This is a genomic window from Nostoc sp., from assembly GCF_036917465.1.
Lineage (GTDB): Bacteria > Cyanobacteriota > Cyanobacteriia > Cyanobacteriales > Nostocaceae > Nostoc.
Window position 1 is genome coordinate 1 of record NZ_JBALDL010000030.1, and the last position, 95,611, is coordinate 95,611.

Genomic DNA, 95,611 nt, shown 5'->3' on the forward strand with positions numbered 1-95,611 from the left:
GCTAAGGAAGTTGCGCCACAGGTTCAACCCCAAGCTAAGGAAGTTGCGCCACAGGTTCAACCCCAAGCTAAGGAAGTTGCGCCACAGGTTCAACCCCAAGCTAAGGAAGTTGCGCCACAGGTTCAACCTCAAGCTAAGGAAGTTGCGCCACAGGTTCAAGCTCAAGCTAAAGAAATCGCGTCATACATTCAAGAGCGAGCTGCGGAAGTCACAAAATTAATTCAAGAACGGTGTTTGTGGCAGTTTCACTCTCGTGCATGGGATCGGGAAGAAAACATCAATGGTGTTCTCAATATGGCCGCCCAAATCTTGACTGGAGAAAAAGTGGTTCTGGAAACCTTGATCCAAAGGGGTTTTTATGCAGATGCGAAGATCCTTTCGGCTGACCTAGAAATCAGGTTTTCATGGTTAGGTAACATGGAGAACTCGCAAAAGAAGGCAGTACTGGAGTCTGTTAAGGCAATGCTGATCGATATTGTAATAACCAAGTCGAAGAATGGTGAATTGCATTATTCGCTTTACTAAAGCAAGTAGATCGGTAATTCAACCCTCTGGGTGACACTAAGACCGTCACCCTTTCTCCCAAAGAGAGAGGCTAGCGTTAAGGAGAAGACCAGACTGCTTCACTAAACGAACGGCGTTGTTGAATTGAAATATGAATTAGAGTCTTGTCATCCTGTTAGTGTTTGTGCAGAAATTTTCTTACAGAGTAGAGACTTACAGAGTAGAGAGCGATCGCTCGCCGCAGACATCGCTCCACTTTCTTAAGCTCGAAAAGACAATTCATATCTTCGTTCAGCAACGCCAAACAAACACACATCACCAATTCTAAGCTATCTAGGAGTCAAGAGAATGTCTTTAGTCGTAAAACAGAAAGAACGCAAGGGAATCATCAATCCTATATTTACCTGTCAGCCTGCTGGGGCTGAATATGCTTCCATCGGAATCAAAGATTGTATTCCCTTGGTGCATGGAGGACAAGGGTGTAGTATGTTTGTTCGCCTCCTGTTTGCCCAGCATTTGAAGGAAAATTTTGACATTGCTTCTTCTTCACTCCATGAAAATAGCGCAGTCCTTGGAGGACAGCCACGCATTGAGGAAGCCGTACACACTTTAGTCGCACGGTATCCCGATTTACGGATTATCCCAATTATTACCACTTGTTCAACTGAGACAATTGGGGACGATATCGAAGGAACCATTAACAAGCTCAACGGCCAGTTAAAGGTAGCCTATCCCGATCGCAAGGTTATCCTTGTTCCTGTACATACTCCCAGTTACAAAGGTAGCCAGGTAACAGGCTATAATGTCGGCGTACACGCAATCATTTCTAACCTAGCAAAAAAAGGCGAACCAACTGGCAAGTTGAACATCATTACAGGGTGGCTTAACCCTGGAGATGTCACGGAAATCAAGCGCATCTTAAAAGATATGGATGTTCCAGCAAACATCTTACTGGATACAGAAACCTTCGATGCGCCCACCATGCCCGATAAGACAAGTTTTGCCTTTGGGAATAGCACTATCGAAGAAATTGCTGATTCTGCCAATGCGTTGGGAACTATTGCCTTATGTAAATATGAAGGAGGCAGCGCAGCCGAATTCTTACAAGAGAAATTCAAAGTTCCGGCAATTCTTGGCCCAACCCCAATTGGGATCAAAAATACTGACACTTGGCTGCAAAACATCCAAAAACTAACTGGTAAAGCAATACCAGAATCCTTAGTCAGAGAACGTGGTAAAGCTATCGATGCGATCGCAGACCTTGCACACATGTTCTTTGCCAACAAGAAGGTAGCTATTTACGGAGATCCCGATTTAGTAATTGGTCTAGCAGAGTTCTGCTTAGAAGTTGAGTTAGAGCCAGTGCTGATGTTGTTGGGAGACGACAACAGAGCCTGCACCAAAGATCCAAGAATTGCCGAGTTGGAGAAGCAAGCAGCCTGTGATATCGAAGTCATCTGGAATGCAGACCTCTGGGAATTGGAGCGCCGCATTAAAGATAAATCCCTCGAAATCGACTTAATTCTAGGTCATTCAAAGGGTCGATATATTTCTATCGATAACAAGATTCCGATGGTTCGGGTTGGCTTCCCCAGCTTTGACCGTGCAGGTCTGTGGAAATACCCAATCATTGGGTATAAAGGAGCAGAATGGCTAGCAGATAATATTGCTAACGCCATGTTTGCAGATATGGAAAACAAGCACGATCGCGAGTGGCTCTTAAACGTTTGGTAAGAGGCTGATGCGTATGGGAGTGGGGAGTTTCTACAATGGCGATCGCCTCATCGTCCACCCCATACTCCCTTCCTAGACCCAAGGATTTATCCCTAGTTAACATACAATTCCTCTTAACTCTGTGTCCTCTGCGTCTCTGCGGTTAAATAAATTTTTTTTAACCACAGAGGCGCAGAGAGCGCAGAGAGAAAATTACGAAAGACTGGAGAGTTTTCATGACTGCAAGCATAGATCAAAATGTCGTATTTTACGGAAATTTGAGCGAACTGTATCGCTTGGCAAAAGAGGGTAAAATTAAGACCACCTTACAAGGTAGTCATACCCGCCCCTGTAAATTTTGGACTGCAACCAAGATTTTAAGTGGGATTAAAAATGCGATCGTCATTTCTCACGGGCCGAGTGGCTGTGCTTATGGTGTCAAGCGGGCATACAAACTGACCAATAGCCGCAATAGTGGTTCACCTTATGAACCTGTGGTGACTACGAACATGAGTGAGAAGGCAGTAATTTTTGGAGGGGAAAAAGAATTAGCAGGCGCGATTCGAGAAGTAGATGAAAAATACCATCCCGATGCGATCGTTGTTGCTACTAGTTGCGCGTCTGGTATTATTGGCGACTGTGTTGATGATGTAGTGAATAAGGCGCGTGGCGAAATCCAGTCTGAAATCATGACGATACATTGCGAAGGATTCGCAGGCGAGTATCGCAGTGGATTTGATATCGTATTTCGGCAAATCGTAGACTTTATGGAGCCGCCAACTCCAGAGCGGAAAGCACAACTAGCCGATTCTGTCAATATTGTGGGCGCGAAGATGGGCCCTGAAAGGACAGAAGTCGAAACTGATGTTAAGGAACTGGTACGATTAATAGAAGGAATAGGGGCAAGAGTTCACAGCGTTATCGCTGGTGACTGTACTTTAGAAGAACTTAAGCAAGCACCAAGTGCGGCAGTCAACTGTACTTTATGTTTGGATCTTGGCTATACCATTGGTAAAGCCATGTCAGACAAGTTTGGTACTCCGCTAAACTCTACTATCCTTCCTTATGGAATCACCGCTACAGAAAAGTGGCTCGAAGGAGCGGCAAAATATTTAGGGATGGAAGAACAGGCTGCTGCTTTAATGGAAAAGGAATATGCCGCAATCAAGACTGAATTTGAGGAAGCTAAGGGTTATATAGAAGGGAAGTTAGCAATTATCGAAGGACACGATGCTATCAAGTGCTTGTCCCTTGCCCACATGTTAGATCGTGATTTTGGGATGCGTGTAGTAATTTATAACTTCCATCCGTGGAGTACAGAAGCACGAGAAACCAGTGTGGATTACTTGCTGGAAACAGGGTTAGACCCGGAAATCTTGATTACGAAGGGGACACTGGCTTTTGGTAAGTACGAGTCCATGAAACAAACGGAAGATGAATTACTAGATTTTATTGGTGGTCTTGATACCGAATCAGTAGTATATTTTGGTTCTTCCTTGAGTTTCCCCCATATTCCGGTCGTTGATTTAAATGCCATCTTAAATCGTCCCAGATTTGGCTATCGCGGAGCCTTAAAGGTCGCAAAGTGTATTAAAACAGCACTTCAATATGGTTTTAGACCTCGTAGTTCTTTAACCAAGCAAATGGTGTTCCCGAAAAATTCCGGGTTAGCATCTGCTCAATCACTAACTGGAAAACTAGCCCAAGAACTGCCTGATTGTACCGTATATGCAGAGAAGAGACGGGGCAAATGTTGTAACGAGTAATAAATAAAATGTGACTTTGCTAAATAAAAGTATGGATTTGTCTCACCCAGAGGCGCAGAAAATTGTAGCGACTGTCTTGAAAGTCAATTATTAACAAAAAACTGGGACTGGCTGCATTGTAAGGACTGGAAAACACTGCACGCTGATTCGGTGGCGTTTGATCCGAGCAAGGCTTAAGCCAAAAATGTCAAGCCAGAAGCCGTTACAGGCTACGCGAAACACGGAAACGTCAAGACGGAAGCTGTTACAGGCTACGCGAAACACGGAAACGTCAAGACGGAAGCTGTTACAGGCTGCGCGAAACACGGAAACGTCAAGACGGAAGTCGCTACAGACTGCGCGAAACACGGAAACGTCAAGGCGGAAGCCGTTACAGGGAAGACAGAAGCTGTTACAGACTGCGCGAAACACGGAAACGTCAAGGCAGAAGTCGCTACAGGCTGCGCGAAACACGGAAACGTCAAGGCAGAAGCTGCTACAGGGAAGACAGAAGCCGTTACAGGCTGCACAAAACACGGAAACGTCAAGGCAGAAGTCGCTACAGGCTGCGTGAAACGCATTTACCATAATCAAGCCTTAGAAAAACAGGAGGAAAAAATGTCTGCTGAAACAACTTTTGACAATTGTAACCATAGTAAAGACCCAGTAGTTGGCTGTGCGCTTGAAGGTATTGCAACTACGGTTGCTGGCATTAAAGATGTCAGTATTGTGATTCAGTCTCCACAGGGTTGCGCGTCTACTGTTGCAGCTGGGTATGATGCTCATGAGGTTGATTTCACCAAGCGGAAAGTAGGTTGTACTCGTCTTTTTGAGTCAGACATTGTGATGGGAGCGTCTGAGAAACTCAAAGGGATGATTAAAGAGGCAGATCAATCTTTTGATTCTAAGGTCATGTTTGTCGTTGGTACTTGCGCGGCAGACATTATTGGTGAAGATATTGCGGGATTGTGCAACCAGCTTCAGCCAGAGATCAAAGCCAAACTTGTTCCTTTAATGGCTGGTGGGTTTCGGGGCAATGCTTACGATGGCTTGGAGATGGGTTTAGAAGCTTTACTTCCTTTTATCAAAAAAAGGCAGACGAAGAGAAGGGGAAGAAAGCCAAGGATTGTAAATATCATTGCGCCACAAGCAAATTTGAATCCTACTTGGTGGGCTGATTTGGAATGGGTAAAGAAGACGTTAAAATCTTTAAGAATTAAAGTACAGACAGTCTTCTCTCATGATACCTCATTTGAAGAACTAGAGCAAGCTGGTCAAGCAACCGCCAATATTGTTCTCAGTCATGATGTTGGGTATAAGTTTGCTCGGAAAATGCAACAGACCCATGACATCCCTTTGATCCTTGATGATATACCTTTACCAGTGGGTGTAAACAACACTAGCCGATGGTTGAAGGCATTGGCGGCACATTTTAAGATCGAAGAAAAAGTCGTCGAACCGCTAATTAAACAAGGCGAAGAAATGGTCGTAGATACACTTCGCAAACGAGCATTGATGATTATTCCGCGATATCGTAACTGTAGAATTGCTGTATCTGCGGATGGAACGCTTGGTATTGGACTGGTCAGAATGCTCTTTGAAGAATTAGAGATGATTCCAGAAGTCTTATTATTTCGTTCAGCAATGCCTGATTCTCGTTCAATTCTGGAGCGAGAACTGCACAGCCTCGGTCTTAATTCCCGCGTCATATTTTCGGCAGATGGCTATCAGGTAAAACAGACCTTAGAAGAGTTTGATGTTGATGCTGTGATTGGCTCGGCATGGGAAAAATACATGGCAGAGGAATTGGGAATCAAAATTGCTTTTGATGTATTTAGCCCCACAAACAGAGAAACTTATGTTGACAAGCCATATTTTGGCTATGAAGGCATGATCAATATGATGGAAGTAATTGCTAACGATTGGGATAGAGCTTTTCGTTCTAAAGAGATTAATTGGACATAGAAAAGTATTATGTCAAGAATGTTTTGATATTCTAATGCAGAGTTATCAACAAGTATTTTGCTACACGTCTGGAGTAACGGCGATCGCAAAAACAGGGAGTAACTAACTGCTGTTAGCAAAGCGTAAAGCCGACTCTTAGACCCGGATTTCTCACAAACTCTGAAAAAGAGGAGGATGAAAACTGCTAAAATACATATATGGTATGCATTTTAGCAGTTATAAACTATGCTCCGACAAGCATTGCGATCGCTACTAAAACCTGGAAGATTTGAACAGCCAAAGTCACTCTCCGTTGTAGTTAATTTCAACGAGGCATAGGTAACATCAGATACGCTAGTTTTGCTTAATTGCGGAACTAGACCAAAAACTGCAAATAACATCACGATTAGCAGGATGTTTCCAAAAGACCACCTACGACTTTAGAGTGTTGAAATAACTAAAATAGGTATCTATCTGAAGGTGAGGTATGACAACAAACTTTAGTCGGCGTGAATTTATCTTATTTGGTTCAGCCGCGTTTGCTAGCAGCTTAGTGATGCAAGCTTGTAGTAATAAGCCGACAACACCAACAGCGACAACAACAGGTGGTAGTGAAGGGTTTAAAATAGCGATCGCTCTCCCTGGAATGATTACCGATAAGGGCTGGAATCAATCTGGTTATGAAGGAATCAATTTAGCAAAACAAAAGTTAGGTGCAGAAATCGCCTATGTAGAAAAAGTAGCACAAGCAGATCAAACAGAAGTATTAACAGATTTTGCTCGTAAAGGCTACAATCTCATCTTCGCGCATGGCGGACAATTTGATGCCGCAATTGAACAAGTCGCCTCACAGTTCCCCAACACATTATTTGTGGGTGTGAATGGTAATCTCAAGGCTGAAAATATTGCTTCTTTACGAATCGATCACCTACAAGCTAGTTATTTGTGTGGCATTATCGCTGCTTCTGTAACTAAATCTAATAAATTAGCTTATATTGCTGGGGAGAAGTTTCCCGCTACCGAGGGAGAACTGCGGGGATTTGAATTAGGGGCAAAGTCTGTTAAACCAAATATCCAAATTACTTCTACTTTTACAGGTGATTGGAATGATGTTGCTAAAGCCAAAGAAGCTACTCTGGCATTAATTTCTTCTGGTGCTGATGTCATCTATCAATGGTTAGATAATGCCTCAGCCGCAGTTTTACAAACAGCAGGTGAAAAAGGAGTATATGCTTTTGGTAACACCAAGGATCAATTAGACGTTGCACCAAAAGCTGTCTTAACTAGCGCTGTCAAACGCTTAGATTTAGCCATCGTTTACATAGCAGAATTAGCTAAACAAAAACAAATCAAAGGACAAATATATACAATTGGGCTAGAAAGAACAGATATCTTATTTTTAGGAAAATTCGGAGCAATCATACCGGAAGCAGTAAAGCAAAAGGTATTGAATACAAAGCAAGAGATTGTTAATAAAAAAATCGTTTTTGAAGATTGTAAAGAGGCTGGGAAGGATACGCGCTGCGTAAAAAAAGCAACAACATAGGTTGAGTAGACTAGATTAAAAAACTTTTGTAGTGAGGACTTTAGCTCAGATATTGAGGATAAAAGTCCTCACTACGAGCTATCAGTTTTATGAACAGGAACTATTTACGCTTGCAAAATATTACCAAACGCTTTGGGTCTTTTATCGCTAATGATAAGATCAATCTCTCTGTCGCATCTGGAAGCATTCATGCAATACTAGGCGAAAATGGTGCAGGGAAGAGTACTTTAATGAATATTATTAGTGGACTCTACCAACCTGATGCTGGTGAGATTTATCTCCAAGAACAACTAATAAAAATTTCCTCGCCAAATGAGGCAATTAAATTAGGCATTGGCATGATTTACCAACACTTCATGCTTGTACCGAAATTGACTGTCACAGAAAATATTATCTTAGGGATGGAGAAAAATTGGCGGCTGAATCTAAAAGATAAACAGCAAGAAATCACCGCATTATCCCAAGCTTATGGATTAGAAATTGACCCCACTGCCAAAGTTGAAAATTTATCTGTTGTGTCACAACAACGGGTAGAAATTCTCAAAGTTCTCTACCGTCGAGCAAAGTTGTTGATTCTTGATGAACCTACAGCAGTTTTAACACCGCCAGAAGTAGAATCATTAATTACTATATTGCGCCAATTGGCAGCAGCAGGTAACACAATTATTTTTATCAGTCATAAATTAGAAGAGGTAATGAATCTCTGTGATTCAGTAACAATTTTACGCCAGGGAAAGGTAGTAGCAACAACATCAACTTCAGTAGCGACACCTCAGCAGTTAGCAACATTGATGGTAGGACAAGAAGTAGCTTTACAGTTAAATAAAAGTCCTAGATTACCAGGAAAAATCATCCTATCTGTGCAAAATTTACAAGTTACTGATCAAAGAAATATTCTTACTGTAAACAATGTATCTTTTGAATTGCGGGCGGGAGAAATTTTAGGAATTGCTGGTGTCGATGGCAATGGACAGCGAGAATTAGCTGATGCCATCGCTCTTGTGCGGACTATTAAGCAGGGTAAAATTGAGTTTACGCCCAAGCATTCCTCAGTAGGCTACATTCCAGAAGATAGGCAGACAATGGGATTGGTGTTGCAATTTAGCATCGCCCAAAACTTGATTTTAAAAGCTTTTAAATATCTGCCATTTTGTCGCCGTTTTTTGCTACAACAAGAAGCGATCGCTAATCATGCCCAAGCTGCTATGCAAGAGTTTGACATTCGGGCGAATGGGAAAGATATCTTGGTAAGTCAGCTTTCGGGAGGAAATCAACAAAAGGTAGTGTTAGCACGAGAACTGGCGCGGACACCAGCTTTAATTATCGCCATGCAACCCACAAGAGGGTTAGATGTAGGAGCGACAGCAGCCGTCCATTCTCGGATATTAGCAGAACGCGATCGCGGTGCCGCAATTTTGTATATTTCTACTGACTTAGAAGAAGTGATGACAATGAGCGATCGCATTGCTGTAATCTACAGAGGTGAGTTTGTAGCTATTTTGGATGCAGCTACGGCGAAGGTGGAAGAAATTGGTTTGTTGATGGCTGGGGGAAAACTCAGAGGATAAAATGCCGAGTCTTTATATCATTGGTGGTGCAAATGGTTCAGGAAAAACTACCGTTTCAATGAGTTTGTTACCGAATTTTTTAGACTTTGCTTAGATAAATTTGTGAATTTATAGCGATAGTATTGTAGCGGTTCCCAATCAAGGTATTGCTTAACTCTCATTTTTTGAGGTTTGGGGTAAGCAAGCATCACATAACGATCGCAACTAATTGCATGAAATTTATGTTATCAATCCTATCACCGCTAATTGCGATCGCCTCCGCCCTCATTGTCGGTGCTATCCTCATCCTAATTGCTGGGGCAAATCCTATCACCGCATACAGCATCTTATTTCAAGAATCTCTCTCTACCTACTTTGGATTTGGTAACACCCTCACCAAAATGACACCGCTATTGTTCACCAGTTTAGGCGTATTAGTGGCGTTGCGGGCTGGGCAATTTAATATCGGTGGGGAAGGACAAATTTATCTGGGTGCGTTGGGAAGTACTTTAATTGGGTTATACGTGCAAGGATTACCTGCGATGATTCATATCCCCTTAGCACTTTTGGGAGGATTTTTCTTTGGTGCAGTTTGGGGTGGGATTCCTGGTTATCTCAAAGCAATGCGCGGAGTTAATGAGGTAATTACTACCTTGTTGCTCAACTATATCGCCGTGAATTTAATTAGCTACCTAGTCCAAAACCCATTAATGGCAGCAGGTGCGCCTAGTCCTTATTCGCCATTAATTGCCAAAACAGCCCGGTTGCCGATTATATTACCACAAAGCCTCGCCCATGCTGGGATTTTATTAGCTTTAATTGCCGCAGGTATTTTATGGGTATTGTTAGTGCGATCGCCTCTAGGTTATCAAATTACGGCTGTGGGATTTAACCCAATTGCCGCCCGTTATGCCCACATATCTGTTCAACGTACCATTATGCTGGTGATGGCTGCTGCGGGTGGTTTAGCTGGGTTGGCTGGGAGTTGTGAGGTGATGGGGTTGAAATATCGGTTATTTGAACAAGTTTCACCTGGTTATGGATTTGATGCCATTGCGATCGCTTTTTTAAGTCGTGGTAGTGTTGTCGGTGTAGTATTGACTTCTTTGTTTTTTGCAGCGCTTCGCAGTGGTGCGAATGTAATGCAACGTAGTGCAGGTGTGCCGGGAACTGTGGTTTACGCGATTCAGGGTTTTATGGTGTTGTTTATTGCTATCAGTTTCGCCGTGGAAAGAGAAATAAGAGTAAAAACGCAAAGGAGCGCGAAGGTTTAACACCGAGTCACACGAAGAAAACTCTGCGAACCTCTGCGTCTAAAAATAACTCTATGAATAATCTCAATTTCTTCTCTGATTACTTGGTAGCTACTTTACGTCTAGCTGTCCCCTTGGGATTTGCTGCCCTTGGAGGATTGTACTCGGAACGATCAGGGGTGTTAAATATCGCCTTAGAAGGGATGTTGCTTACTGGTGCTTTTACTAGTGCTGCTGCCACTTTCTCCACTGGTAATCCCTGGCTGGGTATCCTCGCATCCTTGATTGCTGGGGGATTAGTCGGACTACTCCATGCTGTTTTGTGTGTAACTTTGCGTGTTGACCAATTAGTGTCTGGGCTAGCAATTAATCTTGTTGCAGCTGGGCTAACATCGTTTTTGGCACGGTTAGTCTTTAGTGGCAGTAGTACACAACAGTTACCTGGAATCGGGGCAATTATTATTCCTGGTTTAGCCAATATTCCCCTGATTGGGCCGCTACTATTTCAGTCAGATTTTTTAGTATATTTATTATTTATATTAGTGATTTTAACTAGATACATTTTATTTAAAACTAGCTTTGGACTGACATTGCGGGCAGTGGGAGAATCTCCTCAAGCTGCTGAGACGGCTGGAATTTCGGTAGCAACTATCCGTTATATTGCTGTGGTGATTAGTGGCTCTCTTGCCAGTTTAGGAGGTGCTTATTTAACTCTGGTACAGGTGAGATTTTTTGCCGAGGGGATGAGTGCTGGTAAAGGATTTATTGCGATCGCTGCATTAATTTTTGGCCGATGGCATCCTTTTGGCAGTGCTTTGGCTTGTTTGTTGTTTGGGGCTACAGAAGCTTTACAACTGCGAATTCAGGCTTTAGGGGCAAATATACCTTACCAATTTTTAGTCATGCTACCTTATGCGATCGCTTTATTGGCATTAGTCGGTAAGTTGGGGAAATCTACACCCCCTAAAGCTTTAGGTAAGTTAATTTCAACGGTGGACAGGTAACATCCGATGCTGGTTTAAGCTTAATTGCGGAACTAGACCGAAAACTGCAAATAACATCACAGTTAGCAAGATATTTCCAAAATTACCGTTTGTCAAATAGAATTGACCATTCGATAGAAAACTTAATTGCACAACGGATATATGGCTTAGTCATGGGATACGAAGATTCGAACGACCATGAAGAGTTGCGTCATGATCCAATGTTTGCTATAGCCTTATAAAAAATAAATGGCATAGAAAATGAACCAGTTATATTAGCAGATAAAAGCACATTAAATAGGCTGGAACATTGTCCTGAAGACGTAGAACAAGGAGCAGATAGCCGATATCATAAAATTGGGCGGCAAAATATCCAATCTACACAGGCAAATAAAAACCCTACATCCGCGTGTGGCAGCGATTGTAGGGCTAGTGTGTAATGAGATGTCGCATTCTGAAATCTTTTAAATTGTATAGAAGGATTTGAAACGGATTAAACAACTGCGGGGGGATATTCGGCTAAGACTGGGGTTATAGTTTGTTGAATTTGCTGAGTGTTAGGTATTTTACTGAAAAATCGGTAATCCAATACTGGTATCATTTTCTTCGTTTTTTTGGGTAGATGTCATCATAGAAATATATGACGACATCTCTCAGTAACCAACTAACAAAAAGCATTTAGCCCGTTAATTAGCTTTAATTTTTCCCTACCTTAGAACCTTTTCCGTTCAAGAATTCTTCATTTCTCGGTAAGAAAATTTATTAACGCCGTCTGCTGCCAAAACCACTTGAGCGACGGGGTGCTGTACTACGTCCACTGCCAAAACCACTGCCAGAATTGCGTCTAGTAGTGCTGGAGTTACCAGAGGGTCGCAAATTACTACCACCAAAACCAGAACCAGAAGGACGGTTATTACCTGTGGTGCTACGGGGTGTATTGCCTATATTTGAATTTCCAGGATATGACCTTCTAATTGTCCCTGTATTGCGGAACGCAGTCCGATTTGTCACGGCTGCGGGTGGGGCATTGTAGCGACTTTGGTAATTTTGAACTGCTTGACCATAGCTTCCACCATATCCACCGAAGCCACTTAATCCTTGACCTGATTGATAGACAGGGGGTACATAATACTGAGGTCTAAACAACATACTACCAATTGCCTGTCCTGCCAAGCTACCAGCCACAGACCCAGCAAAGGGTGCCCAAAAGTTATTTTCTCGACGCACTACAACCGTCTCTTGTTGTCCGGTTTGGGGATTAGTTTTATTCTCGGTAACGTTGTGGACGTACTCAATTTTAAAATCTTCCGTCAGATATAAAATCGGTTGTCCTTTATCTACCTTCAGATAGGTTTTCTTGCCCTGCTTGATTTCATCATCATTTAACCGTGCCATTTGCAAATTTTCGGTTGCAAAGGTTGGCGGCTTATTGTTCAGTAAAAACAGGTTATATTCACCGCTTGCATCGTCATAAGTAGCTTGTTGTATTTTATACTCTCCGTCACTCAGCTTGGTGTTAGTAGAGCTTTGGCTAACGTTCTTAGCTGGAGAAGAAGTTTCGTTTCCCCCGCCACAAGCGACAGTTGTGACACACAAACTCAGAGCTAAAAAAACGGCTGTAAATTTACGTACTATGGTCATGATCATTGGATTATTGTCCTATCTCTGAGCTTAACAATTTATCGATGTGAGTAGTAAGTACGGACTACCCAACACATTATAAAGGAATCAATTCGGGGTAATATTGCAATAGTTGATCGCTAGTTAGTTCATCGCCTAACTGTGCTGGCGAAAAATGCACTTGGATTGCCTTTAATCTATGTTTATAATGCAAATTGATCAGTGCTTTCAATCCTTCTTTGAGTGCCTGAACGTTAGAAAGATCGGTTTCTAACTCTGGAACTTCTCCTTCAGAAGCTACTGTAATCATCACAATGATATTGCGGGTTACAGGTATAGATAAAGGTTCATTCAATCCAGGGTCAGAACTGTAATTTGGTTCGCTCAGATATCTTTCGGCAGAGTCAGTAAATAATTCGTTCACGTAATCTCCCGCCTCGCCTTCATCCCAAAATACGTCACCTTCGTTGGCAGCAGAAAGCCAATATTCATCATATTGCAATAGGGTTTGGCTAATTTCTACCAATCCTTCTCCCAAAACTTCTAAGTCGCCGTCGCCATCGACATCGATCGCGTCTCGTCCAGCACTATTTAATACTCCCAAAATTGGCGCTACTTCGCCTCCCCCTAAGTGCAGAAATAGGCGAAAGACTACATAGCGAGTTCGACCGGTCACTTTATTAAATATATCGCGCATTTTTATCCTCCATAATTTTGCTTTTTGTCATTGGTCATTTGTCATTGATCATTTGTCATATTCCCAATTCCCAATTCCCCCTTTCTAATGACTAATATAATGAAATCCTTTGACAAAATCTATAACCATATTTAATGAAGGCAATATATCATAAGTTATTGACTCATTAGATATATCATCATAAACTGAAGCATTGACAGCAGAGCGATTAATAAATCTTTTCCCAAAGTTGGGATGCTCATGGACAATCAAGGTGTGGGCGCTAGAATTTGTTAAAACTATTTGAGTTGGGGCTTTACAAAAATTTAACTTTGCAGCTACTTCAATATTTTTTTTCATCTGTTTAATTGTTGTAGCCTGACTCATGGCTTGCTCTAGAAGAATATTTAATTGTTTGATCATTAGAGGTGATTTTAGTGATTTTAAATTTTGGTTTGCAAGAATTTCAGTGTTGATCATTTCCACCATGCTGGAAATATTCTTTTGAGCCGATGTCGCATCTAGAAAGGGAAGAATCACTATATAAGCTGTGGAAAATAATGCTTCGTCACTATCTACATAAAATGTAAAAACAGTTCGACGACGACCACTTTCTATGCTTGGGGGTTGTTTTAGTCTCCGGTATTCTTGAGCAATTTGGTAGTAAGCGCCTGCGATCGCAAAATTGGCTTCGTGTTCTAAGGCTGCATCAACAATAATGCGGATTGTGGGCGGTGTTTCGTTAAAAAAGTCTCGTGAGTCTTCAGAATGGAAGTTTTGGATAATGGAGCGATCGCCGGCTGGACTCAGATCGACCCATTCACAAATCATCCCTTCGGTTTTTAAACCAAACCTGGAGGTGGCATAAAGCTTTGCTCCAGTTAATGTTGCTCCTGTTAAGTCAGCACCAATCCATTCCGCCCTCATTAATTTTGCCTGACTTAAATCGGCGTGAATGAAAATTGTATTCGTTAAATTAGCATTGGTTAAATCTGCGCCAATTAAAGTAGCTCCGCTTAATTTTGCGCCGCTCAAATCTGCCCACCGGAGATTTGCGCCGCTCAAATCTGCCCACCGGAGGTTCGCACCGCTCAAATCTGCTCCGCTCAAGTTAGCATGGCTGAGATTCGCTTGTCTGAGTTCGGTATCTCGCAAATTTGTACCACTGAGGTCACAACGACTGAGGTCACTGGCGTTTAAGTTAGCCATCTCTAAGTTAGCTCCCGTCAAGGAAGCGCCTCTTAAGATAGTCTCGCTCAAGTTGGCGTGGCGAAGATTGGCTTGGCGGAGTGTCGCCTCTCGCAAATCAGCACTGGTGAGGTCAGCTTCCGACAAGTCGGCGCGACTGAGATCGGCTCGAATTAACTCGGCGCGAATCAACGAGGCTCCTTTGAGTTGAGCGCGACCCAGATCGGCTCGAATCAAATTAGCGACATTGAGACTAGCGTTATTCAAGATGGCGCTGCATAGATTCGCACCACTGAGTCTGGCGACATTTAGCTTGGCATTGCTCAAGTTAGCTTCGCTCAGATTTGCGCCACTGAGGTTAACTATACTCAAATTAGCATCGCTCAGATTTACGCCACTGAGTTTGACCCCACTCAGATTAGCTTCTGCGAGGTCAACACCACTAAAGTTTAAGACTCCTGCTGCGTATTTTTCTAGTAATTCCTCTACAGTCATTGATGCTACCCCTTGGATGCCAACTTCAATAGTTGGTAAAGTCTTAACAATTCAAAATTAAAGACATTTTCAGTTGGGGATTTAAACTCCGACTGAAAATATGCTACGTGTACACGTAGGGGTCTTAAACCCTTGAATGTACGATAAAAAACGGAATGTCAAAATCAAAAATGAATATTGGGATTTTAGGATTGGGACTGATCGGCGGATCTTTGGGTTTTGATTTGCGATCGCAAGGACATCATATCTTAGGAGTCAGTCGCCGTGAATCTACCTGTGAAAAGGCAGTTGCGATCGGTAGTGTTGATGAAGCATCAGTCGATCTGAGCCTATTAGCCGCCGCAGAGGTTGTATTTATTTGTACACCTCTAGCGCTTATTCTGCCCCAATTGAAGGAGATGATCGCTCATTTGTCTAGTGCTACTGTCGTGACTGACGTAGGTTCAGCGAAAGCACAGATAGTCAAGGCGATTTCTCCCCTTTGGGATAATTTTATTGGCGGTCATCCAATGGCGGGAAGAACAGACAGTGGGATAGAAGCTGCACAACGGAATTTATTTGTTGATAAACCTTATGTATTAACACCGATAGCTACAACACCAACTAGTGTAATTGCGGTTGTAGAAGAAATTGTGCGATCGCTTGGAGCTAATATCTATTATTGTCAGCCAGAGCAACATGACCGCGCTGTTAGTTGGATTTCCCATTTACCTGTAATGGTCAGTTCCTCCTTGATTGCAGCTTGTTTGAGTGAAACTGACCCCGATGTTTTGGAATTAGCCCAAAAGTTAGCTAGTTCAGGTTTTCGGGATACCAGCCGTGTAGGTGGTGGGAATCCAGAGTTGGGCGTGATGATGGCGCGGTATAATCGTCAAGCATTGCTGCGATCGCTGCAACACTATCGTCAGAATCTCGATGAGTTGGCGAACTTAATTGAACAAGAAAACTGGGAAGTTTTAGAGCAAAAACTGAAATCAACAGGTAAGGCACGACCTGATTTTGTTGATTAGAATTCATAAATCAGGACAAACCGATGTATTATACAGATAAATTTACAAAAATCAACAATGGTAGAACGTCCAATAAAAAAATCGGAACGTCAGTCCCAAGCAAATACTGACAACAATTCCGAAAATACGGATTCTATAACTCCTATTGAATCCAACCCCAAAAGCTCAAAGCCGACCCGTAATCGCTCATCTGGCACCGATAAAAAAGCATCTTATGGGAATGAAACCAGGCAGCAGGGGAATCCTGCCTTAGCGCGTGGGCCAAAACCAGTTAAACCTCCAGTTAAAGTCGAAACAGAAGAACTTGAAACCGAATCGGAAACTATTTCTGAGGAGTCTCAAGACTAACAATTACTCCTGCGTGTGATGTGGGAGACTTTAACTCGTCTTATAAGTATATGAAGACAGAATTTTTGCCTCCACAGGCATTAATTATGCTCCCCATCACCATTAGGTTATTCTGATTTGGATGCTTTTACTAACTAATCAATCTCTGTAACTAGCCATTGCCACTCAGTGACTACAGTATTGGATATGTTGAGAACCAATTGCTGTCCACTAGAGAGAGGCACATAGAGTTTGAGCGCATCAGTTGTTGGCAATTTGGGTAAGATATCAGTTATATTATATTCCCCCACATTGGGAACGGGTGCAGTTAAAGCATAAGCATCCGATGCACTCAGCAATTTTCCAGCTACTGTCTCAATCAACAATGGTTGGGGATGAGCAATTTCAACGACACCCGGAAAACCAACTAAGCGCAACCGTAAGTCTTTTACTGCACTGGTATAATTCTGTTTGAACAGCAACACTTGCCAAGCATATCCTTTTTCATCTTTGAAAGATACTTGTGAGTGGTAGCGTAAGATACCAGGAGAATCATGATGCTGACGCAACAGCGCTTGTGCAGACTCCACACCCCATCCACATAGAGTTAATGTGAGAAACACTATTAGAGCGCAAGTCCAAAAATATTGTTGAAATTTTCGCTTCATTTTACACATTTTAGAACAGAATTCAGGAGCAGAGCCGGGGATGCTCCACTAAGATGTCAGAGTAACGCCCCTATAGCTCAACTTTGCCCTAGCATTTTTCTTGGTTACGGTTATACTGCCATCATTGCTGTTTTTATTAGTCGGTTAAACCCATTAGGTCTTATTTTATTCAGTCTTATCATGGCACTCTTGTACGTAGGCGACGAATTAGTGCAGATTAAATTGGGACTTACCTTAGCTTTCGCTGGGATGTTTCAAGATATTTTTTTCTTTTAGCAGCAGATATATTAATTTACAACCAAGTACGAGTAATGTAATTGATGATTGAAGGTAGACGAGAGGGATGAGACACTAAATAATAGGAACCAATTCTTCCCAATTCCCAATAACTAATATGTCAGGAGATTTAATGTGTTTAACCGTAAATTATCGCCATTACTAAAGGTACTAACTATTACATTGGTTGTTGGTGTAAGTAGTGTGGGTATCAGTCTGCTTGCAGGTACAACTAAACTTGACCATCTGTTTGGAAGTCAAAAGTTAAAAGGTGAGAATGCTAAAACGAGTTTGGGTAGGACAATGAGTGCAGATGCTCAGTCTATCACCCCAGCTACAGACCAGATGAATGAAGTGCCAAAGCCTTTTCAGGGAACAATCGTTTATCAAGCAAAACTAAAAGCAAATGAAAAAGTCATTGCCTTAACCTTTGATGATGGCCCTGGCCCCAAAAATACGGAACAGGTTTTAGAAATTTTGAAGAAAAATAATATCAAAGCCACATTCTTTATGCTTGGGGAAATGGTGAAATATTTTCCCAAAGTTGCCAAACAAGTGGCTGCTGATGGTCACGTAATTGGTAATCATACATGGCATCATTGGTATTTTAAAATGGATGCAGCGACTGCGGCTAGTGAAATTGACCGCACAGCAGATATTATTTATAAGACGACAGGAGAGAAAACTACTCTGTTTCGTCCCCCTGGAGGCTTTCTGAATAATGGACTAGCCCAATATGCCAGAAACGAGAAGTACGCTGTCATGATGTGGTCAGAACAGTCGGGAGACGCTGAACGTCGTTCGCCTCAAGTGCCAATGCTAGTTAAAAATGTGCTGAAATATGCAAAACCAGGTGCAATTGTACTGATGCATGATGGGGGCGGTAATCGTTCAAGATCGGTTAAAGCTTTACCAGAAATGATCGCAGGATTGAAAGCCCAAGGCTATCGATTTGTGACAATTCCAGAATTGCTGCAAATGCAAGCCCAAGAAGAAAAGGCAGTAACGGCAGCATCAGCAGTGGTAACAAATCATCAGTGATATGCTAGGCACAGCTATACCTCAACAAACTCAAGGGTTTGTGGTGGCAGTGGGGCTTTTTTATTTGAAAAAATTTAAGTAGGTGTAGGTAAAATAGTTAATGCATTGGCTGACAATGCCATTGTGTGGGCTAACAATGCCATTGTGTGGGCTAACAATGCCATTGTGTTGGCTAACAATGCCATTGTGTGGGCTAACAATGCCATTGTGTGGGCTAACAATGCCATTGTGTTGACTAACAATGCCATTGTGTTGACTAACAATGCCATTGTGTTGACTAACAATGCCATTGTGTTGGCTAACAATGCCATTGTGTTGGCTAACAATGCTATTGTGTGGGCTGACAATGCCATTGTGTGGGCTAACAATGCCATTGTGTGGGCTAACAATGCCATTGCAGCAATCTAAAATCCAATACGCTTTGGTTAGGACTTAATATCAAGTCCGGGTAATTAGTTATGATTTCCACAGTTATTGCACCCCACCCCTTAATCCCCTCCCCGATGCCTTGGGGAGGGGATTAAGGGGTGGGGTTCTTCAGGTTTAATCAGGTTTAATAAGTAATCTAGCGGACATGATATAGCTCTTTGTCAAAACAATTTTTTTACAAACCGCATTCGCGCAGCGTCTCGGTAGAGAAGGACATCAAAGGACGCAAAGGAAGAGAAAGAAGAAATACAGCGTAACGAACCGTTCTAGACGGTTTGGTGCGTTACGAACTCCGTTCTAACACACCCTACAATCCCTAATTTTGTTTAAAAATCAAATAGTAAGAGTAATATATTGATCTAAAATCGAGTTTCATACTCAACTTGGAATTGATTTTCATCTCCTAAATTAGTTGAGCCTCGCATTAAAATTTCGTCGTTGAGTCGATAAAGCACGTTGTAACGCAAAGACTCATCTGTAGCTAAAGCCCGCGATAAAGAGGCAGAGAAATTTCTATTAATATTAAACACACCTTCTGCTGATAAATTCAGAACTGAAGCTCTTGATGTTTCATTATTAGTAGTAGGGGTAGGATATATCCGAAATTCGCTAAAGCCAACAGCCTGACCAATCGCAGTGATAGTTCCTTGTAAACTACCTAAAATGGTAGAACTAGCGAAATTAGTCAGCCCTTGTCCTGCATCTGCTTGACCGAAAGAACCAAGAATCGAGCCACCCAACAGACCAACTATTTCTCCCCGACTACGGCTAGGTTCACTTGTCAGTTCCAAATTATCGCCCAATTTACTAGCTGGCCCATTCACTCTTGCTTGAACAGTAACGGTACGTAAAGTCCCAAAGTTATTTACAGAAACGTCGCTGACTTCAGCAGACAATGGTGATTCTAAAACTTGGCTGTTTATTGTTGATGCTTCAGGTACGATCGCAGTAAGTCGAACATCTAAAGTAGGGTCAAGTCCAAGACTAGGAGTAAATCGCGCCGTTTGTTCGTAACCTCGCGCTAATGCAAACTCAGTGGAAAATAAACTCAGTCGTCCTCCTGTCAAACGAATCAATCCTTCAGGCAGTGGCTTGGCTAATGTACCATTGATGGTCAAGTCGCCTTTTGCCTCAAAGTTCACTATCGGCTGACTTAATGCGGCTCCTCCTGGTACAAAGCTCAGTAGAGACGCTGTGGTAACATGAATATTTTTGTCTAGACTCAACTTTAAATCTGCAAACTCTACAGGTAAATTGAGTGTAGTTCCTGTACTAGCGTTACTATCTGGTGTAATCACTACGCTAGCGTTATTCTCTGCTGTAGTCACTGGGTTAGCGTTACTATCTGGTGTAGGTGTAGCATTAGCGTTAACCTCTTCTCTATTGATGACGTTATTGTTAGCTTGTGTTGTAGCTGCTGATTTTGTCTTAGTAGAGTTTCCAATAGTCACCTTACCATCACTTAGCTTAATATCTCCACCAATTACAGGTTTTAGGGCTGTTCCGCGAATTACGACATCGCCACCGACACCGCCTTCATACAATCCTGCAAGCTTAAAGTTGAGTTTGTCTGCTATTGATATTGTCAGGGGATTCGCTGCGCCTTGCTGAGGATTCAAAATTGGCAGGATGCCTGATGCAGTTATTTGCCCTTTATTGTACGTAGCTTGAATGTTTTCAACATTTACTGTATTGCCATTAAATTGCGCTGTCCCTGTGATATTTGTTAGGGGATCGGATAAAGCTTGAGCGCGAATAGTTGCATTGTTAAGTGTGGCGTTTCCATTGATAATTGGTTCCTTTAAAGTACCCTGAACGTTTAAATCTACTTTTCCTTGACCGTCTACCCAAGTAACTTGATTATTGGTAAACAGATTTAACAGTGCCAATCCTTCATTGTTCACATTGGCGTTAATGCTGATTTGATTGCTATCTGGTTGCACTGCGGCAAAAGGTAACGCAGCAGGTATGTTACCTGTAACTGTAACTGGTTGTGTTCCTGTTACTAGTAAGGTACTGTCGAAATTCAAACGGGCATTGTTGTAATCAAAGTTCACTTGTCCTGTTTTCACAGGTTGTTTGTTGAGAGTTGCGTTAGCTAGTGCCACATTCCCTTGGACTCTGGGATCTTTGAAACTACCTCCCAAGGTGGCATCAGCATTGACATTACCAGTGATATCTACGGGATATTTTTCTATAAAAGGTTGTAAGAGTGATAGAGGTAGACTTGCTACATTCAACTTTCCAGATAGTTGTTCAGTTCCTAACTGTCCTGAAAAAGCCACTAGTCCTTGATTGATTCCAACACTCAAGGGCGAAAGTGTGACGATTCCATCGGCAAAAGTCCCTTGAGCAATAACTTGATTAATTGAATATTCACCCCATTTCCAGTTAGCACCTTGGAAATTGAAGCCTACATTCAACCCAGATTTTAAGGAACCATTACCTGTAATTCCTCCGTTCAAAACACCCGTTAATTCTGCAAGAGTGGGCAAAGATGCCTCTTTTTTTGTTTCTTGTTGCTGTTGTTTTGCTATGGATGTTGCAATATTAGAGAAGTATGCTAACTGTGTTTTCAAATCTGCATTGGGCAAAGTAATAGGTTTGGTATCAAGTACTTCTGCTCCAGCTAATGTTGGAGGTTTCAACCCGGTACTAAGGTCTTGATAGTCGAAGATATTAAATGCTTGTAAAAGTCTCTCAACTCTGGCTTGGTCTAAATTAGCTTGGAATTGAAATTGGGGATCGTTCCCTGTTTTCACATTTCCACTTAAGGCGATGTTGCTATCTCCAATCCGCAATCGACCATTAGCCAAGCTAGCAGTACCATCAGCATAATTGATGCTGCCGCGAAATTCGTCTGCTGCAACTCTGGCAACACGAGGCCCTGCGATCGCAACGTCTCCTGCAACTGCATAATTATTAAGATTGACAACTAAGTTTCCCGATAGTTGTCCCCCCAGAGGTTTCAACTGATTGTTAGGTAAGAAGCCACCAATTAAAGCTATAGGAAAGTTTTGGGCGTTGATGAGTAAGTTATCTCCCTCGGTTCTACCTGTGGTAACTGCTCCATCCCGACTGACTAAAAATGAGGTTGGAAGATAATTTGCACCCAAGTTAAGCGTAATTATATCTTGCTTCCCAGCTAATTGCAGACTTGCTCCCTGTCCCCCTTGAAAATTCGCCTTTCCAGTTAAAAGCGGGTCAAATGCCAAATTACTAACTTGGAAATTCCGCAGCCGGATGTTGCCGTTAGCTTGGGGAACATCTGGAGTGCCTGTAACTTTTCCCTTAAAATCAAGTAGCCCTGCGACTGCTACGTCTCCAGGAATTTTAAAGCCTGTATTTTTTAAGTTAAAATTCTGTGCCAGTACGTTTAAATCAAATCCGGCAATTTGGGGTGAACCTGTTGGTGGAGTTTGAATTGCGATCGCACCATTAGCACTCAATCCTGGTGTACCTGCGTTTTCAACTATAATCTGCTGTCCATTCCATTGAAATTGAGCCGTCAGGGGTTTTGCCAGCAATGATACCCCTTGGGAAAGGCGGATTTGTCCGGCGGCGCGAATATCTGCAAGCTGGAAAGATGTTGTTGTACCTGATAACTGAAGATTGCTATTGAGCCGTCCTCGCAGTTGTGGTGAGAAGCGGTTGAGTTGAATTTTATCAGTGTTGACAGCTGCTTGCCAGCGTTGTTGTGCAAGTTGACCTTTCGCCCTAATTGTCCCACCTGCTACGTTCAACACCGCATCTGGCAAGACGATATTCTCTCCTTGTTTGGCAACAACAAGCCTGCCGCTAGTGGGATAGGTAGCTTTAGGCGCTTGCACCCGCGCGACTGCTTGCAGGTTGCTCAGAGTGCCGGAAATATCGGCATTTGCTGATACATTCCCAATGGTAATGCCGGGTGAGGATTTGTATGCTCGGGCGATCGCATCTCCTGGTAAATTTTGGGCTTGGACATTCAACGCTACCCTACCCTGGGGTGCAAGCTGAAGTTGACCGCTAGCTGTTACTTGCCCTCCCACTTCTGGATTTGCTTGAACGCGAGCCACATTGACGTTTAAGGGTTTACCCAGAGAACCAGAAACTCTAGCTTTGGCAGATATACCACCAAGATTCAGGGGAGTTGAAATATTGTAACCTTGAGCGATCGCATTTCCTGGTAAACCTTGAGCTTGAATATTCACACCTACTTCACCTTCAGGAGCCAGTTGAATTTGACCACTGGCTGTAATTTGCCCCCCTGTTGGCGGTGTAACTTGAACGCTGGAAATATCAAGGTTTAATGGCTGTTTCCCAAGTGAGCCAGCAATTTGTGCCTTTGCTGAAACATTTCCAACTGCGATCGGTAGGGTAACATTATAGCTACGCGCTAGTATATCCCCGGATACACCATCAACTTGGGCATTAAATATTACGTTGTTTTTGCCTCCTAAATTAGCTTCACCACCTCCTGTGATTTGACCACCGGCTGCGGGGACTATTTTCAAATTAGAGACAGCAAGTTGAGATGCAGTTTGAGAGGCATTCAAGCGGAAATCAGTATTGAAAGTGTTGAAGAGAATGCGGTCAACTTGAATAGGTTTTGTATTGCTTACTGTACCGCTAACGACTGGTTTCTGAAGTGCGCCTAAGACTTTAATATTTGCTTGAATTTCGCCACTAGCTGGGACTGACGAATTTACATTCAATGTATCTAAAATATTTTTAGCAGTAACTGGTTTTATTTGAGCAGAGACATTAAAACCAGTTTGAGTATTAATTGTTCCATTAGCCAGAATCGGAACTTTTCCAAAATTCGTACTCAAATTTTCTAAAGCAACTGTCTGACCTTGAAATGTAAATCTCCCATTCAAATTAGAAACCTGCTGAGGGATATTTTGAATTTTAGCAGCGATTTGATTAGCACTAGCTGTTCCCGTAATCGCTATCTCTGAGAGTTTGGGTGGAATTTTAACTGCTAAGTCAGCATTTAAATACCCTGCTTGTAAGGCAATTGGTAACTCAATTAATCTACTGATATCAGATGCTTGTAAATTTTGTGTTGAAAGGTTAAGGCTAGTTTGTTGAGCTTTTAGTTGGGTTTCCCCAGCGATTTTAACTCCGCCTCCCCTGTTGAGTTGACCATTGATGTCATAACCAATCCTTTGATTTTGATCAAAAAATCGGGCAATACCAACAACTTGATTTAATATTACCGAGCCTTTCGGTTTAGTTGGTGCAGCGAACGGCATCAACTCTATATTCCCATCTTGAATTTGAAGTGTTTGTAATTCCGTTTGAATAGCACCTTTTCCTTCCGCAGCCTTAACTTGTGCTGTAACCCAACGGCCATCTCTATCCTGTTGGATGTAGACATTGGGCTGAACTAATGTGACATTTAATACTAGTTTTCGGCTTAAGAGAATTTGCCAGGGAGAGAACTGTACCTCCAAAGCTTTTGCTACCACCTGGTCTGCATCAGTAGGAGTTGCAGGTATGGATAAAGAACTAAATCTCAGACTAGAGAGCGAAAAACGTTCAACTTTGCCTACTTTTACTGGCCGCCCAAGCAATTGTTCGAGATTTTGCTGTATTAATGGTGCTAAATCTTTATATATATAGCTTCTAGCCCACCAAGCACCGACTGCAATTCCAATCAGTAAAACAACACCGAGAGCCAAACTGATACGTCCTAAAAGGAGGAGCCATAAACGAGGATTAGGTGGTTCCTGATTATTTTCTGAATTTGGAGAGCGCGTCATTATTGTTAGGAGTATTTTGGTCTGAAATCAGCCGAGAGACGGGCTAGTAGTAGTTGTATCAGCCAGTCACAAGTTGTGGCTTTAGAATATTACATATATTTTTGCTTCATCTTTTAAGATTCTATAGTTAGGCAAATACTTTTTTGACAAACTTTGCTTAATTATTAGCAAATTAAATGATTGGTATGTCTTGTCTTACAATACATATATTATTTTCAGCAACTATCTTTTGTCCAAATGAATAAGTAGGTTGGTACAATTAAAGCTAACTAGTGGTGGCTGTCATTTGTCCTTTGTCATTGGTCATTGGTAAGAGTTTGAAGCCTGTTTACGTTTCGTAATATAGTTGAATTTATTTCCGCCCACTTACTTAATATCTTTAGATAGATTGTATTTACTTGTCTATTATGCATTAAAGTTTAGAAAACAAACAATCTTAATATTAAACTACTCCATGAGAACTGCTGTATATACAACACTGGTTAGAAAATTCAACGTTGGAGAATCTTACCTAGTAGTGATGACTTGCTTATATAGGAATCTTATTTAAGGTGTGAAAAATATGGGTGATGACGAACCGGCAAGCACGCCAAGTAAGCCTTCTCTACGAGACACTACGTGAACGCAAAGCGTCTCGTTGGCGCAGCCTCTCGTAGAGAAGAGAAGAAAAATAGAATTCACAAGTCTCACGAATGATTCAGAATTAATCTAAAATTCAAAATAGTATTAATTTAAATAACTGATACATCTGGATGTGAGGCATCTAACATAGACGATATCAACATTTGTTCAAAGACTTTAGAAAGAGCAGTTTGAAAACGCTGACGATGCTTGAGTTTGAAAAAAGGTCGAACTATTTCTGCAATCGCACCTTTACCGTCTCTATTATCTATGACTCGAATTGCCCGCAGAGTCCCTAGTTGTATTTCTTTTTTTACCATCAACTCAGAAATTCCGATCGCACCGACACCATCTTCGATCGCTGCTTTTGTCATTTCTCCACTGTTGAAGACTAAAATTACATTCAGTTCACTGAGATTGATTTCCCAATTTCGTAGAGCTTCTTCAAACCTTTGCTGAGTTCCAGAACCGGGTTCGCGCATCACCCAAGGGGTTTGAGTCAATTGGCTTAAGTCAATTTCTCCCCACTCAAACCAAGGGTGTTTTTGACCTACGACAATTTGTAAGCGATCGCTCCCCACTATTTCATACTCTAGAGTACTCTGGAGTGCTGGCTTGACATCTCCTTCTACCAAACCTAAATCAAACTGTCCTGTGGCTGTTCCAAGACAAATATCTTCTGTATTGGCGAGGCTACAGTTAATCTGAATACCTGGATATAAGCTCTTAAACTCACTAATCTTACTTGGTAGCCAGTAGTTACCAATTGTCAGACTCGATCCTAATTTCAATTCACCTCGTTGCAGATTGTTCAATTCTCGCAATCCCCTTTCAGTCAAGGAAACTTGATCGAGAATTTTCCGCGCTTCTACTTGCAATAATTTACCCGCCTCAGCAATCTCGATATGGCGGCCAATCCGATGGAATAGTTTCACACCGTATTCTTGCTCTAAGTTGTGGATTGCTGCACTGACGGCAGGTTGTGTAATATAAAGCTCCTCTGCTGCCCGAGTAAAGTGTAAGTGCTGCGCCACAGCTATAAAGATTTTTAGCTGCTCAAGCGTCATTCCTGCCATTTATTATATTCCTACAACTTGGTGTCAAAAGTTTTAATCACTTTCATTTATCATTTTGACAAATAAAAGCATTTGATTCTATCGGTTAGTTTGACTAAAGTATAAATCAAGGCTTCGGCACGGTCTTACAACCAAGTAAAAAGCAGGGGGGCAGGGTGCAGACAGCAGGGGAGAAGAATTAATAACCATTCCCAATTCCCAATGCCCAATTCCCAAGCATGAAAATAAGGACTTCCACAAATGAGCGATTTAGTAACTGCAATTACCACAGGGATTACCGCATTCACTGCTACCAACATCGATGATATTGTGATTCTGACGTTGCTTTTTTCACAAATAAGTAAAACGTTTCGCAGTCGTCACATCCTCGCTGGTCAGTATCTCGGTTTTGCTGCATTGATCGTTGCTAGCCTTCCCGGTTTTTTCGGTGGACTAATTATACCGCAGGACTGGATTAGACTACTTGGTTTAATGCCAATAATCATTGGTGTGAGTGGTTTACTAAAACGCGAAGAAGATTCATCAGAAGAAGCCGAGCCGTCTTGTCCCTCTATAGTTAGTAGTTTTATCTCTCCACAAACTTGCAACGTAGCTGCGATCGCCTTTGCCAATGGTAGTGATAATATCAGCGTCTACGTACCCTTGTTTGCCAACTCAGAATTAGATAGCCTGCTGATTATACTAAGTGTATTCTTTTCCCTAGTGGGCGTGTGGTGTTATGCCGCTTACAAGTTAACCTACTTGCCTGCGATCGCAAACTTCTTAACTGAGAATGGCAACACTTTTGTCCCTTGTATCTTGATTGGATTAGGTGTGTTTATTGTCACAGAAAATGTTACCTGGACTCTTTTATCTGTAGTTTCTAGTTATATATTCTCATTAATTTTAGGTTTCAATACTCATTCATCGAGTCAAGAACAAGAAAAACTAAGTATCTAGAAAGAGGTACATGATAAATTTTCTCGCCAAAATGAATTTAAAACTACAAAATATCTTACCTATCAACAGGAATCAAAACATGAAAATCTGGAAATCTCTGCTAATTGCCTTAGTGATTGTCGCCAATCTGGCCTTTGCTCAAGCTTCTTTTGCTGATAGACCAAAATTTAGCAAAAATCCTGATTACGTCGAAGTAACTAAAGCTCTTAAGGAACTGTCTCAGACAAAAGATACCCAAACTCAAGTTGAAGGTTTGACAGCAGAAGAAATTCAAACGAGAACCGAGGAATTAACACTGCAAAAATATGCTTTAGAGTCAGGAATCAACTGGGGTAAATGCGAAAACCAAACAGGTAATACCATAGCAGTATACGGCAAAAGACCAAATGATGAAGACAATGAAGATGCAGTCTACGACAACGGTCTGTATTTTCTAGCTGAGGGTCAGTCTACAAAAAATAACTGGGATTGTGATGGCATCTATCTACCGAATGATCTCAAAGTAGCAAATTTCACTTCTAGTCTAAATGGGCAAGGTGAAGAATTGACAGGGCCTGTGGCTCTGAAGATCCTGGATGGAACTCAGTTAGTAATTAAGACAAGTCCAGATACTGGTGCGGTTGAATTGAATGTTCCGACAGTGAAAGTTCTTAACAGCAATAAGGCTAACTGGTTTATCCCAGATATATCACAGGCTCTCATAGATACACGAGTTCCTAATGCGCCTAGCAAGCAGTCTTGAAATAGAACTGCATAGTCCATTTTTGAATGATTGTTCTCAATTTAAACAGGGTAACAGCCAAGATTAGAGAAAAAACCTGATTTGCACTGGTGAAAAATCTCTCTGATTCTTGGCTGTTTTTTATGCCCCTTGTTACTCACAGTTGTTCTATATAATCAATTACGAATTACGAATTATCCTGTCAGCCTTGTTTTATTTCGATATCTGCATTAAAATAAATTTTGAATAAAATGTACAATAACAATAAACATATTTCAGTAGCGCAACTATTGCGCTGGGTGCGAGTCATCTGGAAAGAGATTTCCTACTACCTCCGCATTTTTTTTATAAGAGCCGCTTTGGGGAAAAGGGTGTTATTGATGCAGTTAAAATTGAAATCCACAGAAGAAGATAAAGATCAAAAAAAGCCAGGACGACTCAATCCTTCTCGAGTCCGAGATCACTTGGCAAATGAGCGTACCTACCTGGCTTGGATGCGGACAGGGATCGCTCTTTTAGGTTTTGGTGTGGTTATTGTGCGTTTGCGTGCTTTCCAAGTACCTTTGATACCCCGTCCTGGTAATGGCTGGAAGTTAGGTTTAGTTTTCTCGCTGGTGGGTTTGATTACAGTTTGGCTCTCAACCAGTCACTATTTCGCTGTCCGTCGTCATATCGAAGAAGATACTTATGAACCGACAGACAGATGGGTACTGCTTTTCAGTCTCGCTGTGATGATTCTCGGAACTGGGGTAATCTATTTTGTTTTTACAACTTCTTTAGATCCATCAAGTCCACTTATCCCTGAGTAATGAGTGCTGAGTAATGAGTGCTGAGTAATGAGTTAAAAGAAGATTACTCAGTACTTTCGCACTCAGTTTTCAAAATCGCACCTTATACAATTGAAATAATTCCCCTGATTTTTGAGTTATTACTTTCGCACCAGCCGCTTTAATAGTTTTTTCCCACTCAGCTACAGGCTCTAAAAACACCTCAGCCCCCAAATAGGTTTCCAGAACAGCCCAATCTTCTGCTAAAGGTTGTTCTGGATTAAGGATGTCGAATACAAAATGTCCACCGGGTTTTAATACCCGCTTGACTTCTGCGAGTACTGCATTCCAGTATTCGAGTGGAAAATAGCAGCTAAATCCTGTTGCGATCGCTAAGTCAAACTGCTCTGGTGAATAGTTTAACTGATGCGCTGCTCCCAACTCAACACCTTTGAACAGCTTGGAATTCAACTGTGGCCCGCGAGAATTAAGGGTATCACGTGCCACATTACTGATTTCTTGCCCATGAAAAAATGCTTGCCAATCCCGCCAAGGATAGATTAAAAAGCTGATCCCACAGCCAATATCTATACAGTGCTGGTTTTTTTGAGGTTGAGCAATTTCCCAAAAAGGGGAAGCAATTCTCCCTGCAAAACTCCCTCCAATCCACTCGTGGAATATGGGCATCGCCTGGACTTCGGCTGGGAGTTCAAAAGTTTCACGTTGATATTCTCGGTTAAAGCGATAGGCTATTTGGCCTAATCTTTCGTCCCAGTTGCTTGATTTTGGTGAACTAAAGAGATTTTGAAACTGCGAATCGGACTTTTTAGACATTAGATTTTTGCTACTCTTTCTAAGGATTGTAGTCAAATTCGCTTTGCAATGTCTGTTGACAAGCCACAACTCTTGGAGAGGCTTTGCGTAGCTTGCTTCGACCTAAGAGTACGTGTCTACGCCCCCCCATCCAATCTCCTGCTGGGGTTTATCATTAGTCATTGGTACTAATGACTAATAACCAATGACCAATGACTAATGACTACTATTCAACTTTTTCATACCAGATACCTACTTTCTCAAAAGCACCATAAGCAAGCTTCAGAAAATTCATTACTCTCTGTCTCCCAATTATCCCAAATTCTCTATACTCTCTAGCCTCTGCAAACGTCAGGCGATTTTGGTCAATTATGTTTCTTTCTCTATATGCTAACTTCGGAAAATCTATAACTTTTATCTGATATTTACTTACTAGGTTCTGAAAGTTGGAGTCTGACTCTACATGCTCCCAATCATCACATAGCCCTAAATTCTTCACCAAAACATGAGGGATTCTCTCACCGTAAGTATTCACTGACTGAGTAAACAGGTTAATGCTGTCGTATCCTCCTGTCGATACAAACCATTTGCAAAACATCACTCCCTGCGAACCCCCTAATTCAATTAATTGATTAGATTCAATCCAACCTTGAACTGCTCTATGGGATTGTGCGGCTAAATTTACAATTACTGGCTTCTCTATCGCCCACTCAAATATTCTATCTGCCTTATTTGCCTGTCGTTCATTTTCACTAAACACCGCATATTTACATATTTCCTTATATACCCCTGCCACATCTGGATTCGATCTATCTGTCTCCACGGGTATAAACGGGATTTTCTTATCCAGACAATACTGAATCATTGTCCTGGCAAAGAGAGATTTTCCTACCCCGCCTTTTTCACCATCCACAAAATGAATCGTCGGCATTACAGCCACCTCTAATAGTTATTAAAGTCTGATACATCTTTCCCAAACGAAGAACTTTTTGGCAGTTGTCGCCTAGTTGTTTTGGTAGTTTTCTGAGACAGTATAACCTTCTTCAGAGCGGATTGAAGCTGAATCTCGCAGAAAGTAAACGCTCTCTAACCGTGATAATTCTTCTTTGTCCTTCTCTTGTAGCTTTTATATTTATTTTCAGAGTAGCTAAACAGTCTTTCCGCTATCAAGCGACGTACTACAGCGCTTACCAACCAACTGAGGTACAGCTTAACCTCCGCTCTCCTTGCTAAGGAGAGCGGTTAGGGGTGAGGTTTTAATTTTCAACCTCGTTGTATGAAACCACCCTGCCCTGCTCCTCTGTCTCCCTATGCCTCCTCAATGACCTATCCAAAATTCCAGAGGATCTATGGTTGACTTACAGTAAGGCCAGCTACGTAAAGTTGCTTCCATTCCTTCGTCGCAGTAGGGTGGTTCTAATCCCAGTCCTAAACATAGATGAGATAGGATGCTAGCAAACTGTTGATTGTGACCAAAGTCTCCTAAATGGGCATGAGCATATTCGTGGACGACTACACCAAACCAGTCTTTAGGTGCAACTCGACCGACATCTACCAAAATAGTGATTGGATTTGTAAGAATATTACACAGCCCATCTATACCAAAAGATTGAGCTATAGGAACTGCAAAAATTTGGATGTGGCGACGCTCTTGCGGATGAAAGCACTCATGACAAACTTCTAAGTAGGCGTTGATCTGAGCGTTCACGGTGTTAATATTGTCGCCAATCCAAGTGCAAATGGGGATGCGATCGCGCAGGTTATCGAACACATCCACCATCCCTGGCTCTAGGGCAAGTCTCTGCACCCGACGCAGATAATCTTGCCCACGAATCAAAGCATCACTCTGCTTGAGATAATTCACCAGCCCAAAACTGAATAAAACTGTCTTTTTTCCAGGATATCCTGCCCTTGTGCGGATGTTACCTCTTCTGGGTTGGCAACCTCAGCAGAACCTTCAATGCGGGTTTCACTACAAAACGATGCCGTGCTGAAGCCACCAAAGCGTTTAACTGTACTGGTTCGCAGTCGCATATTTGGGCTGGCAAACCAGAATCTCTCAATGGAACTCATTGTTTCATATTCAGTTGTCAACACTAGTCCGTCTTCATCATCCATGTGAAAAAGACCGACTACAGGCACTATTTCGGCGTAACCTCTTTCGCGCAGTAATTTGCCGGCCCTTGGGTTATCGCCATCAGGGACGATCGCAAATATGGTTTTTCCCTGATGGTTATCTTCACCTTCTCTATCCCAAGCCATTGTGCCTAGCCAACGCACACGCGATCCACCTACTGATAGGCTGGGGTCAATTTGATGATACTGGCAAAGTTCAATGATTTCTGGATGATTGGCTTCCAGAGTTTCTACCTGTATATCTGATTCTCCTGTCTCTGAGCGCTTGAACGCCAGATGGTGAGTTGCCCGTTGCGATCGCCACTTACCAGCACTTAGCTGAAAAAATTCCATTGCGTCTATCAATCTTCTGACTCCTACCTATTACTCCTGCGGACGATGTTTTACAGCTTATTTCTTTTTACATTTATTGGTATACGAACATTCTAAACATTACAGCGATTAGCGATCGGCTTCAAGAAACTCCCTGCAAAGGGTGAGAGAGAAATATTGTTAGCCAATTGTAAATTTTTATAAGCTTGATTCTTTATAGCTTGACAATATAGACGATTTAATATCCGGGTGCTATAATCGTTGAAAGCGATCGTCTTCACATTACAAGTAACAATAGATACCTTCGATTCAGTCAATCAGAGGAGTGAATGATGGATTTTCCAGTCGAACTAACCTTAGAGCAACAGTTTCGCTTACAAAACTTGAAAGACCAGGTAAAGAGTTTAAGTCAACAAGAAGCTCAGGAGTTTTTATTAGAAGTTTTACGGCAGATGATGGTAAAAGATAATTTGGTTAAGCATCTACTAAAACAAGCCTGAATCAAATAAAAAAAGAATATCCTTTCCTTAAGACTTACGCAGTGGCAAAGTTCCATTGAAATGCGTAAGTCTTAATTTTTTTGGCATTGTGAAGAGGCGGCAGGGACAGGAGATGAGGGAGAATTATTTAACAAGTTTCTTCCCCAATGCCCAATGCCCAATTTCCAAATTAAATATTACAGATTATTACTTTGTCTCTCATAGTAAAGACTAGGGTACTATCGATCCCCTATGTTTTTGTTTGGCTACTCACAGTTAATCTGATCGAGAACAGGCCAGAAATAATATCCGCCATTTGTGAATATTAAGGAGAACTCATGGTTCTTGATGCTTTTTCCAGAGCTGTAATTGCGGCTGATGCTAAAACCGCTCCTATCGGTGGTGCTGACTTAGCAGCCCTTAAGTCTTTCATTGCTGAAGGCAACAAGCGCCTTGATGCTGTGAATGCGATCGCCAGCAATGCTAGCTGTGCAGTTTCGGATGCGATCGCTGGGATTGCTTGTGAAAACACAGGTTTGCTTCAAGCTGGTGGTAACTTATACCCCACTCGTCGCATGGCTGCTTGCTTACGTGATGCTGAAATCGTTCTGCGCTACGTAACTTATGCACTATTGGCTGGTGATTCTTCCGTATTAGACGATCGCGCTTTGAACGGTCTGAAAGAAACCTACACAGCTTTGGGCGTACCCACCGGATCTTCTGTACGAGCTTTCCAAATCCTGAAGGCTATCAGCGTCGCTCACATCACCAACACCAATACTGAAGCAAACGCTGGCAAAAGATTCCGTAAACTGGAAACTCCTCAAGGCGACTGCTCTGCTTTAGCTGCTGAAGCTGCTAGCTACTTCGATCGCGTTATTTCTGCTTTGAGCTAATTGCTAATTCCTAACGGCTAAAGCCTATTAGTCAAGCCAACTGAAATTAAAACTCGATCAAATCTAATCTGGAGTATAAAAAGCAATGAAATCAGTTATCACTACGGTTATTGGATCTGCTGATGCAGCAGGTCGTTTCCCAACCTCCTCTGATCTAGAATCCGTTCAAGGTAGTATTCAACGTGCAAGTGCTCGTTTAGAAGCTGCTGAAAAGCTCGCTGCTGGTATCGATAACGTAGCTAAAGAAGGTTATGATGCTGCCTTTAAGAAATATCCTTACCTGACCCAAGAAGGCGAAGCTGGCGCTACCCAAGTTAAAAAAGACAAGTGCCTGCGCGATATCAAGCACTACCTACGCTTGATTAACTACAGCTTAGTTGTGGGCGGTACTGGCCCTCTAGACGAATGGGGTATTGCAGGCGCTCGTGAAGTTTATCGCTCTTTAAGCCTGCCTACTGCTCCTTACGTTACCGCGTTGACTTATACTCGCGATCGCGCTTGCTCTCCTCGTGATATGTCTCCTCAAGCATTGGTTGAATTCCGCTCTCTTCTCGACTACGTAATCAACTCCCTTTCATAGTAATAGGGATTAAGTAGACGTAGACGAGCGATCGTCATACTCTAAAACTCAGGGACTCTCAATCTGTTGCTTTGCCTGTATCTGGTTGAGTGATTGATCAAGAGTCCCTTAGTTGTTACTAATTCGTAATGAGGTTCTCTACGAGAGGCTAAGAGCGAACGCGGACTCGTTTTATCGTGTCGCTAGCGTAATTACATGATTTAACTTGGGGGATTTAAACAGGAAAATTTTCTTTTATGGCAATAGATTCTCTATTTGAACAGTTGAAACACCCCAACCCCAATCTGCGGGAACGAGCCATCTGGGAACTGGCTGAGGTTCGGGATGAAAATAGTATTCCTCGCTTGATGGGTATTTTGGATGAAGAGGATGTAACTTACCGTCGATCTGCGGTAAAAGCACTGGGTGCTATTGGTGTAGATGCTGTACCGTCACTGGTAGATTCATTGCTAAATAGCGAGAATGCAACTATTCGGGGTAGTTGTGCTAAGGCTCTAGCACAGGTTGCTGCTAACCATCCAGATGTTCCTTTCCCGGCTGAGGGCTTAGAGGGATTGAAAAGTGCGCTCAACGATCAAAATGCCGTTGTTTATATCGCATCAGTAATGGCGCTAGGTGAAATTGGTTCTCCTGCCTTTGAGATTTTAGCTGAAGCTTTAAAAACAATAGATAATGTTGCGCTGGCTGTAGCGATCGTCAATGCATTCGGTTCGATGGGTGATATCCGAGGTGTGGAAGTGCTGACAGCATTAACTAATGATGAATCTGCCGATCCATACATTCGTGAATCAGCAGTGAGTGCTTTGCCCCGATTAGATCAGGTGATTAAATATAAAAGAGCGTAGCGATCGCTCTTAAATAATTCGTAATTCGTAATTATGTTTTGTGATAGCGAAGCGTCAGGCGTAAGGGTCATTACCAAGCATCTTCTTCTAACTGTCTCTCAATTTGAGAAATCGCTAACTCAATCACTGCCTTAACTCCTGCTTCCTCTTCATCGGTTAATGCGGCTTGCAGGGGTTCTAAAGCAGTGCGATCGCCAATTTTCATCAATGCCAGAGCCGCCGCTTTTCGAGTTTCCCAATCGGGATGATGCAGTAACTCCACTAGATTAGGAATCGCTGGTTGATAAGCTAGGCTGCCCAAAGCAGATGCCGCTTCACACCGCACCATTAAGGATGAATCTGTGAGGGCGTTTACCAGGATTTGAAATGCTCCTTCTTCAGTACCTTCTTCAGCGATTTTAGCGATCGCACCTACCACCGCCGCCCGAACTTCAGCCGAGTCTGAGTTAATCTCTCGATATAAATGCTCCTTCGCCTCTGCCCCAATAAACCCCAGCGCCCACACAGCATGTCCTTTAGCACTTTCTGGATATTCGGTTGACGCTAAGATTTTCAGCAATGCTGGCACAGCTGCCTCACCAATTTTGGCAAGTCCTCCTACCGCCGAGGTTTTGACTACCGTATCTTCATCATTTAACAGGGCATTAACCAAGGTGGGAATTGCGATCGGATCAGCAATCAGTGTCAGGGTTTTGGCGCTAGCTCTGCGGACAACTGGGTTTGGATGATTTGTTACAGCTTCCATTAATAAAGGTGTCGCTGGTTTACCGATTTTACCCAACGCCTCTGCAAAACTCAACCTAACCATCCCCCGTGAGTCTCCCATACTCTCAATCATCTGCTTGAGTAGCTCTTGATCCTCAGGGTTGAAGGAGTTTAAGCCTAATTGCTCATTAACTGCTGCTAGTATTGCATCAGTTTCTGCCTGGGACAGATTTAACGAATCCTCCCCCGATTGAGTTTTGGAGTTGAGCATTATGACTTATAGCTAAATAGATTACTAGTTGCTGACACTCAGAGCAGCTTGCTGATTACGAAGTTCCTGAAGGGCAGAATCAATCTTGGAAAGCTCAGGCTCCAGTTTTGCCATCACATTTACTCTCATCAACTTAGCCCGTTTTGCTGTTTCTGCGGTTTCTTGAATTAGGCGTTCCCGATATAGCTCAAGTTCTGCAATCACTTCGGCAACATCTTGAGGGGTTATGTTATCGGTTGTTGTGAGTTCTGAGGTTTCATCCACAAGTTTTGTTTCCTAAATGCGTGTTTATATGAATGATATGTAGTCAGTATTCAACTATCTTTTGTATTTTATTACTCGCTAGAGATCGGCACTTAACAGATACATAAAATTGAACGATTGGCAAGAGGCAACTAATTAATAGCTGACAAATGTGTATATTCCGATCTTCTCAGATTGCGTTACCACTGGTAAAGCTTTTTGATGGAGATTTTCAAAATTTGAACCCAAGCACAGCCTTTAATCTAAGTTGTGATAAGTCTTGTAGGATCTTTAGGTTGAAGTGCGACACCTAACAGCCTATTCTAGACGTTGCTCTAGCATAGTTTAGCACCGTGTAACATGAGAAGTCGATGTAATAAGTACCAATCCTTGTCTCCAAGCCTCGGTAGATGCATTCTCCGTATTTACTTATCTTTACATACTAGGACTTACGCATTGACAGAAAACAATAATATATCGCGGAAAAACCATATTTCTCGTAAGGGTTTAGCAATGCTAAACCCCTACTCCACGGTTAATTTATCGGTAAAAATATAATTAGTCAAAGTCTGAAACAAGCTATTTCGGTGAAAGCATACTATGACTAATTTGTACAGTGCGTAAGTCCTACATACTAGCCCTTTCAAGGTGTTGTGTGATGGCTCCGCCATCGCTTATCTCCTGCATCTGCTCACATTCCGAATCCAGGTGTTGTCAGGAAGTACTGGTAGCTAATTTTTTTAGATCGAATTCAGGTTGGCAGTTCCTAACCCTTCTCCCCCAATGTTGTGATTCGTTCAGCAATCAAATCAATAAATTCTTCAACTTCGGTAGCAATTTCATCAAACAGTAGATGCATTTGGTAAAAATCTTTACCTTTGACATTCCAGTGAGTATATTTGATTTGGGTTTTCAAGTCGATCGCAGTTGCTAAACTTTGATTGAGTAGTGTATTGACTTGCGATCGGATTTCTGTGGGAATATCAATTCGGGTTGAGTAAACGAAGGATCTGGCAGACGAGATTATTGGAGCAATGAGTAAACGGGAGTGGGACGAACTGTGTCAACAACTCCTCTAATAATCAGTTAAAAAAGCTCTATCTTGACAGAGTTTTTGCAACAGAGCGATTTTTACGTCAATTATTAAGAAGTCTTTGCGTTAGTTCTCAATACACATTTACCCCTATTAGACTGTATGCAGAAATACAAAAAATCTGTATTAAGACTGAGGTTGCAATATGGGATCAGAACACTTAGGATTTGAGTCCGTAAGTAAATACCCCTTACTAGATGCCATTTTTCATCGTCGCTCCCGGCGGATTTCATCCGGCTTACCATCAATCAACGCTGGTTCGCTTTCACATACCCCACGTCCTCCATTCGATCGTGTGCAACCATTGAGCGAATTAGAAGAAGCGTTACTCATCGCCGCCACGGGCGCGACTGGAATAACGTTTCCAGACCGACCCTTTGAAGACGCGCCAGCACCAAAGGGAAAACCGATTCTTGGAACACCCAATTTAAATTTCAAAGGTCGTGCTGCTGGAAGCACCGATAACTCCCAGCCAACCTACTTTCTGTTGCTCAACGACACTGGCACATACTTTCTTAAGCACCTCGACCCAGAACCAGAAAATACTTTATTCTCTCCAGAGTCATTAATATTACGGGCTAAAGCGGCAAAAGTTAAGATTAGCGACGAAAGAATTTTCTCCTCAGAAAAATATCGGCGTTTTCCCTTCTATCTCGACTCAAACCGCTTTTTATCCAACGTAGCTGGTAGCACGGTGTTGTTACCGATTGTAGATTTGTCCCGACAGTACATCAACGCCTTAATGTACGTGTTAACCGAAGACCCACTTGCACGTCCCACCTTTGTGGACGATCGCAATTTCTACCAACCGGCGGGAGTTCAGAAGTGGATAAAAGACCCATCAGATATTAAAGATGACGAATTCGCCCTCAACAAAAACTTGAAGTTACCACTAGGCAAACTCGGCAATATGCGAACCGAGTATGAGTCCTATTTTCTCTTGCAGAATCTAGCACTGTGCCTACAGGCTATGGGATTAGGGGGCTGGATTCATGCCTCGATTGGCCCCCCGTATCTTTTGGCAGATCCCTTCGCCTCACCCGAAACCCAAGGAGTGCTGAACGTGCGATGGCACATTCCCCAACGGACGTTCCTACAGCAATTCACCGTCGATCTGTTGCGTTGGGCAACCCCGAAACCGCCTATGAGAGCGAACCCCTGCGGTCTGTTGCGTCCCGGAGTAGACCCGAAATCAGCCACCGAAGACGACTGGCTGATTAAGTGTTTATGCCCACCGAATTATACTGTCGAGGAAGCCGTAGATACCCTTGTCAAAGAGAAGCACGAACTTTACTCCGATCGCAGCTTGTTCAGTCACATTTTCCGCGACGGACAAGAGAACACCTACATTCGAGAAGTTCCTCCCTATCGTCCCGAAGTCATCGAGTGTGTTAAGGACATTTGCCGTTACTTGATGAAAACCCACGGACGTTTACCAGCCCATGCCGATGGTTTGTTCGTGCCGGGTATTTGGTTACAGGCGCACCACCTAGACCTTTCTTATTACGACGACCTATTCGCGCCTGGAGTGGGCTACACGAATACACAACGAGAACATCAAGCGCACTGGCATAACGAACCGCATCAATAACATGACTAAACAAATGTTCCCAAATCGAGCGCTCAACATTTCTATTCCTCGATTTATCAAAGGCAATCATGGTTAACAATCATCCACTATCTACGCAACCCAAACCGAAGTCAGTCTTTCAATTTTTGCTCGTTGCTGTATTAGGGTTGGTTTTGTTGGCAGTCACCTATATCGTGGCTCCTGGTGTCGCCCAACAACAACCGACGATCGCTCGCCTGCTCTCGAATGTCACTTACGAGCGTACCTTTCTGGCTGCCGCAGTCTCTATTTTTTTGCTGATTCCCGCTTACTGGCTGTTTCTCCTACAACATCGAGAGGGGCCGACTTCACAGTGGCGAGCTTTTTGGACGATGAGCTACGTAGCCTACGCTACCCATTTGTACTGGTCTATACAGCTTCTCTTGCAACAGCAAGGATTTACGACCAATGTTTGGACTTGGGAGACTCTAGAGCGGGCAATCTTCCATTCCCCGGATCTCCTCAGTAGTCCGCGCTTCGATCTCTTAGTGACTTTATGGTGGACGTTGGATATTGTTATCGCTTGGTTCCCAGGTAGAATCAACGGATTAGGAACCCCACAGCCCGTTTCCCTAAGAGATCAAACGCCTCATGTCGAGCCATTCTCAGATTCTTTTTCTTTTGTACGCTGGGAACGAGGCTTATTGCATCTGATTATGTATGTAGCCTGGATAGTTGCCTCAATCCCCCAGGGACATGGACTTGTCCGCGTTTTAGGTTATATCTTTGCGATATCTACCTTCTTGGCTTTAGTAGCCCGAATTTTGTTGCGCCAGTTTTACGCCGAATCCCTCTCCGGCAAGCTCTATATGGGCGCGTTCTCGCTACTGAACCGATTTTTCAAGTGGTATGAGTTGCCGACCTGGTTCGGCGTGATCAACTTGGGTGCCGTTCGAGAAGTTCTACGGGCTAAGAACTTACATGGAACTGACCAAATCCCAGTTACCAATCCCAGTGGTTTGATCGACAACGGACAAGATCCACTCCCACGTCCCCGTGACCTGATAGAACGGCGTGACGACGGCTGTTACAACGAACTCGAAAAACCCAGTATGGGACGCGGTAGCGAAACCACTGACCCATCGGGAGACGCGATGTTGCATAACCGTTCTCATCCCTGTGCGCGGTTCGGCAGAAATGTGTCCTTAAAGGACGCTTTTCCCGATGAGAAAAACTTACTTACTCCCAACCCGCGAAGGATCAGCCGAGAATTGTTGTCCCGTGAAAAGTTTATTCCGGCAACAACCTTAAACCTGATCGCGGCGGCGTGGATTCAATTCCAAACCCACGACTGGTTTAATCATGGTGAACCGGATCGCGCCAATAACATCAATATTCCCTTACCGGAAGGCGACAGTTGGAATCAGGAGAAAATGGTTGTGGGACGGACTCGTCCCGATCCCACCCGCGATTACGAGCGAGAGCGACAGCAGTCAGCCGACGGTCAGCTGCAATATCCCCAGACCTATGTCAATTCTGAATCGCATTGGTGGGATGCTTCCCAGATATATGGAAACAATTCCCAAGCCTGCCAGATTTTGCGAACCGACCCCACCACGAAGCAACTTGTTGCTGGAGGCAAACTATACATTGATGCCCAAGGAAATATTCCCTACGATCCAGGCGACCCGGAAGGGCTAGCCGTTTCTGGCTTTGTCGGCAACTGGTGGCTGGGTTTGAGCTTATTGCACGCGCTTTTTGTCAAAGAACACAACACAATTTGCGATCGCTTGGCTCAGTCGTATCCGTCTTTCTCTGACGAGGAACTGTTTGCCAAAGCTCGCATGATCAACAGTGCCTTGATCGCAAAAATCCATACAGTCGAGTGGACACCAGCGATTTTGCAAAATCCCGCCTTGCAGATCGGTATGAAAGCCAACTGGTGGGGATTGTTAACCGAGAATTTTACTAAGACGTTTGGACGCATCAGCCCCACGGAAGCCTTTAGCGGAATTCCCAACTCCGGCGTTGATCATCACAAGGTAGATTTCACGCTGACCGAGGAATTCGTTTCGGTGTACCGCTTACATCCTTTGATGCCCGACAACTTAGAGATCCTGAATATTCAAGATGGAAATCTCTTACAAAACTTCGACTTGACACAGAAGAACGGGATTGAGGGAATCATCGGCGCACAAGCAGACCTGATTCACCTGGGTCATCCAAAGGTGCAAATGCCAGATCGGATGACCGAGCGACAATGGCAAAACAATCTCTGGTACTCCTTCGGCAGAGCGAACCCTGGGGCAATCACCCTACACAATTACCCGAACTATATGCGCGATCTGACGCGCGAGACTCCGGGGCTAACCAAACCTGATGGGAAGCGGGAAATTAACACCGAAACTATCGATCTAGCCACTATCGATATCCTCCGCGATCGCGAACGTGGTGTGCCTCGATACAATCGGTTCCGTGAGTTGTTCCATCTCAAACCGATCGAGAGTTTTGACGAATTCCACAATTCTCCCCATCAGGGGCTTCCCGAACAACTCCGCGCTATTTACGGTCAAACCAACGGCAAAGACAATGTAGACGCACTCGATCTCATGGTCGGTATGTTCGCTGAAGTGCCACCCGAAGGCTTTGGCTTTAGCGACACGGCGTTTCGAGTGTTTATTCTGATGGCATCACGCCGGATTAAAAGCGATCGCTTCATGGCTGCGGGTTTTAACGCCAATATTTTCACGCCCGAAGGGATCGAGTGGGTCAATAATAACAGTTTGCTCTCGATCCTGCGTCGCCACCATCCAGAACTCGCCCCAGCATTGTACGGTCTAGATAATGCCTTCGTGCCTTGGCACGATGTGTTAAAACGCTAGTGGGTTTTTGATCCGGCTGGAATAGACGATCAATTAAGGTGTTCAACCCTAAATCCAAAATCTCAAATCCAATATTGGTATCACTTGAACCACTAGAACATCCATGACGGCAAACAAACTCAAGTTCGGTATTCTGGGTGCTGGGAACATTGGTTGCTATATCGGCGCACATCTTATTCGTGCGGGAATCGATACTATATTGGTAGGACGCGAAACCCTGGCGCAAGAGATTCGAGAAAACGGTATACGGATTACAGATTTCACAGGAACAGACTTTCATCTGCAACCAGATCAAATCCGCTATACAACAGAAACAGAGTCTCTGGCTGACCGGGATATTGTATTGGTAACTCTCAAAAGTCTGGCAACGGAAGCCGCAGCACATCGTTTGAATACAGTCTTGCCAATTGGCAAAATCCTCGTTAGTTTCCAGAACGGAGTACATAATGCAGATAAGCTGAGGTCTATCTTGCCGGAAAAGGATGTTCTAGCTGGAATGGTTCCCTATAATGTGGTACGAAATCCCAAAGCGCATTTTCATTGTGGAACCAGTGGTACTTTGCTTGTAGAGGAGCAGAATACTATTTCCCAGGCTGTGCTTTCAGGATTACAATTGGCTGGGCTAGCCGCTAAAACTCATTCAAATCTTCCCGGTATTCTCTGGGGGAAGCTGATCTTTAATCTGAATAACTCCATCAATGCTTTATCTGGCATTCCCTTACGTGAGGAGCTTTCACAACCTCTTTACCGTAAAATCCTCGCTGCCACAATGTCTGAAGCGCTATCGGTGTTGAAGCAGAGTGGCATTCGCCCTCTAAGGTCTGGCAGCATGATTCCAAGTATTGTTCCTATTGTTTTGCACTTCCCCAACTTTTTGTTTTTTCGAGTGGCTTCCAGCATGATTAAAATCGATCCGCAGGCCCGTTCCTCTATGTGGGAAGATGTGCAACGAGGTCGAGAAACAGAAATTGATTATCTTAACGGGGAGATAGTGACGTTAGCGAAAAAAAACGGATTGTCTGCACCCATAAACGATACGATCGCAGTTCTCATCAAGGAGCAAGAAAATCATGGCAGAACTTTCTCTGGAATATCGGCATTAGATTTGGCAAAACGATTAAATATTTCCGTTTGAGCGCGGATCTCGGCTCAACCTCTTAAGGGCAAGGGTTTTCGAGAGGAATGTAAGTCTGACTTTCCTCGTTATAATTTGGAATAATGAGCGTACCGTCCCAGGATTGAATACAGCATTTTCAAGCGATCGCTCCATTGTTTACGCTCAAACTCATTCAATACCAACAACCAGGCGATCGCAAAGTAAATAAGTGCAGTCAAAACCATTTCTGCGGCTAATCCCAACCATCCCCAAGGAGTATGGCTTTTGGCGATCCACCAAACGATTAAACCGTAAGGAAGCCCAACTGCTAGAGGTTGAGCAACGGCGAAAAAAAGTTGTCTTAAAGATGTGCCAAAAACTTCCTGCATTAGTAATGGTAATTGCCATAAACTAACGGTTGTAAATGCAATAAAAGTACCCAACAACGGTCCGATAATACCAAAAAAGTGAGTGCTGATAATGCTGACTAGAAAATTAATTACAGCAGCCAATGTAGCAGGTCGCACTAATTTAGGTTGGTTGCCAGTGCCAGAAAAACACCATCCCCAAAGCGATAACAGCCCAAGAAAAAGTCCATTACAAGCGGCTAGGATGGTAACCCCATCACCACCGAAGCGGTCTTCTCCTACCCATAGTTTAATGAAATAATGGTTATATCCTGCGATCGTCACCATTAAGCCTAATCCCATCACTGCTACTAATCTTGTCAGTTCAATTAGACGAGCATTGAACTTTTCTCTTTCTCCTTTAGCATAGAGATCGGCAAGAGCTGCCCAGGTAGCATTACCAATACCTTGAATTTGTGATTGTGCCAGTGCTGTTAAACGTTGAGTGACAAAAAATGGTACAACTGTTGCAGGGCTTAGGCTGTAGGAAATAATAATATTATCAGTAAACAAGCTCATCTGACCTGAAAAATTTAGAGCTAATGTAGGCCAGTTTAGTTGCCAGAGTTGCTTCTCTATCGGAAGTTGGGATTTGCGATCGCCTAAATATGTAAACACATCTGGATAACGACGCAGCCCATCGCAACACATGACTAATTGAAAGAAAATATTCCCTAACAACACAGCTATGTATTGTCCAGTAATGCCAAATCTAGCCCGTGCGAGTAGTAGTGACACACTAGTTATGATTAAGCTTTGAAAAATGACAAATACGTTATCAGTATAACTGCGCTGACTAGCAGCTGCTAAGAGGCGGAAGGAGTTTAAAGGGAGTAACAATATCCCTAGTAATCCCAACCAGTAGCCCTTTTGGAGTTCACCTACCAATAATCCTTTAACAGGTACTAGATAAGTAATGAAACAGCCTAATCCAACTCCTACCAGGATCATGCCTGCCATAATGTTGAGATAGGTTCTGATTGCAGTTGCCAATGTGAGACGGATTAGTTGGCGATCGCCAATTCCAACAGCTTTTGCTAACAACGCCAATAATGAACCGCCGATTCCCAGTTCTAAGAGATTGAGATAATTTCCCCAATCAGTTGCAGCGCGAAAAGCCCCATAGCGATCGTCACCCAGCCAACTCAATAGCATGGGAGTGCTTACTAAACCTATGCCCAGTGTCATTATCTGTAACACAAGTCCAGTGGCAAAGTTAACTACTGAGCGTCCAGTTCGATAGCTTCTCACTTTTATTTAGGCTTTGGTAAAACTTGAAACATCAAACAGCAAAGTATAAATTCATTGATTGACACCTCTACTTCAGCAGAATTTACTGTCTGATGAAAGATAGATTGCATCAAACCATAAACTTCTTCCTGATATCGATCTAAATGGGTCTGAAATGTTGTAAAGCTTAAATCCATAAGTGTCTTCTAGTAGTTTATGCAATTCCCAAAACAACAAGTCTTCCTTATAATGTCGGATCAAATTTTGCTCAATCATTAATGCCTGAACTTTTTTTAATGTCTGTTTTGCACCAGATAAAACGCTTTTTTCATAGCCTTGAACGTCTATTTTAATTAAATCAATAGTTTCAAAATTGTGTAATTCTTCATCTAAAGTTGATATTTTAACTTCTACAGTATCTACTATGCTCCACCCATAGCCATAATGATTATTCATTTGAGAATCTGGACAAAGAATCGAGCAAGCACTTTTATGTTCGGTGACGTTAATAGTGATGCTACTAATTTCTTCTCCAATTGCTTTAGGGCGTAAATCAATCCTTGCTTCAGAAGCAAACCGAGATTGAAGCTCAACAAACAATTCTGGTAAAGGTTCAAACGCAACTATTTGTTTTGGGTTTGCATACTTCAGCATTGCCGCACTCCAGTTTCCTCGGTGTGCGCCGACATCCACAATGGTATGAATATGAGATAGCATTTCGGCAGGTAGTAAATACCAACCAGTCTCTTCTAGCTCACAGCGAGAAGGACTAAGGCGAGCTAGTTCACTGCTTTGAGCAAAAGATAGTCCCCAACCCATATAACGACGACGATCTTCACGATATTTGATCAAGCGATATGGAAGCCATTCTCTTAACAAACTACGTACATCAGTCAATAATTTCATAATTCGTTTCCTGGCAAAAGGTTGCATTTGTAGGCGGACCAACGCATTACTTTTCGTATTGGTGTGGATAACCATAGCCGACTATTTGGTAAGTGTAAAGATAAATCTTGCAAAGCTGAATTGAGTTGGCGTTTAGATGGTTCTGCGAGAACTTGACGAAAGTAGCGATCGAGGTCAAAACCCATGCGTTCTATAGTAAATATTGGCTCAACGCTAGAACGGCATTGCTCACTCATTAATTGTAGTTTCAAGCGATCGCTTGAAAGTTCTGCAATATGGTCAATAAAAGCTGTTATATCTCCAACAGGAACGCGAAAACCGTTTTCTCCTTGCCGTACCAATTCTCGACAATATCCATCAATGTCTGTAACTACTGGGACAACGTGACAACTCATTGCTTCAATAAGTGTACGTGGCCCTCCCTCAAACTCACTTGTACTTAAGAAAATATCATGGCAAGCCAGATGGGCAAAGACTTTTTCAGCAGTCACAGCACCTTTCAAAGATACGATCTCCTGTGCTATTTCTCCTGACAACTCTGTTTGCAGTTTCAATATTTCTGTACCTTCACCCAGCACAGTTAGCCTAAAGTCAATTCCCCGTGTTTTCAAACCCCGGCAAATTCCAATCAAATCTAGGACACGCTTAATAGTCTGAGTAATTCGTCCAAACCAAATCAACCGAAGTGGTTGGGAAGTATCTAAACATGAGGGAATTGGTGAAATAGGTGGGAGACGAAGACCATAACGAACTAGTTGAAATGGCGGTTGCTGACTAGGATGAACATATTTTAGCCCTTGTTCAACAGCTATTTGAGTAACTTCACTTATAGCAAGCAAGGCATCAAAGTAATAATGCCAGTGAGCGATTCTATCAATTTCTGGTTTCATACCTGTATGTACTCCCTCAATAACTTTTGGACCTGGTGGTATATTAGGGCCGCTAATTAAAGGAGCATCGTAAGCATATGTTAAGACTATATCCGGTTTGCGATTGATAATTTCAAATTGTACATGAGCTGCAAAATCTCGCACGGCCCACCAAGGTTTGCCAATTACTGTCACTGCTGACCAGTAGCTTGGAGGCTTCCAATTATTCCGTTTGTGACTAACAGGTATTGCTAATGCTTCTATTTCCCAACCATATTTAGGTAAAATTGAATATAAATCTGCAAACCAACTTTCGACTCCTCCAATCCCAGCAGCATAAGGTAAAGTTACTAATAGTTTAGGCATTAAATATTCTCAAGTTTTAATGATTTTTTAATAGCTAATTCACAAGTAGTTGAAAATTTTTAATTTTACTTTCATTAAGAGATTCAATAAAATTGTGCTGCTTTAAATATGTCATACCTTCTCGATAAAGCAAAGTTTTGAAAAATCCTGGATAATGTTTGCAAACAAAATCACTCTTGATCCCAGGGTTTGTACTCACACAATAAGTATCAGGTAAAAGTTCAACACCATAAATAGTTGAACATAGAGCATGAAGAGTCTGCTCTGTGACCCATTTATTACTAAATAATTTAGGATTTTCTAACCACTCTTCCATTTTACAAAAATTTATTGACTCTCTTTTTACTAAAGATAAACCACTATTAACTAGAGGTAGAGGACGGATTTTACAAGCCAATTCAAGCTCATCTAGCTCCATACTGTAAAAATATTGCATATCTTTGTTATATTTATTTTTAGTAAAGTTATCCTTTCCCTCTATCAAGTCATATGGTTTTTTGAAGAAAACAATATCAGAGTCAATTGATATTAACAAATCAGCTTTAGACATTAAGTAAAAATCAAATATTTTTCGCGTGGCTATATTTTCTGCACGGTAAGCTAAACAGCGATTGAGATCATGTTGTTGAAGCTCTGCCATAACATAATTATCTGCATCGCTCGCCTGAATTAATGTTGCATCTGGAAAATGATATTTTAGCTTTTGAACTTGAGTAGGTTTGAGACCACCATCATGAATAAACAAAGGGTAATCAACTTCTGAGAAATAGTAAAAGCTCTTTAAAGCCCAGATAACATTAAGCCAGTCTCGCCGCCACGTTAAAACACGTACCTCAACAGAACCCGATTTTACTGTACGAATAGGGTTAGTTTTCAAAATTAAGTTCTGAAGTTTTGTACGCTGCCAGGCTTGTAACCAACCCTCCCGGTTGAGTTCTTGAAACTCAATCCAAGTTTGATTTCTTCGTAACAATTCTTGTAAATAATTAAACATAATTTATCTCTATTATTTTTAGACTGTTTTTAAAATTCAAACCTATTTAACCTAAGCTTAACTTGAACTATATTTTAAACTTATTGTTATTACTTTATTAATTGGCTTGTAATATCATAAGTAACTTAGCGTTTTCTATCTATTATAAAAATTAGTTAAAAGCCACAAATCACGAGAAAGGTTTTTAATATTTATAACCAATCACTTGGCTATAGATTGATATACTTGTTCAATTTGTGAAACCGTCACCTGTGGATTACAATAGCTTTCTAATAATTGTCTAGCTTTGACTGTCCTTTCCTGTTGTAAAAATCGATTATTTAATAATTCGAGAGTCCGTTCAATTAAACCTTCATCATCTTCACAAATCCCAGCATGAACCCCATCATAAGCTGGAATACCTTCAACACCATCCGAGTTAGTGACAACTGGTGTACCTAAAGCAAAAGCTTCCATCAGTTTAACTTTTATTCCGCTACCTGCAATAGGCGCATACAACATTACATCTGTATTAGTGAAATAGGGTAAAGTATCTGGTACATCTTGATGAATTTCTAGGTCTTTTATATCCCTAAATGCTGCAAGGGCATCTTTAGCAGACCGTCCAACAATTTGCAGTTTAGCGTTAGGAACACGGCGTTTAATTTCTGGCCATAGCTTAGTTAAAAGTCTCTCAGCTGCGGAATAGGATGGTGTCCAATTAAATCCACCAATTAATCCGACTGTGGGGTACTGGTTTATATACTTTTGTTGAACAAATGGATAGAGAGAAAGGTCAATTCCTAATGGAACTGTATAAATCTGAGCTTGAGAATTAATTTGTTGAATATGTTTTGCTAGACGTTCTGATAATGTAACTATTTTGGGAAAAGCTTTAAGCAATTTCTGTTCAGCCTGGTAGGTAAAAAATCGTCTAAAGCGAGTTTCTAGAGAGTTGTTAGACTCAAAAGTGCCGTCTAATGAAAACAAATAATGAACATTAACTACCACTTTTTTCCGATGTTCAAGTCCTAGCCAACCACTCCAAAGCTGTTCTAGATGAAGAATGTCGTAAGGTTTGGCAAGTTCTCTTGCTAAATCTTGGCGCAACTCTTGACTAAAAATGTAGGAATAAGGTTGCTGTATAGTTTTTATCTTTGCCATTATTCCAGTATTTTGTTTGGGAATGAGATAACAGCGCAGGTCATAATCTGGTGATGGAAAAAGAGCCTGAGCTTTGGCGATATCTTCTAATTTGCCAACAGTCGCAAATACAGTAACATTATGACCTTTTTCAACTAATCCTTTAAGTAAAACGTAGTACCACCTAGCATCAGCATTGCCAAATGGTATTGGTAGTGAATTTATTACCAGCAAAATCCGTAGAGATTTCATCTATTTAAAGTTATTGGTTTATCTGATTTAAAATGTTTTTTGCCATATCGTCCCAAGTGTAAGCTCGTAATGCTTGTGAAAGAGAAGATACTAATTTGTTGTAATGGTTTTTATTGCATCGCCACTTTTGCAGTCGCGCCGCTAAATCAACAGCATCATCAGGATTAGGAATCAACAAGTCTTGTAACTGAGGCGGATAGCGTTCTGCAACTCCAGCTTTAGCACTAACTATACTTGGTAAACCACAACAAAGGGCTTCATGTACTCCCAAACCATAAGCTTCGTAACGAGTGGGAGCAACCAAGCAATCGGCTGCTTGCAATATCTGTGGAACATCAGTACGAAAGCCTAAAAAATGAATGCGGGAACTGATGTTTGCAATAATAGTACGATGTTGCCACTGTTTAAGTTCTGCACCAACCCCAATTACTACCAAATCAGCGTCCCAATCTGGGGATGTACACAACTGTTGCCAAGCTGCAAAAAGTGTGTCAAATCCTTTGCGGCGATCGCCTAAAGCACCAATAAACACTACAATCGTCTTGTTGATAGGCCATCCAAGCTGTTGACGAAGTACTACGCGTTTTTCTTGTGTGGCTGGAAAAAAGACTTGTGGATCGATGCCATAATAAACTTTGTGGAGGCGCTGTTCTGCAATCCCCAATCTTTCGACCAAATCTTTTTTTGTCCGATCTGAATTAACGATTATTACCCGCGCCGATTGCAAAGCTTGTCGTTCTGTTTGCAAAAACAGTCGATGAGATACTGAATTTTTCAACCGACGCAATAATCCTGTTGGATTGTTGGGTTGATAAGCTGCATGAACGTAATGCACCCAGTTGATATCTTGCCATTGGCAGTTACCACCATTTACCAGTACTCGTCCTCCTGCATTTGCTAAACGTTGTGCTAAAGTGCGCCCCATCTTGCTTAGTAAGGGACTACTGAATAAATAAGACTTAGCTATTTTGGGCACTTGATGAAATTTAACATTAGGATAAGCTAATAACTCATTTGCCACCTGATGAGCTACTAAATATACTTGTTGTCCTTGCCTTGCTAAATAGTCAGCCAAAGCAAAATTAGCTCTGTCCATCCCACCCGTTCTCACAAAATCACCTGTTACCAGTAGATAAGATTTCATATCTGAACAGTTTTTAAGAGTTTGTTATCCAACTTGCTATTGCGAGTAGCTACAAACAATACGGCATTCAGTAACCAAAACTCCATTCCACCCTGACTCATAAACAAAGGATAGTTAAAAGTAATTGCCACAGCCCCAATGTTATAGGCAAAAACCAAGCCACCCCAGAACGCAAAGTCACCTAGTTGGCGATTGGTAGCAATCTTCCAAGCAGTCTGACAAGTTAGGTAAAGTGCAACAATATAAGCAAGTATCAGTGGGACTCCCCCATCTAGTAGCCATCCTGTCCACTGGATTTCTACCCAAATTGGTTGAGATATCAAATCGGTGTTATCACCAAAATAATTATTTATCATTCCCCAGCGTCCCAGACCTGCTCCTAATGGATACTGAGGTAGCAGGGTTTCAATAGTAGTCTGCAAAAAACCACCCCGGTTTTGTTGATAAAATTCTTGAGGGGAACTAACAAATAAGCTAGATAATCTTTGCAGTGTTGACTTTCCACCAATTGCGATCGCCCAAGAAAATGTAGCTGCAAACAAAGCTGTCACACCTGATACCATCATCGTTAGACGCGCAATTTGACCCGTCCTCATCAACACCACTGCTAAAAAGACCATAGAAATAGCAGCGAATACCAAAATAGAGCGAACTTGAGTGAGGTAAATGCAAAACAGACCAAGGGCAGCACTACCTATGCCGACAATCCGTAAAATTGGGTTTTTGTATTTCAGTGCAATCACTACACCAAACAAAAGAGCATAAAGGCCAGCAGTTGCTGCTCCTCCAGGCGTGTCAGTTAAACCCATTGGTCTATAGACCTGTTCGCCATTAGCTAAAGTAATTAAAAAGTTGTCTCCTTTATAAGTACTGTTCTGAATAAACGTAGAAAGAGAAGGTTGAAATTTGCCAGGGTAGTATACCTGTAACACTCCAAAGCTTGCACTCAGTGTGTGAATGCCCCACATGAGAAATATTAAGCTTTGAAAACCAATCTGTGTAATTTTTAAACTTCTTGCCCAAAACAGAGGGCTAAAAATAGCAAGATACATAGCACATTGAGCTATCCCTGCCGTCATTGAATTAATGTATGGATGTAGGCATAGCTCTAACAGCATAATTGCCAGTACTACAATTACTGAGTTATTAGCAGGATGCTGAGAAATTTTTGGGCGCAACCATATTAATAAAAATAGACAGAAGGCAAAAGAAGCAATCCTTATTGGCACTCGGATAATGCCAAGTTGAGGAAACAGCAGCAATATTTGAAGAGTAAATTGTAGCAGGATAAAGGTATGCGCCCATGTCCAGTTGAGCTTTGTCCATATAGAATAATCTTGTAAATTCTGACTTATCTTTGTATTCATTAATTTATGTAATAAACATTTTACAATGTACCTAAAATTCGTTTTAAATATTGCTATAAATTACTAACAAATTTATCACTAGAACTAATTGTATTTACTACTTTGTTTATTGGTCGTGCTGGAACACCAACTACTATTTGACCTGCTGCTACATCCCTAGTAACTACGGCATTAGCACCAACTATTGCTCCATTACCAATAGTTAAACTCTGGTTGCCTCGTCCAACTATTATTGCACCAGCACATATAATTACATCATCACCAATAAAAATTTTATGTGCAGAACCAACCTGAGTTTCTGCTGCTAAGGTCACATGGTGAAATATTCTGACGCGATTTCCAATTTTGACATTACAGTGAACGACAGTTCCTAATCCATAATGTTCAAGTGAAATATCTTTTTCTATTTCTGCTTCTGGAGGCAGAATAGCATGAAAAGCTAAAAAGTTAAATATTTTTAATATATAAGCTATAAAATAAAGTTTTTTTCTATAAGCTTGTGAACTTAACCACCAGATGAATGAGCTTTTTAACATAATTATATCTATTTAAAAAAATGTTATTTTTTACTTTAAAACTTGCCATCCAGGTTCTCTAAATTTACTAATTACACCTTCAGGATTACCGGTAGCGATAAAACTTGTTGGTTGCCAGTGAGTACGTGCAATATTAGAATTAGGGTCTAATAGTACAGGGCTTGTAAAATTTCTCTGAATTCTAAAAACTTTGTAGCCCATTGTTTCAAAGAATGTAGTTACAGGAGTAGGATAATCAAGATGTTCCTCAAAAACAAAATCACGAATTCTACCTTGTTTGATTAAGTTTATTGCTCCTTTAATTACTTTCATCTCATGACCTTCTACATCTATTTTCATAACTCCTATTACTTGTGTAGGAAATATGTTATCTAGAGTGCATGATTTTACAAATATACTTTCTGAATTGACTAGATTGTTGGATTTTAAATCCTCATCATTAGTAATAATGCTAGCAAGTCCCCTATTGCTACTAAATGATTTGGGAATGAGAAGTTTTACAGTACCACTTTGATCTGAAATAGCAATATTTTGAATGATAAACTGTGTATTTATTAATTGGTCTTGCCATTGCTCAACGTTATATTCTAACTCTGTAAATATTTCTGGATGAGCTTCAAAAGCCCAAACACTACCACCCGAAATAGAACCAACACGAACTGCTAAAACTGCGGTCATATAACCAATATTAGCGCCAACATCTACTACTAACTCTCCCGGCTCACTTAACCGCCAAAGAGTTTCTGTGACTGCTAGATCAATGACTCCAAGTGTAGAAAGAATTCGTCCATGTTCTTCCTGTGGACGAACTCTAATATGCATACCCCAAGAGAGTTTCTGATCAACGAATTCAGCAGTTGATACTGCTCGAAATGGTAACAGTCGTTGCCAAGCAACTTTTGGTTGATAAAAATATTCCGGCTTCAATATTCCAGAAAGTCTCATAATCTCAACCTTCAGTTAAATAGTATATGTTTGCACCTTCAGTTTTTGCCCTACACAAATAATATTGTCACTAAATGCCCCTCCGTGAATACTTAGACTTTTGGGCCAGTGCCACGGTGTAAATGGCATACGACCACAACGACTGTATTCTATTTGAACTTTAGTTAAATTGCACTCCGTAAATATTCGGTTTAAATCGATTTCCAGCAATGCAGTGATGTGCGTTGGATAAAGACCGGGTGCTTCTTGAAAGGCGTTGAACTGATTTTTCAGTATTAAAGTCAATTTACTGAGCAAGCTTAATTGATTGGGAGTAGTGACAATCACTAATCCTCCCGGCTTGGCTAACCTGACTAGTTCCCGTATAAAAGCCCGTGGATTTTCTAGATGTTCAATAATTTCAACCGCACAAACTACATCAGCACACTCATCTGGCAAAGGTGCTTTACCGATATCCAAATTAGAAGGAATAAATTCTGTATGTGTTGGTAAATCAGGATAACGTACAGCATCCACACCAATATAACGATCAAAGCGATCGCCTACAAATGACCACAGCTTACCGCTACCACAACCAACATCTACCAGTACACCACCACCAGGATGTTGTTGTGCTAATGTTCGAGATACCATTTGGTAAATAGGCTCACTACTAGCACCGAGGCTTTGTTGCGCTCGGTTTTCAACATCAGCTTGTGCTATTTGTTTTCTGTCATCAGATAAAATCATGCCACAACCTTGTGTTCAACAACTTCACAAAGGAGATTGTAAAGCTGAGTTAGCTGCCTTAGAGGATTGCAGAGATACTCAGCTCGTAATTTTCCCCCAGCCGCCAGATTAGCTCTTTCCTTAGGATTGCTAATTAGCAATCCTAGAACTTTACTCAAAGCATTGATATCATTTGGTGCAACCACTCGCCCACAGGAATGATCCACAATTTCTACCGCTCCTCCTATGGCTGTTGTCACTATTGGTAAGCCTGCATAAAGTGCTTCTATAAAAGCAATACCAAATGGTTCTGCGCCAGTATTAGGTTGACAGTGAATGTCAGCAGCAGCCAACAAGCGGGGTACATCATTCCGTTGTCCTAAAAATAGCACGCGATCGCCAATACCAAGTTGTTGTACTTGTACTTTAAGTTCTTGCAAATATTCAGCTTCATGAGGACGTTGTACTCCTCCAGTTAACCAACATACCCAACCTGGTGTGTAGCGTAGTTGCGCCAAAGCTGAAAGTAACACTTTTTGCCCCTTCCACCGCTCTAAACGAGATGCCTGAATAATTACTATTGCATCATCAGAAGTATTAAGTTCCGCTCTTACAGCGTGGCGAATCGTAGGAGCATTACCAATATCAGCACAGGCTACTGGCAGATAAAGAGTATCGCTATTAACTTTAGGATAAAGTTTTGGCACACTAGCTTGAGTATAACGACTATTAGCAATTACCAAGTCTGGTAAAACCCTTTTAGCCCACTGCTCTAAAGGATGTTTACCATTTGGCACATCATGACACCAAAAAATAAGTGGTAAATGGTTAGATTTGATAACTGGCCCAAAAATTACTTGCGACCAGCAAGAATGACAAATCACAACATCAAACTGCTCTCGCCTTAATAATTGCTGAAGTTGTAATCTAGCTTTCAATATCGTCCAAAAACGGCTAATTCGCACATTACCCAACTGATGAACATTTGCGTTTAAGGTTTGTAATTCATTTGTTAATCTACCTTCAAAACAAAGAGCAAAATGAGGCTGCATCTGCATACATAAACTTTGCTCTTTTGCCAGTGTTATCAATAGTGTTTCGACACCACCAAATAGATTTCCTGCATAAATATGCAAAATTTTCATAGTAAATTAACTGGTTTTCCGATACCAATATAATTCCTCTCTTGACTCAAAACTTCTTCATATAATTCAAAACTTCGTTGAGCCATAGTTACATGGTTAAAATCCTCAGATCGTTTGCGGCTTGCTGTTACTAGTTTAGTACGTAAACCAGGTTCGTAGAGTAAACGTTTTGCTGCCCTAGCTAAAGCCATTGGGTCGTTAATGGGTACAGTTAAGCCTTCTTGTTCATGGCGACTTACCCAAGGGACACCACTACAAGGAATATCGGCATTAATTACAGGACAACCACTCGCCATAGCTTCGACTTGAACTAGACCAAATCCCTCACTACGTAGATTAGAAGGAAACCAAAGAGCTGTTGCAGCCTGATAAGCACCTACAAGCTCATCTTCACTTACATGACCTAACCAGACAATGCGGTCATCTACTCCCAGCTTTTTTGCTAATGTTTTTAGTTGTTGTTCTAAAGGCCCAATGCCAATTATAATCAGTGTTCCCGGCACTACAGTTAAAGCTTCAATTGCTATATGCAGTGCTTTGTAATAGACGAGCCTGCCAACTACTAACCAGATTGTTTCTCCATATTGTTCTTTTAAATAGTGGCTGAAATTAATTGCTATTTGATTTGGTTTAATGTAATTTAAAAAGTCTATTCCCAGGGGAATAATACTTAATTTATCACGATAAAAATGTAAGAATTTTGAACCTTTAATATACTGAGAGCTAGTAGTAATAACTCGTGATGTTTGACGATATATTAGATATTCAAAAGGACGCAATGCATACTTCAATATTCTTTGCTTAATAACATCGCTATGGTGCGTGATTACTAAAGGTAAACGCTTGGGTAGCAAAGTTAAAGCTATGAGCATTGTTGGATTAGGAGTATGAATATGAAGTAAGGTATTTGGTTCCTTAAGCAATTGGTAGATATTGCTTAAAATTTGCGGGCAAAAATCAAAGCGTGCAAATGACAAAAAACGACCAAGTCGTATGACGTGTACATCACAATCTATCTCATTAACAGTCTCAGTTCTAGTAGATAAAGAGCCGTGCTTATCAAAAGTATTTACACAAACTACGTGGACATCTGCACCCAAAGCAGCTTGAGTTCGAGCCAGGGTCTGAACATGTGTTTCAATGCCCCCTCTATCTGGCGGATAATATTTAGATAAATGAATGATGCGATAATTTAGTTGTTTGAGCATCTACATCAAATATATTTCAGCTAGATTTAATGAAAGCAAAAAAGTAATCAAAGACTTTAAAAGTATTTTTAAAGTTTTAGAATTAATTACTTTGCCATTTAAAAATATCCAAAATCAAAAGAGAAGTATAAGTGGCGAATTCAACTTTAGTAGTTAAAATACTCGTCCGTTTTTTGACTATCAACTCTAAAATTCCATAGAGTTATTAGTTGGTATTTGTACTATTTGCAATTCATGATGAATTATTTTCTATAAGACCATGCCGATTTATGCAGTGCGATAATTAGTAAATAAATGAGTACACTTCATTTATATTTTTAAATACATAATTCAACAACAGAGAATACACGTAAATTACAAAACTAAGTCTTTATTTGTCAAGCTCACCCTATACTAAATTAGATGCGCTTATCCTGCATGAAAGAGCCTGAAGTTGCGATAAAAGCCTTATATTTCTTTTTAGCTTATCTTCTTTAAAATAGATTGCCAACTAAGGTAATTATCAGCCCAAAGTGACTCTAAAATTGAATAAACTTTAGAATCTGCTACTTGATTCAATGGAACAGACAACTGTGTCCATATACAACGATTATCTCTTAAGACTTCCTTACCAAAAATCCAAGGTACTATACGACTCCAAGTCAAGTCATAAGTATATCGATTTTGCATAAATTGAGCTGAGGTAACAGTACTACCTCCACGAGGATTTATACAGGCTGTCAAGTAAGCTTGTTTACTATCGCTGTACAGCAGATAGTAGCCAATTCCTTTTACGTATTTAATATTGTTCTTGCTATCTTTAGCTAGATTGGCATTTATCTGATCTAAAAAAGGATTTGATTCGCCTCTAGTATTCATGGAATAGCGCATTTGTAAATCCAGACGCTGGTCATTTCTGACATAGCTATAATCTTTTTGCGATCGCACTATTGCAACCTGAGTATTTATTGGAATATCAGAATTTTGATTACTCCAAGATTTAGCTTTGACTTGCTGCCAACTTTTCAAAGCAAGTGAATCTGGTAAAATAGAGGTATTTAGCAACCGATTACTAGTAATTAAATAAATAGTAGTCAATACAATCCCTATCCAAGTAACGCTCAGAAATAAAATTCTTTTTGGATTTACTATAACTGTGGTATCTGAGTCATATTTTTCTGTAGAATATAACAGTTCTACTGGGAGTATCCAATTACATAAGGCTGCATAAGTAATAGTTGCCAATCCCATAAATAAAGCTCCTCCTGTATAGCTGTGCCAATATTCAAACAGATTATGGTTATTAACTACGACAGCTAACAATGCTACACGAATACAGCCAACTAAAAATCCTGTACACACAGCGCATAAAATTAGTCCTAATCTCTGCTGCCAAGTCAAAGGAATAATGACTACCATGATTAACAGAGTCAGCTTTAGTAGCCATACAATCAACAATCCACCTGTGCAGTAATAGAGGACTTCAACTTGACCTGTAGGCAGTCTTACCAAAGCATCTTGTGCAGTAGCTTTCAACCCTAAATAGTGAAGTGAGAAAGCAGATATAGTTGCAGTTAACTCACTGAAGTGGAGTCGAAAAGCAAAAATTTCATTGATGAAGCCATAGGGAAAAAGCATTAAGCATAACAATAAAAACAAGCGCCAATTATGCCTTATTCCTGAGAAACCAAAAGATAATAATCCTAACCCAAAAGTAGCAAGAATTGGGCCGAACCTAAACAACAACAAGTCTAAATTCCACAAATATAGTGGTCTAATGATGACTAAAAATAGGAATCCTAAACCTAGTAGGTTTGAAAACCAATTTGTTGTATGATCTTGCTGTCTTTTTTGCCACAATAAAAATAAAATACCTATCCAGTAGAGTATATAGAAGGAAATATCTCGACCTTCAATTGGATGATTGATAACTATGTGTAGATGCAAAGCAGCAAATGTGCTAAAAATAACAAATAAATAAAACCATTGGCGTTTAATTAGGGATTTGAAGTGAATAATAAACGCTTGTTTAGCTTGACTAATTATCTGTGTACTGATGAACATTCTTTATTAATAACTAATTTCAAATATCTAGATTAGTAATACGTGTCCAACGGGTCAGATTCCAAAGAGTAATAAAGCAAACACCTGATATTATGACTCCTAAGTTGATTCTTACAGCATCTTTAACTAGGTTTTTAATCTGTTGTCTATTGGCTGCTTTAACTGTAGATAAGGTATTTTGAGCAACCGTTTGAATTTGCTGAGATATTTTATTCTTAAAGTCTTGAGGAGATTGACTAGAACCTGCTTCATTTTGAAGATTTAAACTATTAGCTAGATTATTTAATTCTTGAGGAGATTTGACTCCATTCAAATTTTCAGTTATTTTTTGCAGTTGCTCTTGTTGTTGTGCCTGCTGATTTGTAAATTGAGCATTAATATTTTTATAAAGTGTAAGGCTATTATTAATCCCTAAAGGTAGTAATAGCAGATAGAATATGCCGATCGCTAGGGAAAACCAAGATAAAAATTTGAGAATTGAAACCTGTCTCGCTTTAACAATACTGGTTTGATTATATAAAAATATGAATGTTAACCCTAGTAAAGGAGACCAAACATGATCTACCATTTGTCCAATGGCTTGAAATTCCCAGACGGGATCTGTTAGACGGGGAGGAATAAAAATACCAAGGTAATCAATTAAAGAAAATATGAGTAGTACACAGCCAAGAAAACGTAATAAAGCAAATGACCGTTTTTCAACAGCTTCTGTTATTTCTATTGGCTTTTTAAAAAGTTTCTCTGGTTTTTGTATTTTCATAGAATTTAAGTTATAAAAGTCTCGCTCTTAATCAAATCGTCATTAATTTGTATATTGTTCTTTATCAATAATCAAAAAACCCCAGTAGTAATACATAAACTTGAATTTACAAGCTAGTATTGACCAATATGCAAGTTCAGCACTCAGCAGCATTCTCAATGTCTCTCAGGTTCTATCAGTTATTTTCACTTTTAAGTATTGATCGGCGTTATCATAATTTAAAAAAATAGTTCTAGTCTAGCTAAAACCATTAAATTAAATAGTCGTATTTTGTAACATAAAGTAAAAATTAATCTACATTTCCATCTCTAGGTTCCTATGTCCATGTATTAGGCAGAGGGGGTTAGCAAGAGTCTCAATCTAGAAATTGTTAGCTAACTGCCTCGCTGATTTTGATAAGGTTAGTAGATGCTACTTTCTTTTTTAAACTTTGCAATCCAAAGAGCAAGGGTACACCGATAGCTGTTAACATACCTGATGATAACTCCCAAGGTACAGAGTTAAAACAAAATTCCAATTTACGATATTGCTGCCAGTGAGAGCGGTATTAGGTGTGCTGGTATTTTTCACTACATAACCTGTAGCTGAATAACCATTATTTAACAAGTTAACATCCTACCTGTAGTTTAGTGCCAAACTAGGGGAGGCAGAAACTAGTGTTGAGCCTACGGCTAGTGCGCTAGGTAAAATAGCTAAACCAAGCTGTTTGGGATTCCATTTTTTGATCATGAACCTACTGCCTTAATATATTATAAGTATATTGTTCTCCAGTAAGTAATTAAAATCATCAGTAATAATACTTAAAATAGGCTTTTAAGCACAAAGTCGCCGCCATAAGGTTATAGAAAATGATATTAATGCCAACCGCGTAGGCGTTTTGCCTGCACAAAAATTAAGGGATGGGCAACAAATACCCATCCCAAAAAATCAATTAAATTATTTAGCAAATGTGCAATGACAAAGCTAATCTATTCTATTCTTATGGCTTTATTCTCTATTTTAATTGCAATGACGATAGCAAATTGAGCGGTGGAAAATTTAACCTAGCTAACCATCTCGCTGATAGGTTGGACGATAGGGGTATTTGATGCTATGCTCTTTCTGGCTTTTCTCATCAAGCCCAAAGCTAGTAGTGCGCCGACTGACGGAATTGTTGCACCACCTGGGATCTCGAAGGGGACTGCTGTGCTTGAAATTGTGCCTGAAGTTAAGGGGGAGCTACTTGTTGGGGTTCCAGCCAAATTAGTCACACCGTAACTCGAACCAGTTGCAGTTACATTTAATGTTCCAGGTGTATTACTCAAGTTACTAGAAAATCTTAAGTAAACGTATTGAGAGCTTAAGCAAGCAGCACCATTACTACAAACAGAAAACTGATTAGGTAACTTAATGTTAAGGTTGGAAGTACTAAAGCTTTGACTGGTGTAAATTGTTCCTGATGATAAAGTAATACTTAAGTTAGAATAAACTAGGCTTGTAGGATCATAATCAAATGTACCACTTGCAGTAGCTCCATCCTGGAATTGGACATTATTTAAATTCCATGTTAAAGCGTGTGCTGGAGATGTGCTGGCAAGGATACCAGCAGCAGCACTCCCAACAACTAATGGAAGAATACGAAATAGCTTCATCAAAGTTCTCCAATAAAACGAATTGAGATTATCCTGCTGTTCTCAAAGAAAAAAACATAAACTTAAAAACAGCAAAATCAAGATTATGTGTAATTAAAAACTAGAAACAATTAAGACCAAGACAGAACATAAAAGAGCAATAGCAGGAAGCCTAATTTTTTATAAAAATAGATGCTTTCAGCTTTTATAGCTACCAATTCGCGTGCATATTTGGTTTTATATTGAACTTTTTACATCCTAGCCACAAAACATATATTTGTCAATTTTATACATAAAATAAGGCAAAGAATACATAAGTAAGTATGTAAGTAGTTTAGGCTCTAAAAATCATTTACAAGCTAATTTATTTTTTGATAATACTAGTATTTCTACTAGGTTTTATTATTTATTTTTCGTATAGGATTGTCCTACTTCCGATGCTAACTAGTAAATATTCTGTAGTGCAGACTTTAGAGGATGTTTGAAAAGCTAAAAATCTTATGCTGTCGCTGCTTACTATCAAATACGGAGTGATTCTTCTTTTCCCCTGAAATACTACGTTCTACTTGGTTAAGCTCAACATGAAAAATTTATATCTTGCGTATACTTTTGAGACATCCTCTCAGCCCTCATGCTTTTGAGTTCTAAAGTCTTCACTATAAACCTCACAGTCAAGTAATTATGCATTGGACGAAGCAAAACACAATTCAAACTAGTAACTAGCAAAAGACATGGAAGAACATTTGCAATATTGGGCGATTTTGAAGCGTCGGTGGTTACCTGCTTCTATAGTTTTTGGACTACTTTTGACATTGGCTGTAGTTAAAACTCTACTAGAAACCCCAATCTATCAAGCAACCAGCCAACTAGTCTTAAAAAAGAACTCTACTTCTTCGCTTACGGGGGTAGGAAACCAATTAGGACAGTTAGAAAGTTCTGTAAGTGGTAGACCTCTGGGAACTGAAGTTGCAGTTCTACGTTCTTTGCCTATTGCTGAAAGGACTATCAACGCTCTCCGCCTTAATATTAACCCTTTGGTATTCTTAAAAAACCTACAAGTAAAAAATCTGGAAAACACTGATATTCTGGAACTTTCTTATGTAGATACAGACCCTAGAAAGGCTGCTTCAATTGTCAATACCTTAATGAAGGTCTATATACAAAATGATATTAATGCAAATCGCGCTCAAACTAGGTCAGCCAGAGACTTTATCGCCCAACAGTTACCACTAAGAAAAAGAGCATTACAAGCATCTGAACAAAGATTGCAAGTTTTTAAACAACAAAATAAAGTTTTAGACCTTAAGGCAGAAGCATCATCGAGCATTTCAATTCTTACTGATTTAGACAGACAAATTGCTGCAACTAGGTCTGATTTAGCATCTCAAACTGCGCGGATGGAATCAATTCAGCAACTGTTTGATGTGACTTCACAAGAGGCTGTAATTGCAGGTTTTGTAGGTGAGTCTCCATCAACTACTTTAGTTCTCACACAGTTGCAAGATACCCAACAAAAAATTGAACTCCTGAGGCTGCGTTTAACAGATAACCATCCTGCTGTAATTAACCTCAAAGAACAGGCAGTTATTCTTAAACAAGAACTCCAGCGACGGATAGAACAAAGTTTTATAGGTAAAGCTGGGCGTTTAAATCAAAACAAAAATCCTGAAAAGATAGTACAGCTTAGACCTTTGGGTCTGCAACAAGGAATCCTTGCTAATTATGCTAGTGCTGAGTCAGAACGTCTGAGTTTGCAGGTACGACTCAAAACTTTAGCTCAAGTCATTGTATCTTATAGACAAAGAGCTAATACCTTACCACAATTAGAGTTGCAGCAACGCCAGATGGAGCGTGAAATAGCTGCAACCGAGTCTAGTTATCAAAACCTTCTAGCTCGGTATCAAGAACTTCAAGTGGCAGAAAATCTACAAGTAAGTAATGCTTTGGTTGTCACACCTGCATTAATTCCGGGAGTGCCTATTAAAAGCCGTCAATATATAAACTTACTGCAAGGGTTGATTGGTGGTCTTGTGCTGGGTGCGGCTACTGCCTTCGTTTTGGAAAAATTCGACAAAACTATCAAAACTACTCAATCTGCCAAAGATTTATTAGATTACACCTTACTAGGTTCTATTCCGCCATTTAGCAATGGAAATCCTATTCCAGAAGTAATTGTGAAAGATAAACCTAATTCTCCAGTCAGCGAAGCTTTTCGGATGCTACAAACTAACCTGAGAGTTTTTAATTCAGAGCAACGAATCAAAGTTATTGTAGTATCGAGTGCTGTACCTAAAGAAGGTAAATCGACAATTGCCGCTAACCTAGCTGTTTCTATCTCTCAACTTGGACGTAAGGTTTTGTTGGTAGATGCAGACTTACGTAATCCTAGTCAACACAAAATCTGGGAAATCCCAAATGAGACTGGATTAAGCCATGTTCTGAGAAGCCGGTTAGATTTAGAGCAGGCTGTTACTGAAGTTGTAGCTAACTTGGAAGTTTTAACTGCTGGAGAAATAAATAACAACCCTGGTGCGCTGCTTGATTCCAGCCAAATGGCTGTCTTTGTGGGACAAGTCGCACAAAAATATGACTTTGTGATTATCGATACCCCACCTCTGACGGTTGCTGCTGATGCAACTATTTTGGGCAAACTGGCTAATGGAATTTTGTTTGTAGTTCGTCCAGGCGTAGCTGATGCTGATAGTATTTCTCTATCTAAAGAATTGTTGGAGAAGGGTGAGCAAAATGTTTTAGGTATAGCAATTAATGGGGTTAAGGCTAACCAGCAATATTCTGGCTACACAATGAGTAGAGTTTAAGAACTATAGCAATCCTAACTCATTGGTGAAAAGTTAGATCCCCGACTTCTTTGAGAAGTCGGGGATCTAGAACTTTATCAATACGTGAGTTCAACGGATTTAAAAACCCCTCTCCAAACCTCTCCCCTACGAGGAGAGAGGCTTAAAAAACTTGACTTTTCGTTTATTATCACCAAGAGTTTTTCAGCCCCTTTCCGGTTCGGAGAGAGGTTGGGGAGAGGTTCATCGAACTCACGTTATCAATATAACTATTTATGATATTACCAAATTCTAGCAATCAGAACAAGAGGCTATTAGGAATTGATCTTTTTAGAGGTATAGCTGCCTATGGGGTAGTTTTTATTCATGGGTTAGGAGAAATACCTCGGAATCAAAATGCTCTGTTAATTTCTAATTTTTTTGTTGCCTTTTGTGTTCCTTTCTTTTTAGTGACTTCTTTTTATTTCAGTATTAAACTACTTTTATCAACAAGTACAAGCAATTATCTAAACAATCGATTAAAAAAAATTATAATTCCCTATTTTGCTTGGACTGTGATTTACTTGTTAGCAAGATTATTCGGATGGCTTATTGGGAATAGAGAATCTTTTGAGAAATTAATAGCTGACCCAATAAATATTATATTCTTCGGTGCATCTGGAGTGCAGTTATACTTTTTACCAATGTTGTTTTGTGGTACTGTAGCTGCAATTCCAGTAACCAAAGTATTCAAAAATATTCAAAATATTTCATTACTTTTTTTATTTTTGTTTTTAAGTATTGGTCTTGTTGAGTTAATTGTAAAAGCTGGAAATGATTTTGTATTAGGAGAAGGTATTGCATTCAAACAAATAATTTACTTTTTATCAGTTTCTAATTCTTGGCTATTTCAGTTAATGAGATTGGTGTTTGTTATTTTAGTTTGGATAATCAAGTGTCTACCATACATAATATTTAATATTATAATTAACCATTACCAATCTCAAAAATTCCTTCAAAAGTATATAGATATTTGTTATCAAGAGAAATCAATCAGATTAATAATATTATTAATACCGCTATTAATTAGTATTATTTACATATATAATATACAGGTTATATTTTGGCTTATACCATATATATTGTTGATTTATGCAATTGTAATATCTGAGTTAATTTCTAAAAGTGCGCCAATCAGTTGGATTGCAAAGAAAGTAGGTTACTTAAGTTTTGGTATTTATTTGGTACATGCTTTAATAACTGCTGGATTTTTACCAGTTATAGCCAAATTTTATCCCAAAATTATTACTATTCAATTAACAGTTTTGATATTAATTGTATCATCTTTACTAATATTTTTTATTAGTGTTATGATTATACGCTTGATTTTGCTAAATAAAAATGCCGCGAAGATTTTACTTGCTATTTATTAGGTATATACTGCTAGAATTTGCCGATATAAACGCTCATGACTAAAACGCTTTATGACTGTAAGTCTGGCATTGTTTGAGATGATTTGGCGTTTTTCGGTGTTGTTGAGTAAGTCTAAAATAGCTGCTGCTAAAGCAGTAGGTTCTCCTGGAGTTACACCAACTGCATCATAGTTGTGAGTGAATAGCTCGGTTGCTCCCCCTGCTTGAGATACTATGACTGGTTTGCCACAAGCCATAGCTTCTATTATTGCTAGTCCAAATGGTTCTGGTTGGGTGCTGGCATGAACTACTATATCTAACCAACGGTAAATCTCTGCTATATTTTGCTGGAAACCGAGAAAATCGACTTGATCTGCAATTCCAAGATTTGATGCTTGATTTTTTAACTCCTGCTCAGAAAATTGGGAACCACGAGTTTGATAAATTGCTCCACCGACAATATAAAAACGAACGTTTAAATCAGGATGCGATCGCACAATATTAGCTACTGATTCTAGGAAAATATCGTGACCTTTCCAACGAGCAAAAGTAGCTACTAATCCTACCCGTAAAGGAATATGGGAAGATTCAGGCGCAGGGGAAAAATAATTGACATCGATCGCATTGTAAATTACTTTTATGGGTAAGTGAGGTAATGTAGTTCTAGCATCTTGAGCAACAGCTTGAGAAATTGCAATTCCCAGAGTGGCGCGATCGCTCAACCACTTTAAAACCTGTGCTATTAATGGCCGTGAGCCATAAAAATCATGAATATGCCAAACAATGGGTACACCTTTGACTCCAACTAATGTAGTTAGTATATGAGTTTTAATACCATTAGAGTGAATTAAGTCTGGTTTGAGTTCACGTAGCGATCGCCTAAACTCCCTAAGATATTTCCAGATGCTGGTCAAAATTGTGACTATCCGTAATAGCAATATGAATATTGCGATCGTTTTATTATGACTTTTAAAAGCACTGTCACCCAATTGGTTAAATTCTTCTGGCAGTTTTAGTAATGTCACTTCTACGCCTAACTTTTTAGCCTCCTCTACTAATGCCCCATCTGTACCTACAATTAAGTGCAGTTGTATATTTGACTGTGTATTTAAAGCAGTCAACATAGTTAACAAAACTCTCTCTGCACCACCAATTACTCCCACCGGATTTACAAATACTATTTTCATATTTAATTACTGATTAATTCTAAATAAGATCGAGCAACAATCTGGGTATGAGCAGACCAAGAATATTTGTTAGCCTGACTCAAACGAAGATTGCTAGCCGGGGCGTTAGTGGGGTTTAACAATAGATTTTCTATAGTCTTTACCCAAGCTGACACATCCGCAGTTGGGCAGTAAACCACCGCTTCTTGTCCTACCTCACGCAACACAGGTATATCGCTGACAACTGCGATCGCCCCACATGCTAAGGCTTCAATAACCGGTAATCCAAAACCTTCCGCTTCACTTGTTAATAACACTGCTGATGCTCGTCGATAAAGTGCTGCTATAGTTACACGTTGTAAACTTTGTAGATGAGTTATTGACTTTTTAATGTTCAACTGAGCAATTTGTTGCTCTTGGATTGGTGTCCATTGTCCACTAACTTTGACAAGCCGCAACTGTGGGTAAATAGCTTGTAACTGGGCAAACACTTGTAAAAGAATATCAATGCGCTTACGAGGAATGCAACTACCGACGTGAAGTAAAAAAGGTGCTTTACTTATTTGTTCTAGTATTTGTTGATCAGCAATACTGGCGTTTTCAGGAGTAATACTAAATTCTGGAGCAATACCATAAGGAGCATAAACTAGGCGCGACGATTCCACTAGTTGATAATGCTCAATTTGTCTCTTTACCTCTGCGGTAGAATAAAATACAACAGCGCATGATTGTAAACCGCGCAAAATTCTCCGCGACATAGCTTTATACCAACTAGGTCGAGGTTCTTGCGCTGGCTCTAGCAAACAGCGAAAGGCATCAATGTCATGACAGTATACACCTGTGCGTTCTGGAGGCAAAATATGCACTAAATGGGCATAACTATGATCAGCAATGTGATATAAATCAAAATTTGCTACTCGTTGCTTAAGATATTGAGGATAGTCCCAAAATCGATTAATTAGGCGATCGGCATTGTAGACAAAGTGTTTTTTGCCGAATCGGGGAATTTGTTGACAACGCCAGTTAAATATTGGGCGAAGTTCTGTAGCTTGAATAGACGAAGTATGTTCAGCGTGCAGGTATTTAAGTAGCATCTGAGCGCAGAGATCCATGCTGTACCAGTTTTCTTCGAGATAGTCGCAAATAATTGCGAGGCGCAGTTGAGGCATATTCTTGATGTTGCATATCAATTGCTTAAATATAAATGTAGTAAAGAAAATAGACTAATTATTGCAGTATGTTTAATTTGGATAATATCTCAGGTAATTTTTCTGTAGGAACCATGAGTACATCTGAAACCCCCGCTTTTATTTCCTGAATTTCAACAAAATGTTTACGTCCTATTTGTTGGTAGAGTTTATATCCTAAAGGAATGATTAACTCTGCTACATCTACAAATGAATAACCAAAATGTTTTACCCAATATGGATTGAATTCACCATAAATAATTGGTCTACTTTTTTTAATAAAGTTTATTCCTCCTAAGATAAAATCCATCTCAGCACCTTCAATATCTATTTTGATAATATCGCACTTTGAAATATTATGTTTTTCAACGAAATTATCTAATTTAGTAATAGGTGATGAGTCAGTAAGTTTCTCTTGATTTACTAAATTTTCTTTGAGCCAAAAAGCGTTACCCGTAGATGAGTTATTTTGTTCATCTACCATACAAAGTTGTATTATTCCCTCTTGGTTCCCCAAGGCAGTATTTACTGGATAAACAATATTTGTTAATTGGTTAACATCAACCAAGTTAGTTAGACGATTAAAATTAGATGTTACTGGTTCAAAAGCCCATATTTGAGATTTACCAGCTATTTTTTTGAGCTTTTCACCTAAAGATATAGAATAAAGTCCAATATTTGCACCAACATCAAAAATTACTGATCCTGAATATAAAATTCTAGATAATATTTGAATAATTCCATTATCATATTCTCCTGAAAAAAAGACTTTTTGCTCTAGCATACTGCGTAAATCTAGATGCATTGTACTATTGTCTTGCATTTTAATTGTAACAAGGCAATCTTTGTCAATTTGATAATTTGTCATTAAAGGTATTAGGATTGTACTTAATCTATACTTGCCTGGAAAGTAAGGTAAAGACCGCAAAAAATAAGCAAGTGAATTTCGTAAAGCTACTTTCATAAATACTTAATTTTTATTGTCTAAAAGCTCGGTAAAAAATTGTAAATGTTGTTTAGCAACAGATGACCAAGTGTAAAGTGTATGCGCTCGCTCTAAGCCTTTCTGAGCGAGTTCTTGCCGTCGAGATGGACTATTAAGTAGGCCTGAAATAGCTGTAACCCAACTAGCATCATCTTTTTCATCCACGACTAAACCTGCATCTTGAATAACATAAGGAATTTCCCCACTATCACTACCAATTACAGGAACACCACAAGCAAAAGCTTCAATCAACATCCGCCCAAACTGTTCTCGCCAATTTGACACAGTTTGACTGGGGGCGACAAGTATATCCATAGCGTTGAGATATTGAGTAACTTCACTATGTTTTATATCTGTGCAAATCCGCACCTCTTCGGGATAACGTTTTGCCCATCTTTGCAATGATGATTCCATTGGCCCATTACCAACAAATAAAGCTCGCCAAGGAGTTTGTAAACTATCTAGAACCCGCATGAATAAATCTAATCCTTTTTCGGGTACAAAGCGTCCTAGAAAGCCGATAACAGGCGTTCCTTGTTCTTGCCAATTTAGAAAGCGACGAATTTGGTGTTGAGCATCAATACAAGGATAGAAATGCTCAATGTCTACACCGAAGGGAATGAGTCGCATCGGAAGTGAATATCCTGTCCGATGTTTTAAAGTTTCTACAACGGTTTGCCCACCAGTAATCCATCCCGTTGCGCGGCTCATAGCATACTGCTCAATCCAGTTAAATGGAGGAGGATACTGCTTAGATTTGTTTTGAAAGCTAGAGTAAACTAGTGGAGTGTTTTCAGGTGTCCACCAGGCAATCTGCCCACCAGAAAAAATGTAAGGTTCCTCCCAACAATGAACCAAATCCCAGTTTTGCTGCATAATTTCTTTAAGTTGCCAACCATAAGTCAAAATATGGACGTGCTTGCTGAAATATACTGGTACTGCTTGTAGCCGACATATCTCATTGGGGTTAGTTTCTAGATGTATAGGTCGCAAATCCCCGTACATAAATGAAGGCGCAACCGCTGTTACTTCCCAATTATCTTGCCCTAGACGAGCAATCTCGTTAACCAGTCGTCGGTTAAGGTTTACTACATAAGAATGACCGACTGAGAGAAGTTTTCGGGTACTATGCATACATCACATCTATCAGTATATATTTCGATGCGTTCAAACAACAATTAAGTAATTATGTTATGAAAGTTGTTTTAGCTTATTCCTTAAATTTTTCCTTTTCCCTCAGTATTTTTACTGAAAACAAAGTTAACTGTTGGGGAATCTGATTTTTTGTAATAGCACGTCTATTATCAAGAGATGAAAAGTTATGAGTGCCAAACACTGAGTTAAAATAAGTACTATTTTTAAGTTGCGGGGTTTGCACTAAATATATCAGTACCGAGTAAGGTTACACTCACTGGAGGCGAAGGGTCTCCGACTCCGCTTATTACTCAGTACTGAGTTATGTAAAATTGTAATATATCAATCCTGTAACTTACAAGCAGCAATAAAAGTTCCTGAAGCAATTAGTATTGTCCACTGAGGTCTTCCATAAAATCCATTTTGGGCAATTACACAATTTTGTTGGGGTAAAAATTTCACAAAATCAATAGGATTACACATATAGCAAGCATCATTATCGGCATGAAATGGTGGGTTGATGTCTGGTTCTCGCATGGTGAAACTAGCTTTACTATCAACAAGCTTTTTAATCATGAGAGTAAGCATCAGAGGACAGGATACCAAGATTTCTAGTAAGGTGTTACCCCAAGGATGCTTAGGCATATTAGGCGATCGCCAGAAGCTGTTTTGAATGGGACGATTTTGCCAAACATATACACTAATTGCCCTAATTAAATGACCAATACTCAAAAGACTAGGGCCTACTATGCACAAATTCCCACCTGGTTTTAAAACTCTAATCATCTCCATGATTGCTTTTTGTGGGTCAGGAATATGCTCAATTGCTTGATGAGAAGCTACTACATCAAAAGAGGCATCCTCGGCAAATTTATGGCACTGCCTGGCACTAAAGTTAAGTTGGGTATAATAGGACATTCAAATGCTTCAGGATTTAGATCAATGCCGACAACCTGATAACCTTCCTGACTGAGAAGATAAGAAGACCATCCAGATCCACATCCCACATCTAGTAAACTTCCATGTTGAGATACTGACTGGTTAATAAACTGTATATATTTTCCATAAAGTTCACTGGCTAAATCCTGAGTCAACCCTGTTGCTCGAACTAATTCAGAAGACTGAGCATACATTTTTTATATTCTTTTATACACAACATTGTTGAGAAATACTGGAATAGTACGTTTGAGTAAGTCTAGAATAACTTAATCTATCAATATCAGGATAAAGACCTCTATTGAGGAAATTATTAATGATAGACGCTCCAATATTAAAAGTAGAGGTAATAATGAGTGATTTAGATCGGATTACTGTTATCGTTCCGCGTCTCCTTCCTGCTATTGATGGAGTGGGAGATTATGCACTAAATTTAGCCAAGCAAATGCGTCAAGACTTTGGCTTGGTAAGTGACTTTGTAATAGGAGATCCAAATTGGTCTGGTGCAGCTTTTGTAGATGGATTTGTAATCAAGCAGGTTACAGAACGTTCAAGCGCGGCTCTATTAGAATTACTACCTAACTACCAGCGATCAATATCTAATGTTCTTTTGCATTATGTAGGTTATGGTTATGCAAAACGAGGTTGTCCTGTTTGGTTGGTGGAAGGTCTGGAAAGTTGGCGAAAAACAGCAAACTTCCAAAATTTAGTAACGATGTTTCATGAAATCTATGCTTTTAATTCTATTTGGACAAGTCAGTTTTGGACATCGCCACTGCAAAGAAATCTAGCTACACGTTTAGTTCGCTTAAGCGATCAATGTCTTACTAGTAGGCAAGGGTATGCTGAAATTATCATGAAATTAGGTCAAGGAAAACATCCGAAAGTTCCGACTTTACCTATTTTTTCCAATGTTGGTGAGCCGAAGAATTTAACTTCTTTATCAGAACGTCCTCGACGCTTAGTAATTTTTGGTAGTTCTGGAGTGCGATCGCGTGTGTATCAACATTCACAACTAGCCTTACAGCGTACTTGTCTAGAGTTAGAAATTGAGACAATTCTAGATATTGGTACTCCTCTAAATTTTAAAATTAAACCGATCAATAATATTCCTGTCATCTGTTTGGGAGTTAAATCTGCTGAAGAAGTAAGCACTCTACTATTAAACTCAGTGACAGGTTTTTTAAACTACCCTACTGAATTTTTGGCTAAGTCAGGAGTTTTTGCAGCTTACTGCGCTCACAGATTGCTGCCTATAGGTACATGGTATAAAGGACAAAATGTAGATGGTCTGCAAGCAGGAGAACACTACTGGCTAGGAGACAACTATCAGCACCAAATGAATTTGTCAGCAGGACAGATAGTTGCAGACAACGCTTATTGTTGGTATCAAAAGCACCAATTATCAGTCCAAGCCTATACTTTTGCCAATTATTTAAGAAGTAGAAAAAATTGAGGTTCTTCCGGTATTTTTATGGTGTCTATTATAATTTACCAAATTTTAATGACTATAATTTAGTGATGTCAATCCCTATAATATAGATTATATAAGCATTATAATAAATATTAAGCATACTTAAATACGGTTTGCTGAAAAAGTATTGGAAAAGCAATCTTAAGGGTTGACCAGTTATTCAAATAAAGTTCAATAGAATTTTTTATTAACTCGATCAAGGTAATTTATAATCTGATGCAATTAAATGGTCAATCTGCTGTAAGTTTCTTTTGATATACTGGAGTTGTTTTTTTTATCGCCTTTCTCCTATCTTTTTGAGATACACGACATTTTTTAGAGACTTCTAGATAATCTTTTCTCGCTACTTCTCGATAAGTCCTTGGCTTTTTATCTAATTGACCCTTCATCCACTCATAGAGGAAGTCTATAATTTTCTCTGTTTGTTTTCTGGCTTGATTAAGTAGCTCTAAATATGTTGGATAGCTAATATCACCTGGCGCACAAGTCGCATCTAATATCAATTTTCCACGATTTATTGGCGTATTCTTATTACCTTCTTTTTCTGCTTCTTTTATTTTTTTTGATGCCACTTGAAGATGCTTCTTCTAGCATCTTCTTAACCATTTACTGATTCACTTTGTTGACTAATTCAATACTGATTCTTTCCCGATAATGTACTAACATCGATGCGTCAAAGGGAGTTTCATTACTATAAGAAGACATTCCGATAAAGTACTGTGGATTGTTTGAGAACTAAAATACTGAGTGCCATCTAAGGTCACCAACAAATGTTCACCCAGACAATGATAGGGCTTTAAATATCCTTCCCTCTGCAATGGAGAGAAACACTCCTCATTGAGGTGCTAAAAGCAAGAACAGAAATACTTAACAGCCAAACGTTTCCAACATTATAGAAAGAAGCTTTGGTATCGACTCACCGTGAATAATAGAACCATGCATTGTTGCAAGGTACTTAATCGGTAGCTTTTGTATTGCCTCAATTCCTCGAGTGAAACTTTTACCTTCAGACATAAACCCGACTTTTTGCTGAAACTTAATGATGGATTCTGTAAGATCCTTCTCGGTAACAGGTTCATCGAACTGACCCGGATGAGCCGCGAGATCAGAACAAAAAAGGATCTCCTCTTGCGGCTGATAAAATACACAACTCTCCCATCCATGAGGAAAATGAGGAGTTTCAATCAGGATGATATCTCTTCTGCCAAGGGAAAGAGCAGAGTTATTCTTAAGAGCCGTTGTTGGTCGCAGTGCAAAGTCATCCATGTTCGATTGATTCAGAGGACTCACAATTGTTTTCGCTTGTGGAGCAACTTCAAGCCACTGATTAAGCGCTCCGCACTCATCAGCCTCAAGGTGACAAAAACCGATGTAATCAAGTTTTGAAGCATCGCAGACAGACTCTACTAGCTGATAAGTTTGCTCGAACCAATTTGAGCGACCCGTATGAATTAGCATTGGGCGCTCATCAACGATCAGAAATTGACTGAAAACAAATTTTTTATTATTTGAGATCGAGAGTTTATATATATTAGGAACTATCTCATCTATCCGCGTGAACTTAGCATCGAAATGCTTAAACATCATCTTTTTGGGTAAAAAACATCTGACATTTTTTCCCCAAACCCTAAAGAGGCAAAGCTGGTGAAATCGGGGAATTTGGCAGCAACTTAACTCATGTTACTACCTAATCCCAAGCTGTGCATCTTGTATCTAACTGATTTTTACGATAGTGAATTCATTCATGTTATGTTCAGGGTTGACAAGTCTTGTCAATTAAGGCAAGCTTCCTCCCTTTAACTTTTAACCCGATGTCAGCGTCAATTTTTCCCGCTTCTTGCCGGAGCTAACCATTTTCACTAAGTGCTGATTCAAATAACTTTGCGCTGAAATATACAAACTTTCCCAGATTTCGTGGTTCCGGCTGATTTCCGTGCCGACTTACTTAATTCGTAATTGAATTCTTAATTACGAATTACGAATTAAGAATTACGAATTATTTTAAGATGTTTCCTCTAGTGGAAAAATATCTCCTCGCAAGTAAGATTCAAAGTTTTTCTTAAAGTATTGAATGCTCGTCACATTCGGTTCATCACTTTCTGTTGGCGTGAACTCATAAATTGGTACTTTTTCCCTCACCAGTTTGACCAAGCTAGGATGAAGCTGCTCAAAAGAATCTACTCTAAATATTGTTGTTTCAAATCTTAATTTAGCTGGATGAGAATATCCTAACTTCATCCAGGGCAACCAAGGACAGTCTCTTGCCCACTTAGCAGGAGGGACTTCAGTTGCATCGGGGCGGCAAGTATTTGATATAAAGTACTCAACTCCCTTAAACTTTTCTCCAGGGCAATAATCTGAATATTTACTATCTCCTGCTAACGGATGTGGATATTCTAAAGGAATTTCCATGACGGAGGTAATATATCCCTGGCCTTTGGGTATAACAAATTTCTTTGGTTTGACTGAGCCTTGAACAATGCGGTTAGCAATGTGAACTACTGGTATTGCTTGACTTGCTGTTGGTGACTGCCAAAAGTGCAAAATCTCTTGTGTATCTGGGTCACAAAATAAACCCAACTCTCTATTAATGCGATACCCGACTTCGCCGTGTTCAGGATCGGGCTTGAGAAATACTTTGGTAGCATTCATCCCAATAATAGAGAACAATTTTTCTTTTGGCTTATCTGGTGTTTCTTGCCACAAAATTTCCCCAGACCAGTTGTAATAAAGCTGTAACCCATGATTTTTTCTGTAAAAATCGAGGTTATTAAATTCGTAGTCTTCTAAATAATTATTCATATCTGTTTTTATCATCCTCAAATGGCTGCGTAGAGAAAAAGTAGCTGTTCTACTTACAATTCTCACTCAGTAGGCAGTAAGCAGATTTTCTTTTGACGTAAACTTCGACTTAACTATTTTGGTCATCCAATGCCCAATGCCCAATCCCTAGTACGATAGTAAACATGACCTCTGAGCAATTATCCAAGAGCCATTTTATAGATCAATGGATAAACGTTTTTTTAAAATGTTTGGGCTAACAGAAGATCAAGCGATCGCAATTATCGATACACCTTTAGAACAACTCGAAGACGCTTCTGATAAGTATATTGCTGTTTCCCATCTAATTAACTATCCCACTGAGCAATCGATCGCGGCTTTGGTACGGGCGATTGAAACCAGTAACCCTGATGAGTTAAATCATCGCATTGTCCGACGCAAAGCTGTGGAAAGTTTAGGGCGATTGCAAGCTGAATCAGCTTTACCTGTAATTCGGCGATGTCTTAAAGATGATGATATTTATACTGTTGAAAATACCGTGTGGGCAATTGGAGAAATCGGGACTAAAGATCCACAAATTCTCGAAGAAGTGGCGCAATTACTCGATAAACCAGGTCAAATCTATCGAGTTATTATTCACACTTTAGCTAATGCTGATTATCAACAGTCTCTAGAACGTGTAAATAAATTTACTCAAGCTGAGGATGAACCTACCCGTAGTGCGGCGATCGCTACAGTTTGTCGTTTCACTGGTGACTATTCCCAAATCACTGAGGTGATGGCATTGCTGCAAAGTTCGAGCGTCAATGCACGGCGCGGTTGCATTCAAGATTTGATTGATGCACGCTACTACAAAGCCATCCCAGAAATTGCCCGTTGTCCTGTATCTCTGGTGTTTCGGTTGCGAGGATTGCGGATGCTTTTGGATGCAGGCGTTCCCAGTGGTGAAATTACCTTTACAGAAATTCAACCTTACTTAGAACAAGTACTTTACGATCATCCCAACGACCTTGATTTAGTCCATGAGTATGACGCGACTCCTGGATTAGATTTTGTGATTAACGAACTCTACGAAACCGATTTTGGACGCTGCTATTTAGCAACAAAAACTTTACTAGATATCTATCCACAAGAAGCACCCCAAGCACTCTTAGAAACTTATGAGGATAAGGCATATAACGATTATGGCGCTCATTATCATGTCATGAAACTTTTCGGTTGGCTGAAATATGCTCCCGCCTACGATTTGCTAGTAGAAAACTTGCACAACCGCGAACCTCAGTTTCAGAAATCTCGCGCAGCTTGTGCGATCGCTCTTGGTGAATTGGGTGATTCACGAGCAATTCCTGAAATCAAAATTTGCCTCAATACCCCAATTTGGGATTTAAAATACGCTTGTTTATTAGCGCTAGACCGCTTAGGAGACTCCTCTGGTCGGGAAATTTGCGATCGTGATGGTGACTGGTTAATTAGAGCGAAAGCAACAAGTACTAAATAGTTAGGAATTAGAAGTTAGGAGTTCTATCAAGTCTAAATATTATCGATGCAATGGCATTGTTAGTCGATATATTAACATTGTTATACCATTTCTTTGTGAGGCTCCGCCAAATTCTCTTGGCTTCCTTCTTTCTTTCTTTCTTTCTTTCTTTCTTTCTTTGTGTCCTTTGCGCCCTTTGCGGTTCGTTCCTTATATAGTTTGGCGCATCTTTATACAGAATTGGTATTAGTCGATGCAATGCCATTGCAAATCAAGAGACTTGTGTGTACGCCGTCGCTTTGCAAGCTCTTAGAGGTTGTTGGAAAAGTATTTTGCTGTGACTTTAGACACTTTTAGATTCCCCCTAACCCCCCTTAAAAAGCTTATATATACACAAGTCAAATTACCCCCCTTAATCCCCCCTTATAAAGGGGGGAAACCGGAAAATCTAGTTCCTTCCCTTTATAAGGGGAGGGTTAGGGTGGGGTAAAACATTGATTAATCAGCTATTTCAGACTTGTGTGTACACCGTAGCCTTAAAAAGGGGGGAACCGGAATCAAAGTCTCCCAATTTATCGGGAGATTTAGAGGGATCGTAGCTCAGGACTTGCTACTCTTAACTGTTTCGTTTAATACTAACTCTGGTTCTGGTGTCTTCTCGTCTTCTTCTGGCAAACCGTAGATTGACTTGTACAACTTCACGTACTCTTTGGCAGATTGATACCAACTAAAATCTTCACTCATACCCCGTTTTTGTAGTTCTTGCCATTGCGGTTTGAAACGGAAGCCTTCCCAAGCCCGGATCATACAAGTGAAAAGGTCTAGCGGTTCATAACGGTCAAAGCAATAACCGGTACCTGCGGCATTTTCCGGGTCGTAATGGCTTACGGTGTCAACTAATCCACCTGTGCGGCGCACAATAGGGACAGAACCGTAGCGTAAAGACATCATTTGACTAATACCGCATGGTTCAAAACGACTAGGCATTAAGAAAGCATCAGTACCAGCGTAAATGCGGCGAGACAGGGCATCGTTATATAGTAAGTAAGTTGCCATGCGTCCGGGAAAGCGAGATGCTAATTGCCACATCTGAGTTTCATAGTAGCGATCGCCTGTCCCCAGCAAAACAAGCTGTGCATCCGTATAAGAGAGGAAGCGATCGAGGATTTGTAATATCAAATCAATGCCTTTTTGTTCCACTAATCGGGTTACAATCCCAATAAAAAAGGCTTTGGAGTTAACTTCTAATCCTACTTCTTGTTGCAAAGCAATTTTATTAGCTTTGCGTCTTTCTAACGTATCAGAGGTAAAGGTTTGCTCAATGTATTTGTCATTTTCAGGATTATAAACTTCAGTATCAATACCGTTAATAATCCCAGATAATTTACCGCTAATAAAAGACAGCAAACCTTCTAATGTTTCACCGTAAGTTGCTGTCTTGATTTGTTCGGCATAAGTCGGCGAAACTGTATTTACTTTATTGGCAAATTGTACCGCCGCAGCCATTACGTTGTGTCCTTCCATATACCAGGGACACCAAGTAATTTTCTCTAAATACCAACGCCACGGCCCTTGATAAGCCAGGTTATGAATAGTAAACACTGTGGTGATATCAGGATCTTGGTGCATCCACACGGGAATCATCCCTGTATGCCAATCGTGACAGTGGATAATGTCCGGTTTCCAGTAATTCCAGGCAAACTCGGCTGCACCGTTAGCAAATAATGTGAACCGCCAATCTTCATCATCTCCAGAATAGATGCGGCGTGGCATAAAGGACGGATGTCCAAATAAGTACAAGGGAACATCAGTACCAGGTAGAACACTTTCGTAGACTGCAAAGTGCTGAAACATGGCATCTCCCCACCAGATGGGTTCTTGGGGAATTTCCATTTTGTCTGGCAGGAACCCATAGTAAGGCAAGAATATCCGCACATCATGCCCCATTTCTCTCAGAAATTTGGGTAATGCCCCAACAACATCACCCATTCCTCCTACTTTGGCAATGGGTGCTGCTTCTGCTGCAACAAATAGAATCCGCATGGTAATTTTTGCTTCCCCGATTCTGTCTAGAATTGTCCAATTCACTCTCGATCGCTACCAACGCAATTTTTCGTCGTCTTTGGTACAACGGCGCTCAATTCTTATCTAATCACATCGGCTTGCCCAATTGCTTAGGAACCGCGCTGAATTACCGCAAAAATTTCTGATAAAATTTCTGTAGCTCCCTGTCGGCGTAATAATTCTGCTAGTTCTTTGCCTAGCGCTTCGGCATTGTTGGCAATGCCAGTGACGGTATTTTTGACGATTTTTTGACCATCTACACTGGCGACTATGCCTGTTAAGGTCAAATTCTCACCAGATATTTCTGTGTTTACACCGATGGGTACTTGACATCCGCCTTCTAAAGAGCGTAGAAAAGATCGTTCAGCGAGACAGCGATCGCGTGTTGCAGGATGTTCGATCGCTTTGAGTAGAGATAGCAATTCACTATCATCAGCACGGCATTCTATCCCTAAAGCACCTTGTCCGACGGCGTGGAGGGAGATTTCATTAGGGATAATTTGATGGACGCGATCGCTCATTTCCAATCTTTCTAATCCTGCGGCTGCCAAAATTAGGGCGTCGTATTCGCCTGCATCTAGTTTTGCTAACCGTGTAATTAAGTTTCCCCGGACATCTTTAAAAGTAAAGTGGGGGAAGTGGTGGCGTAACTGTGCTAACCGCCGCAGCGAAGATGTACCAATTACCGCACCTTCTGGTAATGTATCGATTTGTTTATCTTTGTGCTTTTCATGCACAACTAATGCATCGGCTGGGTTTTCTCGTTCAGTAATTGCTGCCAGTATTAACCCTTCTGGTAAGTTAGTCGGCAGATCCTTGAGGGAATGAACCGCAAAGTCAATCTCTTGATTGAGCATTCCCACTTCAAGTTCTTTAGTAAAAAGTCCTTTATCGCCAATCTTAGCTAATGCTACATCAAGGATTTTATCGCCTTGGGTAGACATGGTGTGGACTTCAAAAGTGATATCAGGAAAGCAATTCTTGAGTTGCGCTTGTACCCAATAGGTTTGAACCAGAGCAAGTTGGCTTTTGCGCGAACCGATCCGAATAGTGCGTGGAGGACTAGAAACAACTGAAGTCATAAAACAATATAATATCGCAGGCGATAAATTCACTTTGATCTAGACTACCGTAGTCAGGGACTCATCCTAATTTTGGTGTTTGAATTTTGGATTTTGCATTACAATTCTTTACCAAAAGCTGCTTTGAGGAATCTCGAACAATACTACTGAGTACAGCATTTGATTAATTGATAGCGAATTAAATTTGGTAATACCGTGCAATGGCAATGCGTCGAGTGACAATGCCAATGCATCGGGTAACAATGCCAATGCATCGAGTGACAATGCCAATGCATCGGGTAACAATGCCAATGCGTCGGATAACAATGCCAATGCATCGAGTGACAATGCCAATGCATCGAGTGACAATGCCAATGCGTCGAGTAGCAATGCTAATGCGTCGGATAACAATGCCAATGCATCCCCTTGCATTAAGATCAGAGACTTATTGTGTAAGTCCTACTTAAATAATAATGGGAGAGCGATCGCGCAAGTTGTACCATATTCCTACTTCAGTGGTGATATTAATACAACCTTGGTGTAAATCCACACATTTTTTCACTACTACTAATCCTAATCCTGTACCAGGAATGCTTCTAACATTGTTGCCACGATGAAAGGGTTCAAACAGTTGCTTTTGATCTGCTAGCGGAATCCCAATACCTTGATCGTGAACCTAGAGAATCACCGTATCTGCTTTAAACTCTAGTCCTAGATGAACATTCCCGCCTTGAGGAGAATATTTAATTGCATTCAGCAGCAAATTAGAGAGAATAGAACGCAATAACCTTTCATCCACCCAGCCTGGAACGGCTTTTCCTTGGCAAACAAAGCTAAGTGTATGCCTCTCATCTGTACTTAGGCGCATTTCTTCCACAAAATCACCGATCGCACTACATATACTCAAAAGCTCAAGGAAGCGGCAGAAAAGCTTGGTAAGTCGTACGTACAGTGCGACGGCTAGTAGAGAAATGGGAACAGGAGGGTTTGGCTGGACTAGCGCAAAATCAACGGCTGGATAAAGGGAAGCACCGAGTTGATGATAAAGTGGCAAGAGTTTATTTTGAAAACCTATAAGGAGGGTAATGAGGGAAGTAAAAGGATGACTCGCCAACAGGTATTTATATAAAGCTAAGGCAGAGGCTGATGAACTGGGAGTTAAGCCTCCTTCCCACATGACGGTTTACCGGATTTTACAACCGTTAATAGATAAAATTGAGCAAGCTAAAAGTATTCGCAGTCCGGGTTGGCGTGGTTCGCGCTTATCAGTTAAAACCCGCGACGGAAAAGATTTACAGATAGAACATAGTAACCAAGTTTGGCAATGCGACCATACCCGTGTTGATGTTTTATTAGTAGACCAGCATGGCAAAATTCTTAGTCGTCCTTGGTTAACAACAGTTATTGATAGTTATTCGCGCTGCATTATGGGAATTAACTTGGGCTACGATGCACCAAGTTCTCAGGTTGTAGCTTTGGCGCTACGTCATGCAATTTTGTCCAAGCAATATGGTTCAGAATATGGACTTTACGAAGAATGGGGTACTTCTGGTTTGCCGCAACACTTTTATACATATGGGGGTCAGGATTTTCGTTCCAACCATTTACAGCAAATAGGAGTGCAGTTAGGGTTTGTTTGTCATTTGCGCGTTAGCGAAGCGGCTCCGAAGGAGCTTCGCCCATCTGAAGGTGGTAGTGTCGAACGTCCCTTTAAAACTCTAAACACAGAATTATTCTCAACTTTACAAGGATACACAGGTTCAAACGTTCAAGAGCGACCAAAGGAAGCCGAGAAAGAAGCTTGCTTGACACTGCGGCAGTTAGAGCAAAATTTGGTGCGTTACATCGTTGATAACTATAACCAGCGACTTGACGCTCCTATGGGCGATCAGACAAGATTTCAACGCTGGGAATCTGGTTTAATTGCTTCCCCTGATTTACTTTCCGAGAGGGATTTGGATATTTGCCTAATGAAGCAAACACGGCGACAAATTCAACGCGGGGGATATCTGCAATTTGAAAACTTGATATATCGAGGTGAACTCTTAGCAGGTTACGCAGGGGAAAGTGTTGTGTTGCGATATGACCCCAGAGATATCACAACGATTTTAGTTTACCGCACAGAAGGGGATAAAGAGGTGTTTCTTGCCCGCGCGTATGCTCAAGATTTGGAGACAGAGGAACTATCTCTAGATGAGGCAAAAGCTATCAGTCGTAAGGTGAGAGAAGCGGGTAAGGCTGTAAGCAATCGCTCAATTTTGGCTGAAGTTAGAGAACGCGAAACATTCCAAACTCAAAAGAAAACTAAAAAAGAGCGTCAGAAAGTAGAACAGGCTGAGGTCAAAAAAGCTAAACAACTTATACCTGTTGAGCCAGAGTCATCAGGAGCTACTGTGGTAGGAGTTGATGCTGACAGGTTAGCGCAGATGTTGCCCTCTGCTGGTGTGGGAATAAAAATGGAGCCTATTCGTTTATGTGCTGCTTGTTATGCTGAGTCACCATGTGACAGGATTGAATGGCAGTTTAAGGCGACTAAGGGATGCGCGAGCCACAAGTTACATTTACTTTCGGAATGTCCTAACTGCGGTGCAAGGTTTAAAATTCCAGCTTTGTGGATAGATGGACATTGCCAGAGGTGTTTTATGAGATTTACAGAGATGAGAAATTATCAAAAATCTGTAGAAGTTTGACACATTTTTTCAACTTCGTCTAAATACGATCGCTCCTATCATTTCACATATTTCTAAAGGTTATAAATTGCCCCATTCTCAGCTAACCACTGCTTCCGCTCAAGATAATCTGGCACAATACGCTCCACCCTATACCAAAATGCATTGCTGTGATGCGGTTCAATTAAATGCACCAGTTCATGAACTGCCAAATACTCAATCATTGCTCGTGGTAGCATTGCTACTCGCCAGTGAAAATATAAGTCCCCTTTGTGTCCGCAAGAACCCCAACGATTCCCTAACTCACGTACTTGCACTGAACGAGGTGAAATAGTAACTCGTTTAATCAGTGTGGCAATTTGTTGTTCTACAATTGGTTGAAGATGTTCCCGATACCACTGAATAAAGTGTTCTCGTCCTTGAGCTTGTGCTGGGCGCTGTAACTCAAAGCGGCTTTGATATAGTCTTAGAGATGGCTGTTGTTCAAGCTCCACTATTTTGAGGCGGTAGCTGCGTCCTAAATAATAAAAACCTTCACCTGATACGTATTCTTTAACGCTGACGGTTGGATTTAATGACTCTTTTTTTAAAAGTTTGCTGTAAATCCAGTAGCGTTTATCGCTGACAATTCTTTCTAATGTTTCTATTGGCACTTCTGGGGGAGAAGCTAAGACTAATTGACCGTCACGTTCAACGGTAATACCTACGGTACGGCGTTTAGAACTGTGGCGAATTTCAAAGCTCAGGTCGCCAAAGGTGATAGTTTTCCTGCCATTAAACTATCACGATTTCTCCTAGCTAGTTGGACTAATTTATCCGCAACTTCTTCTAGTTGGTCGTAACTAACTAAATCGCGCTCATCCAAGTAACCTGCTATCCACCTTCTCAAATCCTCTTGGACTATTTGGCTACCCCAATTCACCCGTCGTACTTCTTGCCGGATATGTTCTACAATTTCCACAGTTGTTTGAGCAAGTTCAGGAAATTGTTTTTGTGAATATTCACCTAAAATGTTGAGAAATGGCATTTGAGTTTTGGGATCTAATCCAGTCTCATCTGTAGTACGACCAGCTTGGATTTGTTCGATATACTTCCGCAATTCCGCAACTTTTTCTTCCCAGTTATCAGCTAAGGATTCCAGAATCTCTGTTAGTTTTTCACTTAAATTTTTGTAGTAAATTGGGTCTTCTTCATAACTTACGCTGATATGCTGACGAGCAGCGAATTCTATTTCTGCGGCTTGTGCTTTAATCGAGCGATGACGCTGGACATGGGTTTTAAAATCCAGTGACATGATATCAACTGGTGGTACTTTTGGGTCAATACCTTGGGATTCAATATATTGGTCTATTAATGCCCTAACTTTCTCTTTGGCACTAATGATGTTCAGTTTTTCATCTCTGTAGAGGTCAGCAACAGCTTTTTTAATAAAGCCAAGTTGTTTGGCATCTCGAACAGAATTATAGGGTTGACGTGCTTCTGAACGCGGCAGTATTGTATCGAGAGTGTTGAGGAAATCTTGGAAGCAGTCATTAAATTCAACTCTGAGCCTATACAAAGTATCAACTTCGTCTGAAGAAATCAGATTTTAAAAATGCAGGATTAATTACTCTTGAGCAAGAATATTACAGACTTCATAAACGAAAAAGGTGTTTATGTGAGAAACCTAATTGTTCTTTAAGTCAAATGAATGATAGTAAAGCCATACAGCATACAGGGGCAAGCCAAACTATATCATGGAATTTTATTGGTAACTTTATTGAGATAATATTCAGAAAGTTGTTTGCTCTTTAATGTTGAGCCAATTTTGCTCATGTAAACGCTGCCAAGCTTTGCGAATATGTTCAGGCTTAAATAGCTTACGCTTACAATCGCTCCATTCATGTACCAGGGCGATCGCTTGCTCACTATCTTGTGCTAGTTTGGGGTAAAGGCTCAAAAATAATTACCTGTACATCTGGTAGTTGAGCGAAAGCTGATTCTATCAGTGGCTTAACGTCAGCCAATTCAAGCCACCATTACCACATCCTAATGCTGGCATTGCAATTGATGTAATAGCTAATTGCTGTACTTGTTGCACTAAAGCCACCAGCCCACTTTGAATATCTTCTATCTTTGAATTATTCCTCCAATGGCGTTTTGTAGGGAAATTGATGATATATTTGGGGTTGAGTAAGCCACCTGTTGCTACAGTAAACATCTGTCCTGGCTTTACTTTACCAGCGCGACAGGCCTGTTTATATTGACGAAAATTTTCAGGATAAGCCTGCTTGAATTGCAAGGCAATTCCTTTACCCATGACACCAACACAATTAACTGTGTTAACTAGGGCTTCGGTTTTCTCTTCTAATAGGTTGCCTTGCTTATATTCAAACATGATTATGTTAACCTTCTAGGTCAACCTAGTGATCAATCAAATTTTCCAATAGAGGGCTCACTTTCACCAGTAATGATCTCAAGTTTTTATGATCGACTAACTTGTCATACTGTAACCGACCAAGAATAATACCTGGATGCCTACTATGAGTGTAAGCAAATTCTTCAATTGCTTGACGAGAGAAGTATTTTCTGACTCCGGAAACAAAAACCTGAAAGGCTTGAGGTTCTATCAACCAGTTAGCAGCTTTTTGATTAGCTTCCTTCTCATCATTATTGTTTTCTAAAGCATCTAAGTTATCTAAATAAATTCCTTCATGCCCTAATACAATATGTGCTAACTCGTGCATAAGAGTAAACCAAAATGAGTCAATGCGGTCATATCTCAATGTCAAGGCAATAATTGGTTTATCGTTCAAGTAATGGGCTGCGCCATCGAGATAGGTTTTTTTGAGATGAGGCACGATTACAAAATGTACACCTAAATCTGCTAGTAATTCAGGAATTCGCACAATACTTTCTACTTGTTCAGCACAAGCAAGAATTTCAGGTATAGCAGTTTCTAGTTGTTTGCGGTCAAAATTAGCAACTGTTTGTTGCTTGGCTAGATACTCAAATCGTTTTACCCAAGCTATTCGAGATGTTTTTTCTGGTTCTCTATGCTCGGAGCAACGAAAGTTAACTGCTAACTGTGGTGTTTCATTTAAGGACGAAATTCCAAGATAATTACAGACTTGTTGTTCTAATTCATCGATAGAATCTGTTGCTTGAATCCATCTATTTTTGATTAGTTCGGAGATAGGAGCTATTGTATACAATCGACTTTTACGAGTTATATCTTGCTCCTTTTTTTCTTTTCCGGCTAAATGAAGACGATATTTTGCTTCTAGGTTTGTCCAGAACTCAGGGGAAGTTCCCAAAGCTTGGGAGAGTTCGATAGCTGTTTCTGGGGTAATTTGCTTACTTCCCCGGATAATTTCGTTAATGGTTTGAACTGGACGACCCATAATTTCGGCTAAATCTTTCTGTGTCCAGCCACGCGCTTCTAGTTCTCTACTTAAAATTTTTCCTGGTGTTGGTACTCTTGCTGGTGTTAGCTTCTGGCTCATATTGCTGTCTCCCCTGCTGCTCCGGTTAGTGGTAATCTTCGATATCGATTATTGTGAGGTAATGTCCCTGTTCATCCTCATCCACTGTCACGATTAAACGCCACTGGTCATTTAAACGTAAAGAACGTTGTCCTTGTTTTCCTCGTTTACCTTTGAGTTTCTCAAATCTCAACCCTTTTAGAGCATATAACTCTCGCTCGTCTACAGCAGCATCAATAATCGCCATGACTTCAAAAAAGTCATCAACCACACCGGGGTATTTATGAGCATCTTTTTCTTCTGTGTAAAGTGCTTCGAGTTTCTTTTTCTTGAAGTAAAAACGCAAAGCTCCCCCCAAGTTGAATGTAGCGGATTCTGCATTATACTACGGGTAAATTCAGTCTTGGGGTGAATCGCTGATATTTTAATTTTAAATCTTAATGTGATAAGAGTTTTAATCTATTTGTAAAGATTGTCAGATTATCTTGAAAGTTAGTGTAAACCTGATTCTGTAAAGGGTTTCGACATTTTCCTTGAACTGCATACCTTGTTTGAACCTCATCATCTAACTTGCATAGTACAAATATACTATAAACTAAATATAAGGACATGTGTTATCGTGTGCCAAGTTTTATACATCACATAACACATCACGCTGAAAAGTCTAATGAGATTATTTTATTAATAGTTAGCCAACACAATTTGAAGACAAAAAATTTGTTGAAAATGACATTAATCTGTTAACAGTGACAAATAATTAGTTAATGTACATTTAATCCAAATTTTGCAGTCCCATCGCAATCTTACTATGTTTCTCAATTTGCCCCATAACTTGTTTAGCTCGTTGAATCACAACTGCTGGTAAACCTGCTAATCTTCCGGCTTCAATACCGTAAGACTTATCAGCGCCTCCCGGTTGGACTTGGTGCAAAAAGATAATTTGATCGGGCAATTCTTTTACCGTCACTTGATAATTAGCCACATTCGGTACAATGCTAGCTAGCTCATTCAATTCATGGTAGTGAGTAGCAAAAATTGTTCGCGCCCGAATATCCACTGCGATATATTCTGCTACCGCCCAAGCTATGGAAAGACCATCAAATGTTGCCGTTCCTCGACCAATTTCATCTAATAAAACTAGCGACCTAGATGTGGCATGGTTGAGAATATTCGCCGTTTCATTCATTTCCACCATGAAGGTAGATTGACCAGTTGCAAGATCGTCTACTGCCCCTACACGGGTGAAAATGCGATCGCATATTCCCAATCTAGCAAACCTAGCTGGTACAAAACTACCAATCTGCGCCATTAACTGAATCAATCCCACCTGACGCAAATAACAACTTTTGCCACTAGCGTTTGGCCCGGTAAGAATAATCAAATCGGGATTGTCATTTGTCATTTGTTCTTGGTCATCTGGTAATGATAAATGACTAATGACTAATGACTCTTGACCCAATTGCGTCGAATTCGGCACAAAGAAACCCGCAGGTAAAGACTGTTCCACCACCGGATGACGACCATCAACAATATTTATCTCCCTTCCTGGCAACATTTCTGGACGACAATAACCTTGATGCACTGCCAACTCAGCTAAACCACACAATACATCTGCCGCCGCCACTGCACGAGATAAATTACGAATTACTTCCGCCTCTTGCGCGACTTCTTCTCGCAACGCTGTAAAAATCTCATACTCCAACTGATTTAAATCATCCCGTGCTGTGAGAATTCGGGCTTCTCGTTCCTTCAAATCTGGGGTGATGTAACGTTCCTCATTGGTCAGAGTTTGCTTGCGAATGTAATTAGCCGGTACTTGGTCAGCTTTGGTGCGGGAAATGCTGATGTAATAACCAAAGGTTTTGTTAAATCCTACCTTCAGTGTCGAAATTCCCGTCTTAGCCCTCTCATCAACTTCTAAGTTGGCAATCCATTGCTGGTCTGCTTCTACAGTTGCTTTTCTCTCATCCAACAGGGGATTTACACTAGGGCGAATCAATCCGCCTTCTTTAATTAATATGGGTGGCGACTCCACAAGATGGGCGTGTAACTTTTGTGCCAATTCTTCCAACACACTTGGGACTTTTTGTAAAGCTTTGAGAAATGGAGAACGCGCTTCAGTTACCAAGTGAGATAATTCTGGTAAACGTGAGAGGGAATCTGCCAAAGCTACTAAATCTCTAGCATTAGCTGTACCAGAACCCGCCCTTCCGGTGAGACGTTCTAAATCATAAATTTGGCGTAACAACTGCCGCAAATCTTGACGCAGAGGTGTATTTTCCATCAATTCTTGGATGGTATCGAGACGTGCCCCAATACCTTTAATATCGAGTAATGGTTGCAATAACCACCGCCGCAAAGCCCGCCCACCCATTGCTGTACTAGTTCTATCTAATGACCAGAGTAGGGAACCGTGAAAAGTTCCATCTCGGACGGTTTGAGTAATTTCCAGATTACGGCGGGTTTGACTATCAACAATTAAATAGTCAGTGACAGTATAGGTGCGGAGTCTTTGCAGGGGAACTTGGTTTTCTTTTTGAGTATCTTCCAGATATTCAATAAGACCGCCAGCCGCACGGACAGCGAGGGGAAGATTATCGCAACCGAGTCCTTCGAGCGATCGCACCTTAAATTTCTGCAATAATCTAGGTCTAGCTTCTCCTTGAGAAAATGGAACTTGCGATCGCAAACTATAACAAAATGATGGTGGCAAACACTCCGGTAGATGGGGCGAAGTTTCCCCCGGACGTAGCAAGCTACCCAAATCAGGCGCATTTGTCGGAACTAATACCTCTGAAGGTTGCAAGCGCATTAATTCTTGGGTCAAGTGTTCTAAATCACTATCTTGAGTTGTGAGAAATTCCCCTGTGGAGATGTCTGCATAAGCTAAACCCCAATGATTTGCGGCAATTACTACTGCTGCAAGGTAATTATTGCGACTTGATTTCAGCATTCCCTCTTCTAGCAAAGTACCAGGGGTAAGAATGCGCGTTACTTCCCGCCGCACCAATCTACCAGCAGCTTCAGAAGCATCTTCTACTTGGTCGCATATTACCACTGCATAGCCTTTTTCGACCAGCATTGTAGTGTAGCGTTCCCAAGCATGATGCGGAACACCAGACATGGCCACTCGTCCCTGTTCGCCAGCTTGCTTGCTAGTGAGGACTAATTCTAATTCTTGCGCTAGTTTGACAGCATCTTGGAAATAGCATTCAAAGAAATCTCCCACCCGATACAGCAACACCGCGTGAGGATATTTATCCTTCGTCTCGACATAGTGCAAGTACATTTGACTTAGCTTACTGCGATCGACCTGTTGATGGTCAGAAATAAAAGTACTTGCGTCGGGTTTGGTAGATGGAGTTTCAGAGTGAGAAGCAGTCATAGATGCTATTGAGTTACACGGGGAAATTCCACAATATCTGATGATAGCTTGATTTTAGGGGTGAATTGCGATCGCTCAAAAATATTTTCCCCAGCCTGCAAGTTGCCACTCATAGCGCGTTGCAATGAAGGTTTGGTTTGTATTTCCTCTTCTTGAGTTTGTTCTTCTGGTGCGATCTCCGGTTGCACAGCAGTATTAGGCATTAGACATAACTCGATTAGCTACCCTATCGGCTTCCTGCTCATACTGATCTCCTGGTTCTCCAACCGTGAGTTTTGTCTGTGGACGGTGCAACGCTATGGAACTAATGTCATGAACTGGCTTTTATTTTGATAACTTGTGTTTTTAATGATTGTTCCCCATTAGACTGGGCTGCTTGTAGGTCGGTTGATACCTGAGAGGATGTTTGTAATCGGAGAGTTATTTGCAATGCCAAAACCGCGCACTGGATTTGCCAGTGTTGGAGTTGTTGGTGAGACAAGGGACGGATTTGAAAAAGTAGATCGCCCAAATGCGCCTGGACGCAAAGCGGCTTGTCTTTGGATATCGCTCATCTCGCCTACCTCTATGCCAAGGCGTATTTTTGATCCAAATTATATAGTTTATCTGATTGCGTAGTTTACCGCCGCAGGCATCGCTGCCGACTTAAGTGGAGATCCTTTTCTCAAGCGATCGCCCATCCTCAACGACAAACCAAACAATAATCTCCACTCTTGCAATTCCTTAAACAAATGCGATCGCTCATCTTACTTTTAGCTATAGGCTTATCTGATTAGCAAATTTTTATCTCCACCAAATTTTAAATTTGTCAATATCTAGTGTCTAGAACTAAAGTCCAATTTTAAAATCAAGTCCTCAGCTAAACTAGGGACTATAGAAACCACTGCTAATTACTAGTACATGGTGGCGAAAGTTTGCCTACCTTTACCAAGGGGCAAAATCCCCTTATTAGTCTGGTTGATTGAGATGGTAACTGGATTTTATGCTTTGCTTTGCTAGTTTCTATGTCTTTCGCTCTCCAAAAAAATGTGGTCAAATGGTAGAGATAATTCCTCAGCTACTGCGTCTGCAAAGTCAACGAGTACTACAAAAATGGCTTCAGAGTTTAGTGATTGTGACACAAGTTCATCTGGTTATCGATAATAAAAGTAAGCCTTCAGGAATTTCCCGTTGTACTCTATTAGTAAATCGTAACGATATTTTTAACTATGACTACGCAAACATTACCTCCAGCAGAAGTTTATCAAGGTCAGTTTGGGGAATTTACAATTACTCAGAGCGATCGCACTAGCGTAATTATCTACCGCGCTGGGTTAATGGTAGCAGCACTGAGCTTTGCCATAGGCAGCGCTTTGGTTTTGTACAAAAACCCGATTATAACTGCACTTACACCTTTATATGCTTGTTTTATTCTCGCTCTTGGTGTAAGTTTATTTACCATTCATATATACATGGCATCACTGCACCGAATGTTGCAAGTTTTTTGGGCGATCGGTACTATCGCATCAGTAATTCTGGCAATCTCTAGTACTGAACCTTTAGCTTTGACTGTTTACAATCAGCCTCTGACCTTATTTGGAGTTGGTTTTATCTTCGTTGCTTTGACAGGAATTTATTTTAAAGAGGCTGTTTGTTTCAATCGCTTAGAAACCAAAGTATTAACGCCAATAGTACCAGTACTATTGTTAGGACATTTGGTGGGAATTTTGCCAACTCAGGGCGAAAGTGTTTTATTAGGAATTTGGGCAACGTTGTTTTTAGTGTTTGCTCTACGAAAAACAGTACAAGAAATTCCTGCTGATATTGGGGATAAATCTGTATTTACTTACTTGAAAGAACAACGTTTAGCTAAAGTTTAATGCACGCAAAAAATCGTCGGTGTCAAAAATTTCCAAAAATCAAACTAATAAAACGCCAAGAAATGTGGACACTTACGGCTCAGGGGTGGGCGATTGCGATCGCTTTGATTGCTTATTTAATATTTTTCACTATTACTCATGTACACTCATTTCTCGCCGTGACTTCCCCGATCAAATCAGCAGAAGCATTGGTTGTTGAAGGATGGCTACCAGATTATGCCATACAACAAGCTCTGATTGAATTTAAAACTGGCTCTTATCGTCTATTAATTACCACGGGAGGCTCAATAGAAAAAGGAAATTTTCTTAGTGAATATAAGAACTTTGCAGAAGTTTCAGCTGCTACCTTCAAGAAGCTAGGTTTAGAATCAGAGAAGGTGGTAGCCGTTCCAACACCTACGGTAATTAAGGATCGTAGTTATGCATCTGCTGCTGAATTTAATCGCTGGCTATCTAATTCAAATTTAAAACTACAATCAATTAATCTTTTTTCTTTGGATGTTCACACCCGAAGAAGTTGGTTCTTGTTCAAAAAACTACTTACACCTCACGTCCAAGTTGGTGCGATCGCTGCTCAAACCCAAGATTATGAGCCAAACAAATGGTGGGATTCTAGCCAAGGTGTGCGGACAATTCTTGATGAAGGCATTGCTTATATTTATGCACGAGTTTGGAATTGGAAAGCCTAAAAGTAATAATTCATAGTTCATAATTTGGCTGCGTTATTAGCGAAAAATGGATAAAGTTGAGCTATCCTACCAGGAGTTACCTTTAGAATTTTTCAAAAATACCCTAACAAAATAGGTTCAATGATGATTTGGTTTACTGCTGATACTCATTTCGGGCATAAAAAAATCTTAGAGTACACAGAAAGACCGTTTTCTTCTGTTGAGGAGATGGATAAAGCATTAATTGAGAACTGGAACAGCAAAGTCTCTGCTGATGATGAAGTGTATCATGTAGGAGATGTTGGACTGTGTTCTCCTCAGAAATTACAGAAAATTCTTCAACGGCTTAACGGTAAAATATATCTGATTCGTGGCAATCACGATAAAGCAGCCGAGGCTTGTAAAGACCGTTTTGAGTGGATCAAAGATTATTACGAGTTGACAATGCCAGATTCTGAGGCATATCAAGGCAGACAATTAATCGTTCTGTTGCACTATGCTATGAGAGTTTGGCAAGCTTCTCACTACGGTACTTGTCATCTTTACGGACACTCACATGGTCAACTACCTGACGATTCCATGTCTTTATCTTTTGACGTGGGGGTAGATTGCCATAATTATGCACCCATAAATTACAATGATGTTAAACGTATTTTGAAAACAAAAAACTGGATAGTTCCTCAACTGAGGGAAGATTAGGTAAAGGGGATTGGGTGCAAAATGGAAAAATTATAGTGCAGGCTTTTACCCATTACCAAATATTTAAACAACTTTTTCCTAGTATCCAGAAGGGCTATTACTTTTGCAAAATTTGTAATAATGCTTGCCGATAAATTTTTAGCCCCTCTGCATTCAGATGATCGCCATCACTAGTTAAATTTTCTTTAAGAACATTATTTTCATATAATGGTGCTAATCCAGCTGCTGCAACTGGCACTTTTTCTTTTTCAGCAACTTGATTAATTAGAACATTAATTTTTTCAACTTTAGGAAGTGGGGCCGATACAGTTGGATCTAAACTTGCTGCAACTGTTGAATAAAAAGCTGGAATCAGAAAAATCTCTTTATTCCCCATTGTTCTGATCAGTGCGATCGCTTCTTGGAGATTTTTGGTAAACAACTCGTCGCTAATTCCATACCAAGCATCATTTCCACCTATGGCAATAATCGCTTTTTCACATTTAACCTTCGTAGGAATTAAAGTTTTAAGTTGTTCCAGTACAGCGCTTCCGGCTATTATGCAATACAGTTTTCCTCTTGCCCCTCTTCTATCATAGCTTTCAGCTTTGAGAATGTACCTCATAGCTGCCGTAAGTGCTGTAATGAAATTGTACTCAGACCATTTAACCCAAAATTAAAAGTACCACTCCCAAGGGTATTACCAAGTTCAGCCGAAACAGAATCACCAAATAAGCAACCGGAAAACTGTTTATCTTGGGCGGCTAGTATCTGATATTGCAGGGCAATTTTACCTAAAGGTGAAGAACTTACATTGTCCTTTGGAGGTACATCAGCAGCACTAGAAGAGGAATTTGCCAGTCCGACTAGCTTAGAAATTTTTGACACATCAACAACTAGTTGATTACTGGGATATGCTTCGAGAAAGCTAACTACTCCTAAACCTTCTGGTGATTTTGCTCCGATGATAATGGCAGATCGTAGGGCTTGGATACTGGCTTGATCGCGACGGGCGATCGCAGTGGATGCAAAAGATAAAATTTGCTTGCCCACACCTGTATTTATCAGCTTATCTAAAGCCACAATGTCAAGAGACATTTTTACCTGAAGCGTCTCTTGAAACTTCTGTTTCTCCTCGGTGCTGAGGTAATCTAAGAAAGATTTTAGATCGCTAGAAGCCTTTTGTGTCTCGCTATAGCTACGGATATCTGCCACCGGGATTGATCGCTCAAACAACCCGTATCTGACAGTAACTTTCTCAGCAGCCAAACTCGGCAACAAACCAAGTCCACTATGCACTAGTAAAAATATTAAGCACCCAGATAGGCATATTAAAAAACGATAGAAATATTTCATTACAGAAGATAGATAAGAAGATAGTCAATAGTTAATACTCAAGAGTCAAGAGTCAAAAGTCAAGGGGAATTGGGAATTTATCTTTAGGGTATTTTGTCTCTTTGCAAGGAAACTAAGTTTCTTTCTGGCGAATTATGTCTCGGAGCTAAAAGTTGTGCAACCATTTCTGCACGCGATGAAACCTCAAGCTTACGGAACATTCGCTTTAAGGCTTGCTTCACAGAATTTTCAGTAATCCAAAGTTCACTCCCAATTTCTGCATTAGTTCGCCCCAAAGCAACCAACTTTGCAATCTCTAATTCACGAAGCGTTAAGCGATTGTTTTTAGAAGGGGAATGTTGCCACTTATCTATACCCGTTGGATGTGATTCGCCAACGGAAACATTTCGTGAACTCACTGTCGCCGCCCAAACAGATAAGTGCAAACAGATGGCACTTAAATCGACTAAGTTTTCGGTATCAAAGGGAGGCATTGACTTTTCTCGCGTACAGCCTACTACACCCACTAATTGACCGCGATTGATAATAGGCCCCGCCATCACATGCCAATGATCCGCACGGGGACAGATTAATTTCCAAGCTTTGGGTGATGTTACTAATGCTTCGTGGACAGGAGCATGACGCTCCACTAAATAACGCGCTACAGGATTATGGTCGATTGAGAGGGCAATTTTCAGGATTTTCTGAAGATTTGGATATCCAAAGGGGAGTTGAGCGAAGAAAAAAATCCCCCATCGTTTTGCTGCAAAATACTCACCAATTTTTGGCACAATTTGCGATCGCATATCACGTTCGCTATCGGCTTGGTTGATGGCTTCAAACAGAAGCTCCAAAGAACTTGTCATAGGTTAAGTGGTCTGAAGTGTACCCGATCGAGGTCTAGAAGCATTAAAGTACTCAGCCTAATATTAGCATCAGCAAAATCAGCAAGTTTAAGAGGTAGAAATGACACAAGATGCAGTCTTTGGCCCCTTCTTCGCAACAGTTTTTTTGACAGTCCTTGTCTGGGTATATATGTACATCCGCCGGATTGGGTTCATTACAAGTCAAAAGATCCGCCCGCAAGACCTAGCTGCACCTGGGACAGTCGTGCATATATGGCCACCTGGGGTATCCAATCCATCAGATAATCTAAAGAACCTATTCGAGATTCCGGTACTTTTTTATGTGCTTGTGCTATACCTCTTCATCACCAAGCAGGTGGATGCAATCTATGTGAATGCCGCATGGGTTTTTGTTGGATTTCGAGCATTGCATAGCATCGTCCATTGTACATTCAATCTCATCATGCTTCGCTTCTACCTCTACCTATTCGCCACCCTCGCAGTGTGGTTCATTGCGATCCGCGCAGCTTTTATCTACTTCAGCGTGTAAGTATGTCTATACGACTTATATAGGACTCATATTTGATTTCTGAAAAGATACGTAGGGGAGCCAGTCGCGTGGGCGGGTTTCCCGACTTGAGCAACCTGGCGTTGTGTTAGCGATAGCGTAACCCACCATCTCAAGCTATTAGATTTTTTCAAAAATCTAATAGTAATCTTATATATTGCTCCTTTGCTCATCCTTGACATCAACAGCCAGGACTAATTTGGGAATACTCAATCAGAGTACGGTGTGAGGATGGAAACGTGGTCGAAGAAGGTGCATATTGGCTAGCTTGGGCGCAAATTTCGGGAATTGGCCCGGTATTACTGCGACGGCTGCAACAGCATTTTGGCACGCTGGCAACTGCTTGGAATGCTACCAAAGTAGAGTTAGCAGAAGTAGAGGGTTTTGGTTTGCAAACATTAGAAAAAGTAGTACAACAGCGATCGCGTTTGCATCCAGAACAACTATTCACTAAGCATCAGCAGGAAAATTCCCATTTCTGGACACCAGCAGATGCAGATTATCCCCGCTTACTATTAGAAACTCCGAGTCCACCGCCGATTTTGTACTATCGTGGTGAAGTCGAACTTCAAGAAAATCTCGGACAAAAACCGATGGTTGGCATTGTCGGTACACGCCAACCCTCAGAATATGGCATCCGTTGGACTCGCCAAATTAGCACAGCTTTGGCTAAAAATGGCTTTACAGTTGTTTCTGGGATGGCAGAGGGAATTGACACAGAAAGCCACATCGCCGCTATGAAAGCAGGTGGACGCACGATCGCAGTTTTGGGAACTGGCGTAGATGTTATCTATCCCCATAAAAATCGTGATTTATACAAACAAATTTTGACGGCTGGCTTAGTTGTGAGTGAGTACCCCACAAAAACCCCACCCGATCGCACCCATTTTCCCCGTCGCAACCGAATTATTGCAGGTTTAAGCCGCGCTATCCTGGTAATGGAAGCGCCGATCAAATCTGGTGCTTTAATTACAGCTACCTACGCAAATGAATTTGGTAGAGATGTCTATGCATTACCTGGGAGACTGGACGATCATCCATCCCAAGGGTGCTTAAAGTTACTGAATCAGGGGGCTTCTTTCATTCTCAAGGAACTAGATGAACTGTTAACAATGCTGGGAGCAATACCACAAATTGATGGAGTCGAGACTTCTACAGCGCCAGAACAGTTAAGTTTACCAACTTTATCGCCAGAATTGCAAACAGTAATGGATGCGATCGCAAGTGATGCTTTACCCTTCGATTTTATTGAACGTGTGTAAAACCCCGTCCCCTCGTGGGCGGGGATGTAAGCACGGTTAAATTAGGGGGTTCGATGCCCCCTAATTTAACACTATC

Annotated in this window: 85 protein-coding genes and 5 pseudogenes; 33 read left to right on the forward strand and 57 right to left on the reverse strand. The window is 40.7% G+C overall.

Features of this window, described 5'->3' with window-relative positions; genetic code table 11:
* From vnfG to V7K38_RS29590, 9 genes and pseudogenes are all read left to right on the forward strand, one after another.
* Positions 1-525: V-containing nitrogenase subunit delta (gene vnfG / locus V7K38_RS05995; RefSeq protein ID WP_334856218.1), on the forward strand; the 525-nt coding region annotated here is incomplete at its 5' end.
* 327 nt (positions 526-852) lie between these two features.
* The gene (gene vnfK, locus V7K38_RS06000; RefSeq protein WP_334856219.1) at positions 853-2,238 is read left to right on the forward strand and encodes a V-containing nitrogenase subunit beta; all 1,386 of its coding nucleotides are present in this window, start codon (positions 853-855) and stop codon (positions 2,236-2,238) included.
* 215 nt (positions 2,239-2,453) lie between these two features.
* Positions 2,454-3,983, forward strand: a complete 1,530-nt coding sequence (locus V7K38_RS06005; protein WP_334856221.1) for a nitrogenase component 1 — start codon at positions 2,454-2,456, stop codon at positions 3,981-3,983.
* 597 nt (positions 3,984-4,580) lie between these two features.
* The gene (locus V7K38_RS06010; protein WP_334856223.1) at positions 4,581-5,927 is read left to right on the forward strand and encodes a nitrogenase component 1; all 1,347 of its coding nucleotides are present in this window, start codon (positions 4,581-4,583) and stop codon (positions 5,925-5,927) included.
* 466 nt (positions 5,928-6,393) lie between these two features.
* Positions 6,394-7,452 (forward strand): BMP family protein, encoded by a 1,059-nt coding sequence (locus V7K38_RS06015; protein ID WP_334856225.1) that lies wholly within the window; start codon positions 6,394-6,396, stop codon positions 7,450-7,452.
* Between the two features lie 89 nt (positions 7,453-7,541).
* Entirely contained in the window at positions 7,542-9,020 is a 1,479-nt protein-coding gene (locus V7K38_RS06020; protein WP_334856226.1) for an ABC transporter ATP-binding protein, read from the forward strand.
* Positions 9,021-9,232: 212 nt separating this feature from the next.
* A complete protein-coding gene (locus tag V7K38_RS06025) occupies positions 9,233-10,273 on the forward strand; it encodes an ABC transporter permease (RefSeq protein ID WP_334856228.1) in 1,041 nt (346 codons plus the stop codon).
* Between the two features lie 53 nt (positions 10,274-10,326).
* The gene (locus tag V7K38_RS06030; protein WP_334856229.1) at positions 10,327-11,256 is read left to right on the forward strand and encodes an ABC transporter permease; all 930 of its coding nucleotides are present in this window, start codon (positions 10,327-10,329) and stop codon (positions 11,254-11,256) included.
* Positions 11,232-11,597, forward strand: a pseudogene (locus V7K38_RS29590) (transposase); the annotation flags it as partial. The gene V7K38_RS06030 and the pseudogene V7K38_RS29590, both read left to right, overlap by 25 nt.
* Positions 11,598-11,997: 400 nt before the next feature.
* Here the strand turns inward: V7K38_RS29590 and V7K38_RS06040 are convergent.
* The 3 genes from V7K38_RS06040 to V7K38_RS06050 all read right to left on the reverse strand — a co-directional run bounded on the left by V7K38_RS06040 (position 11,998) and on the right by V7K38_RS06050 (position 15,214).
* A complete protein-coding gene (locus tag V7K38_RS06040; RefSeq protein ID WP_334856231.1) occupies positions 11,998-12,882 on the reverse strand; it encodes a hypothetical protein in 885 nt (294 codons plus the stop codon).
* Between the two features lie 70 nt (positions 12,883-12,952).
* On the reverse strand, positions 12,953-13,552 hold the full coding sequence (locus V7K38_RS06045) for a DUF1517 domain-containing protein (protein WP_334856233.1): 600 nt from the start codon (positions 13,550-13,552) through the stop codon (positions 12,953-12,955).
* Between the two features lie 84 nt (positions 13,553-13,636).
* On the reverse strand, positions 13,637-15,214 hold the full coding sequence (locus V7K38_RS06050) for a pentapeptide repeat-containing protein (protein ID WP_334856234.1): 1,578 nt from the start codon (positions 15,212-15,214) through the stop codon (positions 13,637-13,639).
* Between the two features lie 170 nt (positions 15,215-15,384).
* Between V7K38_RS06050 and V7K38_RS06055 the strand changes: the two genes are divergently transcribed.
* On the forward strand, positions 15,385-16,224 hold the full coding sequence (locus V7K38_RS06055; protein WP_334856345.1) for a prephenate/arogenate dehydrogenase: 840 nt from the start codon (positions 15,385-15,387) through the stop codon (positions 16,222-16,224).
* 57 nt (positions 16,225-16,281) lie between these two features.
* On the forward strand, positions 16,282-16,572 hold the full coding sequence (locus V7K38_RS06060) for a hypothetical protein (RefSeq protein WP_334856235.1): 291 nt from the start codon (positions 16,282-16,284) through the stop codon (positions 16,570-16,572).
* Positions 16,573-16,706: 134 nt separating this feature from the next.
* Here V7K38_RS06060 and V7K38_RS06065 read toward each other — a convergent pair whose 3' ends face one another.
* Positions 16,707-17,219, reverse strand: a complete 513-nt coding sequence (locus tag V7K38_RS06065; protein WP_334856236.1) for a DUF3122 domain-containing protein — start codon at positions 17,217-17,219, stop codon at positions 16,707-16,709.
* 411 nt (positions 17,220-17,630) lie between these two features.
* Here V7K38_RS06065 and V7K38_RS06070 point away from each other — a divergent pair, with 411 nt between their 5' ends.
* A complete protein-coding gene (locus V7K38_RS06070; RefSeq protein ID WP_334856237.1) occupies positions 17,631-18,536 on the forward strand; it encodes a polysaccharide deacetylase family protein in 906 nt (301 codons plus the stop codon).
* Between the two features lie 74 nt (positions 18,537-18,610).
* Here the strand turns inward: V7K38_RS06070 and V7K38_RS06075 are convergent, their stop codons facing one another.
* From V7K38_RS06075 to V7K38_RS06085, 3 genes are all read right to left on the reverse strand, one after another.
* Positions 18,611-18,931, reverse strand: a complete 321-nt coding sequence (locus V7K38_RS06075) for a hypothetical protein (protein ID WP_334856239.1) — start codon at positions 18,929-18,931, stop codon at positions 18,611-18,613.
* Positions 18,932-19,324: 393 nt separating this feature from the next.
* Positions 19,325-24,712: a translocation/assembly module TamB domain-containing protein gene (locus tag V7K38_RS06080; RefSeq protein ID WP_334856240.1), complete on the reverse strand. Its 5,388-nt coding sequence runs from the start codon at positions 24,710-24,712 to the stop codon at positions 19,325-19,327.
* A gap of 731 nt (positions 24,713-25,443) precedes the next feature.
* Positions 25,444-26,409 carry a LysR substrate-binding domain-containing protein gene (locus V7K38_RS06085; RefSeq protein WP_334856242.1) on the reverse strand — a complete coding sequence of 322 codons (966 nt, stop codon included), beginning with the start codon at positions 26,407-26,409 and terminating at the stop codon, positions 25,444-25,446.
* Positions 26,410-26,649: 240 nt separating this feature from the next.
* Between V7K38_RS06085 and V7K38_RS06090 the strand changes: the two genes are divergently transcribed.
* The 3 genes from V7K38_RS06090 to V7K38_RS06100 all read left to right on the forward strand — a co-directional run bounded on the left by V7K38_RS06090 (position 26,650) and on the right by V7K38_RS06100 (position 28,878).
* Positions 26,650-27,348 (forward strand): cadmium resistance transporter, encoded by a 699-nt coding sequence (locus V7K38_RS06090; protein ID WP_334856244.1) that lies wholly within the window; start codon positions 26,650-26,652, stop codon positions 27,346-27,348.
* Positions 27,349-27,379: 31 nt separating this feature from the next.
* The gene (locus V7K38_RS06095) at positions 27,380-28,090 is read left to right on the forward strand and encodes a hypothetical protein (protein ID WP_334856246.1); all 711 of its coding nucleotides are present in this window, start codon (positions 27,380-27,382) and stop codon (positions 28,088-28,090) included.
* 230 nt (positions 28,091-28,320) lie between these two features.
* Positions 28,321-28,878 carry a YidH family protein gene (locus V7K38_RS06100; protein WP_334856248.1) on the forward strand — a complete coding sequence of 186 codons (558 nt, stop codon included), beginning with the start codon at positions 28,321-28,323 and terminating at the stop codon, positions 28,876-28,878.
* Between the two features lie 69 nt (positions 28,879-28,947).
* Here the strand turns inward: V7K38_RS06100 and V7K38_RS06105 are convergent, their stop codons facing one another.
* The 5 genes from V7K38_RS06105 to V7K38_RS06125 form a co-directional block, all read right to left on the reverse strand.
* Positions 28,948-29,670 carry a class I SAM-dependent methyltransferase gene (locus tag V7K38_RS06105; protein ID WP_334856250.1) on the reverse strand — a complete coding sequence of 241 codons (723 nt, stop codon included), beginning with the start codon at positions 29,668-29,670 and terminating at the stop codon, positions 28,948-28,950.
* A gap of 205 nt (positions 29,671-29,875) precedes the next feature.
* Positions 29,876-30,580 carry a mobilization protein gene (locus V7K38_RS06110; RefSeq protein WP_334856252.1) on the reverse strand — a complete coding sequence of 235 codons (705 nt, stop codon included), beginning with the start codon at positions 30,578-30,580 and terminating at the stop codon, positions 29,876-29,878.
* 387 nt (positions 30,581-30,967) lie between these two features.
* Complete coding sequence (locus V7K38_RS06115) at positions 30,968-31,513, reverse strand: hypothetical protein (RefSeq protein WP_334856254.1); 546 nt, start codon at positions 31,511-31,513, stop codon at positions 30,968-30,970.
* Positions 31,510-32,127 (reverse strand): phycobiliprotein lyase, encoded by a 618-nt coding sequence (locus V7K38_RS06120; RefSeq protein ID WP_334856347.1) that lies wholly within the window; start codon positions 32,125-32,127, stop codon positions 31,510-31,512. The genes V7K38_RS06115 and V7K38_RS06120 overlap by 4 nt, the downstream gene beginning before the upstream one ends.
* Before the next feature lie 83 nt (positions 32,128-32,210).
* The gene (locus V7K38_RS06125) at positions 32,211-32,414 is read right to left on the reverse strand and encodes a hypothetical protein (RefSeq protein WP_334856256.1); all 204 of its coding nucleotides are present in this window, start codon (positions 32,412-32,414) and stop codon (positions 32,211-32,213) included.
* Positions 32,415-32,426: 12 nt separating this feature from the next.
* Here V7K38_RS06125 and V7K38_RS06130 point away from each other — a divergent pair, with 12 nt between their 5' ends.
* From V7K38_RS06130 to V7K38_RS06145, 4 genes are all read left to right on the forward strand, one after another.
* Positions 32,427-32,597, forward strand: a complete 171-nt coding sequence (locus V7K38_RS06130; RefSeq protein ID WP_012410163.1) for an NblA/ycf18 family protein — start codon at positions 32,427-32,429, stop codon at positions 32,595-32,597.
* 317 nt (positions 32,598-32,914) lie between these two features.
* On the forward strand, positions 32,915-33,472 hold the full coding sequence (locus V7K38_RS06135) for a bleomycin hydrolase (RefSeq protein WP_322640160.1): 558 nt from the start codon (positions 32,915-32,917) through the stop codon (positions 33,470-33,472).
* An 85-nt stretch (positions 33,473-33,557) separates the two neighbouring features.
* The gene (locus V7K38_RS06140) at positions 33,558-34,052 is read left to right on the forward strand and encodes a bleomycin hydrolase (RefSeq protein ID WP_334856260.1); all 495 of its coding nucleotides are present in this window, start codon (positions 33,558-33,560) and stop codon (positions 34,050-34,052) included.
* 236 nt (positions 34,053-34,288) lie between these two features.
* Positions 34,289-34,897: a HEAT repeat domain-containing protein gene (locus V7K38_RS06145; RefSeq protein WP_334856262.1), complete on the forward strand. Its 609-nt coding sequence runs from the start codon at positions 34,289-34,291 to the stop codon at positions 34,895-34,897.
* A gap of 70 nt (positions 34,898-34,967) precedes the next feature.
* Here the strand turns inward: V7K38_RS06145 and V7K38_RS06150 are convergent, their stop codons facing one another.
* The 3 genes and pseudogenes from V7K38_RS06150 to V7K38_RS29595 form a co-directional block, all read right to left on the reverse strand.
* A complete protein-coding gene (locus V7K38_RS06150) occupies positions 34,968-35,873 on the reverse strand; it encodes a HEAT repeat domain-containing protein (protein WP_334856264.1) in 906 nt (301 codons plus the stop codon).
* Between the two features lie 24 nt (positions 35,874-35,897).
* Entirely contained in the window at positions 35,898-36,137 is a 240-nt protein-coding gene (locus tag V7K38_RS06155; protein ID WP_334856265.1) for a hypothetical protein, read from the reverse strand.
* A gap of 757 nt (positions 36,138-36,894) precedes the next feature.
* Positions 36,895-37,140 (reverse strand): annotated as a pseudogene (locus V7K38_RS29595) (ferritin-like domain-containing protein); the annotation flags it as partial.
* A gap of 214 nt (positions 37,141-37,354) precedes the next feature.
* On the opposite strand from V7K38_RS29595, the gene V7K38_RS06165 reads away from it, so the two are divergent.
* From V7K38_RS06165 to V7K38_RS06175, 3 genes are all read left to right on the forward strand, one after another.
* A complete protein-coding gene (locus V7K38_RS06165; RefSeq protein ID WP_334856268.1) occupies positions 37,355-38,800 on the forward strand; it encodes a hypothetical protein in 1,446 nt (481 codons plus the stop codon).
* A gap of 173 nt (positions 38,801-38,973) precedes the next feature.
* Positions 38,974-41,640, forward strand: coding sequence for a peroxidase family protein (locus tag V7K38_RS06170; protein ID WP_334856270.1), 2,667 nt, complete (start codon positions 38,974-38,976; stop codon positions 41,638-41,640).
* 103 nt (positions 41,641-41,743) lie between these two features.
* A complete protein-coding gene (locus V7K38_RS06175) occupies positions 41,744-42,775 on the forward strand; it encodes a 2-dehydropantoate 2-reductase (protein ID WP_334856271.1) in 1,032 nt (343 codons plus the stop codon).
* Positions 42,776-42,843: 68 nt separating this feature from the next.
* Here the strand turns inward: V7K38_RS06175 and V7K38_RS06180 are convergent, their stop codons facing one another.
* The 15 genes from V7K38_RS06180 to V7K38_RS06250 form a co-directional block, all read right to left on the reverse strand.
* Positions 42,844-44,394, reverse strand: a complete 1,551-nt coding sequence (locus V7K38_RS06180; RefSeq protein WP_334856272.1) for a lipopolysaccharide biosynthesis protein — start codon at positions 44,392-44,394, stop codon at positions 42,844-42,846.
* A gap of 72 nt (positions 44,395-44,466) precedes the next feature.
* A complete protein-coding gene (locus tag V7K38_RS06185) occupies positions 44,467-45,279 on the reverse strand; it encodes an FkbM family methyltransferase (RefSeq protein ID WP_334856274.1) in 813 nt (270 codons plus the stop codon).
* Positions 45,276-46,514 carry a glycosyltransferase family 4 protein gene (locus V7K38_RS06190; protein ID WP_334856276.1) on the reverse strand — a complete coding sequence of 413 codons (1,239 nt, stop codon included), beginning with the start codon at positions 46,512-46,514 and terminating at the stop codon, positions 45,276-45,278. The genes V7K38_RS06185 and V7K38_RS06190 overlap by 4 nt, the downstream gene beginning before the upstream one ends.
* Positions 46,515-46,548: 34 nt before the next feature.
* Entirely contained in the window at positions 46,549-47,508 is a 960-nt protein-coding gene (locus tag V7K38_RS06195) for a hypothetical protein (protein ID WP_334856278.1), read from the reverse strand.
* A gap of 201 nt (positions 47,509-47,709) precedes the next feature.
* Positions 47,710-48,882 (reverse strand): glycosyltransferase family 4 protein, encoded by a 1,173-nt coding sequence (locus V7K38_RS06200; protein WP_334856279.1) that lies wholly within the window; start codon positions 48,880-48,882, stop codon positions 47,710-47,712.
* A 10-nt stretch (positions 48,883-48,892) separates the two neighbouring features.
* Positions 48,893-50,026, reverse strand: a complete 1,134-nt coding sequence (locus V7K38_RS06205) for a glycosyltransferase family 4 protein (RefSeq protein ID WP_334856280.1) — start codon at positions 50,024-50,026, stop codon at positions 48,893-48,895.
* Positions 50,023-51,393 carry a hypothetical protein gene (locus tag V7K38_RS06210; RefSeq protein ID WP_334856281.1) on the reverse strand — a complete coding sequence of 457 codons (1,371 nt, stop codon included), beginning with the start codon at positions 51,391-51,393 and terminating at the stop codon, positions 50,023-50,025. Before V7K38_RS06210 ends, V7K38_RS06205 begins: the two co-directional genes overlap by 4 nt.
* A gap of 53 nt (positions 51,394-51,446) precedes the next feature.
* Positions 51,447-51,929 (reverse strand): serine O-acetyltransferase, encoded by a 483-nt coding sequence (locus V7K38_RS06215; RefSeq protein WP_334856283.1) that lies wholly within the window; start codon positions 51,927-51,929, stop codon positions 51,447-51,449.
* Positions 51,930-51,959: 30 nt separating this feature from the next.
* Positions 51,960-52,874, reverse strand: a complete 915-nt coding sequence (locus tag V7K38_RS06220) for an FkbM family methyltransferase (RefSeq protein ID WP_334856285.1) — start codon at positions 52,872-52,874, stop codon at positions 51,960-51,962.
* Positions 52,875-52,889: 15 nt separating this feature from the next.
* Positions 52,890-53,603 carry a class I SAM-dependent methyltransferase gene (locus V7K38_RS06225; RefSeq protein WP_334856287.1) on the reverse strand — a complete coding sequence of 238 codons (714 nt, stop codon included), beginning with the start codon at positions 53,601-53,603 and terminating at the stop codon, positions 52,890-52,892.
* The gene (locus V7K38_RS06230; protein WP_334856288.1) at positions 53,600-54,727 is read right to left on the reverse strand and encodes a glycosyltransferase family 4 protein; all 1,128 of its coding nucleotides are present in this window, start codon (positions 54,725-54,727) and stop codon (positions 53,600-53,602) included. The genes V7K38_RS06225 and V7K38_RS06230 overlap by 4 nt, the downstream gene beginning before the upstream one ends.
* Positions 54,724-55,935: a glycosyltransferase gene (locus tag V7K38_RS06235; protein ID WP_334856290.1), complete on the reverse strand. Its 1,212-nt coding sequence runs from the start codon at positions 55,933-55,935 to the stop codon at positions 54,724-54,726. Before V7K38_RS06235 ends, V7K38_RS06230 begins: the two co-directional genes overlap by 4 nt.
* Before the next feature lie 459 nt (positions 55,936-56,394).
* Positions 56,395-57,978 carry a cyanoexosortase A system-associated protein gene (locus tag V7K38_RS06240; RefSeq protein WP_334856292.1) on the reverse strand — a complete coding sequence of 528 codons (1,584 nt, stop codon included), beginning with the start codon at positions 57,976-57,978 and terminating at the stop codon, positions 56,395-56,397.
* Between the two features lie 19 nt (positions 57,979-57,997).
* Positions 57,998-58,738, reverse strand: a complete 741-nt coding sequence (gene hpsJ-A, locus V7K38_RS06245; RefSeq protein WP_334856294.1) for an HpsJ-like protein, cyanoexosortase A-associated — start codon at positions 58,736-58,738, stop codon at positions 57,998-58,000.
* A 1,043-nt stretch (positions 58,739-59,781) separates the two neighbouring features.
* On the reverse strand, positions 59,782-60,369 hold the full coding sequence (locus tag V7K38_RS06250; RefSeq protein WP_334856295.1) for a hypothetical protein: 588 nt from the start codon (positions 60,367-60,369) through the stop codon (positions 59,782-59,784).
* A gap of 710 nt (positions 60,370-61,079) precedes the next feature.
* On the opposite strand from V7K38_RS06250, the gene V7K38_RS06255 reads away from it, so the two are divergent.
* Together V7K38_RS06255 and V7K38_RS06260 are read left to right on the forward strand one after the other, a co-directional pair.
* Positions 61,080-63,167, forward strand: a complete 2,088-nt coding sequence (locus V7K38_RS06255) for a GumC family protein (protein WP_334856296.1) — start codon at positions 61,080-61,082, stop codon at positions 63,165-63,167.
* A 254-nt stretch (positions 63,168-63,421) separates the two neighbouring features.
* On the forward strand, positions 63,422-64,558 hold the full coding sequence (locus V7K38_RS06260) for an acyltransferase family protein (RefSeq protein ID WP_334856298.1): 1,137 nt from the start codon (positions 63,422-63,424) through the stop codon (positions 64,556-64,558).
* Here V7K38_RS06260 and V7K38_RS06265 read toward each other — a convergent pair.
* The 6 genes from V7K38_RS06265 to V7K38_RS06290 form a co-directional block, all read right to left on the reverse strand.
* The gene (locus tag V7K38_RS06265) at positions 64,555-65,724 is read right to left on the reverse strand and encodes a glycosyltransferase family 4 protein (protein ID WP_334856300.1); all 1,170 of its coding nucleotides are present in this window, start codon (positions 65,722-65,724) and stop codon (positions 64,555-64,557) included. The genes V7K38_RS06260 and V7K38_RS06265 overlap by 4 nt on opposite strands.
* A 2-nt stretch (positions 65,725-65,726) precedes the next feature.
* Positions 65,727-66,872, reverse strand: coding sequence for a glycosyltransferase (locus tag V7K38_RS06270; RefSeq protein ID WP_334856301.1), 1,146 nt, complete (start codon positions 66,870-66,872; stop codon positions 65,727-65,729).
* Between the two features lie 58 nt (positions 66,873-66,930).
* Positions 66,931-67,854, reverse strand: coding sequence for an FkbM family methyltransferase (locus V7K38_RS06275; RefSeq protein WP_334856303.1), 924 nt, complete (start codon positions 67,852-67,854; stop codon positions 66,931-66,933).
* A gap of 6 nt (positions 67,855-67,860) precedes the next feature.
* Entirely contained in the window at positions 67,861-69,009 is a 1,149-nt protein-coding gene (locus tag V7K38_RS06280; protein WP_334856304.1) for a glycosyltransferase family 4 protein, read from the reverse strand.
* A 342-nt stretch (positions 69,010-69,351) separates the two neighbouring features.
* A complete protein-coding gene (locus V7K38_RS06285) occupies positions 69,352-69,927 on the reverse strand; it encodes a class I SAM-dependent methyltransferase (protein ID WP_334856305.1) in 576 nt (191 codons plus the stop codon).
* Positions 69,852-70,142 (reverse strand): class I SAM-dependent methyltransferase, encoded by a 291-nt coding sequence (locus V7K38_RS06290; protein ID WP_334856307.1) that lies wholly within the window; start codon positions 70,140-70,142, stop codon positions 69,852-69,854. The genes V7K38_RS06285 and V7K38_RS06290 overlap by 76 nt, the downstream gene beginning before the upstream one ends.
* Positions 70,143-70,297: 155 nt before the next feature.
* On the opposite strand from V7K38_RS06290, the gene V7K38_RS06295 reads away from it, so the two are divergent.
* Positions 70,298-71,401 carry a glycosyltransferase family 1 protein gene (locus V7K38_RS06295; RefSeq protein WP_334856309.1) on the forward strand — a complete coding sequence of 368 codons (1,104 nt, stop codon included), beginning with the start codon at positions 70,298-70,300 and terminating at the stop codon, positions 71,399-71,401.
* A 220-nt stretch (positions 71,402-71,621) separates the two neighbouring features.
* On the opposite strand, the pseudogene V7K38_RS29600 reads toward V7K38_RS06295, so the two are convergent.
* From V7K38_RS29600 to V7K38_RS06310, 4 genes and pseudogenes are all read right to left on the reverse strand, one after another.
* Positions 71,622-71,934, reverse strand: a pseudogene (locus V7K38_RS29600) (IS5/IS1182 family transposase); the annotation flags it as partial.
* A 352-nt stretch (positions 71,935-72,286) separates the two neighbouring features.
* Positions 72,287-73,006, reverse strand: coding sequence for a hypothetical protein (locus tag V7K38_RS06305; protein WP_334856311.1), 720 nt, complete (start codon positions 73,004-73,006; stop codon positions 72,287-72,289).
* A gap of 216 nt (positions 73,007-73,222) precedes the next feature.
* A pseudogene (locus V7K38_RS29605) lies at positions 73,223-73,360 on the reverse strand (AIPR family protein); the annotation flags it as partial.
* 60 nt (positions 73,361-73,420) lie between these two features.
* Positions 73,421-74,221: a DUF1838 family protein gene (locus V7K38_RS06310; RefSeq protein ID WP_334856313.1), complete on the reverse strand. Its 801-nt coding sequence runs from the start codon at positions 74,219-74,221 to the stop codon at positions 73,421-73,423.
* A gap of 205 nt (positions 74,222-74,426) precedes the next feature.
* Between V7K38_RS06310 and V7K38_RS06315 the strand changes: the two genes are divergently transcribed.
* Positions 74,427-75,698, forward strand: a complete 1,272-nt coding sequence (locus tag V7K38_RS06315; protein ID WP_334856315.1) for a HEAT repeat domain-containing protein — start codon at positions 74,427-74,429, stop codon at positions 75,696-75,698.
* 579 nt (positions 75,699-76,277) lie between these two features.
* Here V7K38_RS06315 and glgA read toward each other — a convergent pair.
* The 5 genes and pseudogenes from glgA to V7K38_RS06340 form a co-directional block, all read right to left on the reverse strand.
* Positions 76,278-77,720 (reverse strand): glycogen synthase GlgA, encoded by a 1,443-nt coding sequence (gene glgA / locus V7K38_RS06320; RefSeq protein WP_334856348.1) that lies wholly within the window; start codon positions 77,718-77,720, stop codon positions 76,278-76,280.
* A gap of 131 nt (positions 77,721-77,851) precedes the next feature.
* A complete protein-coding gene (gene hemC / locus V7K38_RS06325; RefSeq protein WP_334856317.1) occupies positions 77,852-78,823 on the reverse strand; it encodes a hydroxymethylbilane synthase in 972 nt (323 codons plus the stop codon).
* Positions 78,824-78,931: 108 nt separating this feature from the next.
* Positions 78,932-79,234 carry a hypothetical protein gene (locus V7K38_RS06330; RefSeq protein WP_334856318.1) on the reverse strand — a complete coding sequence of 101 codons (303 nt, stop codon included), beginning with the start codon at positions 79,232-79,234 and terminating at the stop codon, positions 78,932-78,934.
* 136 nt (positions 79,235-79,370) lie between these two features.
* Positions 79,371-79,463 (reverse strand): annotated as a pseudogene (locus tag V7K38_RS06335) (hypothetical protein); the annotation flags it as partial.
* A gap of 15 nt (positions 79,464-79,478) precedes the next feature.
* Complete coding sequence (locus V7K38_RS06340) at positions 79,479-79,979, reverse strand: hypothetical protein (protein ID WP_334856320.1); 501 nt, start codon at positions 79,977-79,979, stop codon at positions 79,479-79,481.
* On the opposite strand from V7K38_RS06340, the gene V7K38_RS06345 reads away from it, so the two are divergent.
* Positions 79,978-81,492: a Mu transposase C-terminal domain-containing protein gene (locus V7K38_RS06345; RefSeq protein WP_334856322.1), complete on the forward strand. Its 1,515-nt coding sequence runs from the start codon at positions 79,978-79,980 to the stop codon at positions 81,490-81,492. The genes V7K38_RS06340 and V7K38_RS06345 overlap by 2 nt on opposite strands.
* A 53-nt stretch (positions 81,493-81,545) precedes the next feature.
* On the opposite strand, the gene V7K38_RS06350 is transcribed toward V7K38_RS06345, so the two are convergent.
* The 8 genes from V7K38_RS06350 to V7K38_RS06385 form a co-directional block, all read right to left on the reverse strand.
* Positions 81,546-82,232 (reverse strand): M48 family metallopeptidase, encoded by a 687-nt coding sequence (locus tag V7K38_RS06350; protein ID WP_334856349.1) that lies wholly within the window; start codon positions 82,230-82,232, stop codon positions 81,546-81,548.
* Entirely contained in the window at positions 82,214-83,029 is an 816-nt protein-coding gene (locus V7K38_RS06355) for a hypothetical protein (protein ID WP_334856324.1), read from the reverse strand. Before V7K38_RS06355 ends, V7K38_RS06350 begins: the two co-directional genes overlap by 19 nt.
* Before the next feature lie 213 nt (positions 83,030-83,242).
* Complete coding sequence (locus V7K38_RS06360) at positions 83,243-83,410, reverse strand: hypothetical protein (protein ID WP_334856327.1); 168 nt, start codon at positions 83,408-83,410, stop codon at positions 83,243-83,245.
* A gap of 45 nt (positions 83,411-83,455) precedes the next feature.
* Positions 83,456-83,848, reverse strand: coding sequence for a macro domain-containing protein (locus tag V7K38_RS06365; RefSeq protein ID WP_334856328.1), 393 nt, complete (start codon positions 83,846-83,848; stop codon positions 83,456-83,458).
* 25 nt (positions 83,849-83,873) lie between these two features.
* Positions 83,874-84,956, reverse strand: coding sequence for a HigA family addiction module antitoxin (locus tag V7K38_RS06370; protein ID WP_334856329.1), 1,083 nt, complete (start codon positions 84,954-84,956; stop codon positions 83,874-83,876).
* 25 nt (positions 84,957-84,981) lie between these two features.
* Positions 84,982-85,281 (reverse strand): type II toxin-antitoxin system RelE/ParE family toxin, encoded by a 300-nt coding sequence (locus tag V7K38_RS06375; protein ID WP_334856330.1) that lies wholly within the window; start codon positions 85,279-85,281, stop codon positions 84,982-84,984.
* A gap of 426 nt (positions 85,282-85,707) precedes the next feature.
* Positions 85,708-88,320, reverse strand: a complete 2,613-nt coding sequence (gene mutS / locus V7K38_RS06380) for a DNA mismatch repair protein MutS (RefSeq protein WP_334856331.1) — start codon at positions 88,318-88,320, stop codon at positions 85,708-85,710.
* Between the two features lie 5 nt (positions 88,321-88,325).
* Positions 88,326-88,523: a hypothetical protein gene (locus tag V7K38_RS06385; RefSeq protein ID WP_334856332.1), complete on the reverse strand. Its 198-nt coding sequence runs from the start codon at positions 88,521-88,523 to the stop codon at positions 88,326-88,328.
* 226 nt (positions 88,524-88,749) lie between these two features.
* Here V7K38_RS06385 and V7K38_RS06390 point away from each other — a divergent pair, with 226 nt between their 5' ends.
* Positions 88,750-88,938 (forward strand): hypothetical protein, encoded by a 189-nt coding sequence (locus V7K38_RS06390; protein WP_334856333.1) that lies wholly within the window; start codon positions 88,750-88,752, stop codon positions 88,936-88,938.
* A gap of 377 nt (positions 88,939-89,315) precedes the next feature.
* On the opposite strand, the gene V7K38_RS06395 is transcribed toward V7K38_RS06390, so the two are convergent.
* Positions 89,316-89,441 carry a hypothetical protein gene (locus V7K38_RS06395; RefSeq protein ID WP_334856335.1) on the reverse strand — a complete coding sequence of 42 codons (126 nt, stop codon included), beginning with the start codon at positions 89,439-89,441 and terminating at the stop codon, positions 89,316-89,318.
* Between the two features lie 87 nt (positions 89,442-89,528).
* Here V7K38_RS06395 and V7K38_RS06400 point away from each other — a divergent pair, with 87 nt between their 5' ends.
* The 3 genes from V7K38_RS06400 to V7K38_RS06410 all read left to right on the forward strand — a co-directional run bounded on the left by V7K38_RS06400 (position 89,529) and on the right by V7K38_RS06410 (position 91,546).
* Positions 89,529-90,179 carry a DUF2301 domain-containing membrane protein gene (locus V7K38_RS06400; RefSeq protein ID WP_334856336.1) on the forward strand — a complete coding sequence of 217 codons (651 nt, stop codon included), beginning with the start codon at positions 89,529-89,531 and terminating at the stop codon, positions 90,177-90,179.
* On the forward strand, positions 90,179-90,868 hold the full coding sequence (locus V7K38_RS06405; RefSeq protein ID WP_334856337.1) for a YdcF family protein: 690 nt from the start codon (positions 90,179-90,181) through the stop codon (positions 90,866-90,868). Before V7K38_RS06400 ends, V7K38_RS06405 begins: the two co-directional genes overlap by 1 nt.
* Before the next feature lie 120 nt (positions 90,869-90,988).
* On the forward strand, positions 90,989-91,546 hold the full coding sequence (locus V7K38_RS06410) for a metallophosphoesterase family protein (protein ID WP_334856338.1): 558 nt from the start codon (positions 90,989-90,991) through the stop codon (positions 91,544-91,546).
* Positions 91,547-91,643: 97 nt separating this feature from the next.
* Here V7K38_RS06410 and V7K38_RS06415 read toward each other — a convergent pair whose 3' ends face one another.
* The 3 genes from V7K38_RS06415 to V7K38_RS06425 form a co-directional block, all read right to left on the reverse strand.
* On the reverse strand, positions 91,644-92,150 hold the full coding sequence (locus tag V7K38_RS06415; protein ID WP_334856339.1) for an SGNH/GDSL hydrolase family protein: 507 nt from the start codon (positions 92,148-92,150) through the stop codon (positions 91,644-91,646).
* Complete coding sequence (locus V7K38_RS06420; RefSeq protein WP_334856340.1) at positions 92,147-92,824, reverse strand: alpha/beta hydrolase; 678 nt, start codon at positions 92,822-92,824, stop codon at positions 92,147-92,149. The genes V7K38_RS06415 and V7K38_RS06420 overlap by 4 nt, the downstream gene beginning before the upstream one ends.
* Positions 92,825-92,964: 140 nt before the next feature.
* Positions 92,965-93,726: a LuxR C-terminal-related transcriptional regulator gene (locus tag V7K38_RS06425; protein WP_334856341.1), complete on the reverse strand. Its 762-nt coding sequence runs from the start codon at positions 93,724-93,726 to the stop codon at positions 92,965-92,967.
* 100 nt (positions 93,727-93,826) lie between these two features.
* On the opposite strand from V7K38_RS06425, the gene V7K38_RS06430 reads away from it, so the two are divergent.
* Entirely contained in the window at positions 93,827-94,255 is a 429-nt protein-coding gene (locus V7K38_RS06430; protein WP_334856342.1) for an MAPEG family protein, read from the forward strand.
* Positions 94,256-94,512: 257 nt separating this feature from the next.
* A complete protein-coding gene (gene dprA, locus V7K38_RS06435; protein ID WP_334856343.1) occupies positions 94,513-95,535 on the forward strand; it encodes a DNA-processing protein DprA in 1,023 nt (340 codons plus the stop codon).
* The last annotated feature ends 76 nt before the right edge of the window (positions 95,536-95,611 follow it).

Coding starts and splice junctions, on each gene's coding strand:
- V7K38_RS06345 (WP_334856322.1), top strand. CDS start 79,978: ATGACGGTTTACCGGATTTTACAACCGTTAATAGATAAAATTGAGCAA.
- V7K38_RS06425 (WP_334856341.1), bottom strand. CDS start 93,726: ATGACAAGTTCTTTGGAGCTTCTGTTTGAAGCCATCAACCAAGCCGAT.
- V7K38_RS06010 (WP_334856223.1), top strand. CDS start 4,581: ATGTCTGCTGAAACAACTTTTGACAATTGTAACCATAGTAAAGACCCA.
- V7K38_RS06405 (WP_334856337.1), top strand. CDS start 90,179: ATGCACGCAAAAAATCGTCGGTGTCAAAAATTTCCAAAAATCAAACTA.
- V7K38_RS06150 (WP_334856264.1), bottom strand. CDS start 35,873: ATGCTCAACTCCAAAACTCAATCGGGGGAGGATTCGTTAAATCTGTCC.
- V7K38_RS06105 (WP_334856250.1), bottom strand. CDS start 29,670: ATGTCTAAAAAGTCCGATTCGCAGTTTCAAAATCTCTTTAGTTCACCA.
- V7K38_RS06060 (WP_334856235.1), top strand. CDS start 16,282: ATGGTAGAACGTCCAATAAAAAAATCGGAACGTCAGTCCCAAGCAAAT.
- V7K38_RS06110 (WP_334856252.1), bottom strand. CDS start 30,580: ATGCCGACGATTCATTTTGTGGATGGTGAAAAAGGCGGGGTAGGAAAA.
- V7K38_RS06040 (WP_334856231.1), bottom strand. CDS start 12,882: ATGATCATGACCATAGTACGTAAATTTACAGCCGTTTTTTTAGCTCTG.
- V7K38_RS06015 (WP_334856225.1), top strand. CDS start 6,394: ATGACAACAAACTTTAGTCGGCGTGAATTTATCTTATTTGGTTCAGCC.
- glgA (WP_334856348.1), bottom strand. CDS start 77,720: ATGCGGATTCTATTTGTTGCAGCAGAAGCAGCACCCATTGCCAAAGTA.
- V7K38_RS06090 (WP_334856244.1), top strand. CDS start 26,650: ATGAGCGATTTAGTAACTGCAATTACCACAGGGATTACCGCATTCACT.
- V7K38_RS06415 (WP_334856339.1), bottom strand. CDS start 92,150: ATGAGGTACATTCTCAAAGCTGAAAGCTATGATAGAAGAGGGGCAAGA.
- mutS (WP_334856331.1), bottom strand. CDS start 88,320: ATGACTGCTTCTCACTCTGAAACTCCATCTACCAAACCCGACGCAAGT.
- V7K38_RS06140 (WP_334856260.1), top strand. CDS start 33,558: ATGAAATCAGTTATCACTACGGTTATTGGATCTGCTGATGCAGCAGGT.
- V7K38_RS06280 (WP_334856304.1), bottom strand. CDS start 69,009: ATGCATAGTACCCGAAAACTTCTCTCAGTCGGTCATTCTTATGTAGTA.
- V7K38_RS06340 (WP_334856320.1), bottom strand. CDS start 79,979: ATGTGGGAAGGAGGCTTAACTCCCAGTTCATCAGCCTCTGCCTTAGCT.
- V7K38_RS06205 (WP_334856280.1), bottom strand. CDS start 50,026: ATGAAATCTTATCTACTGGTAACAGGTGATTTTGTGAGAACGGGTGGG.
- V7K38_RS06145 (WP_334856262.1), top strand. CDS start 34,289: ATGGCAATAGATTCTCTATTTGAACAGTTGAAACACCCCAACCCCAAT.
- V7K38_RS06330 (WP_334856318.1), bottom strand. CDS start 79,234: ATGCAAGGGGATGCATTGGCATTGTTATCCGACGCATTAGCATTGCTA.
- V7K38_RS06005 (WP_334856221.1), top strand. CDS start 2,454: ATGACTGCAAGCATAGATCAAAATGTCGTATTTTACGGAAATTTGAGC.
- V7K38_RS06075 (WP_334856239.1), bottom strand. CDS start 18,931: ATGGCATTGTTAGCCCACACAATGGCATTGTTAGCCCACACAATGGCA.
- V7K38_RS06100 (WP_334856248.1), top strand. CDS start 28,321: ATGTACAATAACAATAAACATATTTCAGTAGCGCAACTATTGCGCTGG.
- V7K38_RS06390 (WP_334856333.1), top strand. CDS start 88,750: ATGCCAAAACCGCGCACTGGATTTGCCAGTGTTGGAGTTGTTGGTGAG.
- V7K38_RS06190 (WP_334856276.1), bottom strand. CDS start 46,514: ATGCCTAAACTATTAGTAACTTTACCTTATGCTGCTGGGATTGGAGGA.
- V7K38_RS06310 (WP_334856313.1), bottom strand. CDS start 74,221: ATGAATAATTATTTAGAAGACTACGAATTTAATAACCTCGATTTTTAC.
- V7K38_RS06250 (WP_334856295.1), bottom strand. CDS start 60,369: ATGAAGCTATTTCGTATTCTTCCATTAGTTGTTGGGAGTGCTGCTGCT.
- V7K38_RS06265 (WP_334856300.1), bottom strand. CDS start 65,724: ATGAAAATAGTATTTGTAAATCCGGTGGGAGTAATTGGTGGTGCAGAG.
- V7K38_RS06095 (WP_334856246.1), top strand. CDS start 27,380: ATGAATTTAAAACTACAAAATATCTTACCTATCAACAGGAATCAAAAC.
- hpsJ-A (WP_334856294.1), bottom strand. CDS start 58,738: ATGAAAATACAAAAACCAGAGAAACTTTTTAAAAAGCCAATAGAAATA.
- V7K38_RS06285 (WP_334856305.1), bottom strand. CDS start 69,927: ATGTCCTATTATACCCAACTTAACTTTAGTGCCAGGCAGTGCCATAAA.
- V7K38_RS06020 (WP_334856226.1), top strand. CDS start 7,542: ATGAACAGGAACTATTTACGCTTGCAAAATATTACCAAACGCTTTGGG.
- V7K38_RS06165 (WP_334856268.1), top strand. CDS start 37,355: ATGGGATCAGAACACTTAGGATTTGAGTCCGTAAGTAAATACCCCTTA.
- V7K38_RS06365 (WP_334856328.1), bottom strand. CDS start 83,848: ATGTTTGAATATAAGCAAGGCAACCTATTAGAAGAGAAAACCGAAGCC.
- V7K38_RS06410 (WP_334856338.1), top strand. CDS start 90,989: ATGATGATTTGGTTTACTGCTGATACTCATTTCGGGCATAAAAAAATC.
- V7K38_RS06220 (WP_334856285.1), bottom strand. CDS start 52,874: ATGAGACTTTCTGGAATATTGAAGCCGGAATATTTTTATCAACCAAAA.
- V7K38_RS06315 (WP_334856315.1), top strand. CDS start 74,427: ATGGATAAACGTTTTTTTAAAATGTTTGGGCTAACAGAAGATCAAGCG.
- V7K38_RS06050 (WP_334856234.1), bottom strand. CDS start 15,214: ATGACTGTAGAGGAATTACTAGAAAAATACGCAGCAGGAGTCTTAAAC.
- V7K38_RS06255 (WP_334856296.1), top strand. CDS start 61,080: ATGGAAGAACATTTGCAATATTGGGCGATTTTGAAGCGTCGGTGGTTA.
- V7K38_RS06025 (WP_334856228.1), top strand. CDS start 9,233: ATGAAATTTATGTTATCAATCCTATCACCGCTAATTGCGATCGCCTCC.
- V7K38_RS06055 (WP_334856345.1), top strand. CDS start 15,385: ATGAATATTGGGATTTTAGGATTGGGACTGATCGGCGGATCTTTGGGT.
- V7K38_RS06270 (WP_334856301.1), bottom strand. CDS start 66,872: ATGCCTCAACTGCGCCTCGCAATTATTTGCGACTATCTCGAAGAAAAC.
- V7K38_RS06215 (WP_334856283.1), bottom strand. CDS start 51,929: ATGTTAAAAAGCTCATTCATCTGGTGGTTAAGTTCACAAGCTTATAGA.
- V7K38_RS06295 (WP_334856309.1), top strand. CDS start 70,298: ATGAGTGATTTAGATCGGATTACTGTTATCGTTCCGCGTCTCCTTCCT.
- V7K38_RS06135 (WP_322640160.1), top strand. CDS start 32,915: ATGGTTCTTGATGCTTTTTCCAGAGCTGTAATTGCGGCTGATGCTAAA.
- V7K38_RS06080 (WP_334856240.1), bottom strand. CDS start 24,712: ATGACGCGCTCTCCAAATTCAGAAAATAATCAGGAACCACCTAATCCT.
- vnfK (WP_334856219.1), top strand. CDS start 853: ATGTCTTTAGTCGTAAAACAGAAAGAACGCAAGGGAATCATCAATCCT.
- V7K38_RS06305 (WP_334856311.1), bottom strand. CDS start 73,006: ATGATGTTTAAGCATTTCGATGCTAAGTTCACGCGGATAGATGAGATA.
- V7K38_RS06385 (WP_334856332.1), bottom strand. CDS start 88,523: ATGCCTAATACTGCTGTGCAACCGGAGATCGCACCAGAAGAACAAACT.
- V7K38_RS06065 (WP_334856236.1), bottom strand. CDS start 17,219: ATGAAGCGAAAATTTCAACAATATTTTTGGACTTGCGCTCTAATAGTG.
- hemC (WP_334856317.1), bottom strand. CDS start 78,823: ATGACTTCAGTTGTTTCTAGTCCTCCACGCACTATTCGGATCGGTTCG.
- V7K38_RS06275 (WP_334856303.1), bottom strand. CDS start 67,854: ATGAAAGTAGCTTTACGAAATTCACTTGCTTATTTTTTGCGGTCTTTA.
- V7K38_RS06030 (WP_334856229.1), top strand. CDS start 10,327: ATGAATAATCTCAATTTCTTCTCTGATTACTTGGTAGCTACTTTACGT.
- V7K38_RS06400 (WP_334856336.1), top strand. CDS start 89,529: ATGACTACGCAAACATTACCTCCAGCAGAAGTTTATCAAGGTCAGTTT.
- V7K38_RS06195 (WP_334856278.1), bottom strand. CDS start 47,508: ATGTTTAATTATTTACAAGAATTGTTACGAAGAAATCAAACTTGGATT.
- V7K38_RS06370 (WP_334856329.1), bottom strand. CDS start 84,956: ATGAGCCAGAAGCTAACACCAGCAAGAGTACCAACACCAGGAAAAATT.
- V7K38_RS06260 (WP_334856298.1), top strand. CDS start 63,422: ATGATATTACCAAATTCTAGCAATCAGAACAAGAGGCTATTAGGAATT.
- V7K38_RS06045 (WP_334856233.1), bottom strand. CDS start 13,552: ATGCGCGATATATTTAATAAAGTGACCGGTCGAACTCGCTATGTAGTC.
- V7K38_RS06130 (WP_012410163.1), top strand. CDS start 32,427: ATGATGGATTTTCCAGTCGAACTAACCTTAGAGCAACAGTTTCGCTTA.
- V7K38_RS06185 (WP_334856274.1), bottom strand. CDS start 45,279: ATGAAATTATTGACTGATGTACGTAGTTTGTTAAGAGAATGGCTTCCA.
- V7K38_RS06200 (WP_334856279.1), bottom strand. CDS start 48,882: ATGAAATCTCTACGGATTTTGCTGGTAATAAATTCACTACCAATACCA.
- V7K38_RS06235 (WP_334856290.1), bottom strand. CDS start 55,935: ATGCTCAAACAACTAAATTATCGCATCATTCATTTATCTAAATATTAT.
- V7K38_RS06240 (WP_334856292.1), bottom strand. CDS start 57,978: ATGTTCATCAGTACACAGATAATTAGTCAAGCTAAACAAGCGTTTATT.
- V7K38_RS06085 (WP_334856242.1), bottom strand. CDS start 26,409: ATGGCAGGAATGACGCTTGAGCAGCTAAAAATCTTTATAGCTGTGGCG.
- V7K38_RS06175 (WP_334856271.1), top strand. CDS start 41,744: ATGACGGCAAACAAACTCAAGTTCGGTATTCTGGGTGCTGGGAACATT.
- V7K38_RS06430 (WP_334856342.1), top strand. CDS start 93,827: ATGACACAAGATGCAGTCTTTGGCCCCTTCTTCGCAACAGTTTTTTTG.
- V7K38_RS06225 (WP_334856287.1), bottom strand. CDS start 53,603: ATGATTTTATCTGATGACAGAAAACAAATAGCACAAGCTGATGTTGAA.
- V7K38_RS06290 (WP_334856307.1), bottom strand. CDS start 70,142: ATGTATGCTCAGTCTTCTGAATTAGTTCGAGCAACAGGGTTGACTCAG.
- V7K38_RS06210 (WP_334856281.1), bottom strand. CDS start 51,393: ATGAATACAAAGATAAGTCAGAATTTACAAGATTATTCTATATGGACA.
- V7K38_RS06230 (WP_334856288.1), bottom strand. CDS start 54,727: ATGAAAATTTTGCATATTTATGCAGGAAATCTATTTGGTGGTGTCGAA.